This window comes from Streptomyces sp. NPDC059649 (assembly GCF_042734445.1).
Lineage (GTDB): Bacteria > Actinomycetota > Actinomycetes > Streptomycetales > Streptomycetaceae > Streptomyces.
In genome coordinates this window covers 1-114650 of sequence record NZ_JBHWDV010000013.1, presented here as the reverse complement: position 1 = coordinate 114650, position 114650 = coordinate 1, and the positions used below count along the sequence as shown (strand labels likewise).

The 114650-nt window shown below is 73.2% G+C and carries 98 protein-coding genes and 1 pseudogene (1 of these 99 running past the window's edge); 58 read left to right on the top strand and 41 right to left on the bottom strand.

Annotated elements, in window-relative coordinates:
* The 6 genes from ACFV1J_RS16935 to ACFV1J_RS16910 all read right to left on the bottom strand — a co-directional run.
* Positions 1-909, bottom strand: the 5' portion of a protein-coding gene (locus ACFV1J_RS16935; protein ID WP_385858750.1) for a glycosyltransferase. Its footprint begins 57 nt before the window's first position; 909 of the gene's 966 nt are visible here — the first part of the coding sequence; it begins with the start codon at positions 907-909; its stop codon lies off the left edge, out of view.
* On the bottom strand, positions 906-2021 hold the full coding sequence (locus ACFV1J_RS16930) for a glycosyltransferase family 9 protein (RefSeq protein ID WP_385858747.1): 1116 nt from the start codon (positions 2019-2021) through the stop codon (positions 906-908). The genes ACFV1J_RS16935 and ACFV1J_RS16930 overlap by 4 nt, the downstream gene beginning before the upstream one ends.
* Positions 2018-2635 (bottom strand): D-glycero-alpha-D-manno-heptose-1,7-bisphosphate 7-phosphatase, encoded by a 618-nt coding sequence (locus tag ACFV1J_RS16925; RefSeq protein WP_385858745.1) that lies wholly within the window; start codon positions 2633-2635, stop codon positions 2018-2020. The genes ACFV1J_RS16930 and ACFV1J_RS16925 overlap by 4 nt, the downstream gene beginning before the upstream one ends.
* Entirely contained in the window at positions 2632-3696 is a 1065-nt protein-coding gene (locus ACFV1J_RS16920; RefSeq protein WP_385858743.1) for a glycosyltransferase family 2 protein, read from the bottom strand. Before ACFV1J_RS16920 ends, ACFV1J_RS16925 begins: the two co-directional genes overlap by 4 nt.
* Positions 3693-5372, bottom strand: coding sequence for a carbamoyltransferase (locus tag ACFV1J_RS16915; protein WP_385858741.1), 1680 nt, complete (start codon positions 5370-5372; stop codon positions 3693-3695). The genes ACFV1J_RS16920 and ACFV1J_RS16915 overlap by 4 nt, the downstream gene beginning before the upstream one ends.
* A 63-nt stretch (positions 5373-5435) precedes the next feature.
* Positions 5436-6398: an NAD-dependent epimerase/dehydratase family protein gene (locus ACFV1J_RS16910; RefSeq protein ID WP_385858739.1), complete on the bottom strand. Its 963-nt coding sequence runs from the start codon at positions 6396-6398 to the stop codon at positions 5436-5438.
* Positions 6399-6618: 220 nt separating this feature from the next.
* Here ACFV1J_RS16910 and ACFV1J_RS16905 point away from each other — a divergent pair, with 220 nt between their 5' ends.
* Positions 6619-7911 (top strand): acetyl-CoA carboxylase biotin carboxylase subunit family protein, encoded by a 1293-nt coding sequence (locus ACFV1J_RS16905; RefSeq protein ID WP_385858737.1) that lies wholly within the window; start codon positions 6619-6621, stop codon positions 7909-7911.
* A 47-nt stretch (positions 7912-7958) separates the two neighbouring features.
* On the top strand, positions 7959-10001 hold the full coding sequence (locus tag ACFV1J_RS16900; RefSeq protein WP_385858735.1) for a CocE/NonD family hydrolase: 2043 nt from the start codon (positions 7959-7961) through the stop codon (positions 9999-10001).
* Positions 10002-10032: 31 nt separating this feature from the next.
* Here ACFV1J_RS16900 and ACFV1J_RS16895 read toward each other — a convergent pair whose 3' ends face one another.
* The 6 genes from ACFV1J_RS16895 to ACFV1J_RS16870 all read right to left on the bottom strand — a co-directional run bounded on the left by ACFV1J_RS16895 (position 10033) and on the right by ACFV1J_RS16870 (position 20070).
* A complete protein-coding gene (locus ACFV1J_RS16895) occupies positions 10033-11049 on the bottom strand; it encodes an SDR family oxidoreductase (RefSeq protein ID WP_385858733.1) in 1017 nt (338 codons plus the stop codon).
* Positions 11050-11063: 14 nt separating this feature from the next.
* On the bottom strand, positions 11064-12188 hold the full coding sequence (locus ACFV1J_RS16890; protein ID WP_385858731.1) for an enolase C-terminal domain-like protein: 1125 nt from the start codon (positions 12186-12188) through the stop codon (positions 11064-11066).
* Between the two features lie 2 nt (positions 12189-12190).
* Positions 12191-14008: a thiamine pyrophosphate-requiring protein gene (locus ACFV1J_RS16885; RefSeq protein ID WP_385858728.1), complete on the bottom strand. Its 1818-nt coding sequence runs from the start codon at positions 14006-14008 to the stop codon at positions 12191-12193.
* Positions 13989-17120: an FAD-binding and (Fe-S)-binding domain-containing protein gene (locus ACFV1J_RS16880; protein ID WP_385858726.1), complete on the bottom strand. Its 3132-nt coding sequence runs from the start codon at positions 17118-17120 to the stop codon at positions 13989-13991. Before ACFV1J_RS16880 ends, ACFV1J_RS16885 begins: the two co-directional genes overlap by 20 nt.
* Before the next feature lie 88 nt (positions 17121-17208).
* Positions 17209-17775, bottom strand: coding sequence for a hemerythrin domain-containing protein (locus tag ACFV1J_RS16875; protein WP_385858724.1), 567 nt, complete (start codon positions 17773-17775; stop codon positions 17209-17211).
* 192 nt (positions 17776-17967) lie between these two features.
* Positions 17968-20070, bottom strand: coding sequence for a SpoIIE family protein phosphatase (locus ACFV1J_RS16870; RefSeq protein ID WP_385858722.1), 2103 nt, complete (start codon positions 20068-20070; stop codon positions 17968-17970).
* A gap of 386 nt (positions 20071-20456) precedes the next feature.
* Between ACFV1J_RS16870 and ACFV1J_RS16865 the strand changes: the two genes are divergently transcribed.
* The 11 genes from ACFV1J_RS16865 (at position 20457) to ACFV1J_RS16815 (ending at position 26746) form a co-directional block, all read left to right on the top strand.
* A complete protein-coding gene (locus ACFV1J_RS16865) occupies positions 20457-21641 on the top strand; it encodes a zinc-dependent alcohol dehydrogenase (RefSeq protein WP_385858720.1) in 1185 nt (394 codons plus the stop codon).
* A 157-nt stretch (positions 21642-21798) separates the two neighbouring features.
* Positions 21799-22578: a VOC family protein gene (locus ACFV1J_RS16860; RefSeq protein WP_385858718.1), complete on the top strand. Its 780-nt coding sequence runs from the start codon at positions 21799-21801 to the stop codon at positions 22576-22578.
* 138 nt (positions 22579-22716) lie between these two features.
* Complete coding sequence (locus ACFV1J_RS16855) at positions 22717-23073, top strand: gas vesicle protein (protein ID WP_385858716.1); 357 nt, start codon at positions 22717-22719, stop codon at positions 23071-23073.
* Positions 23074-23108: 35 nt separating this feature from the next.
* Entirely contained in the window at positions 23109-23591 is a 483-nt protein-coding gene (locus tag ACFV1J_RS16850) for a gas vesicle structural protein GvpA (protein WP_385858714.1), read from the top strand.
* Between the two features lie 3 nt (positions 23592-23594).
* Positions 23595-24308 carry a GvpL/GvpF family gas vesicle protein gene (locus ACFV1J_RS16845; RefSeq protein ID WP_385858712.1) on the top strand — a complete coding sequence of 238 codons (714 nt, stop codon included), beginning with the start codon at positions 23595-23597 and terminating at the stop codon, positions 24306-24308.
* A 55-nt stretch (positions 24309-24363) separates the two neighbouring features.
* The gene (locus ACFV1J_RS16840; RefSeq protein ID WP_385858710.1) at positions 24364-24618 is read left to right on the top strand and encodes a gas vesicle protein GvpG; all 255 of its coding nucleotides are present in this window, start codon (positions 24364-24366) and stop codon (positions 24616-24618) included.
* Positions 24619-24623: 5 nt separating this feature from the next.
* Positions 24624-25034 (top strand): gas vesicle protein, encoded by a 411-nt coding sequence (locus ACFV1J_RS16835; protein ID WP_385858709.1) that lies wholly within the window; start codon positions 24624-24626, stop codon positions 25032-25034.
* Entirely contained in the window at positions 25031-25819 is a 789-nt protein-coding gene (locus ACFV1J_RS16830) for a GvpL/GvpF family gas vesicle protein (protein ID WP_385858707.1), read from the top strand. Before ACFV1J_RS16835 ends, ACFV1J_RS16830 begins: the two co-directional genes overlap by 4 nt.
* Positions 25816-26187: a gas vesicle protein gene (locus ACFV1J_RS16825; protein WP_385858705.1), complete on the top strand. Its 372-nt coding sequence runs from the start codon at positions 25816-25818 to the stop codon at positions 26185-26187. The genes ACFV1J_RS16830 and ACFV1J_RS16825 overlap by 4 nt, the downstream gene beginning before the upstream one ends.
* Complete coding sequence (locus tag ACFV1J_RS16820; RefSeq protein ID WP_385858703.1) at positions 26111-26431, top strand: gas vesicle protein K; 321 nt, start codon at positions 26111-26113, stop codon at positions 26429-26431. Before ACFV1J_RS16825 ends, ACFV1J_RS16820 begins: the two co-directional genes overlap by 77 nt.
* A 144-nt stretch (positions 26432-26575) precedes the next feature.
* Positions 26576-26746, top strand: coding sequence for a hydrophobic protein (locus ACFV1J_RS16815; protein WP_385858701.1), 171 nt, complete (start codon positions 26576-26578; stop codon positions 26744-26746).
* A gap of 84 nt (positions 26747-26830) precedes the next feature.
* Here the strand turns inward: ACFV1J_RS16815 and ACFV1J_RS16810 are convergent.
* The 3 genes and pseudogenes from ACFV1J_RS16810 to ACFV1J_RS16800 all read right to left on the bottom strand — a co-directional run.
* A pseudogene (locus ACFV1J_RS16810) lies at positions 26831-27631 on the bottom strand (SDR family oxidoreductase); the annotation flags it as partial.
* 97 nt (positions 27632-27728) lie between these two features.
* Positions 27729-28643, bottom strand: a complete 915-nt coding sequence (locus ACFV1J_RS16805; protein WP_385858699.1) for an SDR family oxidoreductase — start codon at positions 28641-28643, stop codon at positions 27729-27731.
* A gap of 282 nt (positions 28644-28925) precedes the next feature.
* Complete coding sequence (locus ACFV1J_RS16800) at positions 28926-29297, bottom strand: hypothetical protein (RefSeq protein ID WP_385858697.1); 372 nt, start codon at positions 29295-29297, stop codon at positions 28926-28928.
* 400 nt (positions 29298-29697) lie between these two features.
* Between ACFV1J_RS16800 and ACFV1J_RS16795 the strand changes: the two genes are divergently transcribed.
* The 4 genes from ACFV1J_RS16795 to ACFV1J_RS16780 all read left to right on the top strand — a co-directional run bounded on the left by ACFV1J_RS16795 (position 29698) and on the right by ACFV1J_RS16780 (position 32978).
* A complete protein-coding gene (locus ACFV1J_RS16795; RefSeq protein ID WP_385858695.1) occupies positions 29698-30495 on the top strand; it encodes a HemK2/MTQ2 family protein methyltransferase in 798 nt (265 codons plus the stop codon).
* A 46-nt stretch (positions 30496-30541) separates the two neighbouring features.
* Positions 30542-30769: a CDGSH iron-sulfur domain-containing protein gene (locus ACFV1J_RS16790; RefSeq protein ID WP_385858694.1), complete on the top strand. Its 228-nt coding sequence runs from the start codon at positions 30542-30544 to the stop codon at positions 30767-30769.
* Entirely contained in the window at positions 30766-32004 is a 1239-nt protein-coding gene (locus ACFV1J_RS16785; protein WP_385858692.1) for an iron-containing redox enzyme family protein, read from the top strand. Before ACFV1J_RS16790 ends, ACFV1J_RS16785 begins: the two co-directional genes overlap by 4 nt.
* Positions 32005-32183: 179 nt before the next feature.
* The gene (locus tag ACFV1J_RS16780) at positions 32184-32978 is read left to right on the top strand and encodes a 2OG-Fe dioxygenase family protein (RefSeq protein ID WP_385858690.1); all 795 of its coding nucleotides are present in this window, start codon (positions 32184-32186) and stop codon (positions 32976-32978) included.
* Here the strand turns inward: ACFV1J_RS16780 and ACFV1J_RS16775 are convergent.
* Together ACFV1J_RS16775 and ACFV1J_RS16770 are read right to left on the bottom strand one after the other, a co-directional pair.
* Positions 32911-33303: a hypothetical protein gene (locus tag ACFV1J_RS16775; protein WP_385858688.1), complete on the bottom strand. Its 393-nt coding sequence runs from the start codon at positions 33301-33303 to the stop codon at positions 32911-32913. The genes ACFV1J_RS16780 and ACFV1J_RS16775 overlap by 68 nt on opposite strands.
* A gap of 794 nt (positions 33304-34097) precedes the next feature.
* Positions 34098-34991, bottom strand: a complete 894-nt coding sequence (locus ACFV1J_RS16770; RefSeq protein ID WP_385858686.1) for a SigB/SigF/SigG family RNA polymerase sigma factor — start codon at positions 34989-34991, stop codon at positions 34098-34100.
* Between the two features lie 215 nt (positions 34992-35206).
* On the opposite strand from ACFV1J_RS16770, the gene ACFV1J_RS16765 reads away from it, so the two are divergent.
* The 9 genes from ACFV1J_RS16765 (at position 35207) to ACFV1J_RS16725 (ending at position 41975) form a co-directional block, all read left to right on the top strand.
* On the top strand, positions 35207-35620 hold the full coding sequence (locus ACFV1J_RS16765) for a hypothetical protein (protein WP_385858684.1): 414 nt from the start codon (positions 35207-35209) through the stop codon (positions 35618-35620).
* 853 nt (positions 35621-36473) lie between these two features.
* Positions 36474-36629 (top strand): DUF6131 family protein, encoded by a 156-nt coding sequence (locus ACFV1J_RS16760; RefSeq protein WP_234442379.1) that lies wholly within the window; start codon positions 36474-36476, stop codon positions 36627-36629.
* A 329-nt stretch (positions 36630-36958) separates the two neighbouring features.
* Complete coding sequence (locus ACFV1J_RS16755; protein ID WP_030417347.1) at positions 36959-37189, top strand: DUF6480 family protein; 231 nt, start codon at positions 36959-36961, stop codon at positions 37187-37189.
* Between the two features lie 533 nt (positions 37190-37722).
* Positions 37723-38280 (top strand): hemerythrin domain-containing protein, encoded by a 558-nt coding sequence (locus ACFV1J_RS16750; protein WP_385858683.1) that lies wholly within the window; start codon positions 37723-37725, stop codon positions 38278-38280.
* 60 nt (positions 38281-38340) lie between these two features.
* Positions 38341-38757, top strand: coding sequence for a CBS domain-containing protein (locus tag ACFV1J_RS16745; RefSeq protein ID WP_385858681.1), 417 nt, complete (start codon positions 38341-38343; stop codon positions 38755-38757).
* A gap of 303 nt (positions 38758-39060) precedes the next feature.
* Positions 39061-39387 carry a plasmid stabilization protein gene (locus tag ACFV1J_RS16740; RefSeq protein WP_385858679.1) on the top strand — a complete coding sequence of 109 codons (327 nt, stop codon included), beginning with the start codon at positions 39061-39063 and terminating at the stop codon, positions 39385-39387.
* A gap of 248 nt (positions 39388-39635) precedes the next feature.
* Positions 39636-39983 (top strand): Ig domain-containing protein, encoded by a 348-nt coding sequence (locus ACFV1J_RS16735; protein ID WP_385858677.1) that lies wholly within the window; start codon positions 39636-39638, stop codon positions 39981-39983.
* A gap of 54 nt (positions 39984-40037) precedes the next feature.
* Positions 40038-40496, top strand: a complete 459-nt coding sequence (locus tag ACFV1J_RS16730) for an RrF2 family transcriptional regulator (protein ID WP_385858675.1) — start codon at positions 40038-40040, stop codon at positions 40494-40496.
* Between the two features lie 201 nt (positions 40497-40697).
* Positions 40698-41975 (top strand): acyl-CoA dehydrogenase family protein, encoded by a 1278-nt coding sequence (locus ACFV1J_RS16725; RefSeq protein WP_385858673.1) that lies wholly within the window; start codon positions 40698-40700, stop codon positions 41973-41975.
* A 29-nt stretch (positions 41976-42004) separates the two neighbouring features.
* On the opposite strand, the gene ACFV1J_RS16720 is transcribed toward ACFV1J_RS16725, so the two are convergent.
* Complete coding sequence (locus tag ACFV1J_RS16720) at positions 42005-43120, bottom strand: CapA family protein (protein ID WP_385858671.1); 1116 nt, start codon at positions 43118-43120, stop codon at positions 42005-42007.
* 251 nt (positions 43121-43371) lie between these two features.
* On the opposite strand from ACFV1J_RS16720, the gene ACFV1J_RS16715 reads away from it, so the two are divergent.
* Positions 43372-45036 carry an FAD-dependent oxidoreductase gene (locus tag ACFV1J_RS16715; RefSeq protein ID WP_385858669.1) on the top strand — a complete coding sequence of 555 codons (1665 nt, stop codon included), beginning with the start codon at positions 43372-43374 and terminating at the stop codon, positions 45034-45036.
* Between the two features lie 3 nt (positions 45037-45039).
* Here the strand turns inward: ACFV1J_RS16715 and ACFV1J_RS16710 are convergent, their stop codons facing one another.
* On the bottom strand, positions 45040-47010 hold the full coding sequence (locus ACFV1J_RS16710) for an amino acid transporter (RefSeq protein ID WP_385858667.1): 1971 nt from the start codon (positions 47008-47010) through the stop codon (positions 45040-45042).
* 252 nt (positions 47011-47262) lie between these two features.
* On the opposite strand from ACFV1J_RS16710, the gene ACFV1J_RS16705 reads away from it, so the two are divergent.
* The 4 genes from ACFV1J_RS16705 (at position 47263) to ACFV1J_RS16690 (ending at position 53175) form a co-directional block, all read left to right on the top strand.
* Complete coding sequence (locus ACFV1J_RS16705) at positions 47263-49497, top strand: SpoIIE family protein phosphatase (RefSeq protein ID WP_385858665.1); 2235 nt, start codon at positions 47263-47265, stop codon at positions 49495-49497.
* A gap of 27 nt (positions 49498-49524) precedes the next feature.
* Positions 49525-50703 (top strand): MalY/PatB family protein, encoded by a 1179-nt coding sequence (locus ACFV1J_RS16700; protein WP_385858663.1) that lies wholly within the window; start codon positions 49525-49527, stop codon positions 50701-50703.
* A gap of 370 nt (positions 50704-51073) precedes the next feature.
* A complete protein-coding gene (locus tag ACFV1J_RS16695) occupies positions 51074-52348 on the top strand; it encodes a VWA domain-containing protein (protein WP_385858661.1) in 1275 nt (424 codons plus the stop codon).
* Positions 52348-53175 (top strand): hypothetical protein, encoded by an 828-nt coding sequence (locus ACFV1J_RS16690; RefSeq protein WP_385858659.1) that lies wholly within the window; start codon positions 52348-52350, stop codon positions 53173-53175. Before ACFV1J_RS16695 ends, ACFV1J_RS16690 begins: the two co-directional genes overlap by 1 nt.
* A gap of 180 nt (positions 53176-53355) precedes the next feature.
* On the opposite strand, the gene ACFV1J_RS16685 is transcribed toward ACFV1J_RS16690, so the two are convergent.
* The 5 genes from ACFV1J_RS16685 to ACFV1J_RS16665 form a co-directional block, all read right to left on the bottom strand.
* Entirely contained in the window at positions 53356-54753 is a 1398-nt protein-coding gene (locus ACFV1J_RS16685; RefSeq protein WP_385858657.1) for a DUF5685 family protein, read from the bottom strand.
* A gap of 188 nt (positions 54754-54941) precedes the next feature.
* Positions 54942-55145: a hypothetical protein gene (locus tag ACFV1J_RS16680; RefSeq protein WP_385858655.1), complete on the bottom strand. Its 204-nt coding sequence runs from the start codon at positions 55143-55145 to the stop codon at positions 54942-54944.
* Positions 55146-55803: 658 nt separating this feature from the next.
* Positions 55804-56064 carry a hypothetical protein gene (locus ACFV1J_RS16675; protein WP_385858653.1) on the bottom strand — a complete coding sequence of 87 codons (261 nt, stop codon included), beginning with the start codon at positions 56062-56064 and terminating at the stop codon, positions 55804-55806.
* Between the two features lie 77 nt (positions 56065-56141).
* The gene (locus ACFV1J_RS16670; RefSeq protein ID WP_385858651.1) at positions 56142-57437 is read right to left on the bottom strand and encodes a PP2C family protein-serine/threonine phosphatase; all 1296 of its coding nucleotides are present in this window, start codon (positions 57435-57437) and stop codon (positions 56142-56144) included.
* A 106-nt stretch (positions 57438-57543) separates the two neighbouring features.
* The gene (locus ACFV1J_RS16665; protein ID WP_385858649.1) at positions 57544-58377 is read right to left on the bottom strand and encodes an undecaprenyl-diphosphate phosphatase; all 834 of its coding nucleotides are present in this window, start codon (positions 58375-58377) and stop codon (positions 57544-57546) included.
* 257 nt (positions 58378-58634) lie between these two features.
* Between ACFV1J_RS16665 and ACFV1J_RS16660 the strand changes: the two genes are divergently transcribed.
* From ACFV1J_RS16660 to ACFV1J_RS16650, 3 genes are all read left to right on the top strand, one after another.
* Positions 58635-59741: an acyltransferase family protein gene (locus tag ACFV1J_RS16660; protein ID WP_385858647.1), complete on the top strand. Its 1107-nt coding sequence runs from the start codon at positions 58635-58637 to the stop codon at positions 59739-59741.
* A 173-nt stretch (positions 59742-59914) separates the two neighbouring features.
* A complete protein-coding gene (locus tag ACFV1J_RS16655; protein ID WP_385858645.1) occupies positions 59915-61543 on the top strand; it encodes a helix-turn-helix domain-containing protein in 1629 nt (542 codons plus the stop codon).
* A gap of 83 nt (positions 61544-61626) precedes the next feature.
* Positions 61627-64089: a SpoIIE family protein phosphatase gene (locus ACFV1J_RS16650; protein WP_385858643.1), complete on the top strand. Its 2463-nt coding sequence runs from the start codon at positions 61627-61629 to the stop codon at positions 64087-64089.
* A 60-nt stretch (positions 64090-64149) separates the two neighbouring features.
* Here ACFV1J_RS16650 and ACFV1J_RS16645 read toward each other — a convergent pair whose 3' ends face one another.
* A complete protein-coding gene (locus tag ACFV1J_RS16645; RefSeq protein WP_385858641.1) occupies positions 64150-64560 on the bottom strand; it encodes an SRPBCC family protein in 411 nt (136 codons plus the stop codon).
* A gap of 114 nt (positions 64561-64674) precedes the next feature.
* Between ACFV1J_RS16645 and ACFV1J_RS16640 the strand changes: the two genes are divergently transcribed.
* The 13 genes from ACFV1J_RS16640 to ACFV1J_RS16580 all read left to right on the top strand — a co-directional run bounded on the left by ACFV1J_RS16640 (position 64675) and on the right by ACFV1J_RS16580 (position 78872).
* Positions 64675-65145: a MarR family winged helix-turn-helix transcriptional regulator gene (locus tag ACFV1J_RS16640; protein ID WP_385858639.1), complete on the top strand. Its 471-nt coding sequence runs from the start codon at positions 64675-64677 to the stop codon at positions 65143-65145.
* Between the two features lie 344 nt (positions 65146-65489).
* Positions 65490-66953, top strand: coding sequence for an amino acid permease (locus ACFV1J_RS16635; protein ID WP_385858637.1), 1464 nt, complete (start codon positions 65490-65492; stop codon positions 66951-66953).
* A gap of 115 nt (positions 66954-67068) precedes the next feature.
* The gene (locus ACFV1J_RS16630) at positions 67069-68019 is read left to right on the top strand and encodes a hypothetical protein (RefSeq protein ID WP_385858636.1); all 951 of its coding nucleotides are present in this window, start codon (positions 67069-67071) and stop codon (positions 68017-68019) included.
* Between the two features lie 269 nt (positions 68020-68288).
* Entirely contained in the window at positions 68289-68729 is a 441-nt protein-coding gene (locus tag ACFV1J_RS16625; RefSeq protein ID WP_385858635.1) for a hypothetical protein, read from the top strand.
* Positions 68730-68837: 108 nt separating this feature from the next.
* Positions 68838-69215, top strand: a complete 378-nt coding sequence (locus ACFV1J_RS16620) for a hypothetical protein (RefSeq protein WP_385858633.1) — start codon at positions 68838-68840, stop codon at positions 69213-69215.
* A gap of 141 nt (positions 69216-69356) precedes the next feature.
* Positions 69357-70409, top strand: coding sequence for a zinc-dependent alcohol dehydrogenase family protein (locus tag ACFV1J_RS16615; protein ID WP_385858631.1), 1053 nt, complete (start codon positions 69357-69359; stop codon positions 70407-70409).
* A 120-nt stretch (positions 70410-70529) separates the two neighbouring features.
* Positions 70530-73031, top strand: coding sequence for a SpoIIE family protein phosphatase (locus ACFV1J_RS16610; RefSeq protein ID WP_385858629.1), 2502 nt, complete (start codon positions 70530-70532; stop codon positions 73029-73031).
* Positions 73028-74122, top strand: coding sequence for a sugar ABC transporter substrate-binding protein (locus ACFV1J_RS16605; protein WP_385858627.1), 1095 nt, complete (start codon positions 73028-73030; stop codon positions 74120-74122). The genes ACFV1J_RS16610 and ACFV1J_RS16605 overlap by 4 nt, the downstream gene beginning before the upstream one ends.
* A gap of 11 nt (positions 74123-74133) precedes the next feature.
* On the top strand, positions 74134-74910 hold the full coding sequence (locus tag ACFV1J_RS16600; protein ID WP_385858624.1) for an ATP-binding cassette domain-containing protein: 777 nt from the start codon (positions 74134-74136) through the stop codon (positions 74908-74910).
* Positions 74907-76148 (top strand): sugar ABC transporter permease, encoded by a 1242-nt coding sequence (locus tag ACFV1J_RS16595; RefSeq protein WP_385858622.1) that lies wholly within the window; start codon positions 74907-74909, stop codon positions 76146-76148. The genes ACFV1J_RS16600 and ACFV1J_RS16595 overlap by 4 nt, the downstream gene beginning before the upstream one ends.
* 121 nt (positions 76149-76269) lie before the next feature.
* Positions 76270-77151, top strand: coding sequence for a universal stress protein (locus tag ACFV1J_RS16590; RefSeq protein WP_385858620.1), 882 nt, complete (start codon positions 76270-76272; stop codon positions 77149-77151).
* 32 nt (positions 77152-77183) lie between these two features.
* Entirely contained in the window at positions 77184-77483 is a 300-nt protein-coding gene (locus tag ACFV1J_RS16585) for a DUF1876 domain-containing protein (protein WP_385858618.1), read from the top strand.
* Positions 77484-77525: 42 nt separating this feature from the next.
* Positions 77526-78872, top strand: a complete 1347-nt coding sequence (locus ACFV1J_RS16580) for a nicotinate phosphoribosyltransferase (RefSeq protein ID WP_385858616.1) — start codon at positions 77526-77528, stop codon at positions 78870-78872.
* Between the two features lie 48 nt (positions 78873-78920).
* Here ACFV1J_RS16580 and ACFV1J_RS16575 read toward each other — a convergent pair whose 3' ends face one another.
* Positions 78921-79802: a universal stress protein gene (locus ACFV1J_RS16575; RefSeq protein WP_385858614.1), complete on the bottom strand. Its 882-nt coding sequence runs from the start codon at positions 79800-79802 to the stop codon at positions 78921-78923.
* A 180-nt stretch (positions 79803-79982) separates the two neighbouring features.
* Here ACFV1J_RS16575 and ACFV1J_RS16570 point away from each other — a divergent pair, with 180 nt between their 5' ends.
* Together ACFV1J_RS16570 and ACFV1J_RS16565 are read left to right on the top strand one after the other, a co-directional pair.
* Positions 79983-80744 (top strand): HAD family hydrolase, encoded by a 762-nt coding sequence (locus ACFV1J_RS16570; RefSeq protein ID WP_385858612.1) that lies wholly within the window; start codon positions 79983-79985, stop codon positions 80742-80744.
* A complete protein-coding gene (locus ACFV1J_RS16565; protein WP_385858610.1) occupies positions 80744-83146 on the top strand; it encodes a glycoside hydrolase family 65 protein in 2403 nt (800 codons plus the stop codon). The genes ACFV1J_RS16570 and ACFV1J_RS16565 overlap by 1 nt, the downstream gene beginning before the upstream one ends.
* A gap of 22 nt (positions 83147-83168) precedes the next feature.
* Here the strand turns inward: ACFV1J_RS16565 and ACFV1J_RS16560 are convergent, their stop codons facing one another.
* The 11 genes from ACFV1J_RS16560 to ACFV1J_RS16510 form a co-directional block, all read right to left on the bottom strand.
* Complete coding sequence (locus ACFV1J_RS16560) at positions 83169-84722, bottom strand: AMP-binding protein (protein WP_385858608.1); 1554 nt, start codon at positions 84720-84722, stop codon at positions 83169-83171.
* Positions 84719-85363, bottom strand: coding sequence for a 4'-phosphopantetheinyl transferase family protein (locus tag ACFV1J_RS16555; RefSeq protein ID WP_385858606.1), 645 nt, complete (start codon positions 85361-85363; stop codon positions 84719-84721). The genes ACFV1J_RS16560 and ACFV1J_RS16555 overlap by 4 nt, the downstream gene beginning before the upstream one ends.
* A gap of 32 nt (positions 85364-85395) precedes the next feature.
* Positions 85396-86502 carry an acyl-CoA dehydrogenase family protein gene (locus ACFV1J_RS16550; RefSeq protein WP_385858604.1) on the bottom strand — a complete coding sequence of 369 codons (1107 nt, stop codon included), beginning with the start codon at positions 86500-86502 and terminating at the stop codon, positions 85396-85398.
* A complete protein-coding gene (locus ACFV1J_RS16545) occupies positions 86495-87676 on the bottom strand; it encodes an acyl-CoA dehydrogenase family protein (RefSeq protein WP_385858602.1) in 1182 nt (393 codons plus the stop codon). Before ACFV1J_RS16545 ends, ACFV1J_RS16550 begins: the two co-directional genes overlap by 8 nt.
* Complete coding sequence (locus tag ACFV1J_RS16540; RefSeq protein ID WP_385858600.1) at positions 87673-87951, bottom strand: acyl carrier protein; 279 nt, start codon at positions 87949-87951, stop codon at positions 87673-87675. The genes ACFV1J_RS16545 and ACFV1J_RS16540 overlap by 4 nt, the downstream gene beginning before the upstream one ends.
* A gap of 21 nt (positions 87952-87972) precedes the next feature.
* A complete protein-coding gene (locus tag ACFV1J_RS16535) occupies positions 87973-89130 on the bottom strand; it encodes a hypothetical protein (protein ID WP_385858598.1) in 1158 nt (385 codons plus the stop codon).
* A 32-nt stretch (positions 89131-89162) separates the two neighbouring features.
* The gene (locus ACFV1J_RS16530; RefSeq protein WP_385858596.1) at positions 89163-90434 is read right to left on the bottom strand and encodes a pyridoxal phosphate-dependent aminotransferase; all 1272 of its coding nucleotides are present in this window, start codon (positions 90432-90434) and stop codon (positions 89163-89165) included.
* The gene (locus ACFV1J_RS16525; protein WP_385858594.1) at positions 90431-91819 is read right to left on the bottom strand and encodes a KamA family radical SAM protein; all 1389 of its coding nucleotides are present in this window, start codon (positions 91817-91819) and stop codon (positions 90431-90433) included. Before ACFV1J_RS16525 ends, ACFV1J_RS16530 begins: the two co-directional genes overlap by 4 nt.
* Positions 91819-93630: a carbamoyltransferase C-terminal domain-containing protein gene (locus ACFV1J_RS16520; RefSeq protein ID WP_385858592.1), complete on the bottom strand. Its 1812-nt coding sequence runs from the start codon at positions 93628-93630 to the stop codon at positions 91819-91821. Before ACFV1J_RS16520 ends, ACFV1J_RS16525 begins: the two co-directional genes overlap by 1 nt.
* The gene (locus tag ACFV1J_RS16515; RefSeq protein WP_385858590.1) at positions 93627-96095 is read right to left on the bottom strand and encodes an ATP-grasp domain-containing protein; all 2469 of its coding nucleotides are present in this window, start codon (positions 96093-96095) and stop codon (positions 93627-93629) included. Before ACFV1J_RS16515 ends, ACFV1J_RS16520 begins: the two co-directional genes overlap by 4 nt.
* 212 nt (positions 96096-96307) lie before the next feature.
* Positions 96308-97579 carry a condensation domain-containing protein gene (locus tag ACFV1J_RS16510; protein WP_385858588.1) on the bottom strand — a complete coding sequence of 424 codons (1272 nt, stop codon included), beginning with the start codon at positions 97577-97579 and terminating at the stop codon, positions 96308-96310.
* Between the two features lie 328 nt (positions 97580-97907).
* Here ACFV1J_RS16510 and ACFV1J_RS16505 point away from each other — a divergent pair, with 328 nt between their 5' ends.
* The 5 genes from ACFV1J_RS16505 to ACFV1J_RS16485 all read left to right on the top strand — a co-directional run bounded on the left by ACFV1J_RS16505 (position 97908) and on the right by ACFV1J_RS16485 (position 103673).
* Positions 97908-99527: an AMP-binding protein gene (locus tag ACFV1J_RS16505; RefSeq protein WP_385858585.1), complete on the top strand. Its 1620-nt coding sequence runs from the start codon at positions 97908-97910 to the stop codon at positions 99525-99527.
* Positions 99528-99550: 23 nt separating this feature from the next.
* Positions 99551-100786 carry an MFS transporter gene (locus ACFV1J_RS16500; RefSeq protein ID WP_385858583.1) on the top strand — a complete coding sequence of 412 codons (1236 nt, stop codon included), beginning with the start codon at positions 99551-99553 and terminating at the stop codon, positions 100784-100786.
* A 37-nt stretch (positions 100787-100823) separates the two neighbouring features.
* Complete coding sequence (locus tag ACFV1J_RS16495; protein ID WP_385858580.1) at positions 100824-102065, top strand: ATP-grasp domain-containing protein; 1242 nt, start codon at positions 100824-100826, stop codon at positions 102063-102065.
* Between the two features lie 102 nt (positions 102066-102167).
* Positions 102168-102851 (top strand): pyridoxamine 5'-phosphate oxidase family protein, encoded by a 684-nt coding sequence (locus ACFV1J_RS16490; protein ID WP_385858578.1) that lies wholly within the window; start codon positions 102168-102170, stop codon positions 102849-102851.
* A gap of 21 nt (positions 102852-102872) precedes the next feature.
* Positions 102873-103673, top strand: coding sequence for a uracil-DNA glycosylase (locus ACFV1J_RS16485; protein WP_385858576.1), 801 nt, complete (start codon positions 102873-102875; stop codon positions 103671-103673).
* Between the two features lie 16 nt (positions 103674-103689).
* Here the strand turns inward: ACFV1J_RS16485 and ACFV1J_RS16480 are convergent, their stop codons facing one another.
* Together ACFV1J_RS16480 and ACFV1J_RS16475 are read right to left on the bottom strand one after the other, a co-directional pair.
* A complete protein-coding gene (locus tag ACFV1J_RS16480) occupies positions 103690-105159 on the bottom strand; it encodes a DEAD/DEAH box helicase (RefSeq protein WP_385858574.1) in 1470 nt (489 codons plus the stop codon).
* Between the two features lie 198 nt (positions 105160-105357).
* A complete protein-coding gene (locus tag ACFV1J_RS16475; RefSeq protein ID WP_385858572.1) occupies positions 105358-105963 on the bottom strand; it encodes a PadR family transcriptional regulator in 606 nt (201 codons plus the stop codon).
* Between the two features lie 122 nt (positions 105964-106085).
* On the opposite strand from ACFV1J_RS16475, the gene ACFV1J_RS16470 reads away from it, so the two are divergent.
* On the top strand, positions 106086-108293 hold the full coding sequence (locus ACFV1J_RS16470) for an FUSC family protein (RefSeq protein ID WP_385858570.1): 2208 nt from the start codon (positions 106086-106088) through the stop codon (positions 108291-108293).
* Between the two features lie 204 nt (positions 108294-108497).
* On the opposite strand, the gene ACFV1J_RS16465 is transcribed toward ACFV1J_RS16470, so the two are convergent.
* Both ACFV1J_RS16465 and ACFV1J_RS16460 read right to left on the bottom strand, forming a co-directional pair.
* Positions 108498-109973, bottom strand: coding sequence for an aminotransferase class I/II-fold pyridoxal phosphate-dependent enzyme (locus ACFV1J_RS16465; RefSeq protein ID WP_385858568.1), 1476 nt, complete (start codon positions 109971-109973; stop codon positions 108498-108500).
* Between the two features lie 3 nt (positions 109974-109976).
* On the bottom strand, positions 109977-110618 hold the full coding sequence (locus ACFV1J_RS16460; RefSeq protein WP_385858811.1) for a UdgX family uracil-DNA binding protein: 642 nt from the start codon (positions 110616-110618) through the stop codon (positions 109977-109979).
* 332 nt (positions 110619-110950) lie between these two features.
* On the opposite strand from ACFV1J_RS16460, the gene ACFV1J_RS16455 reads away from it, so the two are divergent.
* The 3 genes from ACFV1J_RS16455 (at position 110951) to ACFV1J_RS16445 (ending at position 114522) form a co-directional block, all read left to right on the top strand.
* Positions 110951-113515 carry an ATP-dependent Clp protease ATP-binding subunit gene (locus tag ACFV1J_RS16455; RefSeq protein ID WP_385858566.1) on the top strand — a complete coding sequence of 855 codons (2565 nt, stop codon included), beginning with the start codon at positions 110951-110953 and terminating at the stop codon, positions 113513-113515.
* Positions 113516-113610: 95 nt separating this feature from the next.
* Entirely contained in the window at positions 113611-114108 is a 498-nt protein-coding gene (locus ACFV1J_RS16450; protein ID WP_385858564.1) for a DUF6328 family protein, read from the top strand.
* 63 nt (positions 114109-114171) lie between these two features.
* Positions 114172-114522, top strand: a complete 351-nt coding sequence (locus ACFV1J_RS16445) for a PRC-barrel domain containing protein (RefSeq protein WP_385858562.1) — start codon at positions 114172-114174, stop codon at positions 114520-114522.
* Positions 114523-114650: the final 128 nt, after the last annotated feature.

Genomic DNA, 114650 nt, shown 5'->3' with positions numbered 1-114650 from the left:
GTACCGGCCGAGCGCGGCCTGCCGGGCCCGGGCGCCGTCCTCGGCGGCGGCTTCGGGTTCGGCCAGGTAGGTGCGGACGGCGCGGGCCAGGACCTCGGGGCGGTTGGAGAGCGTGCCGGCGCCGGGAGGCACCGCCTCGACGGCCTCCGTCGTCGCCAGGGCCACCACCGGCATTCCCAGGTGCATGGCCTCCAGCAGGGACAGGCCGAGCGAGGTCCAGCGCACGGGGTGCAGATACACCCGCCGCTCGGCCATCGCGGAGTGCAGGTCCGCCTGCGGGAGGTCGACCGTACGGCAGGCGTCCGGGGCGAGGCCGAGGTGACCGGCGAGTCCCTCGGTGCCCATGCCGAAGACGTCGAGCGGGGCGGCTGCGGCCAGTGCGGGCAGCAGGTCGGTGCCGACGGTCCGGCCGCGGCGGACCGGCTCGTTGACGACGACGGCGGCGCGCGGCAGCCGGCCGGTGTAGCGGTGGCCGGGGTCGACGATGCCGTGCTCGATCACGGCGGTGCGGGTCCGGCCGCTGTCCCAGAACAGCCGGTTGAAGTGCGTGACGTGCACCAGCAGCAGGTCGTCGCGGTCGGCGTACGGGTGCCGGGTGTGCGGTACGTCGCCGTGCGGGGCGTTGTGCTCCAGGTAGACGGCGGGCAGGTCGCGGCCGGGGCGGCGGCCGCCGAGCCAGGACTCCGCCAGTTCCGCCTCGTGCGGCCGCTGCAGGACGACCAGGTCGACGGGGGTCTCCCGGAGCTGGGCGGGCGTCTTCTCCCGCACCGATTCGGGCCAGGGGAAGGTACGGGCCCGGCCCCGCCCGTCGGGTCCGCGGTCGGGGGTGACCGGCACCAGGTAGGTGTGCGGGCCCTGGACGAACGCGGTGGTCCAGGAGCCGTGCACGTGCCACAGCAGGATGTTCATAGGGTCGCCCCTCGCTCGTCGTCGGTCGGTGTCCGGGGCGCCCCGGCCCCCGGTGCCGGGGCGTCCGCGCGGCCCGGTGCGGCCGGTACCGCCGCGCCCCGGCCGGTCGTCACCCTGGCCAGCGCGCCCAGCAGTTCGGCGTCCGAGACCCCGTCGAGACAGGGGTGCCCGGGCACCGGGCAGCTCCGGGCGCGGCTGTCCGCGCAGGGCGCCCGCTGGTCGCCGAGCAGGACGTGCGGGACGCCGTAGGGGGCCCACCGTTCGGTGGGGACCACCGGAGCGAAGAGGGAGACGACGGGGGTGCCCACCGCGGCGGCCAGATGTGCCGGGCCGGTGTTGCCGACGACCGCGGCCCGGGCCCCGGCGAGGACGCCGGCGAGCTGGTGCAGATCGGTGCGGCCGCCGAGGTCCAGTGCGTGGTCGCCGGCCACCGCTGCGGTCAGCCGGCGTTCGTCGGGGCCGCCGGTGACGACCACCCGGTGGCCGGCCGCCGCCAGTGCGGCCGCGGCGCGGGCGGCCCGGTCGGCGCTCCAGGCGCGGGCGGGCACCGCCGCTCCGGGGTGCAGCACGACGTACGGGTCGCGGCCGGTGAGCTGCGTGGTGCCGGGCGGCGGCAGGATCTCCAGTGCTCCCCGGTCGCCGGGCGGCAGGCGGAATCCGGCGGCCTCGGCGAGGTCCAGTGCGGCCTCGGCCTCGTGTCGGTGCGGTGCCCGCCGGTGCCGGAGGTCGAGCAGTGCGCCGGAGTAGTCCGTGCTGTCCGCGGCGGTCCACATGCCGCCGGCCATCTTGAGCAGCAGCGCGACCGGCAACGGGCTCTGGTGGTAGGAAACGAGGATCAGCGCCCGGTCGAACCGGCCCGCGGTCAGGGTGTCGACCAGCGCGTCGGTGGTGGCCCGGCTGACCGGCGGGGGCCGCAGGCCGACCCAGGGAGCGTCGTGGACCAGCACCTCGTCGACGCCGGGCAGGAGGTGCGCGGCGCGCTCGCCGGAGGGTCCGCAGAGCAGCGCGGTGTGGGACGAGCCGGCCGCCACGGCCCGTACGGCGGGCCCGGCGAGCAGCACGTCGCCGGCGCTGTCCAGCCGGACGACGAGGGTGCGCGGGGCGGCGCTCATCGGGCCGCCTCCGCGCCGAGCGGGCAGCCGAGCAACTGCCGTACGGCGTCCGGGAGATCGGCCGCGCGGCAGGGTGCGGCGGCGATCTCCTCGCGGCGGGTGACGGGGGTCGGCACGAGCACACCGCGGGCGCCCGCGGCGCGGGCCGCGCCCATGTCGGCGGCGATGTCGCCGACCACGACGGTGTCCTTCGGCGCGACGCCGAGCCGGTGGCAGGCGGCGAGGACCAGGCCGGGCGCCGGTTTGCGGCAGCCGCAGCCGTCGGCGGGCCCGTGCGGGCACACCGCCCAGACGGCGAACGGGCCCAGCAGTTCTTCCACCCGGCGCTGTACGGCCTCGACCTGGCCACGGGTGAGCAGACCGCGGGCCACCCCGGACTGGTTGCTGACCACGCCCACCGGGATGCCGCGGTCGCGCAGCGCGTCCAGTGCGGCCCGGGCCCCGGGCATCGGCACGACCAGCGCCGGGTCGCCGTTGTAGGGGACGTCGGCGATCAGCGTCCCGTCGCGGTCGAAGAGCACCGCGGCGGGCCGCACCGGTGCGGGCGGGGCGGGGTACGGTCCCTCGGCGTGGAGCCAGGGACCGCCTGGGCGCTCCGGGGCGTCCACGATCACACCCGTTCCGGGGCCGGCCGGGCGGTGGCGTCGGGCGTGGGGCGGGCGCCGTCCCAGGGGTCCACGGGGACGATGCGGCGGTGGCGGGCCAGGCCGCGCAGCCAGTGCGCGGTGGCGGCGGGCGGGATCAGGACGCTGGTCAGCGCCATGGTCCGGGTCTCCTCCCGGGTACGCGGTCCGGGGGCGATCCTGGCCCAGGCGAACTCGGCGGTGCCGGCGAGCCACAGGGCGGCCAGGGCCGCCGCGGCGCGCCGTTTGCCGGCCGCGGCGCAGAGCAGCGCGCCGGCGGCCGCCGCGGTCACCGCGAGGTGTCCGGGGAGCCGGCCGCGCGGGGCCTGGGCGCGGCGCCACCAGTTCCGGCCGTGGCGGCGGGTCATCAGGACGTCGTCGGCGTTGCCGGCCTGGAGCCGTACCGAGACCCAGCGGTCGGCGGGGCGGACCGGGTGGGTGGTGCGGCGGCGGCCCTCGGCCAGCGTCCAGCCGGTCGCCAGCACCCGCAGGGCCAGGTCCGCGTCCTCCCGGAAGGCGCGCCGGAAGCGTTCGTCGAAGCCGCCGACGCATTCCAGGGCGGCCCGTCGGTAGGCCATGTCGGCGGTGATCCAGCGGGCGGTGGCCAGCCCCGCGGTGTTGCGTTCCCAGTCGGTGGGTTCGCGTCCGGTCGGCAGCGGCACGTCGACCCGGGCCGAGACGCCGGCGGTGCGCGGGGTGGCGGCGGCGAGGTCGGTGACCAGTTCTCGCGCCCAGGCGGGCCCGGGGAGCACGTCGTCGTCGAGGAAGACGATCCAGGGGGTGCCGCCGGCCGTCCGCCAGCCGGTGTTGCGGGCGGCGGCCGGGCCGCGGGCGCAGCCGGGCACGGTCACCGTGCGGTCGCGCAGCTCCTGGGGGATGTCGGCGGGCAGCGGTGTGCGGTCGTCGAGGGGCCGGTCGTCGACGAGGATCACGCGGCGCGGCGGGGGGCCCTCGGCGGCGGCGAGCGCGGCCAGGCAGGCGGTCAGGCTGGGCCGGCCGAGCGTGGGGATCACGACGGTGTAGTCGGTGGACCGGTCAACCGGGGCGGTCATCGGGCCGCCTCCGGTCCGTGCGGGGTGTGCTGTCCGGCGGCGAAGAGGTCCCGGCGGCGGATCGCGAACGGGCCGATGGCCAGAAGGTCGACGGGGGTGGAGCCGAAGCACTCCAGGGCGTCGCGGGGGTCGTCGACCATGGGCCGGCCCGCGGTGTTGAGACTGGTGTTGACCACGACGGGCAGGCCGGTGAGCCGCTCGAACTCGGTCAGCATCATGGCGAGGCGTGGTTCGGCGGCCGGGTCGACGGTCTGGATCCGGGCCGTGCCGTCCACGTGGACCACGGCGGGAATGCGCTCCCGCCACTCGGGGGCCACCTCGTGGACGAACAGCATGTAGGGGCTGGGGAGTTGGCCCTGGAAGAGGTCCGCCGCGCGGTCGGCGAGCACCATGGGGGCGACCGGCCGGAACTGTTCGCGGCCCTTGACGTCGTTGAGCCGCTCCAGGTTGGCGAAGTGGCCGGGGTGCGCGAGCAGGGAGCGGTGTCCCAGGGCTCGCGGTCCGTATTCGGCGCGTCCCTGGAACCACGCGACGATGGCGTTGTCGGCGAGGGCCTCGGCGACGGTCCGGGCGATGTCGGCGGGGCGCTCGTAGGGGACGGCGGCGGTCCGGAGCCAGGTTTCGAGTTCGGCGTCGGTCCAGTCGCGGCCGAGGGCGGCGCCGGGCATGGGCAGCGGTTCCTCGCCCGCGTCGGCGCCGATCAGCAGGGCGGAGCCGAGTGCGGTGCCGGCGTCGCCGGCCGCCGGCTGGACCCAGACCCGGCCGAACGGGCCCTCCCGGGCGATCCGCGCGTTGGCGACGCAGTTGAGGGCGACGCCGCCGGCGAGGGTCAGCACATCGTCGTGGGTGCGGCCGTGCAGCCAGCGGACCAGGTCCAGGAGGGTCTCCTCCAGGCATGCCTGGGCGCTGGCGGCGAGGTCGGCGTGGTCCTGGCTCCAGGGCTCGTCCGGGCGGCGCGGGGCGCACAGTTCGTGCCAGGGCACGCCGGTGGCGTGGAACCCGCCGTCGCCGGTCGGGTAGATGTGGCGGCGGAGTTCGGCCAGCATCCGCGGCCTGCCGTACGAGGCGAGTGCCATGACCTTGAACTCGTCGGAGCAGCGCAGGAATCCGAGGTGCTCGGTCAGTTCCTCGTAGGCCAGGCCGAGCGAGTGCGGCAGTTCCTGGCCGTACAGCGGCTCCAGTTTGCCCTGGACGCGGTGGGCGGCCAGGTGGGAGGTGGCCTCGCCGCGGCCGTCGAGGACGAGGACGGAGGAGGTCTCGGCGTCCGGTGCGGCGAAGGCACCGGACGCGGCGTGCGCCATGTGGTGCGGGACGAACCGCACCGCGTCCGGGTCGAGGCCGGGCAGCGCGTGGGCGAGGAAGCCGGGTGCCTCGCGGGCGTAGCTCAGCCGCAGGTGGTCCCAGGGGTCGTGCAGCCCCATCTGTGCGGCGGGCCGGGCCAGCCGGGGGTCGAAGGAGTACCCGACCGCGTCGATGTCCTGGGGGCGCAGGCCGGCGTAGTCGAGGCACCAGCGGGCGGCCTGCTCGGGCAGTTCCCAGGCGGAGAACGGCACCGGCCGTTTGCCGTGCTTGCGGCGGGAGAACCTCTCCTCCTCCGCGGCGGCCACCGTGACGCCGTCGATGACGAGTGCGGCGGCGGGGTCGTGGAAGAGTGCGTTGATTCCAAGGATGCGCATCACGATTCGCTGGCCTTTCCTTCGTCCGGGGGCTGCGGTTCGGTCTCCGGTACTCCGGCGGGGTCAGATGCCCTGTTGCTCCCGGAACCAGGCGATGGTGCGGGCCAGGCCGTCCCGTGGTGGCACCCGTGGCTCCCACTGGAGCTTGCCGCGGGCCAGGGTGATGTCGGGGCAGCGCACCGCCGGGTCGTCGGTCGGCCGGTCGATGAACCGGACGGAGGACCGGGAGTCGCTCAACTCGATGATGAGCCGGGCGAGTTCGAGCATGCTGAGCTCGGCCGGGTTGCCCAGGTTCACCGGGCCGCGCAGGTCGGAGGCGGCGGCCGCGAGGATGCCGCGGACGGTGTCGTCGACGTAGCACAGCGAGCGGGTCTGGCAGCCGTCGCCGGTGACGGTCAGCGGATCGCCGGCCAGTGCCTGGCGGATGAAGGTGGGCACCGCGCGTCCGTCGTGGCCGCGCATGCGGGGGCCGTAGGTGTTGAACAGCCGGACGATGCCGGTGTCGGTGCCGTGTGCCCCGGCCTCGGCGGTGGTGAGGGCCTCGCCGAAGCGCTTGGCCTCGTCGTAGACGCTGCGCGGGCCCACGGGGTTGACGTTCCCCCAGTAGTCCTCGCTCTGCGGGTGCTGCTGCGGATCGCCGTAGACCTCGGAGGTGGACGCCAGCAGGAAGCGGGCGCCGGCCGACCGGGCCAGGGCGAGCATGTTGCGGGTGCCCAGGCTGCCGGTCTCCAGGGTGTGCAGCGGGAGTTTGAGGTAGTCGGCGGGCGAGGCCGGGGACGCGAAGTGCAGCACCAGATCGGGCTCCGCGGCGAGCCGGACCGGCTCGGTGACATTCGCCTCGACGACCGTGAAAGCGGGACGGTCACGCAGCGCGGATATGTTCTCCGGCCGTCCGGTGCTGAAATCGTCGATGCATATGACGGCGGTGTCCCGCGCCAGCAATTCGGTACAGAGGTGGGAGCCGACGAAGCCCGCGCCACCGGTCACCACCGCGCGTTGCCAATTCCGCGAAAGTGCCGTGTCCATGGGACTCCCTAGCCTTGGTTCCGAAGTGGTGGGGCTCCTCGATCAGAGTCCGGGGAACGGTCTGCGGGGGCGAGCCGGACTCCGCCGGTCGGGTTAATCCACGACGGCTGCGCCAGCTGCCCGCGGCGCGGCGGGTAAAACAGCCGGAACGCCGTGTCTTCCGGCCGTGCGGGGGTACCCGGGACAGCCCGGCCACCAGCCCGCGGAGTAAGGGTGCGTGATGTGGAACATCTTCGTGATCGGCCTGGACGACGGTAATCTCCCGATTCTGCAAAGACTCCCCGGCGCCCGCGACTACCGGTTCCACCGGCTGCTGAAGCAGGAGGAACTCCAGGTCGGCGAGGTGTCCGTGCCCGATCTGCTGGAAAAGGCGCAGCGCCAGCTGGATTCCTTCGACGGCCGTATCGACGCCATCGTCGGTTTCTGGGATTTCCCGGTGAGCACCTTCGTCCCGATCCTCGGCGAGCGTTACGGCACCCGCTGCACGAGCCTGGAATCGGTCGTCAAGTGTGAGCACAAGTACTGGTGCCGGCTGGAACAGCAGAAGGCCATCGAGGAACATCCGCGGTTCGGCCGGGTGGACCTGGCCGCGGACGATCCGCGGCCGCCGGACGGGGTCCGGTTCCCGATGTGGCTCAAGCCGGCGCTCGCGTATTCCTCGGAGCTGGCTTTCGGGGTGGGCGATCAGCAGGAATTCCGTGGTGCGGTGGAGGAGATCCGGGCGGGAATCGGGCGGGTGGGCCGGCCGTTCGCGGACATCCTCGACCGGGTGTCATTGCCCCCGGAGATGGCGGACGTCGGTGCCGAGGTGTGTCTGGCCGAGGAACGGCTCTCCGGGCTCCAGGCCGCCGTGGAGGGCTACGTCCACGAAGGCGAGGTCACCGTTTACGGCGTGCTGGATTCCATCAACTACCCCGATACGCCGTCCTTCCTGCGCCACCAGTACCCCTCCGCCCTCCCCGAGCCCGTCGTCCGGCGGCTGCACGACGTCTCGAAGCGCCTCGTCCGGCAGATCGGCCTGGACGCCGCCACCTTCAGCATCGAGTACTTCTACGACCCGCGGACCGGGGACATCAACGTGCTGGAGGTCAATCCGCGGCACTCCCAGTCGCACGCCGAACTCTTCGAGGACGTCGACGGGGTGCCCAACCACCACTGCATGGTGCGCCTCGCCCTCGGCCTGGATCCCGCCCTGCCCAGCGGTGCCGGCCGCTACCGCACGGCCGCCAAGTGGTACTACCGCACGTTCGCCGACGGCATCGTCCGCCATGTGCCCAGCGCTGCGGACCTCGCCCGTATCGAACGGGAGATCCCGGGCGTGCGGATCGACCTGCGGCCCGCGGAGGGACAGCGGCTGTCGGAGCTGCCGGAGCAGGACAGCTACAGCTACGAAGTGGCCCACATCTTCACCGGAGGGAACAGTGAGGAGGAGCTGTGCGCCACCTACGACCGCTGTGTGGCCGCCCTGGACCTCACCTTCGACCCGCCCCCGCCCGGCGGGCGCGACGGATAGCCCGTCGTCCGCCCGCCCCGCCGCCGCGAAAGGAGAGCGCCGGCCGTATGCGTTTCGTCACCGAACTGCCCTGTGCGACGACCGAGGAGGAGCACGTCGAGGTGCCGGTGTCCGACGGCACCCGGCTGTCGGCGCGGATCTGGCGCCCGGTCTCCTCCGACCGGGAGCCGGTGCCGGCGGTGCTGGAGTACATCCCGTACCGCAAGCGCGATCTCAGCTCCGTACGCGACTCGATGCACCACCCCTACCTCGCCGGGCACGGCTATGCCTGCGTCCGGGTGGACCTGCGGGGCACCGGGGAGTCGGAGGGGGTGCTGATCGACGAGTACCTGGAACAGGAACAGGCCGACGCCGAGGACGTGCTGGCCTGGCTCGCCGCCCAGCCGTGGTGCGACGGCAGCACCGGCATGATGGGCATCTCCTGGGGTGCGTTCGCCGCCCTCCAGGTCGCCGCCCGGCGGCCGCCGAGCCTGCGCGCCCTGGTCATCGCCTCCTTCACGGACGACCGGTACGCCGACGACATGCACTACATGGGCGGTGCGCTGCTGTCGGACAGCCTGGCCGAGGCGGGCACCATGTTCGCCTACGGGACCTGCCCGCCGGACCCCGCGGTGGTCGGCGCGCGCTGGCGGGAGATGTGGCACGAGCGGCTGGCGCACACCCGGCCCTGGGTCCTGGAATGGCTGCGGCATCAGCACCGCGACGACTACTGGCGGCACGCCTCGGTCAGCGAGGACTACACGGCCGTGCGCTGCCCGGTGCTTGCCTCCAGCGGCTGGGCGGACGGCTATTCCAACGCCGTGACCCGACTGCTGGCCCACCTGGACGTCCCGCGCAAGGGACTGATCGGCCCCTGGTCGCACAAGTACCCGCACCTGGGCGAGCCCGGTCCGGCCATCGGCTATCTGCAGGAGGTGGTGCGGTGGTGGGACCACTGGCTCAAGGGCGTCGACAACGGGGTGATGGACGGCCCGATGCTGCGCACCTGGATGCAGGACAGCGTGCCGCCCTCGACGTCGTACGAGGAGCGGCCGGGCCGCTGGGTGGGCGAGCCGGACTGGCCGTCCCCGCACGTCCGGCCGGTGTGCCACCCGCTGCGCCGGCACCGCATCGATCCGCCGGAGGAGGCGGGGCCCGGTGACCGGACGCCGGACGAGGCCACGCTGACCGTCCGGTCTCCGCTGTCCGTCGGCCAGTTCGCCGGGAAGTGGGCCTCGTACAACGCTCCCCCGGACCTGCCCTACGACCAGCGGGAGGAGGACGGCGGCTCGCTGGTCTTCGAGACCGGGGCGCTCAGCGAGCGGGTGGAGATCCTGGGTTCCCCCACGGTGGAGCTGGACTTCTCGGTCGACGAGCCGGTGGCCATGGTGGCCGCCCGGCTCTCCGACGTGAGCCCGGACGGCGCCGCCACCCGGGTCACCTACGGCCTGCTGAACCTGACCCACCGCAACGGGATCGGCACGCCGGAGCCGCTGGAGCCGGGCGGCCGGTGCCGGGCCACGGTGGAACTCAACGGTGTCGCCCAGGCGTTCCCGCCCGGCCACCGCATCCGGCTGTCCCTGTCCACGTCGTACTGGCCGCTGGCCTGGCCGCCGCCCCGGCCGGTGCGGCTGACCGTGTACGAGGGCACCAGCAGTCTGACCCTGCCGGTGCGCCCGGTGCGCGCGTCCGAGCTGGTCCCGGACGGGCCGTTCGGGGAGCCGGAGGCCACCCCGCCGCTCGCCACCACCCAGCTGACGGCACCGGAACAGCGCTGGGAGGTCAAGCGGGACCTGGTCGACTACCGCTCCGAGCTGGAGATCGTCAAGGACCGCGGGACGGTGCGCTACGAGGGCATCGGGCTGGACGTCGGGATCCGGGCCCACGAGCGGTACACGGCGGTGGCCGACGACTTCACGTCCGCCCGGGGTGAGGCGGCCTGGACCACGCGGTTCCGGCGCGACGGCTGGGAGGTCCGGGTGGAGACCCGCACCGTCCTCCGGTGCAGCGAGACGGAGTTCCTCGTGGACGCCACCCTGGACGGCTTCGAGAACGACCGCCGGGTGTTCTCCCGCACCTGGAACGAGACGCTGCCGCGGGAGCTGCTGTAGGCGCCCCACGGGAGGTGCCTCCCGCCGGCCCCTACCGCCCGGCGCGGCGCCCCCGTGACCGCAGCAGGGACAGCGCGCCGAGCGCCGCGGCGGTGACCGCGCCCGTGGTCAGGGCGGGGTGCCGGGCGAGGGCCGCCTGGGCGGAGTGCGCCTTGGCCTGGGTGTCGAAGATGCCGTGGGCACCGTGGTCGCTGCCCGCGGTGTCGTCCGCCGGCTGCCACAGGTTCACGTCCCGGGCGGTGGACGGGGCCCGGTCGGTCTGCTGGGAGTCGTAGCCGGTGCGGGCGAGATAGCGGTCGAGGAGGCCGGGGGCGATCTTCTCGGCCCAGATCGTGGCCGCGGTGGAGGCGCCGACGTAGTACTGCTTGCGGCGCGGGTGGGCCGCGGCGTGCACGACCGCGCGGGCCGCGACCTCCGGCTGGTAGATCGGCGGCACCGGGGAAGGGTGGCCGGGCAGTCGGGACAACACCCAGGAGAACTGCGGGGTGTTGACCGCGGGCATCTGGACCACGGTGATCCGGACCTTGCTGCCCCGGTGCAGCAGTTCGGTGCGCACGGCGGAGGTGAAGCCGTTGATGGCGTGCTTGGCGCCGCAGTACGCGGACTGCAGCGGTACGGACCGGTAGCCGAGCGCCGAGCCGACCTGGACGACCGTGCCGGCGTCGCGGGGGAGCATCCGGCGCAGGGCGGCCCGGGTGCCGTGCACGAAGCCGAGGTAGGTGACCTCGGTGACCCGGCGGAATTCGTCCGGCTCGATCTCGGTGAACGGCGCGAAGACCGAGGTGAAGGCGTCGTTGACCCAGATGTCGAGCGGGCCGAAGGCGTCCTCGGCGGCCTGGGCCGCGGCCTCCACCTGCGCAGGGTCGGCGACGTCGGTGGGCAGTACCAGGGCCCGGCCGCCGGCCCGTTCGACCTCCGCGGCGGCCGCTTCGAGACCGGCCCGGCCGCGGGCCACCAGCGCCACGTCGGCGCCCCGGTCGCCGAACAGCCGGGCGGTGGCGCGGCCGATGCCGGCGCTGGCTCCCGTGATGACGACGGTCTGTGCCATGTCCGTGGTCCTCCTCAGCCGGCCCGGTACGGTTCGGCGTCCGCGGTGCGCAGGGTCAGCCCGTGTCCCGGTGCTCCGTCGGCGCCGGGTGTCACGCTGCCGCCCGACGGGTCGAGGGCGCCGTCGAACAGCAGGTTCTCGATGCGGACGTGGTCGTGGAACCACTCCAGGTGGCGCAGGTTGGGGATCGACGCGGCGGCGTGCGCGTGGACGTGGGGTGCGCAGTGCGCGGAGAGCGCCAGGCCGCGGGCCTCGGCGAGCGCGGCGGCGCGCAGCCAGACCGTGAGGCCGCCGCAGCGGGTGGCGTCGGCCTGCAGGCAGTCCACCGCGCGGGCGTCCAGCATGTGCGCGAAGTACGGCAGGGCGTAGCCGTATTCGCCGGCGGTGACCTCGGCCGGCACCGCGTCCCGTACCTGCGCCAGGCCCGTCAGGTCGTCGGAGGAGACCGGCTCCTCGAACCAGGTGACGCCGTGCCGGGCGAGGTCGTCGGCGAGCCGGACGGCCTGTTTGACGGTGTAGCCGCCGTTGGCGTCGACGTACAGCTCGGTGGTGGGGCCGATGCTGGCCCGGGCCCGGGCGATGCGGTCCCGGTCGCGGCCCTCGGCCCGGCCCCAGGACTCGCCGATCTTGATCTTGACCCGGGGCAGTCCCTGCTCCTCCACCCAGGCGCGCAACTGCCGGTCCTGCGCCTGGGCGTCATAGGTGGTGAATCCGCCGCTGCCGTAGACGGGCACCTTTCTGCCGGCCGCGCCGAGCAGCCGGACGAGCGGGAGGTCGAGCAGCCGGGCCTTGAGATCCCACAGGGCGATGTCGACGGCGGAGATCGCACCGGCGATCAGGCCCGGCCGGCCGGCGTTGCGCACCGCCCGGGACATCGCCTCGTTGGCCCGGGGCACGTCCCAGACGGAGGCGCCGCGCACCGCCTGGGCCAGTACGTCACGGACGACGGCAGCCGTCTGGGGCGCGCCGTAGGTGTAACCGAGGCCGGTGGCGCCGCCGGAGCGGAGCTCCACCACGACCAGGGTGGTCTCGTGCCACTCCAGGGTGCCGTCGGCTTCGGGGGCGTCGGTGGGGACGGTGTAGGCGGCCGCCTCGACGGCGTCGACGACCGGGTCACCGTCGCCCGTTGGCTGACGCACCGTCAGTCCTTGCTGCCGGGCCGGCCGTGCCGGTGCTTGCCGCCCGGGAGCATCTCCTGGACCTTCGCCTTGAGGCCCTGTTTGACCATCGCGGCGCGGTCGCTGTCGCCCTTGAGGATGGCGGTGGCCGCGGCCTCGATCTGGTCGAGGCTGGCGTGCGGCGGGATCGGCGGGACGGCCGGGTCGGTACGGAAGTCGATGACGAACGGCCGGTCGGCGGCGAGCGCCTTGCGCCAGGCGTCCACCACCTCGCCGGGCTTCTCCACCCGGACGCCGTCCAGGCCGATGGAGCGGGCGAAGTCGGCGTAGGGCACGTCCGGGATCGCCTGCGAGGGCAGGAACTGCGGGGCGCCGGACATGGCGCGCATCTCCCAGGTCACCTGGTTGAGGTCCTGGTTGTTGAGCACGGCGACGATCAGCCGCGGGTCCTGCCACTCCGACCAGTACTTGCCGGCGGTGATCAGCTCGGCCATCCCGTTCATCTGCATCGCGCCGTCCCCGACGAGGGCGATCGCCGGCCGCTCGGGGTGGGCGAACTTCGCCCCGATGACGTACGGCACGCCGGGGCCCATGGTCGCCAGCGTCCCGGAGAGCGAGCCCCGCATCGTGCCGCGGATCCGCAGGTGGCGGGCGTACCAGTTGGCGGACGAGCCGGAATCCGCGGCGAGGATGACGTCGTCGGGCAGCAGCGCGTCGAGGGCGTGGATGACGTACTCGGGGTTGATCGGGTCGGCCTCGACGGCGGCCCGCCGCTCCATCACCTCCCACCAGCGGGCGGTGTCCTTCTCGATCTTCTTCCGCCAGTTGCCGTGCTTCTTGGTCTTCAGCTGCGGCAGCAGCCGTTGCAGCGTCGCCTTGGCGTCCCCGACGAGGTTGACCTCGAAGGGGTAGCGCATCCCGACCATGTGCGGGTCGATGTCGATCTGCACCGCCCGGGCCTGGTCCAGCTCCGGCATGAACTGGGTGTAGGGGAAGCTGGATCCGACCACCAGCAGGGTGTCGCAGTCCCGCATCAGCTCGTACGACGGGCGGGTCCCCAGCAGCCCGATGGCGCCGGTGACGTACGGCAGGTCGTCGGGCAGCGCGTCCTTGCCGAGCAGCGCCTTGGCCACCCCGGCACCGAGCACGTCGGCGAGCCGCTCCACCTCGGCGCGGGCCCCGCGGGCGCCCTGCCCGATCAGGACGGCGACCTTCTCACCGGCGTTGAGGACCTCCGCGGCGCGGGCGAGGTCGTCCTCGGTGGGCACCGGCGCGTAGGAGGCGAGACCGAGGCTGGAGGGAACCATCTTGAAGGCGTGGGTGGGCGGCGAGTAGTCCAGTTCCTGCACGTCGGCGGGGACGATCACGGCGGTCACGGTCCGCCGGCCGTAGGCGGTGCGGATGGCCCGGTCGATGGCGTTGGGCAGTTGCTCGGGGACGGTCACCATTTCGCAGAAGTCGGAGGCGACGTCCTTGTAGAGGCTCTGCAGATCGACTTCCTGCTGGTAGGAGCCGCCCATGGCGCTGCGGTTGGTCTGCCCGACGATCGCCACCACGGGGACGTGGTCGAGCTTGGCGTCGTAGAGGCCGTTGAGCAGGTGGATGGCGCCGGGACCGGAGGTCGCCGCGCAGACCCCGACGCGGCCGGAGAACTTGGCGTACCCGACGGCCTGGAAGGCGGCCATCTCCTCGTGCCGGGCCTGGATGAACCTCGGCTTGTTGTCGGCGCGTTCCCAGGCGGCGAGCAGCCCGTTGATGCCGTCGCCGGCGTAGGCGAAGACATGCTCGACGTCCCAGTCGCGCAGGCGGGCAAGGATGTGGTCAGAGACCTTGGTCGACACGGACGTTCCTCTTCTCTCGTCGGTTGAGTGCGGCGGTCACCCCGGCGGCCAAAGCCCCGAGGCCTGCCAGGGCGGCGCCGGCGGTGACCAGGTGGGCGTCCCGGGCGGGGACCCGCGGCCGGTCGGCGGCCTGTTCGGGGCGGTCGGCGGGCAGCGGACCGTCGAGGCCGAGCGCCAGTGCCTCGGCCAGGTGGAGCGCGCCCCGGCCGGTGCCGCCGTCGGCGATCTGGGTGCGGCAGCTGAAGCCGTCGGCGAGCACCGGGGCGGCGGGGTCGGCGGCGCGGACGGCGGGCAGCAGGCCCTGTTCGGCGACGGTCATGGAGACCTGATGGTGGCCGCGTTCGAAGCCGAAGTTGCCGGCCAGTCCGCAGCAGCCGACGTCCAGGACGTCCGCGTCCAGCCCGGCCCGGCGCATCAGCTCCCGGTCCGCGTCGTTCCCCAGGACAGCGTGCTGGTGGCAGTGGGTCTGCACGGTCGCCGGCCGGTCGAGCCGCGGCGGCCGCCAGTCCTCCGGGGCGTGGTGGACGAGCTGTTCGGCGAACGTGCGGAACTGCCGGGCCAGCCGCTGGACATCCTGGTCCGCGGGGAACAGCTCGGGGGCGTCGGCACGGAACACCGCGGTGCAGGACGGCTCCAGGCCGATGACCGGCGTGCCGGCCTCGATCCACGGCCGGAGCGCGTCGACGGTGCGGCGCAGCACCCGCCCGGCGGTCGTCAGCTGCCCGGTCGAGATCCACGTCAGTCCGCAGCAGACGGTCCCCGGCGGCACCGCGACCCGGAAACCGGCGTCCTCCAGGACCCGCACCGCCGCCTTGGCGACGTTCGGGTGGAGGTGGTTGCTGAAGGTGTCCGGCCACAGCAGCACCGTCCGGGCGTCCCCGGGGTCCGGCTGCGGGCGGTCGCGGGCCGCCCACCATTCGGTGAACGACTCCTCGGCGAAGGCCGGCGCGGTCCGCTCGGTGGCCACCCCGGCGGCGCGCTTTCCCAGCCGGGACAGTACGGGTGCCCGCAGCGCCGCGTTGACCAGCCGGGGCGCGCCGCGCGCCAGCTTCGCCCACAGCGGCAGCCAGCCCAGGGCGTAGTGGGCGGCCGGGCGCAGCCGGCCGGCGTAGTGGTGGGCGAGGAACTCGGCCTTGTAGGTGGCCATGTCGACGCCGGTGGGGCAGTCGGACTTGCAGCCCTTGCAGGCCAGGCAAAGATCGAGTGCGTCGCGGACCTCGGTGGACCGCCAGCCGTCGGTGATCGCCGAGTCGGCGTGCCCGTTCAGCATCTCGAACAGCAGCCGGGCCCGCCCGCGGGTGGAGTGCTCCTCCTCGCCCGTGGCCCGGTACGAGGGACACATCACCCCGCCGGCGTGGCTACGGCAGTTGCCGATGCCGACGCAGCGCATCACCCCGCGGGTGAAGGAGTGTTCATCGTCGGGGTAGCCGAAGTGGGTGCGGTGGGTCTCGGGCCGCCAGGCCGGGCCGAGCCGGAGATGGTCGTCGGCCCGGTGCGGGCGCACGACCTTGCCGGGGTTCATCCGGTCGTCCGGGTCGAAGAGCGCCTTCATCTCGCCGAAGGCGCCGGTGAGCCGTTCCCCGAACATCTTCGGGAGCAGTTCGCCGCGCGCCTGCCCGTCACCGTGCTCGCCGGAGAGCGACCCGCCGTACGAGACGACGAGGTCGGCCGCGCGGTGCAGGAAGGCCCGGAAGTCCGCCACTCCCCGGGCGCTCTTGAGGTCGAACGGGATGCGGGTGTGCACACAGCCCTGGCCGAAGTGGCCGTACAGCGACGGATGGTCGTAGTCGAACTCGGCGAACAGCGCCTTCAGATCGCGCAGATAGTCCCCGAACCTGTCCGGCGGGACCGCGGAGTCCTCCCAGCCCTCCCAGGTCTCCCGGTCGTCCGGCGGCCGCGCGGTCACCCCGAGCCCGGCCTCCCTCGCCTTGAGCATCCGCTCCTCGCGCGCCGGGTCGTCGGAGAACGCCACCGTCGGATCGCTCTCCTTGCGGCCCAGCGCCCGGAGCAGATCGTGGCACCGGGCGTCGACGTCCTCCCGGGTGTCGCCGGTGAACTGGACCAGCAGCCAGCTGTCGCCCTCCGGGAAGATCTCCAGGGAGTCGAGGTAGGCGTGCTCCTCGCGCATCAGCTGCGCCATCCGCCCGTCCAGGGCCTCCAGTTGGGTGGGGTCGGCGTGTGCCAGCAGCCGCGGTACGTCGTCGGCGGCCGCGCAGATGTCGGGGTAGCCGAGCACCACCATGGCCTCGCAGGGCGGCACCGGCACCAGGTCGAGTTCGGCGTGCAGGACGGTCACCAGGGTGCCCTCGCTGCCCACCAGCGCGCGGGCGAGGTCGAAGCCGTTCTCGGGCAGCAGCGAGTCCAGGTTGTAGCCGGACACCCGCCGCGGAATGTCGGGAAATCCCCGCCGGATGTCGCCGAGACACCGGTCGGCGAGCTCCCGCAGTCCCCGGTAGATGTCCGCCCGCCGGCCGCCTTCCGCCTGGATTTCCGCGTATTCCTCCGGTGAGGTGGGCCCCACCCACATCCGGAGGCCGTCATAGGTGAGGATCTCCAGCCGCCGCACATTGTCGACGGTCTTTCCGTACGCCTGGGCCGAGGCGCCACAGGAATTGTTGCCGATCATTCCGCCCAGCGAACAATGGCTGTGGGTGGCGGGCTTCGGGCCGAACTTCAGTTTCTCCCCGGCCAGTTGCCGGTTGAGTTCGTCCAGCACGATGCCCGGTTCGACGACGCACCGGCGGCGGGCGGCGTCCACCGATACCAGGCGGTTGCAGTATTTCGTCCAGTCGATGACCACGGCGGTGTTGGTGCACTGTCCGCCGAGGCTGGTGCCGCCGCCCCGGGAGAGCACCGGCGCACCGAATTCCGCGCACACCTCGACCGCGGCCGCCCCGGCATCGACGTGCCGCGGAACGACCACGCCGATCGGCACCTGCCGGTAGTTGGAGCCGTCCGTGGCATAGGCGCCGCGGCTGCCCGCGTCGAACCGCACCTCACCGTCGACCCGCTCGCGCAGCGCCTTTTCCAGGGCACCGGTCCGCGCGGCGGGAAAGGTCTCCGGTGAGCCGTCCGCCCGCTCGTCCGGCGTCGTTTCCGCTCGCTGGTCCATAACCACCTTCTGCCGTTTCTGCCCTGCGAAAGGCCCGGACGTCCCGCGGACGGCCGGGCCGGACGGACCCGGGGGGGGATCCGGCGGATCAGCCCGGGCCACCGCCGCGGCCGGTGAGCAGGTCCCGGGCGCGGTCCACCAGCCCGAGGCCCGGGCCGAGCAGTTTGTTCGCCGGCGGGGCGTCGGGGGCGCCGGGGTGCGGCCGGGTGGGCGCGCGCTTCTTGGCCGCCCGGACCTTCTCCCCGAGCGCTTCGAGTTCCCCGGGAAGGCACACCTCACGCAATCGGGCGAACAGTTCGCCCTCCTCGTCCCGGATGTGCGCCCGGACCTCCGTGCGGAGTTTCACGAACAACTCGTTGAACGCCCGGTCTTCCGCGTCGAGCCGTTCCAGGTCTTTCAGCAGCCCTTCCACCCGTTGGTGGTCGGTGATTTCCTTGTCGGCCAGTGCGGCGCCGTTCGGCAGCTTCTCGCGCACCGCGGGGTAGAGGTATTGCTCCTCGGCGACGGAATGCCGGACGAGTTCGATCGTCAGCCGGTCGAGCAGCCTTTTGCGTGTCGCGGCCGCCGGGACCGCCGCCTCGATCTGCTCGAACAGCACGGCCATCTCCCGATGGTCCGCGGCCAGCTCGGTGATGACATCTCCGCCGTGTCCCATGGTCGTACCTCTCGCCCATGTGCGCGCGTCCGCCCTTCGGCCACCAGAACGGGTTCCCCGGCACCGTCCCGGCTAACGCCTCGACCGGCGGGAATTGCGCCGGATGCCGCATCCGGTTCCCTTACCTCGGACGGGCACGTCCTTACCTTCGTCCTTACCTCGGACAGGCATGGAAATGCGGCGGAGGAATTCTCAGCCGCCCGCTCCGGGGCCGGGCGGTCCGGGCCGGGCGCGGGCGATGAGCAGGGCGACGTCATCGGCGTCGTCCGGGTCGCGCAGCGCCTCCAGCAGCCGGTCGCAGGTGTCCTCCAGGGACGGGTCCGGGCGGTCCAGGAGACTCAGCAGACGGTCCAGGCGCTCGTCGATCATGTCCCGGCGGGTCTCGACCAGCCCGTCGGTGTACAGCACCAGACGGTCGCCGGGGCGCAGCTCGAAGGTGGTCTCCTCGAAGGGGACGCCGCCGACGCCGAGCGGGACGCCCGTGGGCAGGTCGAGGAGTTCGGGCGGCCGGCCGGAGTGGATCAGCACCGGTGGCAGGTGCCCGGCGGCGGCGATCCGGCAGACCGCGTGGTGCGGATCGTGGACGGCGTAGACGCAGGTGGCGTACTGCTCCAGACCGGCCGTGATCCGGTCGACGTGCCGCAGCACCTCGGCCGGCGGCATGTCCAGGTCGGCCAGGGTGCCGGTGGCGGTCCGCAGCCGGCCCATCGTGGTGGCGGCCTCGGTGCCGCTGCCCATCACGTCACCGACCACGAGCGCCGTCTGGTCCCCGGCGAGCGGGATCACGTCGAACCAGTCGCCGCCGACCTCGTTCGTGGTGCCGGCCGGCCGGTAGCGGGTGGCGATCTCCAGCCCGGCCCGCTGCGGCGGACGGTCCGGGAGCAGGCTGCGCTGGAGCGTGACGGCGGTGTTCCGCAGGCTCTGGTAGAGCCGGGCGTTGTCCATGCTCACGGCGGCCCGGTCGGCCAGTTCGGCGGCCAGGGTCTGGTCGTCCTCGTCGAACGGGACGGGGTTGCGGGCGCGGGTGAGGCCCAGCGCGCCGAGCACCTCGCCGCGGGCGATCAGCGGGGTCGCGAGGTAGCTGTGGATGCCGGCCCGGGCCAGGATCGCGGCGGCCTCCGGATCACGGGCGATCCGGGCCAGGGACCGCTCGTCGACGTGGCGGACGAGGATGGCGCGGCCGGTGCGTACGCACTGGGTGACCAGCCGGTCGGCGCCGTAGCTGGCGAGGTGCCCGGGCGGGTCGGCGGCGCCGGCCGCCTCGGTGGGGTAGGCGGTGTGCACCGCGAGCGCCCGGAAGACGGCCGGGTGGGTGCCGGTGCTGGTGCCGGCGGGGCGGCGGTCGTCCAGGAAGGAGTCGAGGATGTCCACGGTGGCCACGTCGGCGAGCTCGGGCACGGTGACCTCGGCCAGCTCATGGGCGGTCCGTTCCACCTCCAGCGTGGTGCCGATCCGCGCCGAACCGTCCGCGATCATGGCCAGCCGGCGCCGGGCGCGGGACGCCTCCCCGGCCGCGCGGTGCCGGTCGGTGACGTCCACGATCACCCCGGCCACCCCGAGCACCCGCCCGCCGGGATCCTCCAGCCGGTAGAACGAGACCGACCAGGCGTGCTCGTTCTCGGGGTCGGCGAGGGTGCGCCCCACGACGTACTCGTCGACCAGCGGCTGCCCGGTCTCCAGCACCCGCCGGAGCGCGGTCTCCAGGGCCTCGGTGTGGATGAACGGCAGCACCTCCTGGACCGACCGGCCGAGGTGTTCCCGGGCGGAGACCCCGTCGATCCGTTCCAGCGCGGGATTGACGGCCAGGTACCGCAGATCGGTGTCGAGGACGCCGAGCCCGATCGGGGACTGCGAGACCAGCCGGGTGGACAGTGCCACATCGCGTTCGACCTTGCTCAGGGTGGCCTCGTCGGTGGCGATGCCCAGGGCGTAGTAGTCCCCCCGGTCGTCCAGCAGCCGGACGTTGCGGAACTCCACCAGCCGGGTGCTGCCGTCCTTGTGCCGGACGGGAAAGGCCCCGGCCCAGCTCTGGCCGGTCGCCATGACCTCGGTGAACAGCCTGACCACCAGGTCCAGCTGGCGCTCGTGGACCAGCAGCCGCCCGGCGTACTGTCCCAGCGCCTCCTGCGCGGAGTAGCCGAAGAGCGTTTCGGCCTGCGGGCTCCACAGCACGATCCGGCCTTCGGCGTCGAGGACCACCGCGGCGACGCCGAGCAGGTCCAGCAGTCCGCTGCGTTGCGGCACTCCGCCGAGGGGCCAGTCACCCGCCGCGCCGACGGGGTCGGCTGTGGACATCCCGGCCCTCCCTCCGCCTGCCGATCGCCGCCCCTCCCATGGTCCCCCGGACCGCCCGCGGACGCGCAGCCGCGACGACCGGCGGTGGCGGGCCTCGGACCGTGGTCACCGGGCACACTCGGTCACGGCCGCCGCCCGGTGTGCGCCGCCGGGAGTGCTCCGTTCGGGCGTTTGCGCGATCGGGAGGCCGGCCTGAGACTGGGCTGAGCGGCCGGCTCCGCCGAGCGGCGCGCACCTGCCGCCTGCGCAGGTGGATCCGCCGATGGCGTCGCGGAAGCCGACGTCATCCCGGAGCGTCCGGAAACCGGCGTGATGACCCGTCAGACGAATCGGTCGTGCCGAAACGAACCCGTTCCTGCCGACCGGTTACGGCGAAGGAGGACAGGGTGCGGGCACTGACGTGGCACGGCAAGCGGGACGTACGCATCGACACCGTCCCCGATCCGAAGATCATCGATCCGACGGACGTCCTGGTCAAGATCACATCCACCGGCATCTGCGGTTCCGACCTCCACCTCTACGAGGTGCTGGGGCCCTATCTGACGCCTGGCGACATCCTCGGCCACGAGCCGATGGGCCTGGTCGAGGAGGTGGGGCCCGAGGTGACCGCGCTCGCCCCCGGCGACCGGGTGGTGGTCCCCTTCAACGTCTCGTGCGGCTCCTGCTGGATGTGCGACCGGGGCCTGCACTCACAGTGCGAGACCACCCAGGTCAGGGAACACGGCATGGGTGGCTCGCTGTTCGGCTACACCAAGCTCTACGGCCAGGTGCCGGGCGGTCAGGCGGAATACCTGCGGGTGCCCTTCGGCAACACCCTGCCCGTCAAGGTCCCGCACGGCCCCCCGGACGAACGGTTCGTCTACCTCTCCGACGTCCTGCCCACCGCCTGGCAGGCGGTCGCCTACGCGGACCCGCCACCGGACGCCCATGTCGTGGTCCTCGGCCTCGGCCCGATCGGCGAGATGGCCGCCCGGATCGCCCTGCACCGCGGGGCCCGGCAGGTGATCGGCGTGGACCTGGTGCCCGAGCGGCTGGCCCGCGCCCGGGACCGCGGCGTGCACACCCTCGACGTCGACGAGCTCGGCGGGGACCTGGGTGACGAGGTCCGCCGGCTCACCGACGGCCGCGGCGCGGACGTGGTCATCGAGGCCGTCGGCATGGAGGCCCACGGGGCGCCCGTGGTGAAGGCCACGCAACAAATGATCGGGATGCTCCCGGACCGGCTCGCGGAGAAGCTGATGGCGCGCGCCGGGGTGGACCGGATGGCGGCCTTCAACGCCGCCGTGGACGTGGTCCGCCGGGGCGGCACGATCTCCGTGGTCGGGGTCTACGGCGGCGCGCTGGACCCGCTGCCGCTGCTCACCCTGTTCGACAAGCAGGTGCAGCTGCGGATGGGGCAGGCCAACGTGCGGCGCTGGGTGGACGACATCCTGCCGCTGCTCAACGACGAGGACCCGCTCGGCGTCGAGGGCTTTGCCACCCACAAGCTGCCGCTGGAGGACGGGCCGCAGGCGTACAAGACCTTCCAGGCCAAGGAAGACGGCATGATCAAGACACTGTTGCAGCCGTGACCGGCCGGCCGGCGGCCGCCGTGACCCGGCCGGCCGCCGGCACCCCGCACCGGGCCGTCACCCCCCCGGGCGCCGCAGTCACCCGAGCCGTAGAAGGATGCGGACGCGAAGTCCTGGCAGAGTGGACGGTGGCACCCGTTCCAGGAGGCGCATCGCCATGCCGGTCACATCGTCCGCCGTCGCCGTACGCGGCACCCCGTGCTGGGTGAGCCTGACCACCCACGACCTCCGGCGTGCCCAGGACTTCTACTCCCAGGTCCTGGGCTGGACCTTCCGGCCCGGCGGGCTGGGCGAGGAGTTCACCGTGGCGCTGACCGACGGACGGCCGATCGCGGGGATCGGCGCGCTCGCCGCGGACTGGCAGGTGTCGGTGGCCTGGACCCCGTACTTCGCGGTCGCGAGTGCGAACGACGCCGCGGGACGGATCCGCGAGCGCGGCGCCACCATCGCGGTGGGCCCGCTGCGGCTCGGCGCCGGCCGGGTGGCGCTCGCCGCGGACCGGGACGGCGCGATCTTCGGCGTCTGGGAGGGCCACACCCCCGCCTGGGCCATCGGCCGCGGCAGCGCCCCCGTCTACCTGGACCTGCGGACCCGCGACGCCTTCGACGCCACGATCTTCTATGCCGAGGTGCTCGACTGGGCCTCGGAGGAGCCCGGCGGCCTCGAGGTCGCCTACGAGCACGGTGAGGTGCTGGTGCGGGACGGCAGCCAGGTGGTGGCCACGGTGCGCGGCGGCGTCATGGAGGCCGCCCCCGACCCGCACATCCGGCCCCGCTGGCACGTCCAGTTCCCCGTCGAGGACGTCGAGAAGGTCGCCGCGGCCGCCGTCGCCGCGGGCGGCCAGGCCACCCATCTGACCCCGCCGGCCGACCCCGCCCTCGCCCAGGCCCTGATCCGCGACCCGGACGGCGGCCTTTTCACCGTCACCCCGGCCTGACTCCCCGCGAACTTTCCTGCTCGCGCATACGTCCGGCATTCGCGGGCACCCGCCTTTTCATCGCCACAGAACGGCCAACCGTCGTTCGACGCAATCACCTTCGGCAGATGACCTCTACGACGCACGACAGGCGGGATCATGGCGACCGAGGAAAGCACCATGGAAAAGGCGGAAGCGGGCGCGGCACACGAGGAAAGCCTCGCGCCGACCGAAAAGGAAACGGCGAGCGGCGGACCCGACCGGATCGCCGCCCCCGCGGCAATGCGCCTCGCCGCCGGACAACTTGCCGAGATGCTCAACTGCGCACCCGGCTCGGTGTCCGCGCTGAAGGCCGCAGGTGACGGCTGGCTGGCGGACGTGGAAGTGGTGGAACTCGAAAGGGTCCCGGACACCGCGAGCGTGATGGCGTCCTACCGCGTCCGCCTCGACGAGCAGGGCCAGCTCATGGAATACGCGCGCATGCGCCGCTACGGGCGGGGCCAGATCGACCGTTAGGGCCGCGGCCCCGCACCCGCAATTCCCCCACGGCCATGGCCCGCTCCAGTCAACTGGAAGGGACACACAAGACCGTGACTGCCATTCAGCAACAGACCCAGACAACACCGGCCGGCGGCAGCGGCTCGGGCACGCTGTACGACGTCCTGGAGCTCATTCTCGACCGCGGGCTGGTCATCGATGCCTTTGTGCGGGTCTCCCTCGTCGGCATCGAAATACTCAAGATCGACGTACGTGTCGTGGTCGCGAGCGTGGACACCTATCTGCGGTTCGCGGAGGCGTGCAACAGGCTGGATCTCGAATCCGGCCGCAAGGCGCCCGAACAGCTCACCGATCTCGTCGGCGAGGCCACCGAGAGCGGTGCCAAGGGAAAGTCGAAAGGCGCGCTGGCGGGGGCCGTCGAGGCGGTCGGCGAATCCCTCCGCAAGGGCCACGAGGAATCCGAGGAAACCGAGAAGCGCCCGGCGCGCAAGACGTCGTCGACCGCCGGCCGCCGCACCGCCCGCAGGGAGGAGTGAGCCATGACGACATACGTCTACGCCATCACCGGCGCCGGTCATCCGCTGCGGCTGTCCGGCGTCGGCGGGGTCGGCAACCCCGCGGCGCCGCTGCGCACCGTGCGGACCCGGGACCTGTGCGCGGTGGTCAGCGACGCCCCGGCGGAGCTGCGCGCCAAGCGCCGGGACGTGGCGGCCCACCAGGACGTCCAGGAACGCCTGCTGGCCGACGGCAGCTGTCTGCCGATGCGCTTCGGGCTGGTCGGTCCGGACGACGAGCAGGTCGCCGCCGTACTGGAGGAGCAGCACGACACCTACACCCAGCGGCTCGGGGAGCTGGCCGGGTGCCGGGAGTACCACCTCAAGGTGACGCGCGACGAGGAGGACCTGCTGCGGGAGATCCTGCAGGAGTCCCCCGAGGTGCGCCGGCTCAACGACCGGACCCGGCACGACTCCGGGGCGTACGACGACAAACTGGCGCTCGGCGAGCTGATCTCGCAAGAGGTCCGGGCCCGCCAGGAACGCGCGCGCACGGACATCCTGACCCGGCTCGCACCGGCCGCGGTGCGCATCGAGGACGGAGAACCCACCAAGAGCCACTTCCTCACCACCTCGTTCCTGGTGGCGCGGGAGAAGGCCCCCGTCTTCTCCCAGGCGGTGCACACCGAGGCGCAACGGCGCGGCGACCGGTACACCTTCCGGCTCTACGGCCCGCTGCCGCCGTACAGCTTCGTCTGACCGCACCCCCGGGCCGCGCCCCGGCACCGGGAGGCCGACCGGGAGGGAGGTCCGGATGGGGCTGCTCACCCACCTGCTGACCCTGCCGATCGCCCCGCTCCGGGGCACGGTCTGGGTCCTCGACCAGGTACTGCTCACCGCGGAGCACGAGTTCTACGACCCCGAGCCGGTCCTTGAGCAACTCGCCGAACTGGAACGGGAGTTGGTGGACGGCCGGATCGGGCCCGAGGAGTTCGACGCCCGCGAGGACGAACTGCTGGACCGGCTGGAGTGGCTCCAGGCCCGCCGGCCGCAACCACGAGGAGGCTGAACCGCATGTCCGACCCGCTGACCGGGCCGAGGGGACCCGCCGCGCCCATGAGGGGCTCACCCGCGCCGTCCCCGTACGGCCGGCCGGGGGCCGGGCCCGGCTCCTCCGCCAATCTCGCCGACATCCTGGAACGCGTCCTCGACAAGGGCGTGGTCATCGCCGGCGACATCCAGATCAATCTGCTCGACATCGAGCTGCTGACCATCAAGCTCCGGTTGCTCGTCGCCTCCGTCGACAAGGCCAAGGAGATGGGCATCGACTGGTGGGAGCACGATCCCTCGCTCTCCTCCCGGGCCCATGCGCCCGCGGCCCGGCCCCTGTCCACCGGGGACCAACGGCCGGCGGTCGCAGGGGAAACGGAAGACGGACGAGAAGCCGGCCGGCAGCAGCAACCGCGAAGGGAGGAGAACCGGTGAACGGGCCGTGGCACAGCTACGTCTACGCGGTCGGACGGGCCGGCGGCGACCTCGACGCGGTGGCCGCCGAGCTGCCCGGACTCCGCGCCGAACCCCTGCGGACCGTCACCGGGTCCGGCCTCACCGCCCTGGTGTCCTCCGTCCCGGCCGACGACTTCGGCACGGACGGACTCACCGAGCGGATGGCGGACCTGGCGGAACTGGAGGCACTGGCCCGCACCCACCACGAGGTCGTCGAGGCGGCCCACGCCCGGACGACGGTGTTGCCGATGCGGCTGGCGACGGTGTACCTCGACGACACCCGGGTACACGCAATGTTGTCCGAACGTGCCCCGGAATTCAACGAGTTGCTGTGCTGGCTCGACGGCCACGCGGAGCTCGGGGTGAAGGTGTACGCGGACCCGGTGAGCGCACAGGTCGAAGCCGCCCCCGCCGCGCCGTCGGCCGGCTCGGGCCGCGCCTACCTGCGCCAGCGCCGGGACCAGCGGCGCCGGCGGGACGACGCGTACCGCGCGGCGGGCACGGTGGCCGGCGTGGTCCGGGACACGGTGGCCCCGCTCACGCGGGGGGTGGTCGCCCACCGCCCCCAGCAGGGCGAACTGGCCTCCGGCCCGGGCGAGAACGTCGCCAACGAGGCGTATCTCGTCCCCCGGACCCGCGTGCGGGAGTTCCACCAGGCGCTGGCCGGTCTGAGCGAGAGCGACGCCGGCGTACGGGTCGAGATCACCGGCCCGTGGGCGCCGTACTCCTTCGCGGCCCCGCCGGCGGAAGGCGGCACGGCATGACGGACGGTGCGGTCGCGGCACCGACCGGAGGCCCGTCCGGACCGGACGGGCCCGCCGGAGTCGCCGGTCCGCAGATCGCCCTGATCGATCTCCTCGACCGGCTCCTCAACGGCGGCGCGGTCCTCACCGGCGACCTGGTGCTGTCCATCGCCGACGTGGACCTGGTCCGGATCAGCCTCCGCGCCGTCATCCACTCGATCGCTCAACAGGAGGCATTCCCTTGGCAGGAGGCATCCCTTCAGGAGGCATCCACCCACCAGGAGGCATCCATCCACCAGGAGGCATCCCCTTATGAGGCAGGACCCCACCGGGCCGACGGCGCCCGCGACCCTCGCCCAGCGGCTGGAGAGCGACCCGGAGACGGTTGAACGCGATCTGATCAAGCTCGTGCTGACGATCGTCGAGCTGCTGCGGCAACTCATGGAACGCACCGCGCTGCACCGCACGGACCAGGGAGATCTGACGGAGGATCAGGAAGAGCGGGTCGGGATGACGCTGATGATCCTCCACGACCGGATGTCGGAACTGTGTGACCGCTACGGCCTCACGATGGACGACCTCAACCTCGACCTCGGGCCCCTCGGTTCACTGCTTCCGCAGAACTCACCCTGAGCGGCCGGGCCTTCAACAGATCTCTTCACGCCCCACCAATGACAGATGTCCAGCCTCACCAGCGACAGATGTCCACCATCCCACGACAGACGTGACCCACCCCCAACCACAGACATCTCATCTCGTCCCTGACAGGAGGAACTCATGGCACCCCTGCTACTCGTCCTGCTCCTCGCGCTGCTGCTGTTCGGCGCCGGCTTCGCCCTCAAGGCGCTGTGGATCGCCGCCATCGTCGTGCTGGTCTTCTGGCTGCTCGGCTTCCTGATGCGGTCGACCGGCGCCGGCGGCGGCCGCGCCCGCTGGTACCGCTGGTAGCCGCCCGGCCGCGGCCGTCCGGGCCAGATCGTCCGCCCGCCCTCCGGCCCCGATCAGACCGGTGGCCGTCACGTCGCCGCGGGCCGCGATCTCCGGCACCTGGCCCCGGAACAGACGGGTGACGGCGGCCGGAAGCCCGGCCCGGGCGAGCTGCGCGGCGCGCAGCCAGGGCTGGGCGTAGACGGCCGGCGCCCGCCGCTCCATTCCGCGCACGATCCGGTCGGCGACCGCCTGCGGCGAATAGATCCGCCCGGCCGGCCACGGCAACCGCAGCCGCAGCTCCCGCAGCACCGCGGCGTCGATCATGTCGGTCTCCGCCCAGCTCAAATAGGCGACACCGACGTCGACGCCGCGGTGCGCCAGTTCTGTCCGCATGGCGTGGGCGAACGCCTCGACGCCCGACTTGGAGGCGCAGTACGCCGACATCATGGGCGCCGCGGTGATGCTCGCCAGGGAGCCCATCTGCAGGAAGTAGCCGCGGGTGGTGAACAGTCCGGGCAGAAAGGCCCGCAGGGTGAGCGAACTGCCGATGAGATTGACCTCGATGACCCGGCGCCAGACGGCGGGGTCGGACTCCAGGAAGGGACCGCCGGCCGCCACCCCCGCGTTGGCGACCACTACGGAGGGCGGCCCGAGACTCCGCTCCACCCCGTCGGCGACGGCGGCCAGCGCGGCCTCATCGGTGACATCGGCAAACCAGTATTGGGCCCGGCCCGGGAGCGCCCCGGCGAGCCGCTCCAGTCCGTCCTCCTCCAGCCCGACCAGCGCCACCGTCGCCCCGCGGCGAACGAGCGTCCGGGTCAGACACTCCCCCAGCCCACGGGCGGCCCCCGTCACGACCACGATGCGTCCCGCGAGCGACTGCCACCGACCGCGACCGGTCATCTCAGGTCACCCCTCTCACGTCACCCCACTGCCTCGGCACACTCCCTCGTCTCACTGCGCCCCACGGATCACGCTTCCTCATCACGCTGCACGAACGTCAGGGCAGGGGTGTCCCACCGGTGGCATTGACGATCTCGGCGGTGATGTAACTCGCCTGCGGGGAGGCGAGAAAGACATAAGCGGGGGCCATTTCCGCGGGCTGTGCCGGGCGGCCCAGCGGGGCCTGTTTACCGAATGTGGTGGTGTCCGGGAGGGTCGCCGGAATCAGCGGGGTCCAGACCGGCCCGGGGGCGACCGCATTGACCCGGATTCCGTCGGACGCGAGCATCTGCGCCAGGCCCTGGGTGAACGTGACGATGGCCCCCTTCGTCGTCGCGTAGTCGAGAAGATGCGGACTGGGCTTGTAGGCCTGTACGGACGTGGAATTGATGATGACCCCGCCCTTGGGAATGTGCGGCAGCGCCATCTTGCACAGCCAGAACATGGCGTACAGGTTGGTCCGCATCACCCGGTCGAACTGCTCCGTGGTGATGGCCTGGATTCCGTCCGGCTGCGACATCTGGTAGGCCGCGTTGTTCACCAGGATGTCGATGCGACCGAACTCCTTCACCGCGCGTGCGACGAGCAGCCGGCACTGTTCCTCCTCACGGATGTCACAGGCCAGCGCCACGGCGGTACGGCCCGCGTCCGTGACGAGCCGGGCGGTCTCCTCGGCCTCCTTTTCCTCCTCGGGGAGGAAGGTGAACAGCACGTCCGCCCCCTCACGGGCGAAGGCCAGCGCGACGGCGCGCCCGATCCCGGAATCGCCGCCCGTCAACAACGCCTTGTGCCCGTCCAGGAGTCCACTTCCCCGATACGATTCCTCACCGTGATCGGGAGGCGGATCCATCGGCCCGGTCCACCCGGGATGCTCCTGATCCTGCTCCGGGAATTCCGGCCGCGGATATGTGGTGACCGGGTTCTCGGCATTCGCAGGCCCTTCGTTCCCCGGGGCTGCTTTTCCCTCCGCCATTTCGAGACCTCCTGAGGCGCGCGCGGACGGGTGGGCCGCGTACCGAAGCCGCGGCCGGGTACAGAAGCACAGAAGCGGGTGCCCGGCAGACCCGATTTCTCACGGCCCTCACGATCCAGACACGTGATCCAGACGCGTGAGCCCCGGCCCGCAGCAGCCTCACTTCACGTCCATACGGCACTACGGCATTGCTGCGTTACGGCATGCCGCGTCACGGCATTGCCGTGTTACGGCATCACCGCACTGCGGCCCCGGGTTTCGGGGCTTCCGGGCTTCCGGGCTTCAGGGATTCTGCGGGTCGACGCCGGTGTGGGCGTCGGCGTCCCGGCCACCGCTGGGCCGCCGCGCGGGCCCCTTGGGCTCCTTGCGGTGCATACCCTTCTCGTCGGTCCGCGCGGCCCGGCGCTCACCCGGCTCGGATTCGCTCTTGACCTCGCTCGCCGGAGGCACCTTCTCCTGTCCGGTGTCCTCGGTCTCCTTGCTACGGTCCCGCTTCGGCGCGTAACGCTCAGGGTGGAACGAGCGGTGCGCACTCTCGTCGGCGTGCTGCTCGGACTGGTCGATGTCCGGTGACCAGCCGTGCTGCTCGGTGCCTTTGTGCATGCTGTGGCCCTCGCCCATCTTCGGGTGCGAGGACTTCCGGTGCTTGGCCACTTCCACTCCTCGTGTCAGGCGTCTGCGCGAGCGGCGCTCGCCCGCCCCTCTCTCCAGGCTGAGGGCCATCCGGACCGTCCGCACCTCAGCCCGCACCGCATCCCCCATCGCAGCCCGCATCGCAGCCCGCACCAGAGGTCGGTGCCCTCCCCCGGTGGTCGCCTCACCGGATTGCCGCAACGCTGGAACCGAAGCTGCGGAGGTCGCGGAAGCTGGACGGCCGTGGGAACAGCGGGCTCCGTGGCAGCCGGAGCGACCATGGGAGCCAGGGGCCGACCATGGAAGCCGTGGATGCCACGGATGCCGTGGATGCCGTGGATGCCGTACAGGCCGTGCATGGCCACGGGAGCCACGGGTAGCCGTTGCAGCCCGCACCAGGCCGGGAAAGGAGGTGCGGAGGATGACCCCCGATACCGCCGCGCCCGTTCGGCCGCGTCCCCTGATGGCCCTCCCCGGTGTGTACACACCCCAGGACGACACCCGGCTTCTGCTGCGCGCCCTCTACCGGGAAGGCATCGGCCCGGGTACCGATCTGCTGGACCTGGGTACCGGCAGCGGGGCCCTGGCGCTGGGTGCCGCCCGCCGCGGGGCCCGCGTCACGGCCGTGGACATCGCCTGGCAGGCGGTGCTGACCACCTGGCTCAACGCCCGGCTCGCCGGACTGCGCGTTACGGTCCGGCACGGCGATCTGGCCACCGCCGTCCGCGGCCGCACCTTCGACCTGCTCGTGAGCAATCCGCCGTACGTACCCACACCCGGCCTCGGCCCGCCCCGGGGAGCGGCGCGGGCCTGGGACGCCGGCCGCGACGGGCGGCTGCTCATCGACCGGATCTGCGACCTCGCCCCGGCCGCGCTGCGCCCAGGCGGGGTGCTGCTGATGGTCCACTCCGGTCTGTGCGGCGCCGGGGACACCCTGTCGCGACTGTGCCGGTCCGGGCTGCGGGCCGAGGTCAGCGAGCGTGCCCACATCCCGTTCGGCCCGGTCCTGCGCTCCCGCCTTGCGTGGTTGCGCAGCAACGGCCTGCTCGACGTGACGGGGGATGGCCCGCACGGCACAGGGGCGAGAGGTGACCTGCACGGCGCAGGGGCGGGGCATGGCCCGCGCGGCACAGGGGCAGGGGAGGATGCCCCGCACGGCACAGGGGACAGCTCGCATTTCACAGAGGAACTGGTGATCATCCGTGCCGAACGTCCCTGAGCGCCCGCGCCCACGTCGCCGTATCACCGTCGTCCGGGACGGTCCGATGCTGGTGGAAGGCCCGGTGGAAGTGGTCTGCGACGACGGTTCCGTTGCTGTCTCCGACCGGTTCGTCGTCGCCCTCTGCACCTGCCGGCGCAGCCACTGCTACCCCTGGTGCGACACCAGCCACCGCCGCCGCGCCCGCCCCACACCCGAACCGGGCGCCCCTTCCGAACCGGGCGCCACCCCCGAACCGGGCCCCACGCCCGAACCGGAAGGGGACGCACCATGAAGACGGCACCATCCCTCACCACGTCATCCGTTACCGCCTCCGGCACGTCCCCCGCCCCGCCGCCCCGCCCGCGCTGCGCGCCACCGCTGCCCCGCCCCCAAGGCAAGCTCTCCGCCGCAGTCCTCTCCGCACTCCCCTCGCCTCCGGCACCCGCACCCCCAGCCGCCCCCACACCCACACCCCCACCCCCCTCATCGCTCTCGTCCCCGCGGCCCCCAGGAACCGATCCCCTGCTCACCACCACGGAGACGGAGATCCAGCACGCCGACCCGTACGGAGCCGATCTCCAGCTCGCCCTGTACGTCCTCTACGAGCTCCACTACCAGGGCTTCGACGGCGTGGACGACGACCGCGAATGGGATCCCGCGCTGCTTGCGGTGCGGCGCGCACTGGAGGAGGTGTTCCTCCGCGCGCTACGGGCGGACGTCCCGGCCGTCGGTGCGGCGGAAGCGCTGTACGGGCTGCTGGTCGAACCGGTCGCCGACGACGGCACCAGCGTGAGCCATCACCTGCGCCGCGAGGGCCGGCTCTGGCAACTACGGGAGTACGCCGCCCTGCGCTCGCTCTACCACCTCAAGGAGGCCGACCCGCACGCCTGGGTCATCCCCCGGTTGCGCGGTCGGGCGAAGGCCGGAATGGTCGCCGTGGAATTCGACGAATTCGGCGCCGGTCGCGCCGAGGACATCCACGCCCAGCTGTTCGCCGACCTGATGGCGGACCTCGGTCTGGCGACCGCCTACGGGCACTACCTCGACCTGGCCCCCGCCGAAGCGCTGGCCACGGTCAACCTGATGTCCCTGTTCGGTCTGCACCGGTCGCTGCGCGGAGCGCTGGTCGGTCACTTCGCCACCGTCGAGGTGACCTCCTCCCCCGCCGCGCGGCGCCTCGCGGACGCCATGCGCCGCACCGGTGCCGGCCCGGCGGCGGAGCGGTTCTACGACGAACACGTCGAGGCCGACGCGGTGCACGAGCAGGTGGTGCGCCGCGAGGTCATCGAGGGCCTACTGACCGACGAACCGGCCCTCGAACCCGATGTGGGCTTCGGCATCGGCGCCACCGTCCACCTGGAGGACCGGCTCGCCGCCCACCTCCTCGACGCCTGGCACCACGACCGCACCGCCCTGCGCACCCCCCTCCCCCCAGCCGAAGGAAGTCAGGACTCATCCCCCAGCCGCACGACGCCGTCCCCGACCCGCAGGAAGTCGCCCCCTGGCCACGAGAAGTCGTCCCCATAACCGCGAGAAGTCTTCCCCTAAGTCCCCTAACCGCAAGAGCCGATAGCCGATAGCCGATTGGCGCGAGAGCCGATAGCCCGAGAGCCGAAAGACAACCGCCGCAAACCCCGCCTGCATCCGTTGAGCCAGCCGCCGGAACGGTCAGACAGCAGCAGTCAGCCGTCAGGAGGTGCCCGCACATGGACGAGACCGCCAGCGCCACTCCGGTGGCCACCGCCCGCACCTCCCTGGCAACGGCCGGGGCCCATCTCCTCCCCGCGACCGTCACGAAATCCCTGCTGGCCGCCGACAGGGCGGCCTGGACCCGTTTCGCCGCCCACTGGGAGGAACTCTCCCCCGACCGTTACGCCGCCGAACTGGGCACCTGCCGGCTACGCCGGTACGGCCAGTTCTCCCTCACCCCCGCCACCGGCGAACTGTCCCACCTCCCCCAGCTCCCCGACCTCCCCTTCGTCCAGCCCGACCGCACCAACCCGCTCTACGACGGCGTCGACCGGCACTTCGAGCCGCTCACCGAGGCCTTCGCGGCCGATCCCGTCCTGCGCGCCGCACTGGCACTCCTGGGCCGCCTCGCAGGCGCCCTGGACGCCACGGTCACCACCTGGAACGCCAAGGTCCATCCGTTCCGGGTGGTCGCGGCGGCGGACGGCGCAGGGAACCCCACGCCGGAGGGCAGGCACCGGGACGGCGTCACGCTGGTCTCCTCCCTGCTGGTCAACCGCCACAACGCCACCGGTGGCCGGAGCACCGTCTACGCCCCGGACGGCCGCGAGCTGCTGTCCGTCACACTCGACGAGCCCGCCGCGCTCCTGGTGGCGGACGACCGCAGCACCCTGCACGGCGTCTCCCCGATCCGCCCGCTGGACCCGGCACGCACGGCTCACCGCGATGTGCTGGTGACCACGCTCATTCCGCAGATCCGCTCGGCACGGTCCCGGGCTGCCGGCCCTCCGGCCGGACGGGAGAGGTGTTGACGGAGCGGGCCCGGCGGCCCCAGCTCTCCCCCGCCTCGGTCCGGAATCCGCCGAGGTCCTTCGGCGAGAGGGTCGGGCCGAAGGTCAGATGCTCGCCCCGGTGGCCGGTCTCCTCGTACAGCTCCACGGCGAACCGGCTGAAGTTCACCAGCGACTGGACCACGGCGTCGAAACCGTGCTCCGCGAGATCCGGCACCGGCTCATTGGCGACCAGCACCCGCCGGGCGTCGTCCTCCACCTCGTTGAAGTGCCCGCCCTCGTAGAGGGCGTAGCAGTGCGGCGGGCGAACCGTGGTCCCGGACCCTTCAATGACCTTCACCGTCATGGACGCCTCCTCGCGCTCCCGCTTTCTCCCTCTTCCTCTCCCGTCCCCTCTGCCCTTCCGCCCTCGGGTCCCCTCTCTCCTCCTCTCCCTCCCGCCCTCCCCTCGTCGGCGGCTGACCGGAGCGCCACCGCCCGCCCCGCCGCCTCTCCTGTCCTGTCTACGCCGGGCCCGCCCCGGGCGCGACTCCTGGCACACCGACGCGCTGAGCGCCAACGACGCTGGTCAGCTTGTGCGTTACGGCCCGGGGAAAGGCCCCCGGCAGCCGCCGCCCACCCCAGGGCGAGGTCCTACTCGGCCCATCGAACTGCCCTCCCTCCCGCCCACCTCCATGACGCCCCTCGCTCGCCCATCGGACCGAAATCTCCGCGACGTCCTCCCAGCCCTAGCTAGCCGTACCGGCTCCCCCGGTGCGGCTTCTGCCCGCACTTCTCCCCACCCGACACCTCACCCCCTGGCGTCTTGCCGCGTGCCTTATCCCCTGGCGCTTTGCCGCCTGTCTCATACCGGATCCCCACGGCGGCTCCCCCGGTGACTCCAGGTGACGACAGGTGGCTCAGCCGCCCGTCCAGCCGGGCCCAGAGCGAGCCGGACTCAGAGCGCGGTGGCGTGCCCGAAGAACAGCGCCCTGACCACCCGTAGACCACCCGTAACGCGAAGGGGCCGGGGCGCCTTAACGCCCCGGCCCCTTCGCTCCCTTGCCGCCTCTTGTCCCGCCTCTTGTACCGGCTCTCGTCTCGGCCTTTGTCTCGCTTGTCGTCTCGGCTCTTCTGTCGGCACTCCACGGCCGGACTCACTCACGCCTCGGCCAACAGCCCCTTCCGCAACTTGGTGCAGGCGCGATTCAGCAGCCGGGAGATGTGCATCTGGGAGAGGTTGAGCTCCTTGCCGATCTCGGCCTGCGTCATCTCCGCCCCGAACCTCAGCTGGAGCAGCGTGCGTTCGCGCTCGTCGAGCTGTGCGAGGTGCGGCTTGAGGGCCTGTATGTTCTCGGCGAGGTCGAGCGCGGGGTCGTTGCTGCCCATGAGGTCCGCAACCAGCCCGGTCTGCTGCTTCCCCCCGGTCTGGATCGGCCGGTCGATGGAGTCGGTGTCATAGCCGTTACAGGCGATGAGCCCCTCCCTCACCTCTTCCTCCGGCAGCTTCAGATGTGCGGCGAGCTCTGCCGTCGAAGGGTCGTGATTGTTGGCGCCCTCCAGCTCCTCGAAGGCCCGCGCGAGGTCGATGCGGAGTTCCTGCAGCCGGCGCGGCACATGGACGGACCAGGTGGTATCACGGAAGAAACGCCTGATCTCCCCACGGATGTACGGCACCGCCAGCGTGGTGAACTCCACGTCCCGGTAAACGTCGTAGCGGTCTATGGCCTTGATGAGACCTATGGTGCCCACCTGCAGAACGTCCTCGGTGCTCTCCCCCCGGCTGCGGAAGCGCCGGGCGACGTAGCGCACGAGGGACAGATTCATCTCGATCAGCGTGTTGCGCACGTACTGGTACTCGGGGGTGCCCTCCTCGAGGACGGCGAGTCGCTCGAAGAACACCCTCGACAATTCCCTGGCTTCGCTCGGGGCAAGGCGCTGCGGCTCATCGATCGGCGGCAGAGGCACCGACGGAGCCGGGGCGAGACTGCCCTTCAACGTAGTGGCCGGGGTCGCTACCGCAGTCCTTGCTGTCATGGTGCCGGTGCTGGTCATGCTCAGGCTCCTAGCTGTTGACTCGGTCCCCCTCTGCAGTCCCCCCCTCGACCGCCTCTACCCGACGACTCACGAGGCATGTCCCGAAAACCGTCATCGCCTCGGCGTCGTCGGACTGTTGACACCCGGACGGAGCGTTACGAACGAGGCGGAAGGTAAGGGTGGTGCGGCGTGCCGAACCGGCATCAGCGGTCACCGCGAGGTACAACAACGCTGTGGGTGAGGCGATTGAGTCGGAGGAAGCGGAACCGCTTCCTCGGCTGTGCGGACTGTGCGGCGCGAGCGTGGTGGACGGGACCGGCGTCCATGCCATCGTGCCGGATTCCTCGGCGATCCATGTCCACGATCCGGCACTGGACGGCAACCGTTCACTGACGGCCTGCTCCACGGCGCACCTCGGCGAACTGCAGCAGAAGTACCACGCGCGTCCTTTTGTGAATGCCGAGCTGTGGGCCGGAAAAATCGCCCGCGCGCTGCGCCGTTACCCAGGAGGCCTTTCCCGGGAACGGCTGGTGGCGGAAACCGGGCTCAACCTTCTGCAAATCGAAGCCGCAGAAAACTGGAGCAACCACCGCCCCCGCCACCACCATCGCCGGGCACCCGACAACGACACCCCCGAGGTCCCATAACCCCGCACTCCCTTCCACGAGCGCCAATATGACGGCCCCTCACCCAACCCCTCGCCCCTCCCCGCCCGAATTACCATACGGTCGGGCCCTGGCGCCGCTACACCACTCCCCGCCTCACAGTCACGCCACTCCGCGCAGTACCAACACTCAGTTCTCGCATTCCTGGTACGGAAAAGTGACGCCGAAGGCCCCGCCGCCCAGAATCTCCAGGCCGACCAGGAACACCCAGAGCCCGTACACGACCCCAAAGCGGCGACCGCAGAACCGACCCCCACCAGCAGAAAATGCCGACGACGGCGGCCGGCCCGCCCACCGCGCCAGCGATGAAGACCCAGGGCCCCCCTTCCCCTGAGCCATCCACTTTTCATGAGCCAACCGCCCAGCGGCGCGCCGGATAGCACCCACCGGCCACCTCAAGCCAGCTCCCGCTCTCGGCCCCGCTCCCGCTCCCGGCTCCCCCGGTCCCTGTAGCCCGTCCCTGTGCCCACTCCCCTGCCCTCCCCCGGAGACGCACACCGCCACGCTCATGTCACCTCGGGAGAGCAGAAACCGAACGCGACGCACGGACACCGAGCCACGGCCGCCGAACGGAAATTGCAGCGGGCGGTCGACAACCGATGACATCCCCCTTCCCCCCTTCCGACGGCCAGCCCCTACCCACCCCTGCCCTCCTCCCACCCCTCCCAGAATTCCCCTCCAAGAACTCCCCCTCCCCCGCTTATCCACCATGATCACGCCACCGCCCCTCCCTGTCAGCAGTTCCGCATCCACCAATGACAGAAGACAGAAGTTGCCTGTGCGTCACACCGGTACCACAGTGAAGAGGGGAACATATGCGAGATCGGAGCACATCGTGATCGTTCTCGGAATTATCTTGCTGGTCATCGGGTTCGTGACCGGTATCGGCATCCTGTGGACCATCGGAATCATCCTGGCCGTGATCGGGGCGATCCTCTGGGTTCTCGGGGCGATGGGTCATGCAGTAGCCGGCCGACGGCACTACTGGTAGTGCCACCACCCGCAAGCGGAATGGAACGCCGCCCGCGGGCCAAGAACCCAGAAGTCCTCCGCCACCACATGAGGCGGAGGACTTCCGGGATTACCAAGATCGCCGATTGCGCCCCGGCCAGCGCCGATCCCAAACGCAAAAGACGCGACCTCACCCCTTCTCTCCCCCTCCCCTCCCTCCCGCGCCCACCCGCCATACCCACCACCGCCAGCACCCCGACACCCCTGACCGCCCATAACGCCCCAAGGCCCACCCCCGACCGCCCACACCACCCCATCGCTCATCCACCCCACCCGGTGAAAATAGCCCTTTTCGGGCAAACTCCCGGTATGAGCACTCACCACCCTGATCCAGACCCTCGCGAAACACCGGGCCTCGGCCCCGGAGGCGGCGTACCGCCGGGCGAAACCCCGCCGGGCGAGGACAGCACGGGCTCGGAGACCGGCCCTCGTGACCTCCCCACCCGCGGATGGGCCAAGGGCCCGGCCATCATCCTCGGCATCGTCGTCGTCCTCTGCGCAGCGTTCTTCATCGCCTACGCCGTGATCATGGCGCGCTGACCAGAGCCACCGCGCACCCACCGAGACGCCCCTGGCCGCACACCCCGACCCCTCCGGGCCGCAGCCTCGCCGCACCGGTGACAGGTGCCCGGCGACAGGCAACCACTCAACCGCCCCCGGTAAGCAGCATCACCTGACCGCACTCGGAGGCAAGGGGCCCAGCGAGAGGCATCAGCCGACCGCACCCGGTGGCGCGGTCACCTCCCCACGCCGTAGCCCGCCCGGGGAGCCGCAGCCCCCGGCACCCCAGCATTGCCCCCTGCGCCCTGGGCTCCGGCACTCCCCCTGCTCACCCCTCCCCCACCCCCTCCCTAGCCCCAGAGACACCGCCCCAACCGGCCCTCCCTCCCTCTCCCCCTCCCCCCACGCCACCTCACCGCACCCCACACCACCCCCACCGCGGCCATCATCCCGGCATCCGACGCAATCCCCCGGAGTTGACGTTATGCGCCGGACGACTCGGGAACCCGTTGCTCTGGTGCGCCCGGCAACGGGCCGGCTGCGCCCGGGTCACCGGAGGGACAGGACAGATCATGGAGCACGGCGAGGACGTCATCGCGGAGCTGACCGCGGACCACCGGGAGGTCGACGACCTCTTCGAGCAGTTCGACAACGCGGCGCCCGGCAGCAACGCCCGCAAACGGCTCCTGGACGCCCTGACCATCGAGCTGGTGCGCCACTCGGTCGCCGAAGAGGAACACCTTTACCCGGCCGTACGCGACCACCTGGAGAACGGCGGGATGCTGGCGGACAAGGAGATCGCCGACCACCTCCGCGTCGAGCAGCTGCTGAAGGAACTCGAGGGACGCGAGGCCGACGACACCGACTTCGACCGCCTCGTACGCGAGCTGCGCACCGAGGTCACCGCACACGTGGAGGACGAGGAGAACCACCTCTTCCCCCAACTGCGCGACGGCGTCCATCCGTATGTCCTGGAAAGCCTCGGCCGGAAGGTCCGCGAGGCGAAGCAGACCGCCCCGACCCGCGCCCACCCCATGGCCCCGAGCACGCCACCGGCCAACAAGCTGCTGGCTCCAGGCCTGGGCCTGGTGGACCGGGTGCGCGACTACGTCACCGGCCGAGGCCGGTAGCCCGCACGGAACCTCACCTCCTCACATCCCAGATCCCTCCTCAAGGAAGGACAAACAGTCATGCCTGTGGCACGCGACATCATGTCGCCCGGTGCGGAATGCATCGGCGCCGACGACAACATCCTCGAAGCGGCTCGCAAGCTGACCTCCCTCGGCGTCGGAGCGCTGCCGATCTGCGGCACGGACGACAAGCTCAAGGGTGTCCTGACCGACCGCGACGTCGTCGTGAAGGTGCTGGGCAAGAACCTGGACCCGCAGCAGACCAAGGCCGGCGAACTCGCCCAGGGCGAAGCGGTCACCATCGGTGCCGACGACGGAGCCGACGAGATCTTCGCGACGATGGCCCGTCACAAGGTCCGCCGCCTGCCGGTCATCGACGGTCATCGCCTGGTTGGCATGGTGGCCCTGGCCGATGTCGCCCGCGCCCTCCCCGACCCGCAGGTCGGCGACCTCCTCCAGGCGCTCTCCACCGACTGACCCCACCACACCGACACGCACCGCCCCGGACCCCTCCCCCCCCGCGTCGCACCTGCCGTCGTTCGACCAGTGGCGGTGCGGCGCCGCCGTCCGGACTCCGCCGCCATCGCCGCCGGCGGGCGGGTCGGTCGGGGCAGCACACCAGCCCGCTACCGGGAGTTCCGCCGCAGGAAAGGCACCCGCCCGATCGGCCGCTCTGCCTCGCGCGCTGCCGCCGAACGGGGTGAACTGAAGGGGTGACCGTCGACCGCCCCCACACGCGGCCGGCCGATGAACGACACAGCAACCGGTCAAGGAGCCGTCATGCCTGCAGGTTCGAGCAAGAAGCGAGAGCGTCAGTACGAGCACATCAAGGAAGGTGCCGAGCAACGAGGCGAGTCGACGAAGCGGGCCAAGGAGATCGCTGCCCGGACCGTGAACAAGGAGCGCGCCCGGTCTGGCGAGTCGAAGACCGCCAGCAAGGTATCCATCCGGGACAAGAAGTCCGCGCCCCAGCGGGGCGGCGAGCGCTCCCACCGCGGTGCCCAGGGTCCCACCAAGGACCAGCTCTACGAGGAAGCCAAGAAGCGCAACATCGACGGCCGCTCCTCGATGAACAAGGACGAGCTCCGCAAGGCCCTCGGTCGCTGACCAGCCTCACGGCTGCCCATCGGCGTTGCGTGTGGGGTCCTACGACGCCGTAACTGTGCCCATATTCAAGGGTGTTGCTCATCTCAGCCTCCCCAGCCGATTCATTGCATCCGCTGTAAAGCCTGCATCGAAAAAGCCCGCGTGCGCAAGCAATCCGCCGCGGTCGGGGGAGAAAACACCCGTTCGAGTGACGGTGGGGTCGTCGGCCGATGGCGAAGGTGTTCACGGTCATGGAATGAGGAGGCGCAATGAATGCGGAAGCGGGCACGGACCTGACGGTGGCCATCGAGCCGGCCGGAGGCACGGGACAGCACGCCGGCCCCCACCAGACCTTCCCGCACCCGCTGAAGGCGCGGCTCGTCGACCGCAGGAGCGGCCTCCCGGTGGCCGATGCGACAGTGACATTCGTCTGGCTGTCCACGACGCAGCAGGTCCTCTTCGAGGGAGGGGAGACCACCGTGACGGTCGACACCGACTCCCAGGGGTACGCACAGACCCCGCCGTTGATCGCGGGTGACGCGGCGGGAACCGCATCCTTCACCGTGACCGCAGAGGGAGCCGCCCCGAAGCACTTCGAGGTAACGGTCGACCACTGACCGGCCTGCCGGGCCACCGCCCCGGCCCCAGCGGCCCTGCGGAATAATGCGAGCATGCGGATTTCAGCCAGAGCGGATTACGCGGTGCGCGCCGCGCTGCAACTCGCTCATGCCCGGGGCGCAGGACCGCTCAAGGCGGAGGCCATCGCGGACGCCCAGGACATTCCGCACAAGTTCCTCGAAGGCATTCTGAACGACATGCGTCGCGGCGGACTCGTCCTCAGCCAGCGCGGCGGTAACGGCGGCTACCGCCTGGCCAAGGCCCCGGAGTCCATCAGCATCGCCGATGTCATCCGCGTCGTCGACGGACCCCTGGTGTCCGTACGAGGCGTCCGGCCGCCGGAGTTGTCCTACACCGGCCCGGCAGAGTCACTCCTGCCCCTCTGGGTCGCCCTCCGCGCCAACGTCCGGCAGATCCTCGACGGGGTTTCGCTCGCCGATGTCGCCTCGGCGGACCTGCCCACCCGGGTATCCGCACTGGCCGAAGACCCCGCCTCCTGGACGAACCCCTGAGGCGGTAGCCCTCGGCGCCGCCGCACGCCGGGCACCGGTCGGAGCGAACCGCAATCCCAGTCCGGATGACAAGATTCGGCTGTCCACGCCTTGAACGGCCCTTGCCGCCACGGGAGTACGGGCGCATCATCATTTCCCTACTAATCCAGTGGGAAAACTAGGGAAACCGCCAGACCACCCGACAGGACGGTGACCGGCGCCATGCCGAAGAAGTCCGCAGCATGCACCGCCGCCCCACAGGTCAACGGCGCGGCGGACGACGCCATCTGGCCGCGCGTCACCCGTGAGGTCGCGGAGGATCTCGCCGTCGACGCGATCGCCCGTGACCGCGCCGGCAAGCCTCCGTTCGACGAGCTCTCCCGGCTGCGCGAAGCCGGCCTACCGGCTCTGCTGATGCCACCGGGGCCGTCCTCGTGGGGTACCGACTGGCGTACGGCATGTGCGGTCCTCCGGGAGATCGCGGCGGCCGACAGTTCCATCGGCGAGCTCCTGGGAAGGCACTACGCGCTCTCCTGGAGCGCCCGCTTCTTCGGCTCCCCCGAGCAGGCCGACCGGATCGAGCGCCAAGCGGGAGCCGGGCAGTGGCTCTGGGGCGGGAGCATCGATCTGCCGGGAACGGACCCGGAGCAGGAGACCGAGACCGGCCCCGAACTCACCCTCACACCGACCGAGAGCGGATACGTCCTCCACGGTCGCCAGGTCTTCCCGGCAGGCGTCACGGTGGCCGACCAACTGGTGGTGAGCGCGGTCTGCACCACCACCGGGGAGGCGCTGATCGTACGGGTGGACCCTGCCGAGCCCCGCGTCTCGACGGTTCCCGCGCACGACCGCCTCGGCCAGCGGCTCACCGGAGCCGGCAGCGTCGATTTCGACGGCGTGCCGGTGCAGCCGGGCCAGGTTCTCGGGAGCGTGCCGCACGACGAACACGATGTCTCCCCGTTCGCCACGCTCGCCCCACTGGCGCTCCGGCTCGCCCTGGTCCACGTCTGCCTGGGCATCGCCGAGGGAACGCTGGCCGAGGCCCGGGACTTCAGCCGCACCGCACCGCGCAACTGGCCGCCCTCGGATCCGGACGGCGGCGCCTTCGACGGGCGCCCCGGAAGCGACCCGTATCTCCTGCTCGCCTACGGGGAACTGGTGACTGCCGCGCACACCGCGGCGGCGGTCGTCGAGCCCGCCACCGAAGCGCTGGCGAGGGGACTCCTCATGGGGCGGGAGCTCGATGTCGACCAGCGCGCGGACATCGCGGTGCTCGTCGCCGCGGCCGAAGCGGTCACGAGCAGGTCCACCCTGGACATCACCACCCGCATCCTGGAACTCACCAACGGCGCCGACTCCCCCGCGGACGGCCCGGGGTTCGACCGCTTCTGGCGCAATGCCCGTGTACTGACCGCCCAGGGCTCACCCACCCACAGGCTGCGCGATATCGGCGACCACTATCTGAACGGCACCCATCCGCCACTGACCTTGCACATCTAAGGCACTCCCACACACCCGCACGGTCGGCGTCACAGCGGTCGGAGGGTGAGAGCGTGGCCGTCCCCCTCCGCGGTGGAGCAGGGGCGGAAGCCCGTGCTGATGCGGTCGAGGAGTCTTTGCACCCAGTCGCAGTCACGGGCGGACGGGTGCCGTAGGCGCATCCTGTGGGCCTGGAGGGGAACGATGCGCACGTCGTGGAGCCTGCCGGTCGGCTGCTCCAACGAGACGAGGAAGAGCAGGCGCAGGTCGTCCCGGTACTGCTCGTAGCCGGTGATGCCCTCGTAGTCGTCGATGAAGTCGCCGCACCCGTGGATCACCAGCTTTCCGTGGTAGGCCTCCAGGCTGCGCGGATGGTGCGAGGAGTGGCCGTGCACGACGTCGACGCCGCCGTCGAGGAGCAGTCGCGCGAAGACGGCCTCGCTGCGGGTGACGCGGTAGCCCCAGTTGGGGCCCCAGTGGACCGAGGCAATGGCGATGTCACCCGGCCGCTTGAGCTGCCGTATCCGTGCGGCCAGACCGGTTGCCACGGTTTCCGACGGTTCGGAGAAGAACGCCACCCCGCTCCGGTCCTCAGTCGCGGCCCAGGAGAAGGGGATGCCGCTGGTCGGCAGGCCGAACGAGAAGACCAGGAGGCGATGACCGCCGTTGAGGGGGACGATCGCCGGACGCCGCGCGGCGTCGGCGTCCGCGCCGGCGCCCGCCGTCCGCAGACCCGCGCCGGCCAGGACGTCGAGCGTCTCCACCAGTCCGTCGCGGCCGAAGTCCAGGACGTGGTTGTTGGCCAGGACGCAGACGTCGGGGCGTGCGACGGTCAAGCTCGTGAGGTTGTCGGGATTCATCCGGTAGTGGACTTCCTTGCCGGACGCGAAGGAGCCGCTGCGCGTGACGCTGGTTTCCAGATTGATCACCCGGGCCGCGGGGGCGGCCTCGTCAAGGACGGGTAGCGCCTCTCCCCACGGCCAGGCGAAGCCGACCGGACGGGGGATCGGTCCGTTCGCCGCCTCGGCGAGTTCGACGTAGGCGCGGGCGTCGTCGAGATAGCCCTCACGCAGCGCGGGATCGCCCGGATACGGGAGGATCTGGTCGACCCCGCGACCGAGCATCACATCCCCGCACAGGAACACCGTGACCAGGCCACCGTCCACGCTTCCAGGCTAGGGCCAGGCCGGGGGCGGAGCATCGGTCGGCTGAGGCCGAAGCGGGACGGCCGGGCATCGACGGCAGGGCGTCAACATGACGTCGTCGGACGCACACCTTCCGGGCATTCACAGGCACACGGCGATCACGGATAGTAATCAAACGAGGGCGATGGCTACGCAGAGTTGTCCACGCAGTGTCGCGTGGGCGGTCCGCAGCCGTCAGACCCGCCACCGATCCATCGTCGTAGGGGGCCACCATGGCCGCATTTCAGATCAGTGCCAGCATCGAGAGCGGTATCGAAGTAGCTCCGGGAGACGCGCGCTACGAGGCGCTGAGAAGGGGCTTCAACCAACGCTTCATCGCGACACCTGACTATGTGTCCGTGATCGGCTCGACCGGCGAGGCCGTCGCCGCGCTCAACAAGTACCTGGCGAGTCACCGCTCCGACGAGAGCCTTGGCCGCCGCATCACGGTCCGCTCGGGAGGCCACTGCTACGAGAACTTCGTCTGCGGTGAAGACGTGGGCGTCATCCTCGACGTCGGGCAGATGGACCGGGCCTATCTGGACCAGGAGATGGGCGCGTACTGCGTCGAGTCCGGTGCCACCAACTGGCATGTGGCCACTCACCTCTACGCACCGTTCGGCGTGGCACTGCCCGGCGGGTCGTGCTACTCCGTCGGCGCCGGTGGTCATGTGTCGGGAGGCGGGTACGGCCTGCTGTCCCGGCAGCACGGGTTGACGGTGGACTATCTCTACGCGGTCGAGGTCGTCGTCGTCCGCGACGGGCAGCACGCCGAGGTGGTGGTCGCCCGCCGCGACTCCCCCGAGCCGGAGCTGCGGGACCTGTGGTGGGCGCACACCGGCGGGGGCGGCGGCAACTTCGGTGTGGTGACGCGGTACTGGTTCAAGGGTCTGCCCAAACCCCCGGGGCAGGTGCTGCTGCATGCCATCGCCTGGCCGTGGGAGGAGCTCGAGGACCAGCCGGAGCGCTTCAAGTCCCTGGTGCGCAACTACGGGCTGTTCTTCGAGTACGAGAACACCCCCGAGCTCCCGGAGTCGCTCCGCGGCGACTACACCGACATGTTCACCCTGCTGAAGCTGAACCACCGCGCCAACGGCAAGATCGGTCTGATCACCCAGCTCGATGCCACCAGGCCGGACAGCGTTCAGCGGCTCAACGCCTTCCTGGACTGGGTCACCCTCGACCTCGGCGTCGAACCGACGCCGCTGGACCGGCGGATGGGCGAACACGCACCCATGGGCGGACTGCATGTACCGACCCGGTTGCCCTGGCTGACGGCCGCCCAGACGCTCAACGGCTCCGGTGACAACCAGTGCGGCAAATACAAGTCGGCGTATATGACGCGGGGATTCACCGAGGACCAACTCGACGCCATCTTCCGTCATTTGACCCGGGCGGACTACGACAATCCGCAGGCACTGCTCCAGGTCGACTCCTACGGTGGCGCCATCAACGTCCCCGACAGCTCCGACACGGCGGTCTACCAGCGAAGTTCGGTGCTCAAACTGCAATACCAGACCTACTGGAGCTGGAAGCGGGACGTCAACAAGGACGGTGTCGCCGACCACCACGACGCCGACGCCGATCCCTCGATCGCGGCGCCCCATCTCCGTTGGATCCGTGAGTTCTACCGCGATGCCTATGCCGACACGGGCGGAGTTCCGGTGCTGGCACCCGACGGCACCGTGACGGACGATCGGCCGGCACCGGTGACCGACGGCTGCTACATCAACTACCCGGACACCGATCTCGACGATCCGGAGTGGAACACCTCCGGCGAATCCTCACACCGTCTGTACTACGGCGACAACTACACACGGCTGCAGGAGGTCAAGGAGTACTGGGACCCACGCAACGTCTTCCGCCATGCCCAGTCCGTCCAGCCGTTCACCCGCTGAGGATCAGCCGACATGGACACGGGGGCGACGGGAACGGTCGGGTTCGGCCTCGCGAAGGACCTCGCGGGTGACGGGGGCGACTTCGCCCTGGCCGAAGAGGAAGAAACGGAGGAACTGGGCGAAGGGATTGCCTTCGGTCCACTCGAAGTAGATGTGCGGGCGCTTGCCCGTCTCGTCGCGCACATGCAGCAGCAGGGCGGCCAGCGCGTTGGAAATGGTGGAGCTTTCGAGGGCGAGCACCCGATAACGGTTGTGGAGGACCTCCCCGTGTACCCGCAGCTCGCTCTCGAACTCGGACGGGTCGCTGACGGTGACCTCGACGAAGACGAAGTCGTCGTCCGCCGGGAGGTCGTTGTCGGTGCGGATCTGCTGGAGCTTGTCGCGGTATTCGGCCAGGTCACGCTGGTCGGGCTCGTTCGCGATGAACCGGATCTCGCGGTGGGCGACGTCGCGGATGAACCGCTCGGACATGTCGTCCAGCACCACGCTGGTCACCCGCAGCTCGAAGGCCCGGGCGAGCCGGGAGAGCAGCGACAGCAGGATGATCCCGGCGATGAAACAGGCACCGATCTTCACTCCGTCGGGCCGTTCGATCACGTTCGCCACGGTCGTGTAGAGGAACACCGCCGCGATCACGGCGAAGCCGATGGTCCAGCCGCGTTCCCCGCTCCGCCGGGCGGCGATGGTCACCGCGATCGCGGCGGAGCTGATGAGCACCAGCACACCCGTGGCGTAGGCACCGCCCTGGGCATCCACGTTGGCGTCGAAGATCCAGGTCACCAGGAACGCGACGGCGGTGAAGACCAGCACCATCGGGCGCACGGCCCGCGCCCAGTGCGGTGCCATGCCGTAGCGCGGCAGGTACTGGGGCATGAGGTTCAGCAGTCCCGCCATGGCCGAGGCGCCGGCGAACCAGAGGATGGCGATGGTGGAGATGTCGTAGACCGTGCCGAAGGCGGAGCCCAGGTACTCGTGGGCGAGGTAGGCAAGGGCGCGCCCGTTGGCCGGGCCGCCTGGTTTGAAGGCGGGCTCGGGGATCAGCAGGGTGGTGATGAAGCTGGTGATGATCAGGAAGATGCTCATGATCACGGCGGCGGTGGTGAGCAGCTTCTTCGCACCGCGGATCCGCCCGGTGGGGCGCTCCTCGGTGTCGCCGGCGTCGCCTTCGATATGGGGCATGACCGCCACGCCGGTCTCGAAGCCGGACAGGCCCAGGGCCAGCTTCGGGAAGACCAGGAGGGCCACTCCGATCATGGCCAGGCCGTTGCCGTGCTCGGTGGTCAGCGCCTGGGTCCAGTCGGGCACGACGTGCGGTGCGGAGAGGACGTGCCACAGGCCGACCAGCACGACCACCGCATTGAGGCCGAGGTAGATCCCGACCAGGACGACCGCCACGCCGATCGCCTCCAGGAAGCCCTTGAGGAAGACCGCGCCGAGGAGCGCCACCAGGATCAGGGTGATGAGCATCTGCCGGCCGTGCAGAGCACTGCTGACGTGCGGGTTCTCCACCAGGTGGGTGGCGGCGTCGGCCGCGGAGAGGGTGATGGTGATCAGGAAGTCGGTGGCGGCGAAGCCGAGCAGGGTGAGGACGAACAGCTTGCCCTTCCAGAAGGACAGCAGCCGCTCCAGCATCGCGATCGACCCCTGGCCGTGCGGGCTCTCCTTCGCCACCCGGCGGTACACCGGCAGAGCCCCGGCCAGCGTGACAAGGACCAGGACGATCGTGGCCACGGGCGACAACAGCCCGGCCGCGAGGGCGGCGATACCCGGCTGGTAGCCGAGGGTGGAGAAGTAGTCGACACCCGTCAGGCACATCACCCGCCACCACCGCTGGCCCTGATGGGCGCTCTGCGGGCCGGCGTGCGGACCGGGATGGCGCTTGGCCATGTCGGCCAGCCCCTCCAGCAACCATGCTCGCAGGCGCTGCCGCGGTGCGGGCGGGGTGGAAGAGCCCGCGGGGGCGGAGGGGGGCATCGTGCGCTCCTGTCGTGCCGCGAAAGCGTCCAGCCATCGGCGAGACGGCCAGGTCAGCGTACGGAACCCGATGGCCGGCGGGGTGGCGGCGCCCGGCGTGCCGCCGAGGGATTCCGGCAGGTGGGCCCACCGGGCGACGCCGGGCGGCGGAGTCGGACGGCCACTCGGAGCCCGTGGGCATATGCCCGATATGTCAGAGTTAAGAGAGGACGCGACAGCGCAACCGGCGAACGCACGAGAGGGCACCCTGCCATGTCCACGGATCGCCTCGGACCGGTCACCGAACGTATCCGGTCCCTGCACCGGCGGAGCACGGAGTACGAGGACCTCTTCGACCAGGCTCCGGTGATCTTTGCTGCGCTGAGCGGGCCGGGACATCGGCTGGAGGCGGCGAATCCGGCGTTCCTGGAGGCGGTCGGCGGCGACCGGGGGCAGATCGGGGCTCCGCTCGGCGAGCTGTTGCCCGAGCTGGAGCCGCAGGGCGTACTGAACCGGCTCGATGAGGTCTACCGGACCGGCACCGCCTACCGGGCCCGGGGTGCCCGGCTGGTGCTCGGCACGCCGGGAACGGAACGGGAGGGGTACTTCGACTTCACCTGCGAGCCCCGGAGGGACGCGGCGGGCACCGTCGACGGGGTGGTCGTGATCGCGGTGGACACCACCGCGCACCATGACGCCCAGGTACTCGCCGCCGAGCAGCGGGTGCTGCTGGAGCGGATCGCGCGCGACGCACCGCTCGGCGAGATCCTGACCGGGATGGCCCGGGCGATCGAGGAGTTCTCCCCGGATCTGATCGTCTCGGTGCTGCTCGCCGATCCCGACGGGACACATCTGCGGCACGGGGCCGGTCCCAGCCTGCCCGCCTTCTACAACGAGGCGATCGACGGGGTCGCCATCGGCCCGGACGTCGGCTCCTGCGGCACCGCCGCGTATCTGCGCGCTCCGGTGATCGTCACGGACATCGCCACCGACCCCCGGTGGGAGGGCTATCAGGAGCTGGCGCGGCAGGCCGGGGTCGCGGCCTGCTGGTCCACCCCGATCTTGGACGCTGACGGGCAGCTGCTGGGCACGTTCGCGATGTACCACCGGACCCCGAAGGCCCCGGACGACAAGGACGTGGCACTCAGCGGGGCGTTCGCCCGGATCGCGGCCCTGGCGATCGAGCGCCGCCGTGCCCTGGAGGCCGGCCAGGCCGCTCAGGAGCGGGAGAAGGAGGCCCGGGAGGACCTGGCGTTCGTGCTGGACGCCAGCACCGCCATCACCCGTGAACCGCACTACTTCGACTCCCTGCAGTGTCTGGCCCGGCTGACCGTGCCCTCGCTGGCGTCGCTGTGCACGGTGCACGTCGTCGAGGACGGCCACACCCATCGGATCGCGGTGGCCTCGGACGGCCTGGCCGGCGAGAGTCTGCTGTCCGCTCCCGGGCTGAGCGACGAGATCGACGGCGCGGTCGCCCGGGTGCTGGCCTCCGGCGCCACCGAGTCGGGCCTCATCCGTACCGCCGGTCTCGAGAGCGGCGGCACCGGCCTCGACAGCCACAGCCGCCCGGACGGAAGTCCCCGCGCCCACGCCGCTCCCGGACGCCCCGCCGTGCCCGCCTACGTGTGTGTCCCGTTGGCCACCCGTGGCCGTACGTTCGGGGTGCTGACCTTGCTCACCATGGACCGGGACCTGGACGGGCATGTCATCGCGCTGGCCGAGGAGCTGGCGCGGCGGGCCGCGTCGAGTGCCGACAACGCCCACCAGTTCACCGACCGGGTCCGGCTCGCCCGCGAGTTGCAGGCCGGTCTGCTGCCGCCGGAGCTTCCGGTCGTGCCGGGCGCCGAGCTGGCGGCGTCGTACCACCCTGCCGGCGAAGGGCTTGACGTCGGTGGGGACTTCTACGACGTCTTCCCGCTGCCCGACGACCGCTGGGCGCTGATCATCGGCGACGTCTGCGGGCGCGGCGCGGCGGCCGCCACCACGACCGGAATGGTCCGTCACACGGCGCGCGTCGCGGCACGCCTTCTGCACGACCCGGCGGCTGTCGTGGCGGCCATCAACGACGCGCTCATCGAGGGCACGAGCGAGGACACCTTCGTGTCGCTCATATACGGCGAACTGCGGCGCGCGGATGCGCGGCTCGTCGTGGACGTGATGCGCGCCGGTCATGTGCCGCCCCTCATACGCCGTGCCGAGGGCCCGGTGGAGCAACTCTCCCAACCTGGGCAGTTGTTGGGCATAGCGCCCGGGGTCGGCGGGTGCCCGTGCCAGGTGGTGCTCTCCCCGGGTGACAGCCTGGTGCTGGTCACCGACGGCATCACCGAGGCCCGTGACGCGGACGGCGAGTTCTTCGAGGAACAGCGCCTGGCCGATGCGCTGGTCGCGGTGCCCGGCCCGGCTCCCTCGGCCGACGCGCTGCTGGAGTCCGTCACGGCGGCGGTCTCGGCGTTCGCCGGTGATGCCACCAACGACGACCAGGCCGCTCTGGTGCTCACCGCCACCTGAACGCGCCGACGCGCCTATCGTTGCCTCATGGAGCCCAGGCCGCCCGACGTGCCCGCCGACGCGAACCCGCTGCGTGCGCTCTCCCTCGACACGCTGCGGCGGCGGACGAGCATGAAATGGCGTACCTACCCGGCCGATGTGCTGCCGTTGTGGGTGGCCGAGATGGACGTACCGCTGGCCGCACCGGTCGTGCGGGCGATCTCTGACGCGGTCGCGCTCGGGGACACCGGCTATCCGGCCGGGACGGCGTACGCCCGGGCGCTGGCCGGTTTCGCCGGCGAGCGGTGGGGCTGGCACGGCCTCGCCGTGGAGCGCACGGCGATCGTGCCCGACGTGATGCTGGGCATCGTCGAGGTGCTGAAGCTGGTCACCCGGCCTGGCGACCCGGTGGTCGTCAACTGCCCGGTGTATCCGCCGTTCTACCAGTTCCTCACGCATATGGACCGGCGGGTCGTGGAGGCCCCGCTGGGTCCCGACCTGCGGATCGATCTCGGTGCGCTGGACGGGGCGTTCCGGGATGCCGTTGCGGGCCGCGGCCGGGTCGCGTACCTGCTGTGCAGCCCGCACAACCCGACCGGCACGGTGCACAGTGCCGAGGAACTGACGGCGGTGGCGACGCTGGCGGACGAGTACGGCGTACGGGTCGTCGCGGATGAGATCCACGCACCGGTGGTGGCCATGGACGCCACCTTCGTTCCGTACCTGAGCGTGCCGGGCACGGAGCGCGGCTTCTCGCTCATGTCGGCGTCCAAGGCGTGGAATCTGGCGGGGCTCAAGGCCGCGCTGGCCGTCGCCGGTCCCGAGGCCGCCGGGGATCTGGCGCGGATGCCGGAGGAGGTCGGCCACGGCCCGAGCCACGTCGGCGTGCTCGCGCACACGGCCGCACTGCGGGACGGCGGCGGCTGGCTCGACGCGCTGCGCGCCGGGCTCGACGAGAACCGCCGACTGCTCGCCCGGTTGCTGGCCGAGCGACTGCCCGCGGTCCGCTACCGCCCGGCCGCGGGCACCTTCCTCGCCTGGCTCGACTGCCGTCCGCTCGGCCTCGGCGACAACCCCGCCGCGTTCTTCCTGGAGCACGGCAGGGTGGCCCTCAGCCCCGGCCCGGACTTCGGCACCGGCGGAGCCGGCCATGTACGACTCAACCTGGCGACCTCCCCCGAGGTGCTCACCGAGGCGGTCGGACGGATGGCCGACGCGCTGGACTGAATCGTCGTACGGCGCAAGGGCTGACGCGCCGCACTGAAGCGGGGTTGATGCGGGAGGCGGCGCGTCGAGGCGAGGAGAGGCGAGGCGAGGCGTCATGGGCGGCGGACCGCACGGATGACGCGCCGCCGGCAGCGAGACTGCACGGCAGCGACGGGCAGCACACACCTCCGGGCAGCCGCTAGGCGTGCCCTCCGCCCCCTGCCCCCGGCGCCCCGGCTCCCGGCCCCAGCCCCAGCCCCAGCCCCAGCCCCAGCAGGCTCGGGGGTGGCCCGTGGCTGCCCGTTGCCCCCGTTGCCAAGCTCCAACTGCCCCTGCGGTCGCCCCCGGCGGTCGTTTTGGAGTGGGGCGGGTTTGTCCATACGATCCAGCGATGATCACAAGAAAACGGCTGGCGGCCGGGGTGTGCGGGCTGTTGGCCGCGATGGCTGTCGCCCTCCTTCCCACACCCGCCAGCGCCGGGGAACCGGATACGAAGACCGCTCCCAAGGTGGAGCTGACCCTCGACGTCAGCGGCTCGATGCGGGCCCGTGACATCGATGGTCAGAGCCGGATGTCCGCCGCGAAGCAGGCGTTCAACGAGGTGCTGGACGCCGTGCCGGACGGCGTCCAGCTCGGCATACGGACGCTCGGCGCCGACTACCGCGGTGACGACCGGAAGACCGGCTGCAAGGACACCCGTCAGCTCTACCCCGTCGGGCCGCTCGACCGCACCGAGGCGAAGACCGCGGTGGCGACGCTCGCCCCCACCGGATGGACGCCGATCGGCCCCGCCCTGCTGGGCGCGGCGCACGATCTCAAGGGCGGGGACGGGTCCCGGCGGATCGTGCTGATCACCGACGGCGAGGACACCTGCGCCCCGCTCGACCCGTGCCAGGTGGCCCGGGACATCGCCGCGCAGGGCATCCACCTCACCGTCGACACGCTCGGTCTGCTGCCGGACGCCAAGACCCGTAAGCAGCTGAGCTGTATCGCCGAGGCGACCGGCGGGACGTACACCTCGGTGCAGCACACCAAGCAACTCCGCGACCGTGTCCACCAGTTGGTGGAGCGGACGGCCGATCCGGTCGTCACGCCGGTGGCGACGAAGGGCGCGCAGAGCTGTGACGGGGCGCCGAAGTTGAAGCCGGGGCTGTACAGCGACCGCGAGAAGTTCGCCGAGCACCGCTGGTACCGGGTCGACGTCCGGCCCGGCCAGGAACTCCGGGCCTCGGTGAGCGTCGCCGCCGACCGGGCCGTCAACAACGACTACGGCGTGCTGCTGCGGGCCTCGACGGAGCACGGGCGGGAGCTGGTCCGCGGTGCGGAGGCCGGTGACGGACGGACCGATGTGATCTCGTCGGGGCTGCGCTACCCCGAGCCGCCGGCCGATGCCCCGGACGGGGCGGACGAGCCGCCGGCGAAGACGGTCTGTCTCCAGGTCAGCAACTCCTTCTCGGCGCCGCCCTCGGTCAAGACCGAGCCCGGTATGCCCGTCGAGCTGGCCATCGATGTGGTCGACGGTCCGAGCGACGCCTCCGACGCGGCGTTCTTCGGTCTCGGCCACGGCTGGTGGCTGCTGATCACGCTGGCCCTCACCGGGCTGGTGGCCGGTCTGGTCTGGGGCTGGATCTCCCGTTGGCGCGTCTCCGTCTGGAGGACCAACTGATGCGCACCGTACGCAGGATGCTGATGACCGCCGTGCTGGCCGGGGCGGGTCTCCTCGGTGTGGCGGGGACCGCGGTGGCCGACTCCGCGACCCCGAGCCCGAGCACGAGCGCGAGCACGGACGCGGGGCCGACCGAGGCCGGGACCTCGTTCCGTACGGCGACGGCCATCAAGCCCGGACAGCCGGCGACGGCCGACGCGTCCACCGGTGACTACCTGTACTGGGTGCTGCCGGTCGACGCGGGACAGCGCGCCACGGTCACCGCGACGGTGACCCTGCCGGCCGCCGCCCGGCACGGTGCGGCCACCTGGCAGCTGGACGTCTACGACGGACTGCGCCGGCGGCAGCCCTGCAAATACGGCGCTCCGTCCAAGGCCGCGGCCCAGGACGCCGGTTCCGTCCAGCTGACCTGCACGCTGCGCACGGTGCGGGCCTGGGCGGAGCCGTGGGCCAACGATCCGCTGCCCGGCAGCTATTACGTTCGCCTGACGGTCGTCGATCTTCCGCAAGAGGACCTCGGGCTGGCGGTCCATGCGAAGGTCGAGGCGGGCACGGCGGACCAGGGCGGTGCCCAGGCGGTGGACGGCTCGCTCGCCGCTCCCCTGGTGCCGGGAGCCGGTACGGCCACGCCGCAGTCCGACGGGGCGACGCCGTCGCCGCGGCCGGCGGCCATGGCGGAGCCGGACGGTGGCTGGTCCTCCGGCTGGTGGTCGGACCGCTGGCTGTGGACCGCGGCCGGCGGGCTGCTCGCGGCGCTCGGAGGCATCGCCGGTTACTCCGTCACCCGCGGCTCCGGCCGCCCGTCCCGGGTGCCGCCGGGCGCCTGATCCGAGCCGACCGGGCGCCTGACCGGAGCCGATCGGGCGCCCGATCCGAGTCGCACCCGACGACGGGGCGGTCACGGCACGCTGCCGTGGCCGCCCCGTTCTCGTCACTGAGTCCGTCAGTCAGCCATGCCAGCCATGTCAGCCGGTCACTGACGCGGCGTCGCTTCAGCCGCCAATACCTCAGCCGCAGTCGCAGCAGCCGCAGCATTCACAGCAGTTGCAGCAGTCGCAACCGTCACAGCCGCCGTCGCAGCCGTCGCAGGACTGGCAGCAGCCCTCCCGCTTCTTGCGCGACCAGGGGCCCTCGAACTCGTCCGCGCAGCACACCTTGCAGGTGCAGCACAGCCCGATGGCCACCGCGCAGCCCGCGAGGAAGCCCCGGGGCTTCTTCGGCTGGTGCGGGAGGCGCGGGAAGCCGCCGCCGTCCCCGCCGATGCCTCCGCCGCCAGGGCCGCCGCCATGGCCGCCGCCGTATCCACCCCCGTATCCACCCCCGTGGCCACCGGGCGGCACCGATCCGCCCGCGTAGGGGTTCTGCGGCGCATTCACGTGCGGCCCCTGCGCGTACGGACCGCCGGCCGGCGCGTACGGACCGCCCCCCGGCGCCTGACCGTACTGCGGCGGCTGGCCGTACTGCGGCGGCTGACCGTACTGCGGCGGCTGACCGTACTGCGGCGACTGACCGTACGAGGGCTGTTGGGCGTGGCCCTGGTGGGAGCACGCCGCGGTGCCGAAGGCGCGGTCCACCGACCGGCGGAGTTCGTGCACCAGCAGCACATGCACCAGGGCGGAGTCGGTGAACTCCACGTCGCGCAGGGCGAGGCGGATGCCGTGCAGCGCGTCGTCGCACAGCCGGCGGGCGTCGGCGGTGCTCGCGCCGGTCGCGGTGAGCGGGTTCCAGGCGCCCTCGGCGGCGTCCGCTGCCCGGTCCTCCACGGCGTCGAGGAGGTGGGCCAGCCGCCCGAAGAGCCGGCCGGCCTCGGCCAGCGGCGCGGCGTTCCCGGGGCGCCCGGCGAGTACGGCGGTGTGGGCGAAGGCGGCGGCGGTCGCGGTCTCGGTCGGTTCGGTGATGACCGTCAACGGCGTGCCGGGCCCGGCCAGTTGCTCGATGGCCGGCTGGCGGTCGACCGCGTCGACGAGGACGGAGGTGTCGAAGCCGAGGGTGGCGCCGGTACGGGCGCCGGCCCGGTCCCAGCCTGCGGCGACCCGGCGCGCGGCGGCGGCCACCGGGCGGCGGCGCAGCAGACCGTTCCGGTCGGCGACGTGGTCGCGTATCTTCGCCGAGGCGAGCACGAGGGACACCGAGGCGGCGAGCCGTGCGCCCTCGCCCTGCGCCACGGAGGCGGTGCGCATACCGCGGAGCGGGCAGGGTCCGGCGGTGCGCCGGCGGTCCTCCGTGCGGCCGGTCTGAGCGTCCGTCAGGACGGAGACGATCAGCCCGTCGTAGTTGGTGACGACCCGGGCGAACTGTCCGTGGTCGCCGCGCAGGGCGAGGCACAGACCGCAGAGGTGGGCCATCCATTCGGCCTTGAGCCCTTGGGACAGGCGATGGCTGCAGGGCCTGACGATTCCGAACATGTGCGATCCCCCGTAAGACGTCGGATGGGTGGCGCCGCGGCGCGCGGCGGCACCGGCAACGGCTGAAGATCGTACCGACCGGGGCGCTGACCTGGGACACCCCCCGGATGGCCTGGCGACCGGCCCCCGGGGATGGCCTGGGGACACCCCCTGGGACGCCCTGGGGGACGCTCCCTGGGGCCGGTTCGTCAGTGGGCGTGGCGGGCGAGTACGGCGTCGAGCCGGGCCGCGCGGTGTGCGAGGTCGTCGGGGGCGAGGGGGTGGGCCAGGTCCGGCGCGAGGTCGGCGACGGCCCGGTGGACGGCGGCGGTGAGGTGGACGGTGTCGTCGTCGGTGCGCTCGATGCCGTCGCCGACGGCCCTGTCCTCGTTGAAGGCGATGGCGGCGCGCACCCGCAGCTGGATCGCGCGGCGTTGCCGAGGCCGAGGGTGGGCGCCAGGCCGAGGCGGGCCAGGACCGGGCCGGTCACGTCCGGGAAGGACGGGTTCGCCACCGGACCGGTGTGGTGGGCGGCGCGCACGGCCCGCATCACGGAAAGGATGAGCGGGAGTTGGTAGGGCAGACGCAGGCCGGGACCGGCGGCGGCGACGGCCCGGGCCGCCGGGTCGGGGCGGTCCGACATCGCCCAGGGGCTGCGCAGCGAGGCGCCGTGCACGACCAGGTCGGGGCGGGTGGTGGTGAGCAGTTCGGCCGCCTCGTCGGGCCGCGACGCGTCGAGCCGGACCGTCTCCACGAGGCAGTCGCGGGCGCTGGCCACGGTCGCCGCCACGGCGTCGCGCGGCGGCGGACCGGCCCGCCACCAGGAGGCGCCGCACCCGGCTGCCGGCGGCCAGCCCGTCGGCGACCCGCTCGCCCATGTCACCCGCGCCGATGATCAATACGGTGGTCATCGGGCGATCGTAGGCCGGCACCCGTCACCCGGGTCGGGGGCCGGCTCCCCAACGGGCAGTCCAGCGCCCTCAGTTCGGGGCGGGCGGGGACGGCGTCCTCACCACTTGTCGGTAGCAGGAACGGCGTCCTCACCGCCTGTCGGTGGCAGGGACGGCGTCCTCACCGCTTGTCGGTGGCGGGGACGAGCACCATCCAGTCGTCCTTGCCCTCTTCCTCGTGCAGATAGCCGATCATGGTGGGGTGCGGCCCCGGATAGGCCGGGCCTTCGTTGCGCACCCCGGAGGCGCTGTCGGTGTCGGTTCGCCCCAGGAGGACCGCCAGGGCGAGGAAGGGCAGTACGGCGACCGAGAGCGCTGCCACCGTGCCCCTGCTCATGGCCTTCGGCCGCACAACTTCCTTGCTGTCTGCGTTGTTTGCCACGTGGGCATCTTCCTCCACGCCGCTCTCCGGTCCGTCCGCGGGGTCACGAACCGGGCCGGCCCGTCCCTTACGCCCCGTCAGCGCGCGACGGAGTCGTCCCGGGCCGTGGGAGGTAGCGGATGGCGGCGGATCCGGGCGGCGAGGACGGCGACGTCGTCCTCGGCGTGCAGACCGTCGAGGTGGTCGAGGACCTCGTCGAGGACCTGCTCGACGTCGGCTCCGGCGGGCAGGCGCAGCCGGGCGAGCCGGGAGAGCGAGGTGTCGATGTCCTCGCCGCGGCGTTCGACCAGGCCGTCGGTGAACATCAGGAGGGTGTCGTCGGGGGTGAGGGTGCGGGTGATCTGTTCGTAGCCGCCGGCGCCGGTGCCCAGGGGCGGGCCGACGGGGAGCCGCAGCAGGTCGGCGGTGCGATCGCCGCCGAAGACCACCGGGGAGAGGTGGCCGGCGCTGGCGAAACCGGCGATGCCGCGGGCCGGGTCCACCCGGGCGAGCAGGCAGGTCGCCGGGCGGCGGGACTCGTCCTCGGCCACCGCGGTGTCGAGCTGGCGCAGGACACGGTGCGGCGGCAGATCGGTCGAGGCGACGTAGCGGAGGCTGGAGCGGTAGGCGTTCATGTCGACCGCGGCGTCGAGTCCGTGGCCCATGACGTCGCCCATGACGAGCAGGGTGCGCCCGTAGTGCAGCCGGACGGTCTCGAACCAGTCGCCGCCGACCAGCGCGCTGCTGCCGGAGGGGAGGTAGCGGGTGGCGAGGTCGAGGTTGGGGTGCGGGCGGCCCGGTTCGGCCAGCAGCGCCCGTTGGAGGTCCATCGCGGTGCGCTGCACCGAGGAGTGCCGGCGGGCGTGGGCGAGATGGGCGGCCGCCAGGCGGGCGGCATGAAGGACGGTGGCGGTCTCGTCCTCGTGGAAGCTGCCGCCGGCGCGGAGGACGAGCACCACGCCGTGGCGGCGGCCGTGGGCGGACAGCGGCACCGCGAGGGCCTGGGCGGACATCCCGCCGGACAGGACGGCCCGGGCGGTGACGGGGCGGTCCTCGGCCAGCGCGCGCAGGAGGGGTGCACCGGCGTCCGGGCGTTCCGGGTCGTCGCCGGGGAAGCGTGCTTCGAGCACCTTGACCAGGCCGGCCGAGGCCACCCGGCGGAGTACGGGGCCTTCGGCGGGCCGGCGGGCCGCGGTGGCGTCGTCGGGGAGGAGGTCCACCGCGGCGGCGTCGCCGATGTGCTGGCACAGGAAACGGGACAGCTCGGTACAGGTCGTCTGCGCGTCGAGGGTGGTGCCGATGCGCTCGGCGGCCTCCTCCATGAGGCGCAGACGGGCCCGTACGCGGGCGTCGTCGGCGTCCCGACCCGCGCCGTCCGAGCCGTCCCGGTCCATGCGGCCACCTCCAGGGCGCTGCGCCCGCTACGGGCGAGTTTGCTGGTGTTGCACCCATATCACCAGCGGGACCGGATGCCGGTCCGGCGCGGCGGCCGTGGCGACGTCAGCTGAGGACGCCCATGCCCAGCAGGCCGAAGAGGAGGGCGCCGATCAGGATGCGGTAGATGACGAAGGAGTTGAAGGAGTGCTTGGCGACGAACTTCAACAGCCAGGCGATCGAGGCGTAGGCGACGACGAAGGAGACGACGGTGCCGATGGCGAGCGGGGCGACCGCGGCGCCGGAGCCGATGGCGTCCTTCAGCTCGTAGATGCCCGCGCCGGTGAGGGCCGGGATGCCGAGGAAGAAGGACAGCCGGGTGGCGGCGACCCGCTCCAGGTCGAGGATGAGCGCGGTGGACATGGTCGCGCCGGAGCGGGAGAAGCCGGGGAAGAGCAGCGCGAGGATCTGCGAGCAGCCGACCCACATGGCGTCCTTGAGGGAGGTGTCGTCCTCACCGCGCTTGTGGCGGCCCATCTGGTCGGCGGCCCACATCACGCCGCTGCCGACGATCAGTGAGCCGGCCACCACCCACAGGGAGGCGAGCGGGCCCTCGATCAGGGGCTTGGCGGCCAGGCCGACGACGACGATCGGGAGGGTGGCGAAGATCACCCACCAGGCGAACTTGTAGTCGTGGTGGTAGCGCTCCTCCTTGTTGGCCAGCCCGCGGAACCACGCGCCCACGATGCGCACGATGTCCTTGCCGAAGTAGACGAGCGCGGCGGCGATCGCGCCGACCTGGATGACGGCGGAGAAGCCGACGACGGCCTTGTCCTCGACGGGAATGCCCATCAGACCTTCGGCGATCTTGAGGTGGCCGGTGGAGGAGACGGGAAGGAATTCCGTCACCCCCTCCACGGCTCCGAGGACGACGGCTTGGCCGATGCTGATCGCGCTCATGGGATCCATTTCTCGGGACGGGTGGACGGTGGGCGCAGGCACGCCTCGGCGCGTGGGCGGGTCCGGTGGATCGTCCGGGCCGATCCGGCGACACGCCGTGGCGCGATGAGTGACTTTACTGGGGGTTTCGCCGTCGGGCCGACGGGAAGGCCCCGGCGGGCGGACCGGAGCGGACCGGGATGCGCGGTGCGCGCCCGGGCCCCTACAGTGCGGGACGGTCTACAACACTGTAGACGACCGAGGGGAGGAACGATTCCATGACCGCGGCCCCGCTCCGCCGCCGCTCCACCACCGCCTCCGCACGCGCCCCCGCCCCGGCCGCGCCCCCGGCCACGCCCCCGGACACGTCCCGGGCCGCGGACAAGCCCGGCGGCGCCCGCCGCGACGCCTTTTTCGACAACGCGAAATACCTGGCCATCGTATGGGTGGCGATCGGCCACGCCTGGGAGCCGTTCTACGCCGGGAGCCGGACCTCGGCCGCGCTCTACCTCGTCGTCTACGCCTTCCACATGCCGGCGTTCATCGTCATCTCCGGCTATTTTTCCCGGAGTTTCACTTTCCGCCCGGACCAGGTGCAGCGGCTGATCACCGGCATCGCCGTCCCCTATGTCATCTTCCGCACCGCCTACGCCGTGTTCCGGTACGCGGCGGGCGATCAGCCGGACCTCTCGGTCGGGCTGCTGGATCCGTGGTTCCTGACGTGGTTCCTGCCGGCGCTGTTCATGTGGCGGCTCACCGCGCCGCTGTGGCGGATCATCCGCCTGCCGGTGCCGGTGGCCCTGGCGGTCGCCGCGCTCGCCTCGGTCTCCCCGGAGGTCGGCAGCGATCTCGATCTCCAGCGGGTGCTGCAGTTCCTGCCGTTCTTCGTGCTGGGCCTGCGCCTGACCCCCGAGCACTTCCGCCTGCTGCGCCGCCGGGCGGTGCGGATCGCGGCCGTGCCCGTGGCGCTGGGTGCGACCGTGTTCGCGTACTGGGCCGTGCCGCGGATGAACGACGCGTGGTTCTACCACACCGACAGCGCCCAGAAGCTGGGGGCGCCGTGGTGGTGCGGGGTGCTGATGCAGCTGGCCATGTTCGGCTGCTCGTTGGTGCTGACCGGCTGCTTCCTCGCCTGGGTGCCGGGGCGCCGGACGTGGTGCACCACCCTGGGCGCCGGCACGCTCTACGGCTATCTGCTGCACGGCTTCCTGGCCAAGGGTTCGCGCTGGTGGCACTGGTACGACGCGGCCTGGGTGGCCACGCCCTGGGGGCACATCGCGGTGACGCTGATCGCCGCCGTGGTGGTGACCCTGCTGTGCACCCCGCCGGTGCGGCGGGTCTTCCGGTTCGCGGTGGAGCCGCGGATGCGCTGGGCCTTCCGGTAGGCGCCCGGCGGCCGCGGTCGTCCCGGGAGCGGCAGTACTGTTGGCGTGGCTCATACGTGTCGTAGCAGCCCCGACTTTGGCCGACCGGCTGCTTGGCAGTCGGGACCGTATGCGCCACGAGAGGGCCGGCGCCGTCCGGCCCGGGCCGAACCGACCCAGCAGAGGCGCCGATCATGAACACAGCCGCGGCCGCATCACCACCCCGTACCGGCATCAGCCTGCGCCAGCTGCTGATGTCGCTGGGTGAACCGCTGGTCGAGCTGCAGGCCGCGCCCGCCGGGCTGGACGTCGAGATCCGCAGCGTCGCCCTGCTCGACCCCGAGGATCCGCCGATGGCCCGCCCCGGCGAGCTGATCCTCGCCATAGGCGCCCGCGGCCGCGCCGCGTTCCCCGCGCTGCGGGCGGGCGGGCGCGACGGGGCGGCCGCCGTCGCGGTCAAGCTCGACGCTCCCGGCCAGGCCGCCGCGCTCAGCGAGACCGCCGCCGAGGCCGGGATCGCGCTGCTGTCCGTCCGCAGCGAGGCGCGCTGGGAGCAGGTGGACGCGCTGGCCCGGGCGGCACTGGACAGCTCACCGCCGGGGCTGCCCGGAGCGGGCGACGAGGAGGGCGATCTGTTCTCGCTCGCCCAGACCACCGCCGTCCTCACCGGCGGCATCGTCAGCATCGAGGACACCGCCAACCGCGTGCTGGCGTACTCCCGCTCCACCGACTCCGACGAGGTGGACGATCTGCGGCGGCTGTCCATCCTGGGCTGGCACGGCCCCGAGGCGTATCTGGCCCGGCTCCGGAAGTGGGGGGTCTTCCAGCGGCTCCGGGCCTCCGACGACGTCATCCGCATCGACAGCCATCCGGAACTGGGCATCCGCGCCCGGCTCGCGGTGGCGATCCGGTCCGGGGAACGGCAGCTCGGCACCATCTGGGTGCAGGAGGGCGCGACGCCGCTGACCGACCACTGCGACCAGGCGCTGCTGGGCGCGGCCCGGGTCGCCGCACAGCATCTGGTGCGCCGCCGCCGGGAGCTCTCGGCGGACGTGACGCTGACCCGCACCCTGGCGGCCGGGCTGCTGGAGGGCACCACCGGGCCACAGCCGCTCGCCTCCCACATGGGCCTCGACGCCGCCCGCCCGGCGGCCGTCCTGGGCTTCTCGTACGGGACCGAGGCCCCGCCGACGGAGCTGGCCCGCGCCGAGGTCGGCAATCTGGTCTCGGTGCACACCGCGGCCCGGCACCGCAGTGCGCTGGTCACCCAGGCCGACTCCCGGATCTACGTGCTGCTGCCGCAGCTGCCGCGCAGCATCGACCTCGGCACCCTGCGCTGCTGGGGGCAGGAGATCACCGACGCCGTCCGTCGCCACCTGGGGCTGTCACTGCGCGGTTCGGTCGGCTGCCTCGTGCCGTCGCTCGGCGAGGTCCCCGAGTCCCGGAGGGAGGCGGACCGCATCCTGGACGCCATGATGAGCGTGGGCGTCGCCACCACCGTCGCCGCGCTGCCGGACATCCAGGCGGAGGTGCTGGTCAGCGAGGTGCTGACGCTGCTCTCCGCCCATCCGGAGATGCGTGATCCGCGGCTGACCGCGCTGGTCGCGCACGACAGCCGCAACCAGGGGCAGCTGGCCGAGACCGTGCTCGCCTATCTGAACGCCTTCGGCGACGTCCGGGCGGCCGCCGCCCAGCTGCATGTGCACCCCAACACCCTGCGCTACCGGATCCGCCGGGCCGAGGAGCTGACCGGTCTCGACCTCGGCCGCCCCGACCAGCGCCTGCTGGCCATGCTGCAACTGCGGCTGCCGCCGGCCTCCTGATCCGTCACCGACCGCAGCGGCTGACCGTCGGTAAAACTCCTAGACTGGGCGAGAGGCTCCCTTGAGCTGACGGACTGGCGATCATGAGCTCCGACAAGGCACGGCCGGGCGGATTCGACCGAGCGGGTGACCTCGCGAAGGCGGCCACCGCCGAACTGGACGCACAGGGGCTGATCGTCTCCTGGACGCTGGCGGCGCAGCGGCTGCTCGGCTACCGGCCCGAGGAGATCCTTCAGCACCCCGCGGCGGAACTCCTGGCGCTGCCCGGCGACAAGGAGCGGGCGGCCGCGGTCGCCGCGTGGTGCCGGACCGGCGACGGCTGGGGCGGTTCGGTGGCCGCGCGCCACCGCGACGGCCGCGATCTGCAACTGGCCGTCCAGGTCACCCCGGTGCTCGACGGCGCCGGCGGGGAGCGGTGGTCGGTGTTCGCCCTGGAGGAGTGGCGGATGCCGGGCGGCGGGGTCAACCAGCTGATGCTCGAACCGTTCCTGGCGCACGCCCCGGTCGGCATGGCCGTGCTGGACACCGAGCTGCGCTACGTGTGGGTCAACGACGTGCTGGAGCGGCTGATCCCCCTGGAACGCCGGCTGGGGCGGACGGTGGACCAGGTCCTGCCGCCGCTGGAGGCCGAGGCGTTCCACGAGCGGATGCTGCGGGTCCTGCACGCCGGCACCCCGGTGATGGACTACGAATTCCGCAGCCCCACCTATGCCGACCCCAGCCAGGAGCGCGCCTACTCGGCGTCCTTCTTCGGGCTGGCGGATCCGCAGGGCCGGCGGATCGGCATCTGGTACATGGTCATCGACGTCACCGAGCGCTGGCGGGCGCAGGAGCGGCTGGCGCTGCTGAACGACGCCAGCGTGCGGATCGGCAGCACGCTGGACGTCACCCGCACCGCCCAGGAGCTGGCCGACGTCGCGGTACCGGCGCTCGCCGACTTCGTCGCCGTCGACCTGCTGGACTCGGTCCTCCGCGGCGAGGAGCCGGTGCCCGGGCCGGTCGACAGCAGCCTGCTGATGCGGCGCTGCGGCCAGCAGTCGGTCAACGAGGGCTGCCCGGAAGCGGGTCTGGCGGTCGGCGAGGCCGTGCGGCGCTCCCCGGCGTCGCCCATCACCCGCTGTCTGCTGGCCGGCGAGTCCCTGGTGGAGGCGGCCCTGGACCAGGCGTCCAGCGCCTGGGTCACCGCGGACCCGGCACGCGGCGCGGTGATCCGCGCGTACGGGTTCCGGTCGGTGATGGTGGCGCCGGTGCAGGCCCGCGGGGTGACGCTGGGCGCGGCGACGTTCTTCCGCTCGCGCCGGCTGGGGCCGTTCACCGAGGACGACGTACGGCTGGCCGAGGAGCTGGTGGCGCGGGCCGCGGTGTGCGTGGACAACGCGCGCCGGTTCACGCGGGAGCGGACCGCGGCGCGGGTGATGCAGCAGAACCTGCTGCCGCACGAGCTGACCGGGGGCTCCGCCCTGGAGGTCGCGTCGTGGTACTTCCCGGCGGACGCGCCGAGCGGGGTGGGCGGCGACTGGTTCGATGTGATCCCGCTGTCCGGTGCCCGGGTGGCGCTGGTCGTCGGGGACGTGGTCGGGCACGGCATCAACGCCGCGGCCACCATGGGCCGGCTGCGGACGGCCGTGCGCACCCTGGCCAACCTGGACCTGCCGCCCGATGAGCTGCTGGCCCGGCTGGACGACCTGGTCATCGGCCTGGTGAAGACCCACGGCGCCGAGCCGGCGCCGGACACCGAGAATGCCACGGTGGCGGCCACGTTCATGGGCGCGACCTGTCTGTACGCGGTCTACGACCCGGTCAGCCGGCGGGTCTGCATGGCGCGGGCCGGGCACCTCCCGCCCGCGGTGGCCGGGCCGGACGGCACGGTCGAGCTGGTGGACCTGCCCGCCGGTCCGCCGCTCGGGCTGGGCTCGCTGCCCTTCGAGGCCTTCGAACGGGAGCTGCCCGAAGGCAGTCTGCTCGCCCTCTACACCAACGGGCTGATCGAGACCTGCGATCCGGACATCGGGGTCGGGCTGGCCCGGCTGAGCGGTGCGCTGACGCTGCCCGGGGCGGCGCTGAAGGACATCGGCGGGCGGGCGGTCAAGGCGCTGCTGACCGGGCCGCCGTCGGACGACGCGGCGCTGCTGCTCGCCCGTACCCGTGCGCTGGGTGCGCACCAGGTGGCTTCCTGGGACCTGCCCGCCGACCCGGCCGTGGTCGGCAACGCCCGGGCGCTGGCCGGCCGGCAGCTGGCCGAATGGGGCATGGAGGAGCTGCAGTTCACGACGGAGCTGGTCGTCAGCGAGCTGGTCACCAACGCGATCCGGCACGGCATCGGACCGATCACCCTGCGGCTGATCCGGCAGGCCGGGCTGATCTGCGAGGTCTTCGACGGCGGCAGCACCGCACCGCATCTGCGCCACGCCCGGACGACCGACGAGGGCGGCCGCGGGCTGTTCATCATCGCCCAGCTGACCCGGCGCTGGGGCACCCGCTACACCGCGACCGGCAAGGTCATCTGGACCGAGCAGGACCTGCCGTCCGAGACGGAGGAGGGGTAACGGTCCGCTGCACCGGCCCGGCGGCGGTCGCCCCGGGCCGTCGTGCCCGTCCGGCCCCGGTCACGGGTGCGGGCGTTCCAGTACGTGCTTCAGCGTCGCCAGTTCGGTGTCGGCCAGGGCGGTCTGGGCGAGGAAGTCCTCGGTGGTGAGGGTCGGCGGACGGAAGAACGTGATCATGAAGTCGGCGCCGGTGCCGTTGGGTACGACGCGGGCGGGGACCCGCCAGGAGGCGGTGGCGTCCCGGTAGTCGTGATCGAGGACACCCAGTGCGGCGTGCGGGCGGAGCCGGAGCCCGGCGGGTCCCCGCGGCGTGGACATCCGCCACCACTGCGGGTCCTCGGTGGGTTCGATGGACCGGACGTTCACCACGGCCCACTGTGGCCAGTTGGCCGGGTCGGCGAGGAAGGCGAACACCTCGTCCGGCGGGCGGTCGATGGTGACGGTCTTGGTGACCGAGCGGCTGGTGGTCATGGCGCACCTCCTTCAGGTGCCATGCGTATCCGCATATAGACAGCACGTTGCTACTCTGACAAGAAGTTGTCAAATGCGCGAGGGTGCCCCGAGGAGGGGCCGGGAGGAGGAGCGGTGTCCGACGAAATGGCCCTGCTGGTGGCCGACGTCTTCGAGGCCGCCGGGGCCCTGCGCCGCCTGGGCGAGCGGACCGCGCGGGCCGAAGGGCTCACCCAGGCCCGGTGGCAGGTGCTGAGCGTGCTGTCGGACGCACCGATGACCGTGCCGCAGGCGGCCCGGCGGCTCGGCGTCAGCCGCCAGAACGTCCAGCGGGTGGCCAACGACCTCGCGGACCTGGGCCACCTCACCTTCGAGCCCAACCCGGATCACCGCGGTTCCCCGCTGCTGGTGCCGACCTCCGAGGGGCGGCGGGCGCTGTCCCGCGTCACGGCGCGCGCCGCCGCCGTCCACCGCGCCCTGGCGCCCGCGCTCCCCGCCTCCGCGGTCACCGGGACCCGGGCGTTCCTGCGCCGTCTGCTCGACGAACTGGACCGCCAGGAGGGCGCCGAGGACGGGCGCGCGCCGCACCAGGAGGAGTCCTCCTAGGGGCCGGCCACGGATTCCGCATTGGCCGACCGCACAGCCATGGGGGGTGACTTTGTCGTCCCTCACAAATACGGCGCCGTGCATCGCCACATACGCTGACGCAAATCCATTCGGACGTGATGCCGCTCACCTCTCACGAGGAGGCCGGGCACGCCGCGGCGGCGCGATCAGCGCTCCCCACCCGCGCGAGCATCCGGAATCCGCCGGCCCCGTGCCGCCGCTTTCGACATTCGACAGGGCCATGATCGCCGCTTGCCAGCACCGGTCCCGTCGTGCGTCCACCCCGAGGCGATCCCAGCAGTCACCCCGTGCATGACCCCTCCAACCCCTCAACGGATGTCGCAATGACCACACCTTCCCAGAGCCATCTGGCCGCTCCGCCCACTCCCCCGGAAGACGGGTCGGCGTCGCAGCAGTCCGGGCTGCAATCCGGTCTCAAGAACCGCCATCTGTCCATGATCGCCGTGGGCGGGGTCATCGGCGCGGGCCTGTTCGTGGGCTCCGGGTCGGGCATCGCCGCCGCCGGCCCCGGCATCCTGCTCTCGTACGCCCTCGTCGGCGCGCTGGTCGTGTTCGTGATGCGGATGCTCGGCGAAATGGCGGCGGCCAACCCGACCTCCGGCTCCTTCTCCGCGTACGCGGACCGGGCGCTCGGCCGCTGGGCCGGCTTCTCCATCGGCTGGCTGTACTGGTTCTTCTGGGTCGTGGTGCTCGCCGTGGAGGCGACCGCCGGCGCCGCCATCCTCACGAGCTGGGTCCCGGCCGTCCCGCAGTGGGCCTGGGCGCTGATCGTGATGGTGCTGCTGACCGCCACCAACCTCGCCTCGGTCGCCTCGTTCGGTGAGTTCGAGTTCTGGTTCGCCGGCATCAAGGTCGTCGCCATCGTCGCCTTCATCGCGCTGGGCGGGCTCGCCGTCTTCGGCGTGCTGCCCGGCTCCGACCACGGCGCGACCGGCATCGGCAACCTCACCTCGCACGGCGGCTTCCTCCCACACGGCCCCAGCGCGATCCTCACCGGTGTCCTGATGGTCGTGTTCTCCTTCATGGGCAGCGAGATCGTCACCCTGGCCGCCGGTGAGTCCGAGGACCCGCGGCGCGCGGTCACCAAGGCCACCAACAGCGTCATCTGGCGGGTCGGCGTCTTCTACCTCGGCTCGATCTTCATCGTGCTCTCGCTGCTGCCGTGGAACGACCCCTCGATCCTCAAGAAGGGCTCGTACGTCGCGGCGCTGGACTCGATCGGCATCCCGCACGCCGGCCAGATCATGAACGTCATCGTGCTGACCGCGGTGCTGTCCTGCCTGAACTCCGGCCTCTACACCGCCTCCCGGATGGCGTTCTCGCTCGGCCAGCGCGGCGACGCGCCGAAGGCCTTCGCCCGGACGAACCCGCGGGGCGTCCCGCAGGCCGCGATCCTGGCCTCGGTCCTCTTCGGCTTCATCGCGGTCGGCTTCAACTACCTGTGGCCCGACACCGTCTTCCAGTTCCTGCTGAACTCCTCGGGTGCCGTCGCGCTCTTCGTGTGGCTGGTGATCTGCTTCTCGCAGCTGCGGATGCGCGGGATCATCCTGCGCGAGAACCCGGACAAGCTGGTCGTACGGATGTGGCTGTTCCCGTACCTGACCTGGGCCACGATCGCGATGATCACCTTCGTTCTGGCCTACATGCTGACCGACGACAGTGAGGGCGGCGGCCGCATCCAGGTGCTGCTGTCGGTGCTGCTGGCCGCGGTGGTCGTCGGGATCTCCCTGGTCCGCGACCGGATCGGCGGCAGGTCCGACAAGACGGCGGGGCTCCCCACCCGCTAGCAGAAAAGCGGACAGTACGGGGCGGTGGTGTGCACGGCACGCCACCGCCCCGTACCATCCCTGAACCGCCGCCCCCCGCCGCCACGATTCCCCCTCGGAAGGCCAGCCCACGACGATGCCCGTCTTCAGACGCCGCAAGGACAACGTTCCCCGGATGGCCCCGGAGCTCGACGACGTCACACTGGGCCGGGTCCGCAAGCGCGTCGAGACCGCGTGGTCCCGCGGTTCGCTGGACACCGCCGTGATGGCCACGATGGGGCAGCTGCTCGACGAGACGGGCGAGGACTGGGACCGCAGGGCGCACCGGCTGGCGGTGCTGGCCGCGTCGGCCGGCCGGGGACTGCCCGGCATCTGGCGGCGGCACAGCCCGCGCGACCCGGGCGCCCTGCTGCTGCACGCCTGGTCCGATCTGCTCCGGGCCCGCGAGCCGGGCTCCGCCGTCGACCTGGCCGAGACCCGGGAGACCTGCCGGATAGCGGCCGATCTGGCGCCGGCCGATCCCACGCCGTGGACCCTGCAGCTGGCCGTGCTGCGGCTGGAGCGCCGCCCGTCCCAGGAACTGTCGGCGATCTGGCGCGAGATCAAGGCCCGCGATCCCTGGAACCGCGAGGCGCACCTCCAGGCCCTGGGCTATCTCTCACCCGACGAGTGCGGCTCCAGCGCCCTGGTGCTGGACCTGCTCGACGGTGTCCGCAACAGCATGCCGCCGGACGCCCCCGCCGCCGGCCTGGAACTGACCGCGCTGGTCCGCGCCCACCAGCGGGCGGTGGCCACCGGCGGGCTGTCCGCCCTGGGCGCGGGCGAGATCTGGCGCCGCCCGGACGCCGCCCGGGCCCTCGACCAGGCGGCACGGTACTGGCCGGCCCCCGGCTACCTGGGCCACGCCCAGGCGGTGGCGGATCTGAACGTGCTGGGCTACGCACTGATCAAGTCCGCCCGGCTGGCCGAGGCGGCGACCGCCCTGCGGGCCACCAAGGGCATCGCCACGCCCTGGCCGTGGAGCCTGGAAGGCGATCCCCTGGAGCGGTTCACGCACCATTTCGAGCGGGCCGCGGCGGGCGGGTAGGGCAGCGCGGCGATCGCGCCGGAGGGTCATCCGGAGCCGGCCGGTGGAGCGGCCGGCGCCGAGCCGCCCTTGAGGGTGGCGTCCCGCGCGTACCGCTGCGATCGAGACGCCGACGACGTCTCTCTCCCCCCGCGACGGCTTGTCCGGTTGCGGGGCATACGTACGGCCGGTAGCCGGAACGGGTGGAATTGCGGTCTCTTTCCGGTCTCTCCGGAGTGCCCCGATGTCGTACCGGGGATCCCCTCCTGGAAGAGCGTGGGGAGATCCGTATGCGGGACACCGTCAGCACCGGCCGCTCCGCGGCGACACGGATCCGGCGCGTGCTGCTCCTGCTCGCTCTGCTGGCCCTGCTGCACGCGGCGTTCGCCCCGGACTCCCCGGAGGCGCCGTCGACCGGTGCCGGGGCGTGCGCCGCCCGTGCCACCGCCCCCGTCGTGTCCGCGCCGGCCGAGCGGCCGTGCGCCGCGCAGACGCCGGTGCTGGCGTCCGGCGACGGCGACCACAGGCATCCGGGCAGCGGCGTCCGCCACCGGTGCGCGGGGTCGGTCTGCCATCTGCGCCACCACGTCCCGACCGGGGCGGCCGGCAAGGCGCTCGGGGCGTCACCGGTGGCGGCCGCCCGTACGGCCGACGGCGTCCCGGTGTCCGGTGTGGTGCGCACCTCCTCCGCCGCCGCGCCTCCGGGGCATGTGACCGTTCTGCGCTGCTGACCGGGCCCGGCCGCGTCCGCCCGCCCCGGCCCACGACGGGCCACCGGGGCGTGGCGTGCGCGGCCTGCCGTCATCCGCTGACTGGACCGGCACCGCAGGAGAACCGGTATGCCCCGCGACATCTTCGGGGCCCTGGGCGCGCTCGTCCGCGCCGAGGCCTCGCGCACCGTCCCCAAGCCGAAGACCACTCCCCCGGCCACCTCGCCGCCGCCCGGCCAGCCGGCGTCGCCGCCGAGCGGCCCGGCCGATCCCGGCCCGGCCGATCCGGTGCCGGGCGCCCCGGAGGCTGCGGGTGCCGCGGACCCGCCGGGCAGTGGTGCCCCGGAGGCGGCGGACGCCGCGGACCCGCCGGGCGGTGGTGCCCCCGTCGTCCGTGGGCGCCGGCGGCCGCTGGCGGCCCTGCTGCGGGCCCTGCGTCGCCTCCGTCGCCTCCGCCGGAAGGGCCGGGCCGGCTCGGCCGACGGGCGTAGCGCCTCGGCTTCTTGACGGGGGTGCGGCGGGGGCCGAGGCCGGGTCGCCGTGGCCCGGCGGCCGGGTCCGGTGTGCCCGCGGGGCCGGCTCGTCGGCGCCGCGCCACGGGCTCCCGTCCCGTTTGTCCGGCTCCCCGCCCGGCGTGATGCTGGACGCATGACCGCGCACACGGCCGGAGCCCCGGCGCCGGTCTCCGGCCCGGATCTGGTGTCCGCCTGGGCCGTCGGGCGGCCGGGCCCGGTGGCCTCGGGGCCGCTGGTGGCGGTGCGGCGCCGCGTTCCGGCGCCGGGCCCCGGTGATCTGCTGCTGCGGGTCGAGGCGTGCGGGGTCTGCCGTACGGATCTTCATCTGGCCGAAGGGGATCTGCCGCCGCGCCGCCCGTCGACCGTGCCGGGCCACGAGATCGTCGGCCGGGTCGTCGCCACCGGGGCGGCGGTCGGCCGGTTCCAGGTCGGTGACCGGGCCGGCGGGGCCTGGCTGCGCGGCACCTGCGGCGGCTGCCGCTACTGCCGGGCGGGCCGCGAGAACCTCTGCCCGGCCTCCCGTTACACCGGCTGGGACGCCGACGGCGGCTTCGCCGAGGCCGCCCTCGTCCCCGCGGACTACGCCTATCCGCTCCCGGAGGACCGGAGCGCCGTGCAGCTGGCGCCGCTGCTGTGTGCCGGGATCATCGGCTACCGGGCGCTGCGCCGCAGCGCGCTGCCGCCGGGCGGCCGGCTCGGCATCTACGGGTTCGGGGCCTCGGCGCATCTGGCCGCGCAGGTCGCACTGGCCGAGGGGGCCCGGGTCCATGTGCTGACCCGGTCCGCGGCGGCCCGTCAACTCGCCCTCGATCTGGGGGCGACCTCGGCCGGCGACGCGTACGACCGGCCGCCCGAGCCGCTGGACGCGGCGGTCCTCTTCGCGCCGGTGGGCGATCTGGTGCCGGTGGCACTGGAGGCGCTGGACCGGTCGGGCACGCTCGCCGTCGCCGGGATCCACCTGACCGACATCCCGGTGCTCAACTATCAGCGTCATCTCTTCCAGGAGCGCGATCTGCGCAGCGTGACCTCCAACACCCGCCAGGACGGCGAGGAGTTCCTGCGGACCGCGGCGCGGATCGGCATCCAGGTCACCGCCAGCCCCTACGCGCTCGCCCGTGCGCCGCAGGCGCTGGCCGATCTGGCCGCGGGCCGGGTGCGGGGCGCCGCGGTGCTGGTGCCCGGCTGACCGGGCGGCGGCGGTCCTCGGTCACCCACCGTGTTCCGGTGCGGCGGGCGCACGCCGACTGGCTCCGGCCTTGCCGGATGCCGCACCATGGAGACAGAGCGGTAAATTACGGCATATCCGATGAAATGGCGGCGGGGTGGAGCCCTGGCCCCGAGGGCGGATACGGCAACCGTGGCGTACGACAACGGCTTCCCTCCGCGTACGGAGGCGGTGCAGGCAGTGACCACGCGGGTCCTCGGGTCGTCCGGGGCCGAGCTGACCGCCGTCTATGTCCCGGCCGAAGGGGACGGCGAACTCCATCTGGCCGAGATGGTGGGTGGCTCCGGCGTCCGCATCGGACTGCCCGCCAGCTACGACGTGTCCGGCAACTCCCCGGTCGCCACGGCCTTCCGCACCGGCCGCCCGCAGTGGGTGGGCGCCGCCGACCTCGCCGAGCACGGCGAGGTCTCGCTCGGCGTGCTGCCGCTGGGCGACGACAACAAGCGGCTGGGCTGCCTGGTGGTCGTGGACCAAGCAGCGCGCGCCTTCGACGAGGACCGGCGGCACCTCCTGGAGCTGCATGCCGACCAGGTGGCCGCGGGCCTGGAGGCGGTGGCCGCCCGGGTCATGGCGCGCACCGAGCGGCAATCCTTGCTCGGCCCCGGCCTCGGCACCCTGCGGGGCGGCGCGTTCACGCTGGTGCTGCGCACCGGCCGGATCGACGCGGACCCCCTGGTGCTGGAGCTGTTCGGGATCCCGCAGCAGGAGTTCGACCGGCGGGTCGAGACACTGCTGGAGCGGACCGCGCCGGATGACGTGCCGGCGCTGATGTCGATCGTGGAACCGGGCGGCCTGCCCGTCTCCGGACAGCAGCTGTCCTTCCGGATCCGCCGGCCCAACGGCGAGCTGCGCTGGCTGAGTCTGCGCTGCCGGGTGCGGTACGACGCCGAGGGGGTGCCGGAGCGGATGCTCGGGGTGGTCGCCGACGCCTCGTACCTGCGGCCCAGCGCCGACGAGGTGTCCGTCGTCCAGCGGCTGTCGACCGCGCTGGCCGGTGCGACCACCATCCGGGAGGTCAGCCGCGCGGTGGTCGACGTGCTGCGTCCGCCGCTGGCCGCCAGCCGGATCGGGGTCGCCGAGCTGGAGGCCGACCGGCTCGTGGTCACCGTCCTCGATCCCCCCGAACCGGAGTCCTGGCCGGTGTCCTGGCAGCGCGAATGGCGCTCCGAGTGGCCCGATGCCTCGTGTCACGCCCTGCCCACGCTGGAGGGCGTCCTGCGGGGCGGCCATGTGGCGCTGTGGCCCCCGGGTGCGGAGCTGGAGCCGGGGCTCGCGGACCTCGGGCCGGGCGGGCTGGCCATCCTGCCGCTGCCGGCCGAGGGCCGGGTGGTGGGCGTGTGCCTGCTCGGCTGGGACACCGAGCACCGGTTCGGGCCGGAGGAACGGTCGCTGCTGACCGCGACCGCGGGGCTGGTCGGCCAGGCCCTGGTCCGCGCGCACGCGCTGGACGCCGGCCATGAGCTCGCCACCATGCTCCAGCGCAGTCTGCTGCCCCGCACCCTGCCGTCGCTGGCCGGCGCGGACACCGCGGTCCGCTATCTGCCGGCCACCATGGGCCTGGAGGTGGGCGGTGACTGGTACGACGTCATCCCGCTCTCCGACGGGCATGTGGCGCTGGTGATCGGGGACGTCGAAGGGCACAGCGCGGGCGCCGCGACGATCATGGGCCAGATGCGCACCGCGATCCGGGCGTACGCGGTGGAGGGCCATCCGCCCGACGTGGTGATCGCGCACGCCAACCGGCTGCTGCTCGGCATGGAGACCGATCTCTTCGCCACCTGCGCCTACGTGGACCTCGACATGGAGGAGGGCATCGCCTGGTTCGTACGGGCCGGGCATCTGCCGCCGGTGCTGCGCCACCCCGACGGCCGTACCGAGGAGCTGACCATCGTGGGCGGGCCGCCGCTGGGGGTCGCCGCGGAGGGCGAGTTCCCGCTGACCGAGGTCGGGCTGACGCCCGGCACGCTGCTGGTGCTGCTCACCGACGGCCTGGCCGAATCGGCCAGCCTCCCCCTGGAGGACGGGATGCGCCGGGTCTGCGAGGTGCTCGCCGCGGCCGATCCGGCCGACACCGGGCGGGTCGCCGACGAACTGCTGGGCAGTGCCAAGCGGCGGGACGACGACGTGGCGGTGCTGGTGCTGCGCTACGACGGCATGCGGGTCCGCCCGACGCGGGCTCACTGGGCGGTGTGGCGGCTGCCCGACGCGGTGATGCACGCCCGTCGTTTCACCGGTCGCACACTGCGCACGTGGGGCGTGACCGAGGAGCTGGACGTGGCGCTGCTGGTGGTGTCCGAGCTGGTCACCAACGCCATCGCGCACACCCAGGGCGAGGTGCGGCTGGATCTGACGCTGGCCGCCGACCGGCTGCGGATCGCGGTCAACGACGCCTCGCCGCGGGCGCCGGTCAAGCCGGCGAGCGTGGACTGGGAGGCGACCGGCGGCCGCGGGCTGCTGCTCGTCGAGGCGATGTCGGTGTCGTGGGGCTCGGTGCCGCTGAGCGGCGGCAAGCAGGTCTGGAGCGAGATCGGCCTGCAGCCGGGCGAGCGGCTCGGGGCCGGGGAAGGGGGTGCGGAACGGTGACCGGGCGTCTGCGCAGGGCCGTCGTCGCGCTGGCCGCGCTGGGGCTGCTGGCCGGCCCGGCGGCCTGCGGCGAGGCCGGTGGCGGGCACCGGCCGGCCGCCTCCCCCGGCGCCCTGCGGATCGGGGTGCTCCTGCCGGACAGCACCTCGCGCTTCTACCGCTTCGACCGGCCGCTGATCGAGCGGAAGATCCACCAGGTGTGCCCCGGGTGCACGGTGGAGACCGTCAGCGCCCAGCACGACGTCGCCACCCAGCAGCAGCAGATGGCCGCGATGATCACCAAGCGGTCCGATGTGCTGATCCTCGACGCCACCGACTCCCGGTCGCTGCGCTCCTCCGTCGAGGACGCCCACCGGGCCGGCATCCCGGTCGTCGCCTACGACCGGCTGGCGGAGGGCCCGATCTCGGCGTACGTCTCGTTCGACGGGGCGAAGGTCGGCCGGCTGCAGGGCGAGGCGCTGCTGCGGGCGCTCGGCCCCGACGCGCACCGCGCGCAGATCGTGATGATGAACGGCGCGGCGACCGACCCCAACTCCGCCTGGTTCAAACGCGGTGCGCTGTCCGTCCTCCAGGGCAAGGTGCGGATCGGGAAGGCGTACGACACGGCCGGCTGGCGTCCGGAGGCCGCCAACGGCAACATGACCGCCGCCATCTCGGCGCTCGGCGCCGACCACATCGACGGGGTGTACTCCGCCAACGACGGCATGGCCTCCGGCATCGTCGCCGCGCTGAAGGCCGCCAAGATCTCGCCGCTGCCGCCGATCACCGGTCAGGACGCCGAACTCACCGCCGTCCAGCGCATCGTCCAGGGCGAGCAGATCATGACGGTGCTCAAGCCCTTCAAGCCCGAGGCCGACACCGCGGCCGTGATGGCGATCGCCCTGGGGCGCGGTGAGCGGCTCGGCCGGCTGGCCCCTCACCGGATCGACAGTCCGACCCTGCACGACATCCCGGCCGTCCTGCTGACACCCATCGAGGTGACGAGGGCGAACATCAAGGACACCGTGGTCAAGGACGGTATGTACACCATCGACCAGATCTGCACCCCCAAGTACGCCTCCGCCTGCCGGAAGGCGGGCCTCACCAGCTAAGGCAGGTACCCATGTCAGCACCTCCGCTGCTGGCGCTGCGCGGCATCTTCAAGCGGTACGGCGCGGTGCAGGCCCTCGCGGACGTCGAGCTGGAGGTCCGCGCCGGTCAGGTCGTGGCGCTCGTCGGGGACAACGGGGCCGGCAAGTCCACCCTGATCAAGGTGATCGCCGGGGTCGATCCGGCGGACGAGGGCGTCATCGAGTGGCAGGGCCGGCCGGTGCAGATCACCCGGCCGCACGAGGCCCAGGACCTGGGGATCGCCACCGTCTACCAGGACCTCGCGCTGTGCGACAACCTCGACGTGGTCGGCAACCTCTTCCTCGGCCGGGAACTGCGCCGGGCCGGGCTGCTGGACGAGGTGGAGATGGAGCGGGTCACGCTCGGTCTGCTCGACACCCTGGCCATCCGGCTACCCAGCGTACGGCTGCCGGTGGCCTCGCTGTCCGGCGGCCAGCGGCAGACCGTCGCGATCTCCCGCTCGATGCTCGGCGAACCGCGGCTGGTGCTGCTGGACGAGCCGACCGCGTCGCTGGGCATCGAGCAGACCGCCCAGGTCCTCAACCTCGTCGAGCAGTTGCGGGAACGCGGCCTCGGGGTGCTGCTGATCAGCCACAACATGGGCGACGTCAAGGCGGTCGCGGACTGGATCGCGGTGCTCCGGCTGGGCCGCAACAACGGCTTCTTCGACGTGATGACCACCTCCCACGAACAGATCATCTCCTCCATCACCGGGGCCACCGACAACGCGGTGTCCCGCCGCGCGGCGCACGGGGAGATGGAGCGATGACCCGGCAGCGGGAGGGCGCGGACACGGTGCGCGGTACCCGGCCGGCGCCGGGGCGGGCCGGCCGGAACCCGCTCGCGGCCCTCAAGCGCCGGTTCCACAGCGGGGAGTTGGGCTCGGTCCCGGTCGTGCTCGGACTGCTCGTGGTGTGGATCATCTTCGAGAGCCTCAACGAGAACTTCCTCTCGCCGCGGAACCTGTCCAACCTGAGCGTGGACATCGTCGGCATCGGCATGATCTCGACCGGGGTGGTGTTCGTGCTGCTGCTCGGCGAGATCGATCTGTCGGTCGGCTCGGTGAGCGGTCTGGCCGCGGCCGGGTTCGCGGTGCTCAACGTCAACCAGGGTGTCCCGGAGGGGCTGGCGCTGGTCCTGGCCGTCCTCGCCGGCACCGTGATCGGGGCCGTGCAGGGGTTCTTCTTCGCGAAGGTCGGGGTGCCCGCGTTCGTGGTCACCCTCGCCGGACTGCTGGGCTGGAACGGGCTGATGCTCTACATCCTGGGCTCCGCCGGCACCGTCAACCTCGACGACCAGGGCCTGCTCGCCCAGCTGACCGGCTACTACTTCACCCCGGTGGTGGCCGCGTACGGGCTGGCGGCGGTCGGGACGGCCGGCTACTTCCTCGCCTCCTACCAGGACGTGCGGCGCCGCCGGGCCGCCGGGGTGCCGGCCAGACCGCTCGGCGAGATCGTGCTGCGCACCGGGGTGCTGGCGGTCGTCTCGCTGGCCGCGGCGTTCGTGCTCAACCAGTTCCAGGGCCTGCCGCTGGCCCTGCTGATCTTCCTGGTGTTCCTGGTCGGCCTGGACCAGGTGCTGCGCCGGACACCGTACGGGCGCATGATCTTCGCGCTCGGCGGCAGTGTGGAGGCCGCCCGGCGGACCGGCATCAACGTGGACCTGGTGCGGATCTCGGTGTTCATGGTGTCGGGGACGATGGCCGCGATCGGCGGGCTGTTCCTGGCCTCCCGGGTCACCTCGGCCACCCAGACGGCGGGGTCCGGCAATCTGCTGATGGACGCGATCGCCGCCGCGGTCATCGGCGGGACCAGCCTGTTCGGCGGCCGCGGGCGGACCTGGTCCGCGCTGCTGGGCGTCCTGGTCATCCAGTCGATCGCCTCCGGCGTGGCCCTGATGGGCATCCAGACCGCCGTCCAGTTCATGATCACCGGCGGGGTGCTGCTGGTCGCCGTGGTCATCGACTCGCTCTCCCGGCGGGCCCGGCGGGCGCACGGCCGGGTGTGAGGCGTCCGCCCCGTACGACGGCCGGCGGCCGTTTCGCTGCCGGTGCCGGACCGGACCGCGCCGCGCACCCTGGAGGTGTGGCTGCGCACACCGCCGGCCCCCGAAGGAGAGGAGCGAGGCGATGCAGGAGACCCTCACCGCAGGCGTGGACGGTACGCCGGAGTCGTCGGCCGCCGTCCTGTGGGCGGCCCAGGAGGCACAGCTGCGCAAGGCCCGGCTGCGGCTGCTGCACGCCTGGGTGATGCTCGCCCCGGAACCGGCCGGGCCGCCCGGCGAGGAGAGCGACCAGAACTACTGGCCGCACCGGATGATGGACGAGGTGACCGCCACCGTCCGGGCCCACTACCCGGACGTCCCGCTGGAACGGGAGCTGGTGCCCAAGGACCCCCTGGAGGCCCTGGAGGACGCCGCCGGCCGGTCGGACCTGCTGGTCCTGGGCACCCGCGACCTGGGCCCGGTGTCGCGGTACGTCCTCGGCGAACTCGGCCTCCAGCTCGTCGCCCGCACCACCACCCCCACCGTGCTGGTCCGTACCCGGCAGGAGGAGGCGGTGGCCGGCCGCGGCGGTGACGTGGTGGTCGGGGTCGGCCTGCACGAACCGCACGAGCCCCAGCTCGCCTTCGCCTTCGACTGCGCCCTGCGGCACGGCGTCACCCTGCGCGTCGTGCACGGCCGGCACCTGCCGTCGTTCGCCTACAACCGCGGCGGCGGGGTGGAGCCGTACGCGGCCGAGGAGGCGGCCGCGGTGGCCCGCCAGGACCTGACCCGGGCGCTGCGCCCCTGGCGGGAGAAGTACCCGGACGTGACGGTGGACGCGCGGGTGGAGCTGGAGAGCCCGGCGCCGGCGCTGCTGCGCGACACCACGGACGCCGGGCTGCTGGTCGTCGGCCGCCGCCACCGCCATCTGCGGCCCGCGCCGCGGATCGGCCATGTCGTGCAGGCGGTCGTCCATCACGCCCCGTGCCCGGTGGCGGTGGTGCCGTACGAGGGGAAGGGCGGATGATGACGACAGGGGCACCGAAGCGGAGGTGAACCATGGCGATCAGCGTCGAATGGCCGGTCCGGCTGCGGCTCGTCGAGGAGAGCGGCACGACCACGGCCCGCGTGGAACTCCGTACCCGGGCCGCGACCTTCACCGGGCACGGCACGGCGCGGCGCAGCCCGGAGGACCGGGACGTGCCGGAGATCGGTGAGGAGATCGCGGCCGGGCGGGCGCTGCGGGACCTGGCCGGGCAGCTGCTGCGGGTGGCGGACGACGACCTGGAGGACGCCGGCGCCGCACCGCCCCGGCACGAGACCCGCACCGCCTACGGCTGGACCGACGCACTGGCCTGAGCCGCGGTGGCGGTCCGTGCCCGGTCCTGGAAGGAGCCGGCCATGTCGGATGCCACGCTCACCGACCTCTACGAGGTCACCATGGCCCTGTCGTACGTCCGCGAGGGCATGGTGCGGCCGGCGACCTTCAGCTGTTTCGTCCGGGAACTGCCGCCGGAGCGGGGCTTCCTGGTCGCGGCGGGCGTGGAGACCGTGCTGACGCATCTGGAGGGGTTCCGGGTCGGTCAGGAGGACGTCGAGGTGTTCGCCGAGGCGCTGCAGCGGCCGGCGGAGGACCTGGCCCCGCTGCTCGGCATGCGCTTCACGGGCGAGGTGCGGGCGGTGCCCGAGGGGCATGTGGTGCTGGCCGGCGAACCACTGCTGGAGATCACCGCGCCGCTTCCGCAGGCCCAGCTGCTGGAGACGTACGTCCTCAACCAGCTCAGCCATCAGACCGCCCTGGCGTCCAAGTGCGCCCGCTGTGTGCTGGCCGCGCACGGGCGGCCGGTGGTGGACTTCTCGCTGCGGCGCACCCACGGCACCGAGGTGGCCCACACCGTCGCCCGGCTGGGCGCCATGGCCGGTTTCGCCGGCACCAGCAACGTCGCCGCCGCGCACGCCGAGGACCTGCCCGCGGTCGGCACGATGGCGCACTCGTACGTGGAGGCGTTCGAGAACGAGGAGGCGGCCTTCACCGCGTTCGCGCGCTGCCATCCCGGGCCGGTGACCTTCCTGGTCGACACCTACGACACGGTGTCCGGAGTCGCCGCGGCGGCCCGGGTGCTGAACGGGATGGAGCGCGGGGACGGTTCCGCGATCCGGCTGGACAGCGGGGACCTTGCCCGGCTCTCCCGGCAGGCCCGGGCGATGCTCGACAACGCCGGCCTGCCGCAGGTCCGCATCGTCGCCAGCGGCGGCCTCGACGAGTTCGCGGTGCACGACCTCATCACCGCGGGAGCGCCGATCGACATGTTCGCGGTGGGCACCCGGGTGGGGGTGAGCGCCGATGCGCCTTATCTGGACTCGGCGTACAAGCTCGTGGCGTACGACGGCCGGCCGGTGATGAAGCTGTCGGCGGCGAAGGTGAGCGCCCCGGGCCGCAAACAGGTGTTCCGCCGGCCCGGCTTCCTGGACGTGATCGGGCTGGCCGACGAGCCGCCGCCGGCGGACAGCCTGCCGCTGCTGGCGACGCTGATGCGGGCCGGCGAGTGCTACGGGCCGCGGGACCGGCTGGCGGACTGCCGGCGGCGGCTGGCCGCTGACCTGGCCGGGCTGCCCGGGCCGGCCCGGCGGATCCGCTCGCCGCAGCCGGTGCGGGCGGTGGTGTCGCACCGGCTGGCCGTGCTGACCGAGCAGGTCCGGCGGCGGACCGAGCGCGAGACGCTGGCGCCGTTCGGGGCGGGCGCCTGACGGTCCGGGGCGAGGTGCCGGGCCGGGGACGCCGGCCGCGGGGCGCCGTCAGGCCCGTTCCGGGACGACCGCGACGGGGCAGTCGGAGTGGCACAGCGCGGTGTGGGCGACCCGGCCGAGCGGCAGCCCGAAGTGCCCGTGGCGGTGCCCCGCGCCGACGACGAGGAGGTCGGCCGCGGCGGCGCGGTGCACCAGCACCTTGTGCGCCGGGCCCTCGACGGTGGTGCGGCGCACCGTGACCGCCGGATGCTCGGCGGCCACCTCCGCCAGCGCCGCGTCGAGCTGCTCGGCGGCCTGCTTGTCGTGGTAGCTCTGCGCCTGGGCGGCGAGCAGCGGCGGGTCGTCGCTGCGTTCGTGCGCGGGGCAGCGCCAGGCGCGGACGGCCTTGAGCAGACAGCCGCGGGCCTCGGCCTCCCGGAAGGCGAACCGCACCGCCTCCGCGCTCTTCTCCGGCTCGCCCACCCCGAGCAGGACGCTCCGGTGACTGCCCGCCAGCCCGGCCCGGTCGCCGCGCACCACGATCACCGGGCACCGCGCCCGGGACGCGACCGCCACCCCGACGGAGCCCAGCAGCCGGCCGAGCACCTCGCCGCGCCCGCGTGAGCCCAGGACCAGCGCGTACGCGTAGTGGGCCTCCCGCAGCAGGGCGTCGACCGCCTCGTCGGGCAGCACCTCGGCGGAGACCTCGACGTCCGCGTTGCGGCAGCGGGCGCGTTCCGCGGCGGCTCCGGCGACGGCCTCGGCGAGCACCTGTTCACCGGGCGGTTCCCCGGCGTCCGGGCCGGATTCCGGGGGCTCGTAGCGCTCCCAGGTGGAGGCGTGCACGATCCGCAGCGGCAGCCCGTGCAGGGCCGCCTCGTCCATCGCCCAGTCCAGGGCCCGCAGGGCGGGGTCCGAACCGTCGACACCCACGACCAAGGGCCGTTCCATGGCCGCCACCGCCCTTCTTCACGGTCGTCCGGCTCCCGGTGCGCCCTCCCATCGTCACCCCGCGTACGGGCGGCCGCCACGTCCGGACGCGCCCGCGGCTGCCGGGCGTGGTGCCATGGAAGGACACCGATGCCCGGACCCGAGGGAACCGACGACGGACAGCGACGAACGGATGTCACGATGACCGGTGCACCGTTGCTCGCCCCGGCCCTGCGCTCGCTGCGGGCCGTGGTCCTCGACACCGACGGAGTGATCATCGACTCCGCCCGGCTGCACGCCGCGGCCTGGAAGGACGCCTTCGACCCGTTCCTGGAGGCCACCGGCGGCCAGCGCCCGTTCGACCTCGTGGAGGACTACCTGCGGCACGTCGACGGCCGGTCCCGGCTGGACGGGGCGACCGCCTTCCTGGCGTCCCGGGGCCTGGACCTGCCGCCCGGCGACCCGGACGACGCCCCCGGCACCGACACCGTCCGGGCGCTGGCCGCCCGCAAGGAGCAGCTCTTCACCGCCGGCCTGCGGACCCACACCATCGAGGCCTGGCCCGGCACCGTGCGCCTGCTGGACGCCCTGCGGCGGGCCCGGGTCCCGTGCGCGGCGGTCTCGGCGTCCCGGCACGCGACCGAGCTGCTGTCCGCGGCCGGGGTGCTGGCGCTGTTCCAGACCGTGGTGGACGGCAACGAGGTGCGCCGGCTGGACCTGCCCGGCAAACCGGACCCGGCGCTGTTCGTCGAGGCGGCCCGGCGCCTGGACGTGCCGCCCCGGGACACCGCCGTGGTGGAGGACGCGCTGGCCGGTGTCGAGGCGGGCCGGCGCGGCGGGTTCGGGCTGGTGGTGGGCGTGGACCGGACCGGCGGCCGGATCAGCGCGGCGGCCCTGCGCCGGCACGGCGCCGACGTGGTCGTGGCCGACCCCGGCGAGCTGCTGGTGGCCGGGGAGGACTGATGGCGCGCCCCTGGACCTGGTCGTACGAGGGCTATGACCCGGCGGGCGAGCGGCTGCGGGAGACGCTGTGCGCGCTGGGCAACGGCTACTTCGTCACCCGTGGCGCGGCGTGCGAGGTGCTGGGCGACCCGGTGCACTATCCGGGGACGTACGTGGCCGGCTGCTACAACCGGCTCACCTCCACCGTGGCGGGCCGGTCCGTGGACAACGAGGACATGGTCAACCTGCCCAACTGGCTTCCGCTGCGCTACCGGATGTGCCCCGCCGACGCCGCTCCCGGCCCCTGGCTCTCGCCCGACCATCCCCAGCTGACCGAGCACCGGCAGCTGCTGGACCTGCGCAGCGGCACCCTGACCCGCTCCTCGGCGTACACCGACGAGGCGGGGCGGCGGCTGGGTGTGGAGGAGCGCCGCCTGGTGCACATGGGCGAGCCGCATCTGGCCGCGCAGCGCCTGTCGTTCACGGCCGACGGATGGGCCGGCACGGTCGAGGTGGAGGCGGCGATCGACGGCGGGGTCCGCAATGCCGGTGTGGCGCGCTACCGGGGGCTGGCCGACCAGCATCTGCGCGGCTGGGAGGCGGGCTCCGAGCGGCCCGACACCATGTGGCTGACCTGCCGCACCACCGACTCGGACATCCTGGTCGCCCTGGCGGCACGGCTGCGGGCCACCCCGGCCCGGGGCGTGACGCACCAGACCCGGCTCACGGTACTGCGGGCCTTCCAGACCGTGGTGCTGCCGCTCGCCCCCGGCGGCACCGCGGTCGTCGACAAGACGGTGGCGCTCTACACCTCCCGCGACCCGGCGATCGAGAGCCCCCGGCGGGCGGCGGTCGAGTGCGTGATCCAGGCGCCGCACTTCCGCCGGCTGGTGGCCTCCCACCGCCGCGCCTGGGCGGACCTGTGGCGGCAGGCGAAGCTGGAGGTGCCCGGGGACGCCGGCCAGATCCTGCGGCTGCACCTGTTCCACGTGCTGCAGACCCTGTCGCCGCACACCGCCGAACTCGACGTGGGGGTGCCGGCCCGCGGTCTGCACGGCGAGTCGTACCGGGGGCACGTCTTCTGGGACGAGCTGTTCGTGCTGCCGTTTCTGAACCTGCATCTGCCGCAGGTCTCGCGGGCGTTGCTGGAGTACCGCTACCGGCGGCTGCCGGCCGCCCTCCACGCGGCGCGGGAGGCCGGCCGGGCCGGGGCGATGTACCCGTGGCAGAGCGCCGGGGACGGCCGGGAGGAGACCCAGCAGCTGCACCTCAACCCGCGCTCGGGCCGCTGGCTGCCCGACTACTCGCGCCTCCAGCACCACGTCGGCTCGGCCATCGCGTACAACATCTGGCAGTACGGGCAGGCCAGCGGTGACAGCGACTTCCTGCAGGCCAAGGGCGCGGAGATGCTGCTGCAGATCGCCCGTTTCTGGGCCTCGGCGACGTCCTGGGACGCCGGGCTGGGCCGGTACCGGATCCGCGGGGTGGTCGGTCCCGACGAGTACCACGACGGCTATCCGGGAGCGGCGCAGCCGGGCGTGGACGACAACGCGTACACCAATGTGACCGCGGCCTGGGTGCTGATGCGGGCCCTGGAGCTGTGCGACACGCTCGCCGAGGCGCACCGCCGGCAGCTCTTCGAACGGATCCAGCTCACCCCGGACGAGCCGGAGCGCTGGGCGGACATCGCGCACCGGCTGCACGTACCGCACCACCGCGGCGTGATCAGCCAGTTCGCCGGGTACGGGGACCTCGCCGAACTGGACTGGGAGGGCTACCGGCGGCGCTACGGCGACATCCGCCGGCTGGACCGGATCCTGGAGGCGGAGGGCGACACCGTCAACCGCTACCAGGCGTCCAAACAGGCCGATGTGCTGATGCTCGGCTACCTCTTCTCCCCGTCCGAACTCGCCGCCGTTTTCCATCTGTTGGGCTATCCGCTCGACGAGGACACCTGGCACGCCACCGTGGACTACTACCTGAGCCGGACCAGCCACGGCTCCACGCTCAGCGCGCTGGTCCATGCCTGGGTGCTGGCCCGGGTGCAGCGGCCGGACGCCTGGGCGTACTGCGAGGAGGCGCTGACCGGGGACGTGGCCGACGTCCAGGGCGGTACGACCGCGGAGGGCATCCACCTGGGCGCGATGGCCGGCAGCCTGGACCTGGTGCAGCGCGGCCTGACCGGGCTGGAGACCCGGGAGGAGGCCCTCTGGCTCGACCCGGCCCCGCTCCCGCAGCTGTCGAAGTTCGCGGTGCGCATCCGCTACCGCCGGCACTGGGACGTCGATCTGCGGATCCGCGCCGAGCAAGTGGGCATCGCCGTACCGGAGTCGGACCTGCCGCCGGTCCGGGTCCGGCTGCGCGACCGGTCCTTCGTCATCAGTCCCGGCACGGCCCGCCGCCTCGACCTGCCCGGTCCCTGAGGGGCCGGCTGAGGTGCCCTTGTCACGAGGGGCGGTCCGCCGCCCCGGGGAGCAGCGTGTCGAGCGCGGCGCGGTCGGTCTTGCCGTTGGCGTTGAGCGGGAGGGCGTCGAGGACGGTGAGGGTGGCCGGGACCATGTAGGCGGGGAGCCGGTCGCGCAGGGCCGTGCGGAGGACGTCCGGGGTGGTGGCCGGGGTGCCGGTGTAGGCGGCGGTGAGTTCCACGCCACCGGGGGTGGTCCGGGGCAGCACGGCGGCGTCCCTGACCCCGGGCAGGGCGCGCAACGCCGCCTCGACCTCGCCGAGTTCGACGCGGTAGCCGTGCACCTGCACCTGCTGGTCGCCGCGGCCGAGGTGGACCAGCGGCCGGTCGTCGTCACCGGCCGCGGCGGCGTCCAGCGGGGTGACGCGGTCGCCGGTGCGGTACCAGTGGTCGTCGGTCAGGGGGGTGGCCGGGTCGTACGGGGAGCCGTCGGGGGCGAGGAAGCGGCCGGCGTTGTGCGCCGGGTCGAGGTAGCCGGGGAAGCGCTGTGCGCCGCGTACGCACAACTCGCCTTCGTGGTCGTGGAGTTGGAGGCCGGGGTAGAGGGCGCCGATGGGGACGGTGCCGTTGGCCGGGGTCGGCCAGTCGGCGGGGTCGGGCGGCAGGCGGTAGGCGGTGCAGGTGACGGTCAGTTCGGTCGGGCCGTAGGCGTTCTCCAGCCGGCTGTGCGGCGCGGCGCGGTGCCAGGCCGCGGCCTGCTGGAGGGTCAGCGGCTCGCCGCAGAACATGCTGTGCCGCAGCGTCGGCATGCTGTCCGGTTTCAGGGCGCGGAACCGCTGGGCGAGGGAGATCACCGACGGTACGGAGTTCCAGTGGGTCAGGGCGCGCCGGCCCACGAAGCGGACCGGGGCGAGCAGGTCCTCGCGGGACGGGACGACGAGGGTGGCGCCGCTGCCCCAGGTGGTGAACATGTCGTGCACGGACGGGTCGAAGGTCAGGTCGAAGGTCTGCGAGCAGCGGGCGCCGGGGCCGGCGGCGGCGCGCGGGACGGCATGGGTGAGGTAGGCACAGACGTTGCGGTGCCGGATGGGTACGCCTTTGGGGACGCCGGTGGAGCCGGAGGTGAAGAGGAGGTAGGCGAGGTCGTCGGGGCGGGCGGCGGGCAGGGCGGGGAGGGATGTGGCGGGGAGGCGCGAAAGGTCCGGGTCGGTGCGGGTGAGCAGGGGCACGTCGGGGGGTGTGGGCCGGGCGGCGGTGCCGTCGGACAGGACGGCGTCGAGCCGGGCGGCGCGGACGATCCGGGCGTTGCGCCCGTCCGGGAAGGCCGGGCCGAGCGGCACGACCGTGGCGCCGAGGCGCAGTACGGCGAGGTATCCGGCGTAGGCGACGGCGGTGCGGCCGGCCAGCAGGCCGACCCGGCGGGGCGGTGTCCCGTCCAGCCGGTCGAGCAGCCCGGCCGCCAGGGCGTCGGCGCGGGCGGCGAGTTGGGCGTAGGTCAACGCGGTGTCGCCGGTCTCCAGCGCGGGCCGGTCCGGGTGGGCGGCGGCCGCGGCCGCGAACCAGTCGTACAGGGTGTGCGGTGCGGGGATGCTCACCGTTCGCCTTTCGAAGGGGTGGGGTGGGGCGCGGCCGGGGGCCCGGGTGCGCCTGCGGTCCTGGCGAACGCGCAGCTCAGCGGGGTGGTGGAGTGGTCGCGCAGGCTCAGCCAGTGGTGGTCGCGCCAGCGGCCGGAGCGGGCGCCGGGCGGGACGTCGATGGTCCAGGGCCGCCCGGCGAGCCCCAGGCCGGCGGCCTTGACGCAGGCTTCCTGGGCGGTCCACACCCAGGCGACCTCCTCGGCGGCCGCGGCCGGCGGCAGGGCGGTGACCCGCCCGGCGTGCGCACCGAGCAGCCGCCGGGCGAAGGAGGCGCTGACGGCGGGCTCCGGGTGCTGGACGTCCACGCCGAGGGCGCGCCCCCGCGCCACCCCGGCGGCGAGCACGCCCCGGCTGTGGGAGACGCTGATGCCGATGCCGGGATGCCCGCGCAGCCAGGGCTTGCCCCGCCGGTCGGGCACGATCTCCGCACGGGCCGGCTCCGCACCGGCCGGGCCGGGCCGTACGGTGGCCAGCAGGTGCCGCACCAGGCCGCGTCCGGCGAGGAATTCGCGGGCCCGCCATGCGGGCAGGGCGGCCGCCCGGCGCCGGTCGTCCGGGTGGGTGCTGGGGGCGGTGCGGTCCGCCGTCGCGGTGGTCACCCACACCCCTTCGGCCACCTCGATCGGTGCCGTCACGGCAGGGTGCCCGGCCGTTCGAGGGCGGCCAGCACGTCCTCGGCGGCGTCCGCGAGGGTGCCGAGGACGACCTCGTTGGCGCCGCCGCCGATCCCGAACAGCGCGGCCTGGGCGCGGAGTTCCTGGATCCCCCCGGTGGTGAAGCCGGCCGCGCCCCACAGCTGGGCGCAGTCGGCGAGGACGTGCGGGACGGTGGTGCCCGCGGCCGCCTTGAGCGTGGCGGCCGCGGTGGTGTCGTGGTGCAGCGCCACCCGGTCGGCCAACTCGCCGGTGAGCGCGTGCAGTGCGCGTACCCGCAGCAGGCTCGCCGCGAACCGCTGCCGGACCGCGTCCAGGTCCCACAGGGTGCCGTCCCCGTGCGGGCGGCCGGTGAGATGGCGGTGGGTGTCCGCCAGCACCCGGCGGCACAGTGCCACGCCCCACTGGGCGCCGGCCAGCCGTTCGGTGCCGATGTGGCGGGCGAAGAGCGGCAGTCCGAAGCCGACCCGGCCGAGGACGTGGTCCCGGCCGAGCCGTACCCCGTCGAAGGTGACATGGCCGGTGCCGGAGTCGGCGAACAGGGCGGAGTCGGCGGGGCGCGTGGTGACGCCCGGTGCGTCGGCCGGCACCAGGACCCAGGTGAAGTGGGTGAAGTGCGGTCCGGGGCGGTGCCGGGCGAGGACGACGAAGTGGGTGGCGGTGGTGGTGTTGGCGATCCAGTTCTTCTCACCGGTCAGGACGACGGCGTCGTCCTCGATCCGCAGTTCCGTGCGGAGGGCGGTGAGGTCGGTGCCGGCGGTGACGTCGGTGGCGGCGAGCGCGGCGGTGGCCCGTCCGGCGAGCGCCTCGTCCAGCGCCTGCCGGGCCACCGGCGCCCGGCCGGTGGCGAGCACGGGCAGTGCGGTGGCCAGCTGGACGCTGACCGACAGGGTGGCGGCGACGGAGAAGCGGGCGTCGACGGCGGTGAGCAGGTCGGCGAGGCCGGCCGGGTCGATGCCGGTGCCGGGCTGCCGGTCGCGGTAGGCGCTGCCGGTCAGGCCGGCGGCGCCGAGTGCGGCCCAGACCTGGGCGCCGGGCGCGGTGCGGGGCAGTGCGTCGAGCGGGGCGTGGCGGGGGTCAGGCAAAGCTCACCGCCTGGTCGCGCAGCGCCAGCCGGCCGTCGGCGAGGTGCAGCCGGTCGTTGCTGTAGTTGAGCGGCGCGGACCGCAGGTCGCGCAGGGCCTGTTCGAGCCGGGTGGGTGAGTCCTTGAGGTAGCCGTGGCGCAGTCCGAGCGCGGTGATCAGGTCGTCGACGGCCGCCAGGCACTCCTCGGAGGCGGTGATCTTCAGCGCGTTGAGCTGGAGCTGACGGGCCGGGACGGACAGGTCCTCGCCGGATTCGACGGTGTGCAGGGTTTGTTGCAGCAGGGCGTGCACGGTGTCCAGGCGCTGCCGGGAGCGGGCGATCCGGGTGAGGAGGAGCTCGGAGGTGAGGTCGAAGCGGGCCCGGCCGGCGGGGCTGCGCAGCAGTCGCAGCACGCGGGAGAGTGCCCCGGCGGCGGTGCCGAGCCAGACCGCCGACCAGCCCAGGTGGGCCAGCGGCCCGAAGACCGTGGTGGCGATCCGGTGGAACTCCCCGGTTTCGCCGACGACCTGGTGGCCGGGGAGGCGTCCGGTCAGGGTGAGCGCGGCGCTGTGGCTGGCGCGCATGCCCATCGGCTGCCAGTCGCCGGAGGCGGTGAGGTCGAGCTGGTCGCGATGGGCGTAGACCAGCGTCACCTCGTGGGCGGTGGCATCCGCCCCGGGGCTGCGCATGGTGATCAGGAAGCCGTCCGCATGGGCGCCACCGGTGACGATGGGCGCGAACCGCTCCACCGTCAACTCACCGTTCTTGTCGATCAGTTGGGCCTGGGCGCTGAGCAGATGACCGCCCTTGCCGGCCTCCGTGGTGACGGAGGCCAGATAGCACTCCCCCGCCGCGATCCGCGGCAGGAGTTCCTTGCGCAGCCGCTCGTTGCCGTAACGGACCAGGGCCGCCGCCTGCTGGCAGTGCATCGCGAAGATCATGCCGACGGACATATCGCTGCGCCCGAGGGTCCGGGCGGCGGCCACCAGGTCCCGTGCGGTGCCGCCGAGTCCGCCGTGGGCGACGGGGACCAGCAGTCCGAGCAGGCCGGTGCGGCGCAGTGCGTCCAGTGCGGCCACCGGGAATTCCGCGGTGCGGTCGGTGCGGGCCAGGTGTTCCTCGGTGGCCTCGGTGACGGTGGCCAGGCGGTCGGTCAGGTCGAGCGGGGGGCGGGTGGCGGGCTCGGTGGTCATGCGGTCTCCCGGCCGGCCGTGGCGTCGCCGGCGCCCTCCGGCAGCTGTGCGGCGATCACGTTCCAGAGGCTGCCGGCGGTGGCGAAGGTGGTGTCGTTGAGTTCCTCGTCCGGCAGTGAGATGCCGAAGGTGTCCTCGACGGCGAACAGCAGCTCGATGGCCTGCATGGAGTCGACGCCGAGGGTGCGCAGGTCGGTGTCGGGGGTGAGGGTGGTCCCGGCGCCGCCGGCGGGCTTGAGGAAGGGCTGCAGCAGAGCGGTGAAGCGGGCGTCCATGGTGTCTCTTCCGTGGTGCGGTCAGCGGGCGATGCGGCACAGGTCGTCGACCCGGCGGAGGTTTTCCGGTACCAGCGCGTCGGCGTCGAACTCCCGGCCCAGTGCGGTCTCCAGCCGCTCGATGATCTCGATCAGCCGGAAGGAGCTGAAGGAGGGGAAGGAGTCGAAGGGGGCGCCGCCGAGGAGACCGGCCACGTCCACGCCGAGCACCTCCGCGGCCACGGCGGCCACCCGGTCGCGGAGCGCGTCGTCGGCGGGCGGGGCGGCCGCCGGGGCCGGATTGCCGGGCGGGGGGCCGAAGACGGTGATGTCGGCACGGAGCACCTCCCGCAGGCGGTCCACGATGCCGGGTGGTTCGGCGCGGCCGCGGGACAGCCGGCGGTGGGCGAGGTAGGTCTGCTCGACGACCTTGTCCCAGGCCCGCAGGTGCGCGGCCTCGGCCTCCCGGCGTGCCTCGTCGGCGTGGTCGGCGAAGCGCGCGCGGTAGGTGGCGTGCAGGGTACGGGAGCGGGCCAGCAGCCAGGTCTCGACGGTGAGTTGGTCGATCGCCCGGGCGCGGTCCGGGCAGGCGTCGTAGGCGTCGAGGTAGGCGGCGACCGCGCTCTCGTCGACGGACAGCAGCGGGGGCGGTCCGGCGTCCGGCCGGGCGGTGTCCGGTGCCACCTCGACGACCTCGGCGGACTCGATGCCGGCCAGCTCGTCGTCGGTGAGCACCCAGGTGCCGGGGGCGGCGGTGCCCCAGGGGGTCTCGCTGCGGTAGGCGTCGGTGACGTGCCAGCCGCCGGGCCCGGCGGCGAGCAGGAAGCTGTGTTCCATATGGGCCTGCCCGCGGTACGGCAGCCAGGGCAGGTGGAAGGAGTCGGCGACGACGTAGCGGGCGGCGCCGGCCCGGCGGAGCGCCGCGAACATGGCGGTGCGGGCCAGCCGCTCCCGCCGGACGACGCGGAGCCCCAACAGGCGGGCAGCCAGCCGGAGTTGGTCGGTGAGCGGCGGATCGACGGTCGGCAGTCCGTCGGGACGCTCCCAGGACCGGAAGCCCAGGGGTGCGCCGAGCCGGAGATGGGCTCCGGGACCGTGGTGGTGGTCCGCGAGGACCGCCAGGTTGACCTGGATGCAGTCGAGCAGACCGCTGTGGACGGAACCGAACGCGAACTGCTCCGGTTCCCCTGCGACGGCCATGGCCGGTGTCCTTCCGTGCGGGGTGGTGGGGCTCATGCCGCTCCCGTCAGCCGGGCGAGGCCCTCGGCGATCCGGGTGAGTTCGGCGGCGATGTGCGGCAGGCGGGTGGGGTCGTCGGCGCCCAGCGCCTCGTACTGCTGCTCTTCGTCGCCGTAGAGCAGGCTGGTGGCGGCCTTGAAGCGCAAGCCCTGCGGGTCGTCGCCGAGGAGGTGTCCGGCGAGGACGACGAGGCCGCTGTCGTCGAGGAGGCGGGCGGCGAGCGAGGCGGAGTCGGTGATGCCGCGGGCGGCCAGCCGGTCGCGCAGCAGCCCGAGGTCCGGGTAGACGTAGAAGCCGCCGGTGGGCGGGCGGCAGTCGGCGCCCGCCTCGACCGCGGTCCGGTGCACGGCCCGGGCCACCGCGCCGTGCAGCCGGGCGCTCGCCCGCATCCGGGCGGTGACCTCGGGCGGTTCGGCGTAGGCGTACTCGGCGACCTGCTGCATCGGCCCGGCCAGGGTGGACCAGATCTCGCTGGCCGCGGCGACCGTGGCGTCCCGGAGCCGGGTGCCGGTGTCGCCGGCGGGGAAGCGGGCGACCCCGATCCGCCAGCCGCCGAGGCCGAGGGTCTTGGACAGTCCGCTGGTGACGACGGTGCGTTCCGGGGCGACTTCCGCGGGGCTGAGGTAGGGGGTGGTGTCGGGGTCGTGGACGATGTCGCGGTAGATCTCGTCGGAGAGGATCAGCAGGTCCTCGGCGCGGGCGAGCGCGCACAGGTCGCGGATCAGCGCGGGCGGGGCCACGGTTCCGGTGGGGTTGTCGGGGAGGGTGAGGACCAGCAGCCGGGGGTCGGCGCCGGCCGCCCGGGCCCGGTGCAGGGTCTCGCGCAGCGCGTCGGGCGCGGGGACGCCGCCGCACTCGGCGGGGACGGGCACGCCGAAGACCTTCTTGCCGGCGTACCGGGCCTGCGGGGCGTAGCTGTTCCAGGCGGGCCGGGGCAGCAACAGGTCACCGGGGACGACCAGTTGGAGCGCCATCAGCAGCGGTTTGCTACCGGGGGCGACCATCACCCGGTCCGGTTCGGTGGGCAGCCGGCGGCGGCTGAAGTAGCCGGCCACCGCGCGGCGTACGCTCTCGGCGCCGGCCACCGGGCCGTACGCGGAGCGGGTCGCGCCGGCCGCCAGCTGCGCGGCGAGCTGGGGCAGGACCGGCAGCCGGGCCTCGCCGAACGCCAGGTGGACCAGCGAGGCCCCTTCGGCGCGGCGCCGGTCGACGAGCTGGTTGAGTGCCAGGTTCGGGGAGGGCGGGGCGACGGTGACGGCGGTCATGCGGGGTTCCTCTCCACGCGGCCGGTGCGGTGGGCCGCGCCGGGGCCGGCCGGTGCGGGTGCGGGTGCGGTCGGGGCGCTGCCGCGCAGGGCGGCGGCGAGGTCGGCCGGGGTGGCGGGGTCGGGTTCGAGCTGGTCGAGCCAGGCGGCGTCGGCGGACCAGCGGGCCCGGAACGGCCGGCCGACCAGGCCGGGGTCGCGGGCCTGCAGCATCCGCAGCCGGAAGTACGCCCCCTCGGGGGTCTCCTCGACGCCGTCCACCACGACCTTTCCGGGGGTGGCGGACATCACCGGGCCGCGCACGGTGCGGGCCAGGCCGGGCAGCGTGCGGTAGGCGTCGGTGAAGATCGAGACGGCCCTGGCCAGCGGCACCTTGAAGTAGTCGTGGGGGCCGGTGTCGCGCTCGACGAACAGGTAGTAGGGCACCGCCCCGGCCGCGAGTTCGGCCCGCCACAGCTCGCTCCAGACCCGGGCGTCGTCGTTGACGTGGGCGATCAGCGGTGCCTGGCAGTAGATCACCGCGCCGGTCGCGCGGATCCGGGCCAGCGCCGTGCGGGCGAGGTCGGTGGCCAGCTCCCGCGGGTGGCTGAAGTGGGCCATCACCGCGAGCTGCCGTCCGGAGGCGATCACCCGCTCGAACAGCCGCAGGGCGTCGTCGGCGTCCGGGTCGGTGACGAAGCGCTGTGGCCAGTAGGCGACGGACTTGGTGCCGATCCGGATCGTACGGACCGTGTCGACGCCGAGCAGCGGCTCCAGGTGGCCGCGCAGCCGCTCGGTGGACATCACCATCGGGTCGCCGCCGGTGACGAGGACGTCGTGGACCTCGGGGTGGTCCGCGAGATAGCGGATCAGTCCGCCCGGGTCGGGGGCGGCGAACTTCAGGTCGGCGTCGCCGATGAACTGGGCCCAGCGGAAGCAGTAGGTGCAGTAGGCGTGGCAGGTCTGGCCCTGGCCGGGGAAGTAGAGCACCGTCTCGCGGTATTTGTGCTGCAGTCCGGGGAGGTGGACGCCGTCCTGGGTGGGCACGTTGAGCTGCTGCTGGCCGGAGGGGTGCGGGTTGAGCCGGCGGCGGATCTCCTGGACGGCCTCGCGCAACAGTGGCTTGTCGGCGGGGTCGGCGGAGAGCTTGGCCAGCTGGTCCTCGTCGGCGGCGGCGAGCATGCCGCGCTGCGGGAAGGTGAGTTGGAACATCGGGTCGTCGGGAACCCGGTCCCAGTCGATGAGTTCGGAGAGCACGTACTCGTTGACGCGGAACGGCAGCACCAGCGACACCCGGCGCACGGTGTCCCGGATGTCGTCGGGCAGTCGGTGGCGGCGGGCGATGTCGTCGATGTGGCGGGGGCCGAACGCCCGGAAGCGGGCGGTTTCCGGCAGGCCGGCCGGCATCAGCTCGCACCTCCGGTCCGGTGCGGTGTGCGGTAGAGGTCGTCGCCGAGGACCAGGAAGTCCAGGTCCATGGCGCGGAAGGCGCGCAGCGCGTCGGCTGCGGTGTTGACGATGGGCTCGCCCTTGTCGTTGAAGGAGGTGTTGAGCAGGACCGGGGGCGCGCCGTGCCGCTCCAGGGCGTCCAGGGCGGCGCCGACCGCGGGGGCCTCGTCGCCGTGCAGGACCTGCGGCCGGGTGGTGCCGTCGACGTGGACGACGCCGGGGGCGACCTGCCGGCCGAGCGCGGTGGCCTTGGCGGCGCCGAGCATGTAGAGGCTCAAGTACTCCTGTTGCTCCCAGAGTTGGGCGCCGTAGCCGGGCCGGGTGACACCGGCGAAGGGCCGCCACTGCTCGCGGTTCTTGAGGGTGTTGACCCGGGTGTTGACGTCCGCGGTGTAGGGCACGGCGATGATCGAGCGCCGGCACAGCGCCCGCGGCCCCACCTCGGCCCGCCCCTGCGCGACCGCCCCGACCTGCCCGTCCAGCAGCAACCCGGTCAGCACGTCGATGTCCAGATCGGCCCGCACCAGCCCCGAGAGATCCAGCTCCCCCGCCCCGGCCCCACGCCGACCCGGCCCCGAAAGGCCACCCGCCCCGGGAACACCACCCGCCCCCGGCACACCACCCGATCCGGGAACACCGGCCGTCCCCGGACCACCGGCTCCCGGAATACCCGCTCCCTCCCCGCCGTTGAGGCGATCAGGGGCCCACACATCACTCCCCAGATAGGGACTCAACGCCGCCACCCTCCTCCTGGGCGGTCGCACCGTCCACGCCGCCCCGAGGGCGACCCCCGCGTCATGCGGTACGGGCGGTACGTACAGCGGGCCGGGCAGGGTGCCGTTGGTGCTGCAGTTGAGGGCGACGCCGCCGCTGAGGCACAGCTCCTCGACGCCGGCCGCCTTACGGGTCAGCGCGGCGAGATGGGTCACGGTCTGTTCGATGAGGCGCTGGGCGGTGTAGGCGACGAGGACGGCGTTCGGGTCGTCGGTGAGCCGTTCCTCGGGTACGCGGGGACCGTCCGCCCCGGCGATCTTGGTGTAGCGCTCCCGCCAGCGGCCGACGGTGTCGTCGTACTGCGCCTTGATCTCGTCGGCGGTGGCCCTCCCCCGGCTCTCCGCGAGCGGTTCGACGGCCAGGCCGAAGTCGTCGGCCGTGAGGTCCACCAGCGGCTCGACCTCCAGCCGGGCGGCGCGGCCGTAAGCGGCCAGGCCCATGGTCTTGCCGGCGTTGAGGAAGGAGAAGCCGAGCCAGGTGGAGGCGGCGTCGTAGGCGTAACCGAGCGAGGCGGTGCGCTGCCAGCTGCGTTCCTGGCGGGGTTCGGCGCCGTCCTCGAACGTCCAGATCGTGGAGGACTCGTTCTCGCCGTGGCCGTCGATGACCAGCACCCCGGCCTTGGGGAACGGCGAGGCGTAGAAGGCGGAGGCGGCGTGCGCCTGGTGGTGGGGGACGCGGACGACCTCGGGCGGGCGGTTGCCGAAGTCCAGCCCGACGGCGTAGGCGAGGAAGTCGGCGTCGTTCGCGAAGCGCCGTGGGTAGAGCTGTTCGCTGTCCCAGCCGAGGGCGACCACGTCGATGTCGGCGGCGGTGATGCCGGCCTGTGCCAGGCAGAAGCGGGCGGCGCCGAGCGGCTTGCGGTAGAGGGAGTGGCGGTGGCGGTTGACGCGCTCCTCTTCGGTGAAGGCGATGATCTCGCCGTCCCCGTTGACGAGGCAGGCGGCGCTGTCGTGCCAGCCGGTGGGCGGTGCGTTGACACCGAGGATCCAGGTCATGGGCGGTTGTCCTTGGTCGGGTCGGACGGTCGGGGAAGCGGGGTGAGGCAGTGGCGTACGGCGTGCCGGGCGGCGGCGAGCGCGGTGGCGCACTCCTCGGCGGTGTCGCCGACGGCGATGAGGGCGGCGAGCCGCGGGACGATGCCGTGGGGCGGCAGCCGCAGTGTGGCGCCGGGCGCGGCGAGCGGGACGGCCCGGACGATGCCGGGCAGGGTCGCCGCGGTGGTGAGGTCGAGGGAGCGGACGGTGCCGTCCTGCTCGGGGTAGACGAAGCTCACCTCGGCGCAGCGGTCGTGGCTCGGGGTGAGCTCCGGGTCCCGGCCGAGTGCGAGGTCGGCGGCGGCCGCGACCGGGTCGACGCCGGTGGCGAGGGTGCCGAGGAGCGGGATGAAGTCGCCGCCGAGCCGGCCGTTGACCTCGACGACGCGGGGTCCGGTCGGGGTGAGGCGGAGTTCGGTGTGGGTCAGGCCGGTGCGGATGCCGAGGGCGGTGTGTGCGTCGGCGACGACGGAGCGCACCTCGTCGGCCCACGGCTCGTGCCGCCAGGGGGCGACGAGGTGCCCGATCTCCTCGAAGTACGGGGCGAAGCCGAGGCGTTTGCGGGCCACGCCCACGATCCGGGTGGTGCCGTCGGCCACCGCGCAGTCCACACTGATCTCGGGTCCGGTGAGGTATTCCTCGACGATCACGCCGGCGGTCGCGGGGATCCCGGGGAAGGCGGCGGTGTGTGCCTGGTCGAAGGCGCGCCGGACCTGGCCGGGGTCGCCGGCGAGGGTGACGCCGATACTGCCGGCCAGGGCCCGGGGTTTGACCACGACCGGGCGGCCGAGTTCCGCGGCGGCGGCGAGCGCCTGGTCGCGGGTGTGGACCTCGCGGAAGCGTGCGGAGGGCACTCCGGCGGCGGCGAGCAGCCGGCGGGTGGCGAGTTTGTCGCGGCAGCGGCGGGCGGCCTCGGGGCTCATATGCGCAAGGCCCAGCCGGCGGGCGGCCTCGGCGGTGGTCTCCAGCAGGGTCTCGTCCCAGGTGAGGACGGCCCCGGGGCCGGGGTGGCCGGCGAGCAGTGCGGCGATCGCGCGGGTGGTGGCGGTGGCGTCGGAGGTGTCCGCGGTGCGGAACCGGTCGGCGATGTGCCGGCGTTGCCAGTCCGGTGCGGTGCGCTGGACGAGGGCGGTGGTCACCCGGCCGGCGACGGATTCCAGGGCGTAGGCCCGGTAGGGCGGGTTGCCGCAGCCGACGAGGACGAGCCGGGCGGGTGCCGCGGGGTCGACGGGGGTGCAGTCGAGCCGGGCGGTGCGCAGGGTGCGGTGCAGGGCGGCGGTCACCTCCGCGCTGCTGCGGCCGCGGAACCGGAACCGGGCCCCGGCGTGTTCGTAGCCGCCGCCCCGCATCAACGACCCCGATTCCGGGAGGACTTGATGGTAGGGCCCGTCGTCACCGAGGTGTCCGGTGGCCTCGCGCACCCGGCAGGGGGCCGGGACGGAGGGCGGGACGAGCAGCCAGCCGGCCACCTCGGCGGGTGCGGTGACCGCGGCGGGGGTCGGGTCGGGGGCGCCGGTCTGGTGGGCGAAGGCCGCGGCCATCAGGTCGATGCCGTGCACCTCGCGCCAGACGAAGGGCACTTCGGCGCCGCCCGGGCGGGCGCCGATCTCCAGCACGGTCAGTTCGCCGCGGTCGCTCTCGAAGAGTTCGAGGTGGAAGACGGACGGGCCGGGGAGCAGGGCCTCGGTGGTGGCGGCGGTGATCTCACCGATGCGGCCGAGGAGTTCGGGGTCGTCGATCTCCACCGAGCCGAGCGCGGCGCCGGCGGTGAACTCCAGGCAGCTGTGCAGGTAGCGGGCGGCCCGCCAGGGGCCCAGGGCGTCGCCGGTGTGCACGCCGTCGACGTGCAGGACCCGGTCGGGCCGCCACTGCTGGACGAGCATGCCGGTCTCGGGCGGGAAGGTGTAACGCCCGAGGTCGTCCGGGGTGTCGAGGCGGGTGATGCCGGCGCTGGCGGTGCCGCGCCGCGGTTTGAGCAGGACCGGCCAGCCGTGCCGGGCGGCGAAGGCGGCCACCGCGTCGGGGCCGGTGGCCGCGGCGGTGGGCGGTACGGCGATGCCGGCGGCTTGGAGTCGCCGGGCCATCAGCAGTTTGTCGCGCAGCGGCAGCAGGTCCTCGGCGCGCTGTCCGGGCAGGCCGAAGGCGTCGCGCAGGTCGGCGGCGAGGTCGAGGTCGGTCTCCTGGAGGGCGACGATCCGGGTGGGCGGGCCGAGCCGCTCGACCAGGGCGTCGAGGGCGGCGCGGACCTCCTTGACGTCCTCGGTGCTCGCCACGAGCCGTACGGCGGCGGCCTGTTCGACGGGGAGGTGGCGGGCGGCCCGTTCGGTGGTGAGGTAGCTGACGCGGTGGACGGAGTGGTCGAGGTAGGCGGCGTAGTCGGCGTAGCGGTCGGTCCAGCGGTGCAGGACCAGGACGTGTTCGGGCACGGGCGGCCTCCTGGGGGCAGGAACGAGCACGGTGGGGTGGGGCGGGGGCGACGGGGGCCGGCCGGTGGTGCGGTCGCGCGGCATCGGCGGCGCGCGGTGGGGTCCGGCGTTGCGGCGTGACCGAGCGCGCGGCGTGGGTCCGGCGGGGGCGGCGGGCGGAATCGGCCGGGCCTCGGCGGGTGGCCGGGGCCGGTGTGGCGGGCGGTTCCGCCTCAGGGCCGCCCGGCGGCGGTGAGCAGGCCGTCGTGCAGGTCCCGGAGCAGTGCGGCGCAGTGTTCGCGGCCGAGGTCCTTCGCGGTGAGCCGGATCGCGAGCCCGGCGTCGGTCTCCAGGGCGCGTACGTAACATCGCGGCCCGATGGTGGTGAAGGGTTCCTCCCAGGTGAGGGTCGGTGGGCGGCCGGACCGCGGGTCCGGTGGCGGCGAGGTGTCGAGCGGTGAACCCCCGGGGACGGCCACGTAGTTGAAGGCGCAGGCCGGTTCGGCGGCGTCGGGCATCCCGGCCCGGAGCGCGGCGACCGCGGTGACGTCGTGCATGCCGTGCCGGAAGGCGGTCAGACCGCTCCAGTGCACCGCGTCGGCGAGTGCGACCAGGTCGTCGGTGCGGGCCTGTTCGACGAGCGCGGGGACCCACTGGTTCATCGAGGTGACCACGGTCTTCCAGCGGCCGGCGAACCGGTTGGCGCTCATCAGCTGGACGAGCAGGGTGTCGCTGCCGCAGATGCGGGCGACGCTGCGGACGTAGGCCGCGAGGACGACGCTGGCGACGGAGACCCGGGCGCGTGCGGCGAGGGCGTGCGCGGCCGGGCGGGCGGATGCGGAGTGCAGGGTGGCCTGGACGGTGCCGCCCGCCGCGCCGGTGCGGGGCAGGGCGGCCGGCGGGGCGTGGGAGAGCAGTTGGGCCCAGTGGTCGAGCGCGGCGGCCTGCCGGCGGAGTCCGGCCGGGCCGTACTGGTCGGCGGCGAGGTCGGCGGGGCCGGGCGGGGTGGGGCCGAGGCCGTCGGGGCCGGTGAGCGCCTGCCGGAATTCCTGGTGCAGGAGTTCCTGGGCCCAGGCGTCGGCGGTGATGTGGTGTTTGACGAACAGCAGGTGGGTGGGGGTGCCGTCGCGGGTCAGCAGCCGGGCCCGCCAGCCGTGCTGCCGGCCGAGGTCGAAGGGCTGGTGGGCGAGTTCGGCGGCGCGGCGGTCGGGCGCGGTGCCGTCGTCGGGCACGGAGGGCAGGGTGTCGTCGGTGTCGACATCGGGCGTCAACTGCCGTGGTGCGTCGGCGTCCTGGAGCTCGTAGCGGGTGCGCAGCGAGGGGTGGCGGGCGGTGAGGGCGCGGAGCGCGGTGCGGGCCCGTGCGGCGTCGGTGCCGCGGGGCAGCGGCCAGGCGGCGGCGTTGTTGGGCTCGTGCCGCCGGTGCGCCGGCAGGTCGCGGATGTCGTGCCACACCGATAGCTGGCCGAGCGAGAGCGGTCCGGCCGCGGTCATACGTTCCCCCATTACTGCACTTCCATCATGCGAAAGGTGAATTCCGTGCACGGCTGACGCTGCCACAAGCCGTGGAAGTCTGTCCAGGTTGATCGGGCCGCGAAGGCCGCCAAACGTGACCCACCTCACACACCAACCCGTCCGCGAGCATGAGAACCTGATCACCGCCTCTTCGAAATCCAACTTCCGATATACGGAAGAGCGGGGGGCTTCGACCGCCGTGCCGGGCGCTTCCCGGGGCGCCGCCGCACACCGCCCGCCGGCATCCGACGGCCCGTCACATCAGCGCCGGCAGTTCGCGATTCACCGTTACCGCACACCACGAGGGGTCTTTCGCACCGTGAGTCAGCAGCCGTCCGCCCCCGCCGGTCCGGCCGGGGAATTCCTCCACGACTTCCTGCTCGCCGCCGCCCGGCACACCCCCGACGCGCCCGCCGTGATCGAGTCCCCCCGGCCCGGCACGACCACCGTGACCACCTACGCCCAACTCGGCGCCCTGGTGGACACCTACGCCGACGGCCTCGACGCGCTGGGCATCGAGACCGGCTCGCGGGTGGTTCTGGAGTCCGACACCACCGCCCCGGCCGTCGCGGCGCTCCTCGCCTGCTCCCGGGCCGGCCTCACCTTCGTCCCGGTGAGCCCGGAAACCCCTTGGCAGCGGCTGGAGTTGATCCTCGCCACCGCCCGGCCCGCACTCCACCTCCAGGCCGCGGACGGCACCCGGACCGGCCTCCCGCCGACGACCGGCACCGCCCGTTTCGGACCGGACGGACTGACCGTCGACCGCGCCCCGGCACCCCACCGGCCCCGCCGCCGGGTGCCCTGCGTCACCGACCCCGCGTACATCGTCTTCACCTCCGGCACCACCGGGCGGCCGAAGGGCGTGGTGATGAGCCACCGGGCGGTGACCGCCTTCTACCGGGGCATGCTGGCGCACCGGATCGCCACGCCCGAGGACCGCATCGCCAGCACCTCACCGCTGCAGTTCGACTTCTCACTGCTCAACATCGGCCTGGCGCTGGGCAGCGGCGCCGCCGTCGTGCCGGTCCCGCAGCAACTGGTGCGCTGGCCCCGGCATCTGCTGCGGGTGCTGCGGGAGACCGGCGCCACCCAGGTCAACGGCGTCCCGTCGATCTGGCGGCAGCCGCTGCGGTACGAGCCGGACCGGCTGGCCGCCCTCGACCGGCTGCGTTCGGTCCTGTTCTGCGGCGAGGAGTTCCCGCTGCCCGAACTGCGCCGGCTCCAGGAACTGCTGCCCGCGGCCCGCCTCATCAACTGCTACGGCGCCACCGAGTCGATGGCCTGCTCCTTCGAGGACGTCCCGCGCCCGCTGCCGGACGACGCCGAACGGCTGTCCATCGGGGTCGCCCACCCCGGCGCGGAGATGCTGCTCGTCGACGCGTCGGGGGCGGTCGTCGACCGGCCCGGCGTACCCGGCGAGATCCATCTGCGCAGCCCCGCACTGTTCTCCGGGTACTGGGACGACCCGGAGGCCACCCGCGCCGCACTGGTCCCCGACCCGCTGTGCCCGCAGTCCGGCCAGGTGGTCCTGCGCACCGGCGATCTGGCCGTACGGGGCGAGCACGGCGAGTTCTACTTCTGCGGCCGGACCGACTCCCAGGTGCAGATCAACGGCAACCGCGTCGAACTCGGCGAGGTGGAACGGCGGTTGACGGAGTTCCCGGGCGCCGCCGCGGCGACCGCGCTGGCCCTGCCGCTCCCCGACGGCGGCCTGGAACTCGCCGCGTTCGTCGTCCCCGGCGCCGGCCGGACCCCGCCGGACGCCGGCGCGCTGCGGGAGTTCTGCGCCGAGGCCCTGCCGCCGTACATGGTCCCGCAGCGGATCCAGCTACGGGAGTCGCTGCCCACCACGGCGAACGGCAAGGTCGACCGCGCGGCCCTGGCGGACGCCGCCGCCCGGGCCGCGGCACCGGCCGTGCCCGCCGGCGGCCCGCAGTGACCGACCAGCCGCAGGAGAGCGCAGTGAGCAGGACCGACGCCCCCACCCCGACGCCCGGCGCATCCGCACCCGGCCGGCTGCGCCGTTACGTCCGGGTGCGGGCGGGCGGACTGCCCGGCGCGTTCTGGGTGCTGTGGGGCGGCTCGCTGGTCAACCGCCTGGGCTCGATGGTCAATCCGTTCCTCAGTCTCTATCTGACCGGCGTCCGTGGTGTCCCGCTCGCCGACACCGGGCTGATCCTCGCCGTGGTCGGCATCGGCTCGGTCATCTCCCAGCCGCTGGGCGGCTTCCTCGCCGACCGGTTCGGCCGCCGGGTGGCCCTGACCGGCGGGATGCTGGCGAACGGCGCGACCCTGCTCGCCCTCGGCCACGCCCACGGGCTGACCGTGCTCGTCCTCGCCTGCTTCACGCTCGGCATCACCATCGACCTCTTCCGCCCCGCCGCCCAGGCCCTGGTCGCCGACGCGGTGCCGGCCGCCGACCGCACCCGCGCCTTCGGCCTGCTGCTCTGGGCGGTCAACCTCGGCTTCTCCGTCGCCATGGTGCTGGGCGGTCAGCTCGCCTCCCACGGCTACCGGTTGATCTTCTGGATCGACGCGGGCGCCTGTGCGTTCTTCGGGGTGCTGGTGTGGCTGGCCGTCCCGGAGACCCGCCCGGCCGTCCGGGACCGCACCGCCGGCAGTTACCGCACCGTCCTCGCCGACCGCGCCATGCTGGCCTTCGCCGGGATCATCGTGGTCTACGCGGTCGTCTTCCAGCAGGCGTTCGCCACCCTGCCGCTGGCGATGCGCGGCACCGGCCTGTCCAGCGGCGCGTACGGCCTGGTGATGGGCGTCAACGGCGCCGTCGTGATCGCCTTGCAGCCGCTGATCGGCCACCGGCTGGCCGACGACGACAAGAGCCGGGTGCTGGCCGCCGGGTTCGCCCTGGCGGCCGGCGGCAACGTGGTGGCGGCCACCGCCTCGGCCGCCGTCGGGTACGCGCTGGCGGTCGCGGTGTCCACGGTCGGCGAGATCCTGGTCTTCGCGGTCACCGCCGCGGTCGTCGCCGACCTCGCGCCGGCCCCGCTGCGCGGCCGCTACAACGGTGTGATCGGCATGGCCTGGGGCACCGGCTTCCTGATCGCCCCCGTCATCGGCACCAGGCTGCTCGCCCTCGGCTCCCCCGCCCTCTGGCTGACCTGCGCCGCGCTGTGCCTGCTCGCCGCGGCCGGCCAACTGACCCTGGCACCGGCGCTGCGCCGGCGCGCCACCGGCTGACGGACACCGCCGCTCCGCGCACGGAAGGAACCGCACCGTGAAGAACATCCTGCTGATCGAGCCCGACGTCGCGGCGGGCGAGGACCTGCTGGCCGCGGCCGCCGGGCTGGGCCTGACCGCCTACGCCGCCACCCACGAGGACGTGTACGCGCGCTACCGCCCCGAACTGACGGCACGGATCGCCGCACCGGTCTTCACCGACTTCGCCGACCCCGCGGCCGCCCGCGCCGACTTGGCCGCGTTCTGCCGCGCCCACGACATCGCCGCCGTCGTCCCGTGCTGGGAGTTCCTCACCCCGCTCGCCACCCGGCTCGCCGCGGACCTGGGCCTGCCCGGCCACCGGCCCGAACTCGCCGCCGCCGGCCGCAACAAGCGCCTGATGGCCGAGGCGTTCGCGGCCGGCGGCGTGCCCGCCCCGCGTACGGTCGTGGCACCGGACGCCGCTGCCCTGGCCCGCCGGATCGCGGACGCCGAACTGTCCTTCCCGCTCGTCGTCAAACCGGCGGAGAACGCCGCCTCGATCGGGGTGTCCGTCGTCCGCTCGGCCGATGAACTCCCCGCCGCCGCCCGGCTGGCGCACTCCGAGACGCACAAGGCCTCGCACGGCATCGCCCTGGACCGCACGCTGCTGGCACAGGAGTACGTGCCCGGTGAGGAGTTCAGCGTCGAGACGATCCTGGCCGGCGACGACCTCCACCACCTCGCCGTCACCGAGAAGTTCACCACCGACGGCACCCACCGCGCCGAACTGGGCCACACGGTGCCGGCCGAACTCCCTGGTGACGTCCGGGCGGCCGTCCTCGCGGCCGCCACCGCGGCGTGCACGGCCCTGGGCCTGCGGCACGGCGTCGCGCACACCGAGGTGAAGATCGACCCACGGGGCCGCCCGTACGTCATCGAGGTCGGCGCCCGGCCCCCGGGCGACCACATCATGAAGCTGGTCGAGGAGGCGCTCGGCATCGACATGGCCCGCGCCTGCCTCCAGGCCGCGCTGGGCGAACGCCCCGAGGTGACGCCGCGCCGGGCGGCGGCCGCCGCGATCCGCTTCCTCACCGCGCCCGAAGCCGGCACGCTGCGCTGGGTCGGTCCGCTCCCCCGGGGCGAGCACATCGTCGCCACCGCCCTGTCGAAGCTGCCCGGCGACGACGTCGGCGACCCGCACGACAACCTCGGCCGGATCGGCCGGATCCTGCTCCGGGCCGACACCGCCACCGAGGTCAACAAGGCGGCGGCCGCGGCACTGGAGTCCGTCACGGTGGAGCTGGCGACCCGCTGGTGACCCATCTCGACGATCCACCGAATCCGTTGCACCTAATTCCCTGGACAACGAATTCCGCGGCAAGATACACAAGAGGCCATGGAATCAGGAGCAGATGTCCCCGTGGCAGCCCCACCCGGCCCCGGTCTGTCGCAGACCGCGCGCACCCGCCACCGCCGGCTGCGCGCGCAGGGCCGCACCGACCGCGCGGCGCTCGACGCCGTCCTGGCCGGGGGCTTCCTCTGCCACCTCGGCGTGCTGGTGGACGGCACCCCGCTGGTCGTCCCCACCGTCTACGGCTCGGACGGCAGCACGCTCTACCTCCACGGCTCGGTCGCCAGCCGCAGCCTGATCGCCGCTCCCGGGGCCGAGGTCTGCGTCACCGTCACCCATGTCGACGGCCTGGTGCTGGCCCGTTCCGTCTTCGAGCACGGCGTCAACTACCGCAGCGCGATGGTGTTCGGCACCCCGCGCCCGGTCACCGACCCCGAGGAGAAGCTCGCCGGACTGCGCTGTCTGACCGAGCAGGCCGCACCGGGCCAGTGGGACTACGCCCGCCGCCCGAGCCGCAAGGAACTCGCCGCGACCACGCTGCTGGCGCTCTCCCTCGACGAGGCGTCCGTGAAGGTCCGTACCGGACCGCCGGACGACGGCGACGGCCCGGACGCCGCGCTCGGCCTGTGGGCCGGCGTACTGCCGCTGCACACCACCTGGGGCGCGCCGGAGGCCGACCCGCTGCTGCCCGCCGGCACCACCCCGCCCCCGCACCTCACCGAACGGGCCGCCGGAGCGACCCGCGACGGGTGACGGGTCGCTTAGCGTGGAGGGATGGACGAGACGGGACCGGCCGGACCGCCGCCGGACACCGACGAGACGCGCTTCCCCGCCCACCAGGCGGCACGGTGCGGCGGGCTGGCCGAACTGGACGGCCAGATCGCCCGCTGCCGGGCCTGCCCCCGGCTGGTGGCCTGGCGCGAGCAGGTCGCCGCGCACCCCCGTGCGGCGTTCCGGGACTGGGAGTACTGGGGACGGCCGGTCCCCGGATTCGGGCCCCAGGACGCCGCCTTGGCGGTCGTCGGCCTGGCACCGGCCGCACACGGCGGCAACCGCACCGGCCGGATGTTCACCGGGGACGCCTCGGGTGACTTCCTGTTCGCCGCGCTCCACGCGGTGGGCCTCGCCTCCCGGCCCACCGCCACGCACCGGGACGACGGCCTGGAGCTGTACGGGGTGCGGGTGACCGCGCCGGTGCACTGCGCCCCGCCGGAGAACAAGCCGACCCCCGCCGAGCGGCAGACCTGCCGGCCCTGGCTGGCCGCCGAACTGGAGCTGCTCTCCCCGCAGTTGCGGGCGGTCGTGGCGCTCGGGGCGTTCAGCTGGCAGGCACTGCTGCCGGTGCTCGGTGAGGCGGGCTGGCCGATCCCCCGTCCGCGCCCCGCGTTCGGCCACGGCGCCCGGCTGACCCTGCCCGCCACCGGCCGGCGCCCGGGACTCCAGGTCCTGGGGAGCTACCACCCCAGCCAGCGCAACACCTTCACCGGCAAGCTCACCTTCGACATGTTCGTCGAACTGCTCACCCACGCCGCCGAACTGGCGGGACTGCCCCGCTCCTCGCCCCGGCGGCCATGACGACCGTGCGGCGCGGCTACTGCGCGACCGGACGGCGGCCGCCGCGGCCGCGGCCCCGGCGCGGCGGACGGCCCGCACGGGACCGGGTGCGGGCGGCCGGCGCCTTGGCGGCCGTGGCCTGTGCCGGTACCTCGATGGTGACCGCGACACCGGACGGCTCGCGCGCGCCCGTGATGCGGGCCAGCTCCTCGTCGCTGGACTTGAGCCGGGTGGTCGCCGGGGTGATGCCGGCGTCCCGCATCAGCCGGGTCATCTCGCGCTTCTGGTCGGGCAGCACCAGCGTGACCACCCGGCCGGACTCACCGGCCCGGGCGGTGCGGCCGCCGCGGTGCAGATAGTCCTTGTGGTCGGCCGGCGGATCGACGTTGACGACCAGGTCGAGCGCGTCGACGTGGATGCCGCGGGCCGCGACGTTGGTCGCCACCAGCGCGCTGACCTGGCCGTTCTTGAACTGCTCCAGCGTGCGGTTGCGCTGCGGCTGGGTGCGGCCGCCGTGCAGCGCCGCCGCGCGCACGCCGTTCGCCAGCAGCCGCTTGGCGAAGCGGTCCGCGGCGCGCTTGGTGTCCACGAAGAGGATCACCCGGCCGTCGCGGGCCGCGATCCGCAGCGCGACGGCCTTCTTGTCGGTCTCGTCCGCGAGGTGCAGCACATGGTGTTCCATCGTGGCGACGGCGCCCGCCGACGGGTCGACGGAGTGCACGACCGGGTCGGTCAGGAACTGCCGGACGAGCCGGTCCACGTTCCGGTCGAGGGTGGCCGAGAACAGCATCCGCTGCCCGCCCGGCTCGACCTGTGCGAGGAGCGCCGTGACCTGCGGCAGGAAGCCCATGTCGGCCATCTGGTCGGCCTCGTCGAGGACGCTCAGGCGCACCTGCCCGAGCTCGCAGTCGCCGCGCTCGATGAGGTCCTTCAGCCGCCCGGGGGTGGCGACCAGCACCTCGGCGCCGCGGCGCAGCGCGGCGGCCTGCTTGGTGATCGACATACCGCCCACCACGGTGGCGACGCGCAGCTGCACGGAAGTCGCGTACGGCAGCAGTGCGTCGGTGACCTGCTGGGCGAGTTCGCGGGTGGGCACCAGGACCAGGGCGAGCGGTGCGCGCGGGGCGGCCCGCAGCCCGGCGGTGCGGGCCAGCAGCGACAGTCCGAAGGCGAGCGTCTTGCCGGAGCCGGTGCGGCCGCGGCCGAGGAGGTCACGGCCGGCGAGCGAGTTGGGCAGGGTCGCGGCCTGGATGGGGAACGGCTCGGTCACGCCCTGTGCGGTGAGGGTCTTCTGCAGGGCCGCCGGCAGGTCCAGCTCCGCGAACGACGTGACGGCGGGCAGCGCGGGGACCACCGGGTCCGGCACGGTGAAGTCCCGCGGCGGGGTGGCCTTACGGGCCGGCGCCGCCTTGCCCGCTGCCTTGCCCGGGGAGTTCCTGCGCCGGGGGTTTCCTGATCCGGCCGGCCGGGGTGTACCGGTGCGCTGCTGGCGTGCGGGGCGAGCCAATGGGGTTCCTTTCCAGGGCCTGGGACAGTACGGGCCCTGGGCCGACGAGCCCCGTCCGGAAAAGGCGTGAACCGGCCGGAAAACAGTAAGTGCGCCTGCGGACCATTCCCGTCAGGCGCACATCATGATCATGGGTACCGAACTGCAACCCTGGAACTCTAGCACGCCGGCCGCGCAGGGCCGTTCGCCCGGCCGCGCCTACCGGCGCCCGCGGTCCCGTTCCGCCAGGTCGGCCAGCATCGCGTCGGCCAGGTCGCGCTCGGCGGCGTAGAACCGCTCGGACCACTTCAGCACCAGCGCCGGGCCGGACCGGGCCGCCTCGTCGGCGGCGGCCGCCGCGTCGGCCTCGGCGCGCTGCCGCATCGTCTCGGCGAACTCCCGGTGCCGGCCCAGGACTTCGCGCATCCGGTCGTCCTCCAGCAGATGGCCGAGCCACAGCCGCAGCATCACCCCGTGCTTGAGGACCGGGGGTTCCACCGGCGCCTCGCGGGCCCACCGGCGGACCGCCGTCATCCCCTCGTCGGTGATCACGTAGACCCGCTTGTCGCGGTGGCCGGTCTCCTGGGCGACCGTCCGGGAGCTGACGTAACCGGCCTTCTCCAGGCGCTTGAGCTCGCCGTAGATCTGGCTGAAGGACGGGCTCCAGTAGAAGAAGCGCAGCGACCGGTCCGACCACTTCTTCAGGTCGTAGCCGGACAGCTCCTCGCCGAAGGAGAGCAGTCCGAGCACCGCCCAGCCGGTGGCCGGCAGCTCCGGCCGCGGCGCGTCGCCGGCGTCCGCCCCGTCCGGCTTCTTCTCCGTCACGTTCCGCAGTCTACGGTCCGGCGCCGCCACGGCCCCGCCGGGAAAACGCCAACTCCCTTGCCCCGAAGCCCCCGGCCGCGGTGCGCGCTGCGGACCGCGGCCGGTCGGCCAATAGTGGAAAGGTGAGCATCCAGGGCCTGCGCGGGAACCGCTCGGTGGTCGGCAACGCGGTCCGTGTGACCGCCGCGGCCTGCGTCGGCTTCTACCTCAGCCGCTACGCGCTGGGCCTGACCGTCATGGCGGTGTACGCGGCCTTCACCGCGGTGTCGCTGGGCGCGCTCGCCCGCATCCCCGGGTCCGGGCGGCAGCGCGCCGCGACCGTGCTGACCGCGGTCCCGGCCGGTCTGCTGCTGCTCACCCTGGGCACCCTGCTGGCCGTACGGACCTGGGCCGCGGTCCTCGGCATGCTCGTCGTCGGCTTCGTGATCGCGTACGCGGGGACCACCGGCCCGCGGATCGCCGGAGCCGCCCCCGGTATGCAGCTGCTCTACATCCTGCCGTGCTTCCCGCCCTACGCCCCGCAGATGCTGGGCCAGCGGCTGGCCGGTTTCCTGCTGGGCGCGGCCCTGCTGGTGGCCGCCCAGCGGTTCCTGCTGCCCGAACCGGACACCCCGCCGTTCCGCCGGCTGCTGGCCGGGGCCGCCGACGCGGCCGCGGACCTCGCCGAGCTGCTGGGCGCGCCGGCTCCCGGCCCGCTGCTCGCCCGGGCGCGGGCCGCCGCCGATGCGCTGCGGCCGTCCCGTGTCCCGCCGGCCGATGTGCCCGCCTCCCCCACCGTCGCCCACAAGGCCATGGGGCACGCCGCCGAGGCGGCCCGCACCCTGCTGGCCCGGCTCGACGCCCTGCACACCGCCGAGGGCGCGCACCGTGCCTACCGGCCCGAGACGGTCGCCCTGCTGACCGGCATCGGCGAGGCCGCCCGCGGTGCCGCGCGGGCGCTCGGCGACGGCCGCCGGCTGCGGCCCGGTCAGGGCCCGTCGGCCGCGGAACTGGAGCGTGAGCTGGGGCCCGTGCGCACCCACCAGGCCCTGGACACCCTGGAGCGGCTGGACGCGGACGACCGGCTGGTCTATCTGCGCCGCCGGTCGCTGGTGGTGCAGGCCGCGGACGCCACCGTCGTCCTGGTGCTGGCCACCCGGCTGCTGTGCGGCGACCGCAGTGTCGACCGGGACACCGCCGGGCACGCCTTCGGCTACGCCCGGGCGCACGCCCCCCAGCTGTGGTGGCTGCGGCTGACCAGCCATCTCACCCCGCGCTCGGTGATCTTCCAGAACGCCTGCCGGTTCGCGCTCGGCCTGGCCGCGGCCCGGGCGGTCGCCGGGGTGCTCGACCTCCAGCACGGCTTCTGGGTGCTGCTGGCGACCCTGACGCTCACCCGGACGACGAGCCTGGAGACCCGCTCCGCGGTCCGTCAGGCGCTGCTGGGCACGCTGGCCGGCGCGCTGCTGGCCGGCGGACTGCTGGCGCTGGTCGCCGACCGGGCGGTGGTGTACGCGGTCCTGCTGCCGCCGGTGATGCTGCTGGCGTTCGCGCTGGGGCCGCTGCGCGGGCTGGCGTGGGCGCAGGGCGGGTTCACGCTGGTCGTCGCCACGCTGTTCGCGCAGGTCTCCCGGGTCACCTGGCACCTCGCCCCGGTCCGGCTGGCGGACGTGCTGGCGGGCAGCGTCATCGGGCTGGTCTGTGGTCTGGTGGCCTGGCCGCGGGGTGCGGGGAGCGAGGTGCGGCGCAGCATGGCGGCGCTGTGCGCGGCGGTCGCGGAGTCCATCGGACGCACCGCCGCCCGCGTCGTGGACCGTCCGGAGGCCGGCGCGACCGGCGACCTCGGCGGCCGGGCGGTGGCGTCGGGCGGGCCGGGCGCCGCGGGGCGCGACACCGAAACGGACATCGGGGAGATCAACCGTGCGCTGGCGCTGGCGCGGGAGAGCCTGGCCCAGTTCCAGTGCGAGCCGCGCGAGCACACCGCCCGGCAGCCGGACTGGCCCGTGGTGCTGGTCGCCGCGGCGGACGCCCGGCGCGGCGAACGGCTGCTGCCCGGCCGCCCGGGCCGGATCATCCACCGGGAGACCGGGGACTGGCTGCGGCGGGCGGCGGACGACACCGCGGCCGGCTACCGGACGCTCGCCCGGCGGCTGGCCGCCGACCACACCGCACCGCCGGACCGCGGCCCGCCGCCGCTGGACGTCCGCGGCCTGCTGGCGGTCGTCCAGCGGATCCCCCCGGACAGCCCGGACCGGGAGGCCCGGGCGCTCGCCGCGGCACTGCTGCTGGACTCGGTCATCTGGCTGGACGCGCTCACCACCGACCTGACCCGCATCGAGGAGGAGATCTGACGCGGGTCCGGCCCGGGGAATCAGGGCCCGTTCAGCGGCACCGGGTCGGCAGCCGTTCCCCTCGGCGGGCGTCCCGATGACCCGGCTGCCGCCCGGCGGTCCGCTGCCCGGGCACGGCCGGGGGACGGAGGTGCTGGGCGGGCTCGTGGGCGCCTGGGGCTACGACCGGACCCGCCGGGGCGCGCGGGTGTGGTGCCGGATCGGTCAGTCGGCGGGCGCGGCCAGCACGCGGACCGTGCCGAGCCCGGGGTCGGTGGCGTCGGGCAGGTTCATGCCCGCCTCGACGCCGGAGCACAGATAGCGCAGGACGGGTTCGGTGAGCCGCTCACCGGGCAGGACGGCCGGGATTCCGGGCGGGTACGGAGTGATCATCTCGGCCGCGATCCGGCCCACCGCGTCCTGCGGCGGGATGTCCTCGATGTCGCCGAAGAAGGCGTCCCGCGGCAGACAGGCCTGTTCCATGCGCAGCCCGTCCGGCGGCGGCACCTCGACCGTGGGCGCGGGCCGCAGCGCGGCCGCCGCGTGGGCGAGGTCCTTGAGGGCGGTCAGCAGTGCCCCGGCGGTCCCGGCGTCGTCGGCGTGGGTGAGCTGGGTGGAGATCCGGCGGTGGTCGGCGAGGTGCGCGTCGAGGTGCCGGTGTTCGCGCAGCCAGTCCGCCGCGCGGTAGCCGGTCGTGCCCAGGCCGCTGACGTCGATGACGACGGGCAGCGGGTCGAAGTCGTCGGCGAGGCCGCGGCCGCACAGGTCCGCGCGGTCGTTGACGTGCAGTCCGTCGATCGCCTCGACGGCGGTGCGGACCTCGGCGGCCAGGTCCAGGGCCCCGCCCAGCAGTTCCCGGCCGTGCAGCGCCATCTGCCGGCGCCAGCCGTCCAGCCCGGCGAGGATCAGCACCGACGGGCTGGTGGTGCCCAGCAGATCGGCCGTGGTCTTGAGCTTGGCCGGGTCGAGCAGACCGCCCTGGAGGTGGAAGACCGAGCCCTGTTCCAGGCCGCTGCCCATCTTGTGGATGCTGGTGACGCAGACGTCGGCCCCGGCGTCCATCGCCCACGACGGCAGGTCGGGGTGGAACGGCAGATGGGCGCCCCACGCCTCGTCCACGATCAGCGGGCGGGACCGGCGGTGGCAGACGTCGGCGAGGGCCCGCAGGTCGGTGCAGGTGCCGTACGGGGTGGGGCTGGTGACCAGCGCCCCGCGGGCGTCGGGATGGGCGGCGAAGGCCTGCTCGAACTCCGTTGCCGACGGGGCGTGGGCGAGGTGGCGCCCGGCGTCCCACCGGGGCTCCACCCACACCGGCCGGATCCCGGACAGGATCAGCCCGGACACCACGGACTTGTGGGCGTCCCGGCCGATCAGCAGTTTCTCGTGCGGGCCGGCGACGGCCAGCATCGCGGCCTTCACCGACAGGGAACTGCCGCAGGTCGAGAAGAAGGTGTGGTCGGCGTGGACCGCGTCGGCCATCAGCCGCTCGGCGCGCTCCAGCACCTCTCCCCGGGTGCGCCGGTCGTCGAGCCCTCCGGAGGCCAGGACGTCGCCGAGGAAGACGGCATCGCCGAGCACCGCCCGTACGTCCGGGTCGGCGCCGCGGGCCTGTTTGTGGCCGGGCGGGGTGAAGGGCACCCGGCCCTTGGTGTGGTAGTCGGCGAGGGCCTGCAGTACGGGTGCGCTGGTGTGGTCCGCCATGGCCTACTCCAGCAGCCCGGCCACCACGCGCAGGTCCGAGACCAGGCCGGCATAGGCCTCGGCGCGGTCGTCGGAGCGCAGGACCGACGAGGGGTGGACGGTGGCCACCACCAGTCCGCGCTCGCTCTCGATCGGTGCGCCCCGCTCCTTCGTCACCCTGAACGAGGAGCCGAGGAGGGTCTTGGCCGCTGTGGCGCCGAGCACCACGATCACCTCCGGGTCGAGTTGGGCCAGTTCGGCGTTGAGCCAGGGGCGGCAGGCGGTCAGCTCCCGCAGGCTCGGGGCCTTGTGGATGCGGCGTTTGCCGCGGGCGGCCACGGTGAACTTGAAGTGCTTGACGGCGTTGGTGAAGTACGCCTGGCGCTCGTCGATCCCCACGTCGTTCATCGCCTTGCGCAGCAGCCGTCCGGCCGGGCCGACGAACGGTTCGCCCTGCCGGTCCTCCTGGTCACCGGGCTGCTCGCCGACGAACACCGCCCGTGCCGAGGCGCTGCCCGCGCCGAAGACCGTCTGGGTCGCGTCGCGGAAGAGCGGGCAGCCTTGGCAGTCGGCGGCGGCCCGCCGCAGCGCCGCCAGGCCGTCGCGGGCCGGCAGGTACGGCGTGGCGTCGTACCCCTCCCCCGCCTCCGTGCGCTCCTCCACCAGCGGCACCGCCTTCCGGGTCGTGCGGCCGCCGCGCTTCCGGCGGCCCACGCAGACGGGTTCCCGGACCGGGCCGCGGTTAACGCCCGGGCGGCGGTTTTGCACCGGATGCCCGGCGGCCGGCGAGCGCCCGCCCCGGGTGCGGATGGCCCTGCCGGAACCGATCCTGAAGCAGTGGAGCGGCATGGGACGTGTGACCTCCCGCCGCTCGGGCACCCGCCGGGGCAGGAGCCCGAGGGCGACCGCAGCGGGCCCGGTCCCCGGGGCCGGGCCCAGGAACGAACCCGACCAAGGCAGCGTGTCGCGGTACGGCCGTGACAGCGGAACGGACACACATGAGCAATGGATTCATGGGTCCGGAGGGTTACGGCCCGGACCCGTTCGGTGAATTCCTCGCGCGCTTCTTCGGCAGCGCCGCGAAGTCGGGAAACGGCGGGACGGGGCGGTCGCTGCCCCGGCAGGCGGACATCGCGCGCCTGATGAGCGGCCCCGCCCGGGACCTGGTCACCTCCGCCGCCGCGTACGCCGCCGAGCACGGCAGCACCGAGCTCGGCACCGAGCACCTGCTGCGGGCGGCGCTGTCCGCGGAGCCGACCCGGAGCCTGCTGCAGCAGTCGGGGGCGGACCCGGACGCGCTGGCGGCGGAGATCGACCGGAGCGCCGGCAGCGGGCCGCGGCAGTCCAGCGTGGCGGTGACCCCGGCGGTGAAGCGGGCCCTGCTGGGCGCGCACGACCTGGCGCGGGACCACGGCGCGTCGTACATCGGCCCGGAGCACGTGCTGGACGCGCTGGCCGCCAATCCGGACTCGGCGGCGGGCCGGATCCTCAACCTCGCCCACTTCGACCCCAATGCCGCCGCCCAGGGCGGTCACGGCCCCTCCTCGCACCACTCCGGGGGCGAGCACGGCGCCGCGCCCAAGCACGACACACCGACCCTCGACAAGTACAGCCGCGATCTGACCGATCTCGCCCGGGCCGGCCGGATCGATCCGGTGATCGGCCGCGAGGAGCAGATCGAGCAGACCATCGAGGTGCTCTGCCGCCGGGGGAAGAACAATCCGGTGCTGGTGGGCGACGCCGGCGTGGGGAAGACCGCGATCGTCGAGGGGCTGGCCCAGCGGCTGGCCGACGACGATGTGCCGGACATCCTGGCGGGCCGCCGGGTGGTCGCCCTGGACCTGACCTCCGTGGTGGCCGGTACCCGTTACCGCGGTGACTTCGAGGAGCGGATGAACGGGATCATGGAGGAGGTCCGGGCCCATCCGAACTCGCTGATCGTCTTCATCGACGAGCTGCACACGGTCGTCGGGGCCGGCGGCGGCAGCGGCGACGGCGGTTCGCTGGAGGCGAGCAACATGCTCAAGCCCGCCCTGGCCCGCGGCGAGCTGCACGTCATCGGCGCCACGACGCTGGAGGAGTACCGGCGGTACATCGAGAAGGACGCCGCGCTGGCCCGCCGCTTCCAGCCGATCCTGGTGCCCGAGCCGACGGTCGAGGACACGGTGGCGATCCTGCGCGGACTGCAGGACCGCTACGAGGCCCACCACCAGGTGCGTTACACCCCCGAGGCGCTGCTCGCCGCGGTCGAACTCTCCGACCGCTACATCACCCAGCGCTTCCTGCCCGACAAGGCCATCGACCTGCTCGACCAGGCCGGTGCGCGGGTGCGGCTGCGCTCGGGCACCAAGACCACCGACGTGCGGGCGCTGGAGCGCGAGGTGGAGCAACTGGCGGTGGACAAGGACCAGGCGGTGGCGTCGGAGCAGTACGAGCGGGCGACCGAACTGCGGGACCGGCTCGCGGAGCTGACCGCGCGGATCGAGGCTGCCCAGGGATCGGCGCCGAGCGGGGACGGCCGGATCGTGTCGGTCACCGGCGAGGACATCGCCGAGATCGTGTCGCGGCAGACCGGTGTGCCGGTGAGCAGCCTGACCCAGGAGGAGAAGGACCGGCTGCTGGGGCTGGAGGACCGGCTGCACACCCGGGTGATCGGGCAGGACGACGCCGTCACGGCGGTCTCCGAGGCGATCCTGCGGTCGCGGGCCGGGCTCTCCGACCCGAACCGCCCGATCGGCAGTTTCCTCTTCCTCGGCCCCACCGGGGTGGGCAAGACGGAGCTGGCCCGGGCGCTCGCCGAGGCGCTGTTCGGCAGCGAGGACCGCATGGTGCGGCTGGACATGAGCGAGTATCAGGAGCGGCACACGGTCAGCCGGCTGGTGGGTGCGCCGCCCGGATACGTCGGCCACGAGGACGCCGGCCAGCTGACCGAGGCGGTGCGGCTGCACCCGTACGCGCTGCTGCTGCTCGACGAGGTGGAGAAGGCCCACCCGGACGTCTTCAACATGCTGCTGCAGGTGCTCGACGACGGGCATCTGACGGACTCCCAGGGCCGCACCGTCGACTTCAAGAACACCGTCATCGTGATGACCAGCAACCTGGGTTCGGAGGCGCTCAGCGGCGGGCGCGGGGTGCTGGGCTTCGGCCCGGACGTCTCGGGGCCGGAGGCCGGTGACGGGGCCCGGGAGCGGGCGCTGGCCAGTCTGCGCGAGCACTTCCGCCCGGAGTTCCTCAACCGGCTCGACGAGATCATCGTCTTCCGCCGGCTCACCGACGAGCAGCTGCGGCAGATCACCGGCCTGCTGCTGGAGGGCACCCGGCGCCGGCTGCACGCCCAGGACATCGCCGTGCACTTCAGTCCCAAGGCCGTGGACTGGCTCACCCACCGCGGCCACCAGCCCGAGTACGGGGCGCGGCCGCTGCGGCGCACGATCCAGCGCGAGGTCGACAACGCGCTGTCGCGGCTGCTGCTGGACGGTGCGCTGTCCGCGGGCGACGAGGTGCATGTGGAGGTGGCGGACAACGAGCTGACGTTCCGCATCAACCAGCCCGAGAGGACGTAGCGAACCCGGGCAGAAGCAGAAGCAGAAGAAGCAGCCTTCGGGCAGCTTGCGGACAGCCTTCGCCACGGGCGGACGGACGAGGAGTGGGAGGACCGGTGGGACCGCTGGGGCCGCGTCAGACGTCGTCGGGCCGCAACGAGTCGCCCGAGGAACGGGCCGACCGGCGGTGGATCGAGCTGCTCCAGGAGGTGCGGGTCGTCCAGACCGGGGTGCAGATCCTCTTCGGCTTCCTGCTCACCGTGGCCTTCACCCCGCGGTTCCCCACGCTCAGCCACACCGACCAGCTCATCTATGTGGTGACGGTGCTGCTGGGCGCGGCCACCACGGGCGCGCTGATCGGCACGGTGACGTTCCACCGGCTGGTCACCGGTCACCGCCTCAAACCGGAGACGGTGGTGTGGGCGTCACGGCTGGCGCTGATCGGCATCGTGATGCTGCTGGCGACGGTCGCCTCAGCGCTGCTGCTGATCCTGCGGATCGCGATGCACGACACGTACGTGCCCTGGATCGTGGTGGGGATGGTCGTCTGGTTCGCGCTGTGCTGGTTCGCGCTGCCGGCGTGGGCCCTGCACCGGTATTCGTCGAAGGACTGAAGCCGTCGTCCCGGGCCGCCGGGGGCATGATGGTCACAGAGGCAGGCGGCGGGGAGGTTTTCCGTGACGCAGAACATCTGGGGTTACCAGGACAGCGTGGGGTACGTGTCGGGGACCGATCTCACCGGTTTCGCGGTCGAGGCGATCGACGGCACCGTCGGGACGGTCGACGAGCACTCGGACGAGGCCGGGGCCAGCTATCTGGTCGTCGACACCGGAGTGTGGATCTTCGGCCGGGAGATCCTGCTGCCGGCCGGGCTCATCTCCTCGATCGACCTGGACCGCAGCACGATCTACCTGGCGTGCACGAAGAAGGACATCGAGGACGCCCCCGAGTTCGAGCGGGAGAAGCACATCGGGGACGACGACTACCACCGGATGCTCGCCGGCCACTACGGCGCTCCGCACACCTGACCGTTCCGGCGGGCGGACGCCGACGGGCGCGGGCGGGGGGCCCGCGCCGGGGGCGCGCCCGCCCCCCCGGGCGCCGCCGCCGGCCCCGAAGAAGCCGGGAGAAAAAAAAAAAAAAACACGCACCCAGA

Coding starts and splice junctions, on each gene's coding strand:
- ACFV1J_RS16660 (WP_385858647.1), top strand. CDS start 58,635: ATGACCGCGGCCCCGCTCCGCCGCCGCTCCACCACCGCCTCCGCACGC.
- ACFV1J_RS16825 (WP_385858705.1), top strand. CDS start 25,816: ATGACGGACGGTGCGGTCGCGGCACCGACCGGAGGCCCGTCCGGACCG.
- ACFV1J_RS16795 (WP_385858695.1), top strand. CDS start 29,698: ATGACCCCCGATACCGCCGCGCCCGTTCGGCCGCGTCCCCTGATGGCC.
- ACFV1J_RS16725 (WP_385858673.1), top strand. CDS start 40,698: ATGCCGAAGAAGTCCGCAGCATGCACCGCCGCCCCACAGGTCAACGGC.
- ACFV1J_RS16770 (WP_385858686.1), bottom strand. CDS start 34,991: ATGACCAGCACCGGCACCATGACAGCAAGGACTGCGGTAGCGACCCCG.
- ACFV1J_RS16700 (WP_385858663.1), top strand. CDS start 49,525: ATGGAGCCCAGGCCGCCCGACGTGCCCGCCGACGCGAACCCGCTGCGT.
- ACFV1J_RS16635 (WP_385858637.1), top strand. CDS start 65,490: ATGACCACACCTTCCCAGAGCCATCTGGCCGCTCCGCCCACTCCCCCG.
- ACFV1J_RS16540 (WP_385858600.1), bottom strand. CDS start 87,951: ATGGACGCCCGCTTCACCGCTCTGCTGCAGCCCTTCCTCAAGCCCGCC.
- ACFV1J_RS16665 (WP_385858649.1), bottom strand. CDS start 58,377: ATGAGCGCGATCAGCATCGGCCAAGCCGTCGTCCTCGGAGCCGTGGAG.
- ACFV1J_RS16740 (WP_385858679.1), top strand. CDS start 39,061: ATGCCTGCAGGTTCGAGCAAGAAGCGAGAGCGTCAGTACGAGCACATC.
- ACFV1J_RS16880 (WP_385858726.1), bottom strand. CDS start 17,120: ATGGACCAGCGAGCGGAAACGACGCCGGACGAGCGGGCGGACGGCTCA.
- ACFV1J_RS16735 (WP_385858677.1), top strand. CDS start 39,636: ATGAATGCGGAAGCGGGCACGGACCTGACGGTGGCCATCGAGCCGGCC.
- ACFV1J_RS16690 (WP_385858659.1), top strand. CDS start 52,348: ATGCGCACCGTACGCAGGATGCTGATGACCGCCGTGCTGGCCGGGGCG.
- ACFV1J_RS16815 (WP_385858701.1), top strand. CDS start 26,576: ATGGCACCCCTGCTACTCGTCCTGCTCCTCGCGCTGCTGCTGTTCGGC.
- ACFV1J_RS16780 (WP_385858690.1), top strand. CDS start 32,184: ATGGACGAGACCGCCAGCGCCACTCCGGTGGCCACCGCCCGCACCTCC.
- ACFV1J_RS16575 (WP_385858614.1), bottom strand. CDS start 79,802: ATGGAACGGCCCTTGGTCGTGGGTGTCGACGGTTCGGACCCCGCCCTG.
- ACFV1J_RS16820 (WP_385858703.1), top strand. CDS start 26,111: ATGAGGCAGGACCCCACCGGGCCGACGGCGCCCGCGACCCTCGCCCAG.
- ACFV1J_RS16645 (WP_385858641.1), bottom strand. CDS start 64,560: ATGACCACCAGCCGCTCGGTCACCAAGACCGTCACCATCGACCGCCCG.
- ACFV1J_RS16570 (WP_385858612.1), top strand. CDS start 79,983: ATGACCGGTGCACCGTTGCTCGCCCCGGCCCTGCGCTCGCTGCGGGCC.
- ACFV1J_RS16805 (WP_385858699.1), bottom strand. CDS start 28,643: ATGGCGGAGGGAAAAGCAGCCCCGGGGAACGAAGGGCCTGCGAATGCC.
- ACFV1J_RS16750 (WP_385858683.1), top strand. CDS start 37,723: ATGGAGCACGGCGAGGACGTCATCGCGGAGCTGACCGCGGACCACCGG.
- ACFV1J_RS16775 (WP_385858688.1), bottom strand. CDS start 33,303: ATGACGGTGAAGGTCATTGAAGGGTCCGGGACCACGGTTCGCCCGCCG.
- ACFV1J_RS16580 (WP_385858616.1), top strand. CDS start 77,526: ATGTCGGATGCCACGCTCACCGACCTCTACGAGGTCACCATGGCCCTG.
- ACFV1J_RS16630 (WP_385858636.1), top strand. CDS start 67,069: ATGCCCGTCTTCAGACGCCGCAAGGACAACGTTCCCCGGATGGCCCCG.
- ACFV1J_RS16905 (WP_385858737.1), top strand. CDS start 6,619: ATGTGGAACATCTTCGTGATCGGCCTGGACGACGGTAATCTCCCGATT.
- ACFV1J_RS16595 (WP_385858622.1), top strand. CDS start 74,907: ATGACCCGGCAGCGGGAGGGCGCGGACACGGTGCGCGGTACCCGGCCG.
- ACFV1J_RS16590 (WP_385858620.1), top strand. CDS start 76,270: ATGCAGGAGACCCTCACCGCAGGCGTGGACGGTACGCCGGAGTCGTCG.
- ACFV1J_RS16875 (WP_385858724.1), bottom strand. CDS start 17,775: ATGGGACACGGCGGAGATGTCATCACCGAGCTGGCCGCGGACCATCGG.
- ACFV1J_RS16465 (WP_385858568.1), bottom strand. CDS start 109,973: ATGGCGGACCACACCAGCGCACCCGTACTGCAGGCCCTCGCCGACTAC.
- ACFV1J_RS16610 (WP_385858629.1), top strand. CDS start 70,530: ATGAAATGGCGGCGGGGTGGAGCCCTGGCCCCGAGGGCGGATACGGCA.
- ACFV1J_RS16535 (WP_385858598.1), bottom strand. CDS start 89,130: ATGGCCGTCGCAGGGGAACCGGAGCAGTTCGCGTTCGGTTCCGTCCAC.
- ACFV1J_RS16910 (WP_385858739.1), bottom strand. CDS start 6,398: ATGGACACGGCACTTTCGCGGAATTGGCAACGCGCGGTGGTGACCGGT.
- ACFV1J_RS16835 (WP_385858709.1), top strand. CDS start 24,624: ATGTCCGACCCGCTGACCGGGCCGAGGGGACCCGCCGCGCCCATGAGG.
- ACFV1J_RS16650 (WP_385858643.1), top strand. CDS start 61,627: ATGAGCTCCGACAAGGCACGGCCGGGCGGATTCGACCGAGCGGGTGAC.
- ACFV1J_RS16705 (WP_385858665.1), top strand. CDS start 47,263: ATGTCCACGGATCGCCTCGGACCGGTCACCGAACGTATCCGGTCCCTG.
- ACFV1J_RS16870 (WP_385858722.1), bottom strand. CDS start 20,070: ATGTCCACAGCCGACCCCGTCGGCGCGGCGGGTGACTGGCCCCTCGGC.
- ACFV1J_RS16455 (WP_385858566.1), top strand. CDS start 110,951: ATGAGCAATGGATTCATGGGTCCGGAGGGTTACGGCCCGGACCCGTTC.
- ACFV1J_RS16710 (WP_385858667.1), bottom strand. CDS start 47,010: ATGCCCCCCTCCGCCCCCGCGGGCTCTTCCACCCCGCCCGCACCGCGG.
- ACFV1J_RS16790 (WP_385858694.1), top strand. CDS start 30,542: ATGCTGGTGGAAGGCCCGGTGGAAGTGGTCTGCGACGACGGTTCCGTT.
- ACFV1J_RS16485 (WP_385858576.1), top strand. CDS start 102,873: ATGGACGAGACGGGACCGGCCGGACCGCCGCCGGACACCGACGAGACG.
- ACFV1J_RS16895 (WP_385858733.1), bottom strand. CDS start 11,049: ATGGCACAGACCGTCGTCATCACGGGAGCCAGCGCCGGCATCGGCCGC.
- ACFV1J_RS16585 (WP_385858618.1), top strand. CDS start 77,184: ATGGCGATCAGCGTCGAATGGCCGGTCCGGCTGCGGCTCGTCGAGGAG.
- ACFV1J_RS16920 (WP_385858743.1), bottom strand. CDS start 3,696: ATGACCGCCCCGGTTGACCGGTCCACCGACTACACCGTCGTGATCCCC.
- ACFV1J_RS16840 (WP_385858710.1), top strand. CDS start 24,364: ATGGGGCTGCTCACCCACCTGCTGACCCTGCCGATCGCCCCGCTCCGG.
- ACFV1J_RS16530 (WP_385858596.1), bottom strand. CDS start 90,434: ATGACCGCCGTCACCGTCGCCCCGCCCTCCCCGAACCTGGCACTCAAC.
- ACFV1J_RS16745 (WP_385858681.1), top strand. CDS start 38,341: ATGCCTGTGGCACGCGACATCATGTCGCCCGGTGCGGAATGCATCGGC.
- ACFV1J_RS16730 (WP_385858675.1), top strand. CDS start 40,038: ATGCGGATTTCAGCCAGAGCGGATTACGCGGTGCGCGCCGCGCTGCAA.
- ACFV1J_RS16850 (WP_385858714.1), top strand. CDS start 23,109: ATGGCCCGCTCCAGTCAACTGGAAGGGACACACAAGACCGTGACTGCC.
- ACFV1J_RS16915 (WP_385858741.1), bottom strand. CDS start 5,372: ATGCGCATCCTTGGAATCAACGCACTCTTCCACGACCCCGCCGCCGCA.
- ACFV1J_RS16900 (WP_385858735.1), top strand. CDS start 7,959: ATGCGTTTCGTCACCGAACTGCCCTGTGCGACGACCGAGGAGGAGCAC.
- ACFV1J_RS16670 (WP_385858651.1), bottom strand. CDS start 57,437: ATGGACCGGGACGGCTCGGACGGCGCGGGTCGGGACGCCGACGACGCC.
- ACFV1J_RS16785 (WP_385858692.1), top strand. CDS start 30,766: ATGAAGACGGCACCATCCCTCACCACGTCATCCGTTACCGCCTCCGGC.
- ACFV1J_RS16525 (WP_385858594.1), bottom strand. CDS start 91,819: ATGCCGGCCGGCCTGCCGGAAACCGCCCGCTTCCGGGCGTTCGGCCCC.
- ACFV1J_RS16755 (WP_030417347.1), top strand. CDS start 36,959: ATGAGCACTCACCACCCTGATCCAGACCCTCGCGAAACACCGGGCCTC.
- ACFV1J_RS16615 (WP_385858631.1), top strand. CDS start 69,357: ATGACCGCGCACACGGCCGGAGCCCCGGCGCCGGTCTCCGGCCCGGAT.
- ACFV1J_RS16520 (WP_385858592.1), bottom strand. CDS start 93,630: ATGACCTGGATCCTCGGTGTCAACGCACCGCCCACCGGCTGGCACGAC.
- ACFV1J_RS16510 (WP_385858588.1), bottom strand. CDS start 97,579: ATGGGGGAACGTATGACCGCGGCCGGACCGCTCTCGCTCGGCCAGCTA.
- ACFV1J_RS16715 (WP_385858669.1), top strand. CDS start 43,372: ATGGCCGCATTTCAGATCAGTGCCAGCATCGAGAGCGGTATCGAAGTA.
- ACFV1J_RS16620 (WP_385858633.1), top strand. CDS start 68,838: ATGCCCCGCGACATCTTCGGGGCCCTGGGCGCGCTCGTCCGCGCCGAG.
- ACFV1J_RS16685 (WP_385858657.1), bottom strand. CDS start 54,753: ATGTTCGGAATCGTCAGGCCCTGCAGCCATCGCCTGTCCCAAGGGCTC.
- ACFV1J_RS16930 (WP_385858747.1), bottom strand. CDS start 2,021: ATGAGCGCCGCCCCGCGCACCCTCGTCGTCCGGCTGGACAGCGCCGGC.
- ACFV1J_RS16845 (WP_385858712.1), top strand. CDS start 23,595: ATGACGACATACGTCTACGCCATCACCGGCGCCGGTCATCCGCTGCGG.
- ACFV1J_RS16695 (WP_385858661.1), top strand. CDS start 51,074: ATGATCACAAGAAAACGGCTGGCGGCCGGGGTGTGCGGGCTGTTGGCC.
- ACFV1J_RS16855 (WP_385858716.1), top strand. CDS start 22,717: ATGGCGACCGAGGAAAGCACCATGGAAAAGGCGGAAGCGGGCGCGGCA.
- ACFV1J_RS16600 (WP_385858624.1), top strand. CDS start 74,134: ATGTCAGCACCTCCGCTGCTGGCGCTGCGCGGCATCTTCAAGCGGTAC.
- ACFV1J_RS16655 (WP_385858645.1), top strand. CDS start 59,915: ATGAACACAGCCGCGGCCGCATCACCACCCCGTACCGGCATCAGCCTG.
- ACFV1J_RS16860 (WP_385858718.1), top strand. CDS start 21,799: ATGCCGGTCACATCGTCCGCCGTCGCCGTACGCGGCACCCCGTGCTGG.
- ACFV1J_RS16565 (WP_385858610.1), top strand. CDS start 80,744: ATGGCGCGCCCCTGGACCTGGTCGTACGAGGGCTATGACCCGGCGGGC.
- ACFV1J_RS16545 (WP_385858602.1), bottom strand. CDS start 87,676: ATGACCACCGAGCCCGCCACCCGCCCCCCGCTCGACCTGACCGACCGC.
- ACFV1J_RS16625 (WP_385858635.1), top strand. CDS start 68,289: ATGCGGGACACCGTCAGCACCGGCCGCTCCGCGGCGACACGGATCCGG.